The 109,607-nt window shown below is 73.5% G+C and carries 114 protein-coding genes, 1 rRNA gene, 2 pseudogenes and 1 riboswitch (1 of these 118 running past the window's edge); of the genes and pseudogenes, 69 read left to right on the forward strand and 48 right to left on the reverse strand.

The features are described 5' to 3' along the window. From rrf to AC07A4_RS36185, 11 genes are all read left to right on the forward strand, one after another. Window positions 1-86: ribosomal RNA gene (gene rrf, locus AC07A4_RS36135) — 5S ribosomal RNA — on the forward strand; the annotation flags it as partial. Window positions 87-236: 150 nt separating this feature from the next. Beyond that, window positions 237-845, forward strand: a complete 609-nt coding sequence (clsA, locus tag AC07A4_RS36140) for a cardiolipin synthase ClsA (RefSeq protein WP_478607363.1) — start codon at window positions 237-239, stop codon at window positions 843-845. Between the two features lie 113 nt (window positions 846-958). Further along, window positions 959-3,454: a sugar phosphate nucleotidyltransferase gene (locus AC07A4_RS36145; RefSeq protein ID WP_478607366.1), complete on the forward strand. Its 2,496-nt coding sequence runs from the start codon at window positions 959-961 to the stop codon at window positions 3,452-3,454. A gap of 89 nt (window positions 3,455-3,543) precedes the next feature. Beyond that, the gene (locus tag AC07A4_RS36150) at window positions 3,544-4,443 is read left to right on the forward strand and encodes a DUF881 domain-containing protein (RefSeq protein WP_478607368.1); all 900 of its coding nucleotides are present in this window, start codon (window positions 3,544-3,546) and stop codon (window positions 4,441-4,443) included. Then, window positions 4,440-4,772 carry a small basic family protein gene (locus AC07A4_RS36155; protein ID WP_003988855.1) on the forward strand — a complete coding sequence of 111 codons (333 nt, stop codon included), beginning with the start codon at window positions 4,440-4,442 and terminating at the stop codon, window positions 4,770-4,772. Before AC07A4_RS36150 ends, AC07A4_RS36155 begins: the two co-directional genes overlap by 4 nt. Before the next feature lie 5 nt (window positions 4,773-4,777). Next, the gene (locus AC07A4_RS36160; RefSeq protein ID WP_478607821.1) at window positions 4,778-5,635 is read left to right on the forward strand and encodes a DUF881 domain-containing protein; all 858 of its coding nucleotides are present in this window, start codon (window positions 4,778-4,780) and stop codon (window positions 5,633-5,635) included. A gap of 82 nt (window positions 5,636-5,717) precedes the next feature. Then, window positions 5,718-6,668: an FHA domain-containing protein gene (locus AC07A4_RS36165; RefSeq protein ID WP_478607823.1), complete on the forward strand. Its 951-nt coding sequence runs from the start codon at window positions 5,718-5,720 to the stop codon at window positions 6,666-6,668. Window positions 6,669-6,711: 43 nt separating this feature from the next. Further along, a complete protein-coding gene (gene ftsR, locus AC07A4_RS36170; RefSeq protein WP_478607371.1) occupies window positions 6,712-7,449 on the forward strand; it encodes a transcriptional regulator FtsR in 738 nt (245 codons plus the stop codon). Between the two features lie 53 nt (window positions 7,450-7,502). Then, window positions 7,503-7,976, forward strand: coding sequence for a bifunctional nuclease family protein (locus tag AC07A4_RS36175; protein WP_028797289.1), 474 nt, complete (start codon window positions 7,503-7,505; stop codon window positions 7,974-7,976). A 201-nt stretch (window positions 7,977-8,177) separates the two neighbouring features. Further along, complete coding sequence (locus tag AC07A4_RS36180; RefSeq protein WP_478607373.1) at window positions 8,178-8,816, forward strand: MerR family transcriptional regulator; 639 nt, start codon at window positions 8,178-8,180, stop codon at window positions 8,814-8,816. A 287-nt stretch (window positions 8,817-9,103) separates the two neighbouring features. After that, window positions 9,104-10,576, forward strand: coding sequence for a DNA polymerase IV (locus tag AC07A4_RS36185; protein ID WP_478607376.1), 1,473 nt, complete (start codon window positions 9,104-9,106; stop codon window positions 10,574-10,576). Between the two features lie 117 nt (window positions 10,577-10,693). Here AC07A4_RS36185 and AC07A4_RS36190 read toward each other — a convergent pair whose 3' ends face one another. Beyond that, window positions 10,694-11,110 (reverse strand): PRC-barrel domain-containing protein, encoded by a 417-nt coding sequence (locus AC07A4_RS36190; RefSeq protein ID WP_478607379.1) that lies wholly within the window; start codon window positions 11,108-11,110, stop codon window positions 10,694-10,696. Between the two features lie 156 nt (window positions 11,111-11,266). Next, window positions 11,267-11,364: riboswitch (glycine riboswitch) on the forward strand. Between the two features lie 187 nt (window positions 11,365-11,551). Here AC07A4_RS36190 and gcvP point away from each other — a divergent pair. Next, window positions 11,552-14,440, forward strand: a complete 2,889-nt coding sequence (gcvP, locus tag AC07A4_RS36195) for an aminomethyl-transferring glycine dehydrogenase (RefSeq protein ID WP_478607382.1) — start codon at window positions 11,552-11,554, stop codon at window positions 14,438-14,440. Window positions 14,441-14,582: 142 nt separating this feature from the next. Here the strand turns inward: gcvP and AC07A4_RS36200 are convergent, their stop codons facing one another. Beyond that, the gene (locus tag AC07A4_RS36200; RefSeq protein WP_478607384.1) at window positions 14,583-14,789 is read right to left on the reverse strand and encodes a DUF5999 family protein; all 207 of its coding nucleotides are present in this window, start codon (window positions 14,787-14,789) and stop codon (window positions 14,583-14,585) included. A gap of 333 nt (window positions 14,790-15,122) precedes the next feature. Then, window positions 15,123-15,716 (reverse strand): hypothetical protein, encoded by a 594-nt coding sequence (locus AC07A4_RS36205; protein WP_478607386.1) that lies wholly within the window; start codon window positions 15,714-15,716, stop codon window positions 15,123-15,125. A gap of 500 nt (window positions 15,717-16,216) precedes the next feature. Here AC07A4_RS36205 and AC07A4_RS36210 point away from each other — a divergent pair, with 500 nt between their 5' ends. After that, a complete protein-coding gene (locus AC07A4_RS36210) occupies window positions 16,217-17,737 on the forward strand; it encodes a glutamate-cysteine ligase family protein (protein WP_478607388.1) in 1,521 nt (506 codons plus the stop codon). Window positions 17,738-17,881: 144 nt separating this feature from the next. Further along, window positions 17,882-18,682: a CPBP family intramembrane glutamic endopeptidase gene (locus AC07A4_RS36215; protein WP_478607390.1), complete on the forward strand. Its 801-nt coding sequence runs from the start codon at window positions 17,882-17,884 to the stop codon at window positions 18,680-18,682. Between the two features lie 24 nt (window positions 18,683-18,706). Here AC07A4_RS36215 and AC07A4_RS36220 read toward each other — a convergent pair whose 3' ends face one another. Together AC07A4_RS36220 and AC07A4_RS36225 are read right to left on the reverse strand one after the other, a co-directional pair. Beyond that, on the reverse strand, window positions 18,707-19,540 hold the full coding sequence (locus tag AC07A4_RS36220; protein WP_478607392.1) for a PhzF family phenazine biosynthesis protein: 834 nt from the start codon (window positions 19,538-19,540) through the stop codon (window positions 18,707-18,709). Window positions 19,541-19,778: 238 nt separating this feature from the next. Then, window positions 19,779-20,186: a hypothetical protein gene (locus tag AC07A4_RS36225; RefSeq protein WP_478607395.1), complete on the reverse strand. Its 408-nt coding sequence runs from the start codon at window positions 20,184-20,186 to the stop codon at window positions 19,779-19,781. A gap of 373 nt (window positions 20,187-20,559) precedes the next feature. Here AC07A4_RS36225 and AC07A4_RS36230 point away from each other — a divergent pair, with 373 nt between their 5' ends. Further along, on the forward strand, window positions 20,560-21,186 hold the full coding sequence (locus AC07A4_RS36230; protein ID WP_478607398.1) for a PadR family transcriptional regulator: 627 nt from the start codon (window positions 20,560-20,562) through the stop codon (window positions 21,184-21,186). A gap of 99 nt (window positions 21,187-21,285) precedes the next feature. Here the strand turns inward: AC07A4_RS36230 and AC07A4_RS36235 are convergent, their stop codons facing one another. Beyond that, complete coding sequence (locus AC07A4_RS36235; RefSeq protein ID WP_478607401.1) at window positions 21,286-21,714, reverse strand: type II toxin-antitoxin system Rv0910 family toxin; 429 nt, start codon at window positions 21,712-21,714, stop codon at window positions 21,286-21,288. 227 nt (window positions 21,715-21,941) lie between these two features. Between AC07A4_RS36235 and AC07A4_RS36240 the strand changes: the two genes are divergently transcribed. Further along, entirely contained in the window at window positions 21,942-22,769 is an 828-nt protein-coding gene (locus tag AC07A4_RS36240; RefSeq protein WP_478607404.1) for a putative protein N(5)-glutamine methyltransferase, read from the forward strand. Window positions 22,770-22,842: 73 nt separating this feature from the next. Here the strand turns inward: AC07A4_RS36240 and AC07A4_RS36245 are convergent, their stop codons facing one another. After that, the gene (locus tag AC07A4_RS36245) at window positions 22,843-23,031 is read right to left on the reverse strand and encodes a hypothetical protein (RefSeq protein ID WP_478607406.1); all 189 of its coding nucleotides are present in this window, start codon (window positions 23,029-23,031) and stop codon (window positions 22,843-22,845) included. Window positions 23,032-23,229: 198 nt separating this feature from the next. On the opposite strand from AC07A4_RS36245, the gene AC07A4_RS36250 reads away from it, so the two are divergent. From AC07A4_RS36250 to AC07A4_RS36260, 3 genes are all read left to right on the forward strand, one after another. Then, window positions 23,230-23,772, forward strand: coding sequence for a peptidase (locus AC07A4_RS36250; RefSeq protein WP_478607408.1), 543 nt, complete (start codon window positions 23,230-23,232; stop codon window positions 23,770-23,772). A 148-nt stretch (window positions 23,773-23,920) separates the two neighbouring features. Then, window positions 23,921-24,937, forward strand: a complete 1,017-nt coding sequence (locus AC07A4_RS36255) for an EamA family transporter (RefSeq protein WP_478607825.1) — start codon at window positions 23,921-23,923, stop codon at window positions 24,935-24,937. A 351-nt stretch (window positions 24,938-25,288) separates the two neighbouring features. After that, a complete protein-coding gene (locus AC07A4_RS36260; RefSeq protein WP_478607828.1) occupies window positions 25,289-26,260 on the forward strand; it encodes a DMT family transporter in 972 nt (323 codons plus the stop codon). A gap of 43 nt (window positions 26,261-26,303) precedes the next feature. On the opposite strand, the gene AC07A4_RS36265 is transcribed toward AC07A4_RS36260, so the two are convergent. Both AC07A4_RS36265 and AC07A4_RS36270 read right to left on the reverse strand, forming a co-directional pair. Next, window positions 26,304-26,942 carry an FMN-binding negative transcriptional regulator gene (locus tag AC07A4_RS36265; RefSeq protein WP_478607830.1) on the reverse strand — a complete coding sequence of 213 codons (639 nt, stop codon included), beginning with the start codon at window positions 26,940-26,942 and terminating at the stop codon, window positions 26,304-26,306. A gap of 7 nt (window positions 26,943-26,949) precedes the next feature. After that, window positions 26,950-27,651, reverse strand: a complete 702-nt coding sequence (locus tag AC07A4_RS36270; RefSeq protein ID WP_478607410.1) for a pyridoxamine 5'-phosphate oxidase family protein — start codon at window positions 27,649-27,651, stop codon at window positions 26,950-26,952. 77 nt (window positions 27,652-27,728) lie between these two features. Here AC07A4_RS36270 and AC07A4_RS36275 point away from each other — a divergent pair, with 77 nt between their 5' ends. After that, window positions 27,729-29,060, forward strand: a complete 1,332-nt coding sequence (locus AC07A4_RS36275) for an aminotransferase class I/II-fold pyridoxal phosphate-dependent enzyme (protein ID WP_478607412.1) — start codon at window positions 27,729-27,731, stop codon at window positions 29,058-29,060. 29 nt (window positions 29,061-29,089) lie between these two features. Here the strand turns inward: AC07A4_RS36275 and AC07A4_RS36280 are convergent, their stop codons facing one another. Continuing rightward, complete coding sequence (locus tag AC07A4_RS36280) at window positions 29,090-30,064, reverse strand: DMT family transporter (RefSeq protein WP_478607414.1); 975 nt, start codon at window positions 30,062-30,064, stop codon at window positions 29,090-29,092. A 104-nt stretch (window positions 30,065-30,168) separates the two neighbouring features. On the opposite strand from AC07A4_RS36280, the gene AC07A4_RS36285 reads away from it, so the two are divergent. Next, the gene (locus AC07A4_RS36285) at window positions 30,169-31,071 is read left to right on the forward strand and encodes a LysR family transcriptional regulator (RefSeq protein WP_478607416.1); all 903 of its coding nucleotides are present in this window, start codon (window positions 30,169-30,171) and stop codon (window positions 31,069-31,071) included. 149 nt (window positions 31,072-31,220) lie between these two features. Here the strand turns inward: AC07A4_RS36285 and AC07A4_RS36290 are convergent, their stop codons facing one another. After that, entirely contained in the window at window positions 31,221-31,682 is a 462-nt protein-coding gene (locus AC07A4_RS36290) for a pyridoxamine 5'-phosphate oxidase family protein (RefSeq protein WP_478607419.1), read from the reverse strand. A 171-nt stretch (window positions 31,683-31,853) separates the two neighbouring features. Here AC07A4_RS36290 and AC07A4_RS36295 point away from each other — a divergent pair, with 171 nt between their 5' ends. Next, a complete protein-coding gene (locus AC07A4_RS36295; protein ID WP_478607422.1) occupies window positions 31,854-32,504 on the forward strand; it encodes a cysteine hydrolase family protein in 651 nt (216 codons plus the stop codon). On the opposite strand, the gene AC07A4_RS36300 is transcribed toward AC07A4_RS36295, so the two are convergent. Beyond that, window positions 32,491-32,973, reverse strand: a complete 483-nt coding sequence (locus AC07A4_RS36300) for a Rieske (2Fe-2S) protein (RefSeq protein WP_478607424.1) — start codon at window positions 32,971-32,973, stop codon at window positions 32,491-32,493. The genes AC07A4_RS36295 and AC07A4_RS36300 overlap by 14 nt on opposite strands. A 112-nt stretch (window positions 32,974-33,085) precedes the next feature. On the opposite strand from AC07A4_RS36300, the gene AC07A4_RS36305 reads away from it, so the two are divergent. From AC07A4_RS36305 to AC07A4_RS36335, 7 genes are all read left to right on the forward strand, one after another. After that, window positions 33,086-33,907: a HipA family kinase gene (locus AC07A4_RS36305; RefSeq protein ID WP_478607426.1), complete on the forward strand. Its 822-nt coding sequence runs from the start codon at window positions 33,086-33,088 to the stop codon at window positions 33,905-33,907. Beyond that, a complete protein-coding gene (locus AC07A4_RS36310; RefSeq protein ID WP_478607427.1) occupies window positions 33,904-34,305 on the forward strand; it encodes a DUF3037 domain-containing protein in 402 nt (133 codons plus the stop codon). Before AC07A4_RS36305 ends, AC07A4_RS36310 begins: the two co-directional genes overlap by 4 nt. Window positions 34,306-34,428: 123 nt before the next feature. Then, on the forward strand, window positions 34,429-35,190 hold the full coding sequence (fabG, locus tag AC07A4_RS36315) for a 3-oxoacyl-ACP reductase FabG (RefSeq protein ID WP_478607428.1): 762 nt from the start codon (window positions 34,429-34,431) through the stop codon (window positions 35,188-35,190). A 46-nt stretch (window positions 35,191-35,236) separates the two neighbouring features. Continuing rightward, on the forward strand, window positions 35,237-35,992 hold the full coding sequence (locus AC07A4_RS36320) for an SDR family oxidoreductase (protein WP_478607430.1): 756 nt from the start codon (window positions 35,237-35,239) through the stop codon (window positions 35,990-35,992). A 214-nt stretch (window positions 35,993-36,206) separates the two neighbouring features. Then, on the forward strand, window positions 36,207-37,793 hold the full coding sequence (locus tag AC07A4_RS36325; protein ID WP_478607432.1) for an ABC transporter substrate-binding protein: 1,587 nt from the start codon (window positions 36,207-36,209) through the stop codon (window positions 37,791-37,793). A 90-nt stretch (window positions 37,794-37,883) separates the two neighbouring features. After that, entirely contained in the window at window positions 37,884-38,567 is a 684-nt protein-coding gene (gene ung, locus AC07A4_RS36330) for a uracil-DNA glycosylase (protein WP_478607433.1), read from the forward strand. Window positions 38,568-38,820: 253 nt separating this feature from the next. Beyond that, the gene (locus AC07A4_RS36335) at window positions 38,821-39,270 is read left to right on the forward strand and encodes a hypothetical protein (RefSeq protein ID WP_478607833.1); all 450 of its coding nucleotides are present in this window, start codon (window positions 38,821-38,823) and stop codon (window positions 39,268-39,270) included. 138 nt (window positions 39,271-39,408) lie between these two features. Here AC07A4_RS36335 and AC07A4_RS36340 read toward each other — a convergent pair whose 3' ends face one another. Both AC07A4_RS36340 and AC07A4_RS36345 read right to left on the reverse strand, forming a co-directional pair. Further along, complete coding sequence (locus tag AC07A4_RS36340; RefSeq protein WP_478607435.1) at window positions 39,409-39,936, reverse strand: hypothetical protein; 528 nt, start codon at window positions 39,934-39,936, stop codon at window positions 39,409-39,411. A gap of 86 nt (window positions 39,937-40,022) precedes the next feature. Then, window positions 40,023-40,619 (reverse strand): TetR/AcrR family transcriptional regulator, encoded by a 597-nt coding sequence (locus tag AC07A4_RS36345; protein ID WP_478607438.1) that lies wholly within the window; start codon window positions 40,617-40,619, stop codon window positions 40,023-40,025. 121 nt (window positions 40,620-40,740) lie between these two features. Between AC07A4_RS36345 and AC07A4_RS36350 the strand changes: the two genes are divergently transcribed. Together AC07A4_RS36350 and AC07A4_RS36355 are read left to right on the forward strand one after the other, a co-directional pair. Continuing rightward, a complete protein-coding gene (locus tag AC07A4_RS36350; protein WP_478607440.1) occupies window positions 40,741-41,976 on the forward strand; it encodes an FAD-dependent monooxygenase in 1,236 nt (411 codons plus the stop codon). Window positions 41,977-41,987: 11 nt separating this feature from the next. Beyond that, window positions 41,988-42,893 carry a Gfo/Idh/MocA family protein gene (locus AC07A4_RS36355; protein WP_478607836.1) on the forward strand — a complete coding sequence of 302 codons (906 nt, stop codon included), beginning with the start codon at window positions 41,988-41,990 and terminating at the stop codon, window positions 42,891-42,893. Here the strand turns inward: AC07A4_RS36355 and lnt are convergent. The 5 genes from lnt to AC07A4_RS36380 all read right to left on the reverse strand — a co-directional run bounded on the left by lnt (window position 42,817) and on the right by AC07A4_RS36380 (window position 47,989). Further along, window positions 42,817-44,460, reverse strand: coding sequence for an apolipoprotein N-acyltransferase (gene lnt / locus AC07A4_RS36360; RefSeq protein WP_478607442.1), 1,644 nt, complete (start codon window positions 44,458-44,460; stop codon window positions 42,817-42,819). The two genes, AC07A4_RS36355 and lnt, sit on opposite strands and share 77 nt — an antisense overlap. A 192-nt stretch (window positions 44,461-44,652) precedes the next feature. Next, on the reverse strand, window positions 44,653-45,183 hold the full coding sequence (locus tag AC07A4_RS36365) for a nuclear transport factor 2 family protein (RefSeq protein WP_478607443.1): 531 nt from the start codon (window positions 45,181-45,183) through the stop codon (window positions 44,653-44,655). Window positions 45,184-45,359: 176 nt separating this feature from the next. After that, a complete protein-coding gene (locus tag AC07A4_RS36370) occupies window positions 45,360-45,509 on the reverse strand; it encodes a hypothetical protein (protein ID WP_372503334.1) in 150 nt (49 codons plus the stop codon). A 175-nt stretch (window positions 45,510-45,684) separates the two neighbouring features. Continuing rightward, complete coding sequence (locus AC07A4_RS36375) at window positions 45,685-46,275, reverse strand: DUF2165 domain-containing protein (protein ID WP_478607446.1); 591 nt, start codon at window positions 46,273-46,275, stop codon at window positions 45,685-45,687. A 106-nt stretch (window positions 46,276-46,381) separates the two neighbouring features. Next, on the reverse strand, window positions 46,382-47,989 hold the full coding sequence (locus tag AC07A4_RS36380; protein WP_478607449.1) for an MFS transporter: 1,608 nt from the start codon (window positions 47,987-47,989) through the stop codon (window positions 46,382-46,384). 68 nt (window positions 47,990-48,057) lie between these two features. Here AC07A4_RS36380 and AC07A4_RS36385 point away from each other — a divergent pair, with 68 nt between their 5' ends. Continuing rightward, window positions 48,058-48,705 carry a TetR/AcrR family transcriptional regulator gene (locus tag AC07A4_RS36385; RefSeq protein WP_478607451.1) on the forward strand — a complete coding sequence of 216 codons (648 nt, stop codon included), beginning with the start codon at window positions 48,058-48,060 and terminating at the stop codon, window positions 48,703-48,705. Window positions 48,706-48,715: 10 nt separating this feature from the next. On the opposite strand, the gene AC07A4_RS36390 is transcribed toward AC07A4_RS36385, so the two are convergent. Further along, on the reverse strand, window positions 48,716-49,585 hold the full coding sequence (locus AC07A4_RS36390; RefSeq protein WP_478607453.1) for a LysR family transcriptional regulator: 870 nt from the start codon (window positions 49,583-49,585) through the stop codon (window positions 48,716-48,718). Window positions 49,586-49,791: 206 nt separating this feature from the next. Between AC07A4_RS36390 and AC07A4_RS36395 the strand changes: the two genes are divergently transcribed. Together AC07A4_RS36395 and AC07A4_RS36400 are read left to right on the forward strand one after the other, a co-directional pair. After that, the gene (locus AC07A4_RS36395) at window positions 49,792-50,367 is read left to right on the forward strand and encodes a cupin domain-containing protein (RefSeq protein WP_478607456.1); all 576 of its coding nucleotides are present in this window, start codon (window positions 49,792-49,794) and stop codon (window positions 50,365-50,367) included. A 112-nt stretch (window positions 50,368-50,479) separates the two neighbouring features. Next, complete coding sequence (locus AC07A4_RS36400) at window positions 50,480-52,165, forward strand: hypothetical protein (RefSeq protein ID WP_478607458.1); 1,686 nt, start codon at window positions 50,480-50,482, stop codon at window positions 52,163-52,165. 168 nt (window positions 52,166-52,333) lie between these two features. Here AC07A4_RS36400 and AC07A4_RS36405 read toward each other — a convergent pair whose 3' ends face one another. Both AC07A4_RS36405 and AC07A4_RS36410 read right to left on the reverse strand, forming a co-directional pair. Further along, complete coding sequence (locus AC07A4_RS36405) at window positions 52,334-53,401, reverse strand: S1 family peptidase (RefSeq protein WP_478607460.1); 1,068 nt, start codon at window positions 53,399-53,401, stop codon at window positions 52,334-52,336. 141 nt (window positions 53,402-53,542) lie between these two features. Next, window positions 53,543-54,454, reverse strand: coding sequence for a LysR family transcriptional regulator (locus AC07A4_RS36410; RefSeq protein ID WP_478607463.1), 912 nt, complete (start codon window positions 54,452-54,454; stop codon window positions 53,543-53,545). A 211-nt stretch (window positions 54,455-54,665) separates the two neighbouring features. Between AC07A4_RS36410 and AC07A4_RS36415 the strand changes: the two genes are divergently transcribed. Next, on the forward strand, window positions 54,666-54,983 hold the full coding sequence (locus AC07A4_RS36415; protein ID WP_478607465.1) for a hypothetical protein: 318 nt from the start codon (window positions 54,666-54,668) through the stop codon (window positions 54,981-54,983). Between the two features lie 35 nt (window positions 54,984-55,018). Here AC07A4_RS36415 and AC07A4_RS36420 read toward each other — a convergent pair whose 3' ends face one another. Together AC07A4_RS36420 and AC07A4_RS36425 are read right to left on the reverse strand one after the other, a co-directional pair. Beyond that, on the reverse strand, window positions 55,019-56,065 hold the full coding sequence (locus AC07A4_RS36420) for an NAD(P)/FAD-dependent oxidoreductase (protein ID WP_478607468.1): 1,047 nt from the start codon (window positions 56,063-56,065) through the stop codon (window positions 55,019-55,021). A 99-nt stretch (window positions 56,066-56,164) separates the two neighbouring features. After that, window positions 56,165-56,905 (reverse strand): ANTAR domain-containing protein, encoded by a 741-nt coding sequence (locus tag AC07A4_RS36425; RefSeq protein ID WP_478607471.1) that lies wholly within the window; start codon window positions 56,903-56,905, stop codon window positions 56,165-56,167. Window positions 56,906-57,341: 436 nt separating this feature from the next. Here AC07A4_RS36425 and AC07A4_RS36430 point away from each other — a divergent pair, with 436 nt between their 5' ends. The 7 genes and pseudogenes from AC07A4_RS36430 to AC07A4_RS36460 all read left to right on the forward strand — a co-directional run bounded on the left by AC07A4_RS36430 (window position 57,342) and on the right by AC07A4_RS36460 (window position 61,391). Continuing rightward, complete coding sequence (locus tag AC07A4_RS36430; protein ID WP_478607474.1) at window positions 57,342-57,938, forward strand: DUF6879 family protein; 597 nt, start codon at window positions 57,342-57,344, stop codon at window positions 57,936-57,938. Beyond that, a pseudogene (locus AC07A4_RS36435) lies at window positions 57,935-58,081 on the forward strand (helix-turn-helix domain-containing protein); the annotation flags it as partial. The gene AC07A4_RS36430 and the pseudogene AC07A4_RS36435, both read left to right, overlap by 4 nt. 44 nt (window positions 58,082-58,125) lie before the next feature. Then, window positions 58,126-58,767 carry an HAD family hydrolase gene (locus tag AC07A4_RS36440; RefSeq protein WP_478607476.1) on the forward strand — a complete coding sequence of 214 codons (642 nt, stop codon included), beginning with the start codon at window positions 58,126-58,128 and terminating at the stop codon, window positions 58,765-58,767. Between the two features lie 107 nt (window positions 58,768-58,874). Next, on the forward strand, window positions 58,875-60,056 hold the full coding sequence (locus AC07A4_RS36445; RefSeq protein ID WP_478607478.1) for a helix-turn-helix domain-containing protein: 1,182 nt from the start codon (window positions 58,875-58,877) through the stop codon (window positions 60,054-60,056). 104 nt (window positions 60,057-60,160) lie between these two features. Further along, window positions 60,161-60,577 carry a hypothetical protein gene (locus AC07A4_RS36450; RefSeq protein WP_478607481.1) on the forward strand — a complete coding sequence of 139 codons (417 nt, stop codon included), beginning with the start codon at window positions 60,161-60,163 and terminating at the stop codon, window positions 60,575-60,577. Window positions 60,578-60,619: 42 nt separating this feature from the next. Then, on the forward strand, window positions 60,620-60,961 hold the full coding sequence (locus AC07A4_RS36455; RefSeq protein WP_478607483.1) for a DUF6415 family natural product biosynthesis protein: 342 nt from the start codon (window positions 60,620-60,622) through the stop codon (window positions 60,959-60,961). Next, window positions 60,954-61,391, forward strand: coding sequence for a hypothetical protein (locus AC07A4_RS36460; protein ID WP_478607486.1), 438 nt, complete (start codon window positions 60,954-60,956; stop codon window positions 61,389-61,391). Before AC07A4_RS36455 ends, AC07A4_RS36460 begins: the two co-directional genes overlap by 8 nt. Window positions 61,392-61,447: 56 nt before the next feature. On the opposite strand, the gene AC07A4_RS36465 is transcribed toward AC07A4_RS36460, so the two are convergent. Beyond that, window positions 61,448-62,320 (reverse strand): undecaprenyl-diphosphate phosphatase, encoded by an 873-nt coding sequence (locus tag AC07A4_RS36465; RefSeq protein ID WP_478607489.1) that lies wholly within the window; start codon window positions 62,318-62,320, stop codon window positions 61,448-61,450. 299 nt (window positions 62,321-62,619) lie between these two features. Further along, a complete protein-coding gene (locus AC07A4_RS36470) occupies window positions 62,620-63,090 on the reverse strand; it encodes a winged helix-turn-helix transcriptional regulator (RefSeq protein WP_478607491.1) in 471 nt (156 codons plus the stop codon). Window positions 63,091-63,338: 248 nt separating this feature from the next. On the opposite strand from AC07A4_RS36470, the gene AC07A4_RS36475 reads away from it, so the two are divergent. After that, a complete protein-coding gene (locus tag AC07A4_RS36475) occupies window positions 63,339-64,508 on the forward strand; it encodes a thiolase family protein (protein ID WP_478607494.1) in 1,170 nt (389 codons plus the stop codon). A 25-nt stretch (window positions 64,509-64,533) separates the two neighbouring features. On the opposite strand, the gene AC07A4_RS36480 is transcribed toward AC07A4_RS36475, so the two are convergent. Continuing rightward, entirely contained in the window at window positions 64,534-65,244 is a 711-nt protein-coding gene (locus AC07A4_RS36480; protein ID WP_478607496.1) for a TVP38/TMEM64 family protein, read from the reverse strand. A 49-nt stretch (window positions 65,245-65,293) separates the two neighbouring features. Between AC07A4_RS36480 and AC07A4_RS36485 the strand changes: the two genes are divergently transcribed. The 3 genes from AC07A4_RS36485 (at window position 65,294) to AC07A4_RS36495 (ending at window position 68,585) form a co-directional block, all read left to right on the forward strand. Beyond that, on the forward strand, window positions 65,294-65,998 hold the full coding sequence (locus tag AC07A4_RS36485; RefSeq protein ID WP_478607498.1) for a DNA alkylation repair protein: 705 nt from the start codon (window positions 65,294-65,296) through the stop codon (window positions 65,996-65,998). A 335-nt stretch (window positions 65,999-66,333) separates the two neighbouring features. Beyond that, window positions 66,334-67,509 (forward strand): elongation factor Tu, encoded by a 1,176-nt coding sequence (gene tuf / locus AC07A4_RS36490; RefSeq protein ID WP_478607501.1) that lies wholly within the window; start codon window positions 66,334-66,336, stop codon window positions 67,507-67,509. 188 nt (window positions 67,510-67,697) lie between these two features. Next, window positions 67,698-68,585 (forward strand): spermidine synthase, encoded by an 888-nt coding sequence (locus AC07A4_RS36495; RefSeq protein ID WP_478607837.1) that lies wholly within the window; start codon window positions 67,698-67,700, stop codon window positions 68,583-68,585. Between the two features lie 23 nt (window positions 68,586-68,608). On the opposite strand, the gene AC07A4_RS36500 is transcribed toward AC07A4_RS36495, so the two are convergent. Both AC07A4_RS36500 and AC07A4_RS36505 read right to left on the reverse strand, forming a co-directional pair. Beyond that, window positions 68,609-69,691 carry a DUF8017 domain-containing protein gene (locus tag AC07A4_RS36500; RefSeq protein ID WP_478607504.1) on the reverse strand — a complete coding sequence of 361 codons (1,083 nt, stop codon included), beginning with the start codon at window positions 69,689-69,691 and terminating at the stop codon, window positions 68,609-68,611. Window positions 69,692-69,827: 136 nt separating this feature from the next. Continuing rightward, window positions 69,828-70,844, reverse strand: coding sequence for a DUF8017 domain-containing protein (locus AC07A4_RS36505; RefSeq protein ID WP_478607506.1), 1,017 nt, complete (start codon window positions 70,842-70,844; stop codon window positions 69,828-69,830). Between the two features lie 145 nt (window positions 70,845-70,989). Between AC07A4_RS36505 and AC07A4_RS36510 the strand changes: the two genes are divergently transcribed. From AC07A4_RS36510 to AC07A4_RS36520, 3 genes are all read left to right on the forward strand, one after another. Then, window positions 70,990-71,448, forward strand: coding sequence for a DUF4442 domain-containing protein (locus tag AC07A4_RS36510; RefSeq protein WP_478607509.1), 459 nt, complete (start codon window positions 70,990-70,992; stop codon window positions 71,446-71,448). An 81-nt stretch (window positions 71,449-71,529) separates the two neighbouring features. Then, window positions 71,530-71,973 carry a DUF6234 family protein gene (locus AC07A4_RS36515; protein WP_478607511.1) on the forward strand — a complete coding sequence of 148 codons (444 nt, stop codon included), beginning with the start codon at window positions 71,530-71,532 and terminating at the stop codon, window positions 71,971-71,973. 101 nt (window positions 71,974-72,074) lie between these two features. Next, a complete protein-coding gene (locus AC07A4_RS36520) occupies window positions 72,075-72,758 on the forward strand; it encodes a DedA family protein (protein WP_478607514.1) in 684 nt (227 codons plus the stop codon). A 17-nt stretch (window positions 72,759-72,775) separates the two neighbouring features. On the opposite strand, the gene AC07A4_RS36525 is transcribed toward AC07A4_RS36520, so the two are convergent. Beyond that, window positions 72,776-73,312 (reverse strand): gamma carbonic anhydrase family protein, encoded by a 537-nt coding sequence (locus AC07A4_RS36525; protein ID WP_478607516.1) that lies wholly within the window; start codon window positions 73,310-73,312, stop codon window positions 72,776-72,778. A gap of 150 nt (window positions 73,313-73,462) precedes the next feature. Between AC07A4_RS36525 and AC07A4_RS36530 the strand changes: the two genes are divergently transcribed. Next, entirely contained in the window at window positions 73,463-74,239 is a 777-nt protein-coding gene (locus AC07A4_RS36530; RefSeq protein WP_478607519.1) for an acyltransferase, read from the forward strand. A 14-nt stretch (window positions 74,240-74,253) separates the two neighbouring features. Here AC07A4_RS36530 and AC07A4_RS36535 read toward each other — a convergent pair whose 3' ends face one another. Next, a complete protein-coding gene (locus AC07A4_RS36535; RefSeq protein WP_478607520.1) occupies window positions 74,254-75,120 on the reverse strand; it encodes an EamA family transporter in 867 nt (288 codons plus the stop codon). Between the two features lie 111 nt (window positions 75,121-75,231). On the opposite strand from AC07A4_RS36535, the gene AC07A4_RS36540 reads away from it, so the two are divergent. Further along, window positions 75,232-75,825: a helix-turn-helix domain-containing protein gene (locus AC07A4_RS36540; protein WP_478607522.1), complete on the forward strand. Its 594-nt coding sequence runs from the start codon at window positions 75,232-75,234 to the stop codon at window positions 75,823-75,825. A 51-nt stretch (window positions 75,826-75,876) separates the two neighbouring features. Further along, on the forward strand, window positions 75,877-76,434 hold the full coding sequence (locus AC07A4_RS36545; RefSeq protein ID WP_478607524.1) for a YbaK/EbsC family protein: 558 nt from the start codon (window positions 75,877-75,879) through the stop codon (window positions 76,432-76,434). 19 nt (window positions 76,435-76,453) lie between these two features. On the opposite strand, the gene AC07A4_RS36550 is transcribed toward AC07A4_RS36545, so the two are convergent. The 3 genes from AC07A4_RS36550 to AC07A4_RS36560 form a co-directional block, all read right to left on the reverse strand. Then, the gene (locus tag AC07A4_RS36550; RefSeq protein ID WP_478607526.1) at window positions 76,454-77,617 is read right to left on the reverse strand and encodes an acyl-CoA dehydrogenase family protein; all 1,164 of its coding nucleotides are present in this window, start codon (window positions 77,615-77,617) and stop codon (window positions 76,454-76,456) included. Further along, entirely contained in the window at window positions 77,614-78,825 is a 1,212-nt protein-coding gene (locus AC07A4_RS36555; protein WP_478607529.1) for a CaiB/BaiF CoA transferase family protein, read from the reverse strand. Before AC07A4_RS36555 ends, AC07A4_RS36550 begins: the two co-directional genes overlap by 4 nt. Before the next feature lie 149 nt (window positions 78,826-78,974). After that, the gene (locus AC07A4_RS36560; protein ID WP_478607530.1) at window positions 78,975-79,391 is read right to left on the reverse strand and encodes a VOC family protein; all 417 of its coding nucleotides are present in this window, start codon (window positions 79,389-79,391) and stop codon (window positions 78,975-78,977) included. 425 nt (window positions 79,392-79,816) lie between these two features. Between AC07A4_RS36560 and AC07A4_RS36565 the strand changes: the two genes are divergently transcribed. From AC07A4_RS36565 to AC07A4_RS36575, 3 genes are all read left to right on the forward strand, one after another. After that, a complete protein-coding gene (locus tag AC07A4_RS36565; protein WP_478607533.1) occupies window positions 79,817-80,668 on the forward strand; it encodes a GNAT family N-acetyltransferase in 852 nt (283 codons plus the stop codon). Continuing rightward, window positions 80,665-81,504, forward strand: coding sequence for a lysophospholipid acyltransferase family protein (locus AC07A4_RS36570; RefSeq protein WP_478607535.1), 840 nt, complete (start codon window positions 80,665-80,667; stop codon window positions 81,502-81,504). The genes AC07A4_RS36565 and AC07A4_RS36570 overlap by 4 nt, the downstream gene beginning before the upstream one ends. 98 nt (window positions 81,505-81,602) lie before the next feature. Continuing rightward, on the forward strand, window positions 81,603-82,640 hold the full coding sequence (locus tag AC07A4_RS36575; RefSeq protein ID WP_478607538.1) for a phytase: 1,038 nt from the start codon (window positions 81,603-81,605) through the stop codon (window positions 82,638-82,640). A gap of 12 nt (window positions 82,641-82,652) precedes the next feature. Here the strand turns inward: AC07A4_RS36575 and AC07A4_RS36580 are convergent, their stop codons facing one another. After that, entirely contained in the window at window positions 82,653-84,023 is a 1,371-nt protein-coding gene (locus AC07A4_RS36580) for a hypothetical protein (protein WP_478607540.1), read from the reverse strand. A gap of 227 nt (window positions 84,024-84,250) precedes the next feature. Between AC07A4_RS36580 and AC07A4_RS36585 the strand changes: the two genes are divergently transcribed. Next, window positions 84,251-85,594 carry a molybdopterin-dependent oxidoreductase gene (locus tag AC07A4_RS36585; RefSeq protein WP_478607542.1) on the forward strand — a complete coding sequence of 448 codons (1,344 nt, stop codon included), beginning with the start codon at window positions 84,251-84,253 and terminating at the stop codon, window positions 85,592-85,594. Between the two features lie 411 nt (window positions 85,595-86,005). Here AC07A4_RS36585 and AC07A4_RS36590 read toward each other — a convergent pair whose 3' ends face one another. Genes AC07A4_RS36590 through AC07A4_RS36600 form a run of 3 tightly spaced genes read right to left on the reverse strand, consistent with a single transcriptional unit; the run spans window position 86,006 to window position 88,160 of the window. Then, on the reverse strand, window positions 86,006-86,779 hold the full coding sequence (locus AC07A4_RS36590) for a class I SAM-dependent methyltransferase (protein ID WP_478607543.1): 774 nt from the start codon (window positions 86,777-86,779) through the stop codon (window positions 86,006-86,008). Further along, window positions 86,776-87,426, reverse strand: coding sequence for a TIGR04282 family arsenosugar biosynthesis glycosyltransferase (locus tag AC07A4_RS36595; protein WP_478607546.1), 651 nt, complete (start codon window positions 87,424-87,426; stop codon window positions 86,776-86,778). The genes AC07A4_RS36590 and AC07A4_RS36595 overlap by 4 nt, the downstream gene beginning before the upstream one ends. Beyond that, complete coding sequence (locus AC07A4_RS36600; RefSeq protein ID WP_478607548.1) at window positions 87,423-88,160, reverse strand: glycosyltransferase family 2 protein; 738 nt, start codon at window positions 88,158-88,160, stop codon at window positions 87,423-87,425. The genes AC07A4_RS36595 and AC07A4_RS36600 overlap by 4 nt, the downstream gene beginning before the upstream one ends. 123 nt (window positions 88,161-88,283) lie before the next feature. Here AC07A4_RS36600 and AC07A4_RS36605 point away from each other — a divergent pair, with 123 nt between their 5' ends. Further along, complete coding sequence (locus AC07A4_RS36605) at window positions 88,284-89,081, forward strand: response regulator transcription factor (protein ID WP_478607550.1); 798 nt, start codon at window positions 88,284-88,286, stop codon at window positions 89,079-89,081. Further along, window positions 89,078-90,193 (forward strand): sensor histidine kinase, encoded by a 1,116-nt coding sequence (locus tag AC07A4_RS36610; protein WP_478607553.1) that lies wholly within the window; start codon window positions 89,078-89,080, stop codon window positions 90,191-90,193. Before AC07A4_RS36605 ends, AC07A4_RS36610 begins: the two co-directional genes overlap by 4 nt. Before the next feature lie 418 nt (window positions 90,194-90,611). Here the strand turns inward: AC07A4_RS36610 and AC07A4_RS36615 are convergent. Continuing rightward, a pseudogene (locus AC07A4_RS36615) lies at window positions 90,612-90,929 on the reverse strand (M56 family peptidase); the annotation flags it as partial. A gap of 104 nt (window positions 90,930-91,033) precedes the next feature. Then, window positions 91,034-92,083, reverse strand: a complete 1,050-nt coding sequence (locus AC07A4_RS36620; protein ID WP_478607556.1) for an NAD-dependent epimerase/dehydratase family protein — start codon at window positions 92,081-92,083, stop codon at window positions 91,034-91,036. Between the two features lie 324 nt (window positions 92,084-92,407). On the opposite strand from AC07A4_RS36620, the gene AC07A4_RS36625 reads away from it, so the two are divergent. Together AC07A4_RS36625 and AC07A4_RS36630 are read left to right on the forward strand one after the other, a co-directional pair. Then, a complete protein-coding gene (locus AC07A4_RS36625) occupies window positions 92,408-92,905 on the forward strand; it encodes a hypothetical protein (RefSeq protein WP_478607558.1) in 498 nt (165 codons plus the stop codon). 150 nt (window positions 92,906-93,055) lie between these two features. Continuing rightward, window positions 93,056-94,147, forward strand: a complete 1,092-nt coding sequence (locus AC07A4_RS36630; RefSeq protein WP_478607561.1) for a PucR family transcriptional regulator — start codon at window positions 93,056-93,058, stop codon at window positions 94,145-94,147. Window positions 94,148-94,178: 31 nt separating this feature from the next. Here AC07A4_RS36630 and AC07A4_RS36635 read toward each other — a convergent pair whose 3' ends face one another. Continuing rightward, window positions 94,179-95,087 (reverse strand): GlxA family transcriptional regulator, encoded by a 909-nt coding sequence (locus AC07A4_RS36635; protein ID WP_478607840.1) that lies wholly within the window; start codon window positions 95,085-95,087, stop codon window positions 94,179-94,181. A gap of 139 nt (window positions 95,088-95,226) precedes the next feature. Between AC07A4_RS36635 and AC07A4_RS36640 the strand changes: the two genes are divergently transcribed. After that, window positions 95,227-95,820: an MBL fold metallo-hydrolase gene (locus AC07A4_RS36640; protein ID WP_478607564.1), complete on the forward strand. Its 594-nt coding sequence runs from the start codon at window positions 95,227-95,229 to the stop codon at window positions 95,818-95,820. 31 nt (window positions 95,821-95,851) lie between these two features. Here the strand turns inward: AC07A4_RS36640 and AC07A4_RS36645 are convergent, their stop codons facing one another. Together AC07A4_RS36645 and AC07A4_RS36650 are read right to left on the reverse strand one after the other, a co-directional pair. Next, complete coding sequence (locus tag AC07A4_RS36645; RefSeq protein WP_478607566.1) at window positions 95,852-96,271, reverse strand: CoA-binding protein; 420 nt, start codon at window positions 96,269-96,271, stop codon at window positions 95,852-95,854. A gap of 101 nt (window positions 96,272-96,372) precedes the next feature. Then, a complete protein-coding gene (locus tag AC07A4_RS36650; RefSeq protein WP_478607569.1) occupies window positions 96,373-96,948 on the reverse strand; it encodes a TerD family protein in 576 nt (191 codons plus the stop codon). A 314-nt stretch (window positions 96,949-97,262) separates the two neighbouring features. Here AC07A4_RS36650 and AC07A4_RS36655 point away from each other — a divergent pair, with 314 nt between their 5' ends. Beyond that, entirely contained in the window at window positions 97,263-97,670 is a 408-nt protein-coding gene (locus tag AC07A4_RS36655) for a BlaI/MecI/CopY family transcriptional regulator (protein WP_478607570.1), read from the forward strand. Window positions 97,671-97,678: 8 nt separating this feature from the next. Further along, window positions 97,679-98,632 carry a M48 family metalloprotease gene (locus AC07A4_RS36660; protein ID WP_478607572.1) on the forward strand — a complete coding sequence of 318 codons (954 nt, stop codon included), beginning with the start codon at window positions 97,679-97,681 and terminating at the stop codon, window positions 98,630-98,632. A 32-nt stretch (window positions 98,633-98,664) separates the two neighbouring features. Here the strand turns inward: AC07A4_RS36660 and AC07A4_RS36665 are convergent, their stop codons facing one another. Then, entirely contained in the window at window positions 98,665-99,120 is a 456-nt protein-coding gene (locus AC07A4_RS36665) for a tellurite resistance TerB family protein (protein ID WP_478607575.1), read from the reverse strand. Between the two features lie 196 nt (window positions 99,121-99,316). Between AC07A4_RS36665 and AC07A4_RS36670 the strand changes: the two genes are divergently transcribed. Beyond that, window positions 99,317-100,045 carry a transcriptional regulator gene (locus tag AC07A4_RS36670; RefSeq protein WP_478607577.1) on the forward strand — a complete coding sequence of 243 codons (729 nt, stop codon included), beginning with the start codon at window positions 99,317-99,319 and terminating at the stop codon, window positions 100,043-100,045. Window positions 100,046-100,085: 40 nt separating this feature from the next. Here AC07A4_RS36670 and AC07A4_RS36675 read toward each other — a convergent pair whose 3' ends face one another. Beyond that, complete coding sequence (locus AC07A4_RS36675) at window positions 100,086-100,745, reverse strand: 4'-phosphopantetheinyl transferase family protein (protein WP_478607842.1); 660 nt, start codon at window positions 100,743-100,745, stop codon at window positions 100,086-100,088. 125 nt (window positions 100,746-100,870) lie between these two features. Here AC07A4_RS36675 and AC07A4_RS36680 point away from each other — a divergent pair, with 125 nt between their 5' ends. Next, a complete protein-coding gene (locus tag AC07A4_RS36680) occupies window positions 100,871-101,497 on the forward strand; it encodes a YigZ family protein (protein ID WP_478607579.1) in 627 nt (208 codons plus the stop codon). A gap of 42 nt (window positions 101,498-101,539) precedes the next feature. Here the strand turns inward: AC07A4_RS36680 and AC07A4_RS36685 are convergent, their stop codons facing one another. Further along, on the reverse strand, window positions 101,540-102,508 hold the full coding sequence (locus AC07A4_RS36685; protein WP_478607582.1) for a GlxA family transcriptional regulator: 969 nt from the start codon (window positions 102,506-102,508) through the stop codon (window positions 101,540-101,542). Window positions 102,509-102,657: 149 nt separating this feature from the next. Here AC07A4_RS36685 and AC07A4_RS36690 point away from each other — a divergent pair, with 149 nt between their 5' ends. The 3 genes from AC07A4_RS36690 to AC07A4_RS36700 all read left to right on the forward strand — a co-directional run bounded on the left by AC07A4_RS36690 (window position 102,658) and on the right by AC07A4_RS36700 (window position 108,066). Next, window positions 102,658-103,638, forward strand: coding sequence for an NADP-dependent oxidoreductase (locus AC07A4_RS36690; protein WP_478607585.1), 981 nt, complete (start codon window positions 102,658-102,660; stop codon window positions 103,636-103,638). Between the two features lie 244 nt (window positions 103,639-103,882). Further along, window positions 103,883-105,046, forward strand: coding sequence for an exonuclease SbcCD subunit D (locus tag AC07A4_RS36695; protein ID WP_478607588.1), 1,164 nt, complete (start codon window positions 103,883-103,885; stop codon window positions 105,044-105,046). Further along, window positions 105,043-108,066, forward strand: a complete 3,024-nt coding sequence (locus AC07A4_RS36700; protein ID WP_478607591.1) for an AAA family ATPase — start codon at window positions 105,043-105,045, stop codon at window positions 108,064-108,066. The genes AC07A4_RS36695 and AC07A4_RS36700 overlap by 4 nt, the downstream gene beginning before the upstream one ends. 4 nt (window positions 108,067-108,070) lie before the next feature. Here the strand turns inward: AC07A4_RS36700 and AC07A4_RS36705 are convergent, their stop codons facing one another. Continuing rightward, window positions 108,071-108,517 carry an Lrp/AsnC family transcriptional regulator gene (locus AC07A4_RS36705; RefSeq protein ID WP_478607593.1) on the reverse strand — a complete coding sequence of 149 codons (447 nt, stop codon included), beginning with the start codon at window positions 108,515-108,517 and terminating at the stop codon, window positions 108,071-108,073. A 94-nt stretch (window positions 108,518-108,611) separates the two neighbouring features. Here AC07A4_RS36705 and AC07A4_RS36710 point away from each other — a divergent pair, with 94 nt between their 5' ends. Next, window positions 108,612-109,124, forward strand: coding sequence for a rhodanese-like domain-containing protein (locus tag AC07A4_RS36710; RefSeq protein ID WP_478607596.1), 513 nt, complete (start codon window positions 108,612-108,614; stop codon window positions 109,122-109,124). A gap of 70 nt (window positions 109,125-109,194) precedes the next feature. Here AC07A4_RS36710 and AC07A4_RS36715 read toward each other — a convergent pair whose 3' ends face one another. Next, on the reverse strand, window positions 109,195-109,607 hold the 3' end of the coding sequence (locus AC07A4_RS36715) for a DUF885 domain-containing protein (protein ID WP_478607597.1). 1,294 nt of this gene lie beyond the right edge of the window; 413 of the gene's 1,707 nt are visible here — the last part of the coding sequence; its start codon lies off the right edge, out of view — the gene reads right to left on this strand; the stop codon is at window positions 109,195-109,197.

Consider the following 109,607-nt stretch of genomic DNA (forward strand, 5'->3'; position numbering starts at 1 on the left):
GTTACATTCCGAACCCGGAAGCTAAGCCTCACAGCGCCGATGGTACTGCAGGGGGGACCCTGTGGGAGAGTAGGACGCCGCCGAACTCCTTTTGATGAAGCCGTGTTCTTCGAGTTTTCGACTCGAAGAGCACGGCTTTTTTTGTTTGCTCCGCGGCACCCCTCTGCACTGACGCGTGACAACTGACGGTAAGGTCAGGGGGCATCATTGGCTCGTTCCACACAGGAGGCCCCCGGGTGGAGGTCCAGGAGACACGCGTCCAGACGGACCGTGTCCTCACCATCCCGAACATCCTCAGCATGGCTCGCCTCGTCGGCGTACCCCTCTTCCTGTGGCTGATCCTCAGGCCGGAGTTCGGCGGGCCGAAGAGCGACGGCTGGGCACTGCTCGTGCTCGCCCTCAGCGGCGTCAGCGACTATCTCGACGGCAAACTCGCCCGCCGGTGGAACCAGATCAGCAGCCTCGGCCGGCTCCTTGACCCCGCAGCCGACCGGCTCTACATCCTGTCCACGCTGGTGGGCCTCACCTGGCGGGAGATTCTCCCGCTGTGGCTGACCGCCGCGCTACTCCTGCGCGAGCTGGTTCTGCTGGTGATGGTCGGGATCCTCAGACGTCACGGCTATCCGCCGCCGCAGGTGAACTTCCTCGGCAAGGCCGCCACCTTCAACCTGATGTACGCCTTTCCGCTACTGCTCCTCAGCGACGGAACTGGCTGGTTCTACACGCTCGCTGGTATTTTCGGATGGGCGTTCGCAGGATGGGGTACAACGCTGTACTGGTGGGCAGGGATCCTCTACGTGGTTCAGGTCCGCCGACTTGTCAAGGCGGATGCCATGGCCGATTGAGCTCGCCGATAAGGCAGCTGTAGCGGCTTGCGGGCCCGTAACTGACTTCAACGGGCCAATCCTGGCGGGCTGAGTCGGCTAGATCGTCGTCTATCAAGGAGGACGTTACCGACATGAAGGCCGTCGTGATGGCCGGCGGCGAAGGCACACGCCTTCGCCCCATGACCTCGAGCATGCCCAAGCCGCTCCTGCCCGTGGCCAACCGGCCGATCATGGAGCATGTGCTGCGCCTGCTGAAAAGGCATGGGCTCACCGAGACCGTAGTGACAGTGCAGTTCCTGGCGTCCCTCGTCAAGAACTACTTCGGCGACGGTGAAGAGCTCGGTATGGAGCTCACCTATGCCAATGAGGAGAAGCCACTCGGCACCGCCGGAAGTGTGAAGAACGCCGAGGAAGCGCTGAAAGACGATGCCTTCCTCGTCATCTCCGGTGACGCTCTGACCGACTTCGACCTCACCGAGCTGATCAGCTTTCACAAGGAGAAGGGCGCACTCGTCACGGTGTGCCTCACCCGCGTCCCCAATCCGCTGGAATTCGGCATCACCATCGTCGACGAAGAAGGCAAAGTCGAGCGATTCCTGGAGAAGCCGACCTGGGGTCAGGTCTTCTCCGACACGGTGAACACCGGTATCTACGTCATGGAGCCGGAGGTCTTCGACTACGTCGAGGCCGACGTGCCGGTCGACTGGTCCGGAGACGTCTTCCCGCAGCTCATGAAGGAAGGCAAGCCGGTCTACGGCTATGTCGCCGAGGGCTACTGGGAGGACGTCGGCACACACGAGAGCTATGTGAAGGCGCAGGCCGACGTCCTGGAGGGCAAGGTCGACGTCGAACTCGACGGCTTTGAGATCTCGCCCGGGGTCTGGGTCGCCGAAGGCGCCGAGGTGCATCCCGACGCCGTACTGCGCGGACCGCTGTACGTCGGTGACTACGCGAAGATCGAGGCGGACGTCGAGATCCGTGAACACACCGTCGTGGGATCCAACGTCGTGGTGAAGAGCGGGGCCTTCCTGCACAAGGCGGTTGTGCACGACAACGTCTACATCGGGCAGCACAGCAATCTCCGTGGCTGCGTCGTCGGCAAGAACACCGACATCATGCGTGCGGCGCGCATCGAGGACGGCGCCGTCATCGGTGACGAGTGCCTCGTCGGCGAGGAATCAATCGTCCAGGGGAACGTACGCGTCTATCCCTTCAAGACGATCGAAGCCGGAGCCTTCGTCAACACCTCGGTCATCTGGGAGTCCCGCGGACAGGCGCACCTCTTCGGCGCGCGCGGCGTATCCGGGATCCTCAACGTGGAGATCACCCCGGAACTCGCCGTGCGGCTCGCCGGAGCGTACGCGACGACCCTGAAGAAGGGGTCGACGGTCACCACGGCGCGTGACCACTCCCGGGGTGCCCGTGCACTCAAACGAGCGGTCATCTCCGCGCTCCAGGCCAGCGCCATCGACGTACGGGACCTGGAGAACGTGCCGCTGCCGGTCGCGCGGCAGCAGACGGCGCGGGGCAGCGCCGGCGGCATCATGATCCGTACGACGCCCGGGGTGCCGGACTCCGTCGACATCATGTTCTTCGACGGACAGGGCGCGGACCTCTCACAGGGAAGCCAGCGCAAGCTCGACCGGGTGTACGCGCGCCAGGAGTACCGGCGGGCCTTCCCCGGCGAGATCGGGGACCTGCACTTCCCGGCCAGCGTGTTCGACTCGTACACCGGATCGCTGCTGCGGAACGTCGACACGACGGGCGTCGCGGAGGCGGAGCTGAAGGTCGTCGTGGACGCGTCCAACGGCAGCGCCGGGCTCGTCCTGCCGAGCCTGCTCGGCAAGCTCGGCGTCGACGCACTGACGATCAACCCGGGCCTCGACGAGTCGCGGCCCACCGAGTCCGCGGACGCGCGCAGGTCCGGGCTGATGCGGCTCGGCGAGATCGTGGCGTCGGCGCGCGCCGCCTTCGGAGTGCGGTTCGACCCCGTCGGAGAGCGCCTGTCGCTCGTCGACGAGAAGGGGCGCATCGTCGAGGACGACCGGGCGCTGCTCGTCATGCTGGACCTGGTGGCCGCCGAGCGCCGCAGCGGGCGGGTCGCGCTGCCGGTGACGACGACGCGGATCGCCGAGCAGGTCGCGGCGTACCACGGCACGCAGGTCGACTGGACGACGACGTCCCCGGACGATCTGACGCGGGTCGGGCGGGGCGACTCGACGATCTTCGGCGGGGACGGGCGCGGCGGTTTCATCGTGCCGGAGTTCAGCGGCGTGTTCGACGGCACGGCGGCCTTCGTACGTCTCATCGGCCTGGTGGCGCGGACGCAGCTCACGCTCAGCCAGATCGACGCCCGCATCCCGCGCGCGCACGTGCAGCGCCGGGACCTCGCCACTCCCTGGGCCGTCAAGGGCCTGGTGATGCGGCACGTCGTGGAAGCCGCGGGCGACCGGTTCGTGGACACCACGGACGGCGTACGGGTCGTGGAGGCCGACGGGCGCTGGGTGCTCGTGCTCCCGGACCCGGCCGAGGCGGTCACCCATCTGTGGGCCGAGGGGCCCGACGACGCTTCGGCTCAAGCCCTGCTTGACGAGTGGTCGTCGGTCGTGGACAGCGCCGGACACTGAGCGTGCCCCCGTGCCGGACAGCACCCGTAAGTGGCGCTGTCCGGCACACCGGTGGGGCCATTCGGAGGTAGCGCCCCCGACGTGCGACGATGTGCGGCATGCCGCAGCAGCCCCCGCATCGGAGCACCACCTCGCGCCCCACGCGCCCGGACGCTTCCATGTCGCTGCTCACCACCGTCATGGACCACAGCCTGGACGAGGGGTACGCGGAGGCCGCCGCCCGCAAGAGGGAAACCGGCACAGGTGGCGTGCCCAAGACCCTCAGGGCGAAACTGGGGCTCGCCGCCGGGCTCGTGCTCGCCGCGCTCGTCGTGACCGTGGGCGCCGCCCAGGCGCGGATAGCGGCACCCGTGCTGGCCAAGGAGCGGGCGGAGCTCATCGACCGGGTCGAGTCGGCGACCTCCGACGCGGACGACCTCGAGGACGAGGTCGACGACCTGCGCAACGACGTGCACGCGCGGCAGCGGGCCGCGTTGAAGAAGGACGGCGGCGACCGGGCCGAGCTGGTGTCGCTGCTGTCCGGCGCCACCGCTGTGAGCGGTCCGGGCGTACGCCTCGTGGTCAACGACAAGAAGGCCGCCGACCAGGGCGGCGGCGGGCCCCGGGACAGCGCCGGTTTCTCCGACACCGGCCGGGTGCGTGACCGGGACATGCAGCGCGTCGTCAACGGGCTGTGGGGCTCCGGCGCCGAGGCGATCGCCATCAACGACCAGCGGCTGACCGCGCTGTCGGCGATCCGGGCGGCCGGTGACGCGATACTGGTCGACAACAAGCCGCTGGTGCCGCCGTATACGGTGCTCGCGGTGGGCGACGGACAAACGCTGAGCACGAGGTTCCAGAACAGCCCTGACGGCCAGTATCTGCATGCTCTGCAGGAGAACTTCGGCATCCGGACCAGCATCTCCGTGGCGGACGACCTCAAATTGCCGGCCGCGCCCAGTGTGACCGTACGAACAGCAGAGCCGAAGGCAGGAAAGGGCACATCGTGATCGCCGTACTGGGCCTCGTCGTGGGAGTCGTGGCCGGATTGCTGGTCCGGCCCGAGGTGCCGGCGGTGGTCGAGCCATATCTTCCGATCGCCGTGGTGGCGGCGCTCGACGCGGTGTTCGGAGGCCTGCGGGCGATGCTCGACGGGATCTTCGACGACAAGGTCTTCGTGGTGTCGTTCCTGTCGAACGTGGTCGTGGCCGCGCTGATCGTCTTCCTGGGCGACAAGTTGGGCGTGGGCGCCCAGCTGTCGACCGGCGTCGTGGTGGTCCTCGGCATCCGTATCTTCTCCAACGCCGCGGCCATCCGCCGGCATGTCTTCCGGGCGTGATGCCGATGAGCTCCACGAATCCGATGAACGGGGAAGGACCGCCCGGTGACGGCCGGCGCGGAGAGCTGCCCGCCGAGGTCCCTGCCCTGCCAGGACCGCCCGGGGACGGGGCCGAGGAGAAGGACGCCGCCACGCCGCTGACCGGCCGTCAGCGGCTCGCGCAGGGCCTGTGGCCGCCCCGGCTGACCCGGGCTCAACTCATCGTGGCCTTGCTGCTCTTCGTCCTGGGTCTCGGCCTCGCCATCCAGGTACGGTCCACGAACGACAGCAGTGACGCCCTGCGCGGCGCACGACAAGAAGATCTTGTTCGCATCCTGGATGAACTGGATGACCGAACTCAGCGTCTGGAAGATGAGAAGCGGAGGCTGGAGGAACAGCGCACCGGTCTCGAGAGCAGCTCGGACCAGGCCGAGGAGGCCCGCAAGCAGACCGCCGAGAGGGAAAGGCAACTCGGCATTCTGGCGGGCACGGTGGCGGCGCAGGGCCCCGGCATCACGCTGACGATCGACGACGAGAAGGGGAAAGTGGAGGCGGACATGCTGCTCGACGCCATCCAGGAACTGCGCGCCGCGGGCGCCGAGGCCATCCAGGTCAATGACGTGCGGGTGGTGGCGAGCACCCATCTGTCGGACGCGGCGGGAGGCGGTGTGCGGGTGGACGGCCGGAAGGTCTCCGAGCCCTATCGTTTCAAGGTCATCGGCAAGCCCCAGGACCTGGAGCCCGCGCTCAACATCCCCGGAGGGGTGGTGCAGACTCTGGAGAAGGAGCAGGCCACGGTCACTGTCGCACGTACGGAGAAGATCATCGTGGATGCCTTGCGACCTGCGAAGCGGCCTGACTACGCTCGGTCGTCCTCCCGGTGAGGCGGGGGCGCATGAGGCCGGTTGGTCCAGGGCATGAGCTTGCGGGGGGTCGGCGCACCCGGGACGGGGTGCGTGGTGGAAACTGTTTGGCGGCTACGGACGTTGTGAGGATGTCCGTGTTGGCGACGCACGCCGGTGTGTGCAATCAGGGTTCGTCCTGCCCCACGGGCGGGTCTGTTTCGGTCAAGGGGAATCGCCCGTGAAGTTGTTTGCGAAGCTGTTCGGCAAGAGCGCACGTGAGGACGCCCGTCATCGTGCGCCGCGTCAGGGAGACGTGCCGGAGACACAGGTGGGCGAGCGTCCCCTGTTCAGGGATCAGGTGGCTGGTCCGGGCGGTGACAATTCGGGCGGACAGGGCGCGTCATCTGTTGACCCTGCTACTTCCGGCCGCATAGGTTTCGGGGAACCGTCAGCCTCAGGTGCGGGTGGAGGGTATGCCGCCGACCCGTACGCGTCCCACCCCCCAGCGGGGCAGCCGCGGCAGGAGGATCCGTCCATGTCGGCCCTGGTGTGTCAGAGGTGCGGGAACCGCAACGCGCAGGCGAGCCGGTTCTGTTCCAACTGCGGCGCGCCGCTGCGGCCGGGAGCGGTCGCCGAGCGCCCGTCCGAGACCACGTCCACGATCTCCATCTCGGGCCTCGAGGCCTACGACGCCGAGACCACGGGGCAGAACCCGTCCCCGGCCCTTTCGCCCGAGGCCCAGGCTGCGGTGGACGCGCTGCCGCTCGGTTCGGCGCTGCTCGTGGTGCGCCGCGGTCCGAACTCGGGCAGCCGCTTCCTCCTGGACGGCGATCTGACGACGGCGGGGCGCCACCCGCAGAGCGACATCTTCCTGGACGACGTGACCGTGTCGCGCCGCCACGTGGAGTTCCGTCGCGCTCCGGACGGCAGCTTCACGGTCGCCGACGTCGGCAGCCTCAACGGCACGTATGTGAACCGGGAGTCGATCGACTCCGTCGCCCTGTCCAATGGCGACGAGGTCCAGATCGGCAAGTACCGACTGGTCTTCTACGCGAGCCAGCGGGCCATCTGACCCATCCCCCGGGCCCTGCCCGGGGGGACCCCCAGGAAGGCCCATGCTGCACACACCGAGGGGCGGTGCCGGCAACGGCACCGCCGCTGCGGATCACCGGCTGATGAGCATCGGCGCCGTGCTGAACGTGCTGCGTGACGAATTTCCCGAGGTCACCATCTCCAAGATCAGGTTCTTGGAGTCGGAAGGCCTCATCGAACCGCAGCGCACGCCGTCCGGGTACCGCAAGTTCAGCCCGGAGGACGTCGAGCGTCTGGCGCAGGTCCTGCGGATGCAGCGGGACCACTATCTGCCGCTGAAGGTCATCCGTGAGCACCTGGACGCCGTGGAGCGCGGGGAGCAGGTCACGCTGCCCGGGCAGCAGACGGACGGCGGTGACGGCGAGGGCGCCGCGGAGGACGAGGAGCGCACGGCCCCCCGCGTGGGGCGTGCGGCGCTGCTGGCCGCCGTCGAGGCCGACGAGGCGCAGTTGGCGGAGTGGGAGACGTACGGGCTGATCGCCCAGCTGCCGGACGGCAGCTATGACGCCGACGCGGTGACCGTCGCCGCGCTCGTCGTCGAGCTCGGGCGGTTCGGCATCGAGCCGCGGCATCTGCGGGCCATGAAGGCCGCGGCGGAGCGGGACGCGGCCCTGGTGGACCAGGTCGTCGCGCCGCTGCGCAGGCATCGCAATCCGCAGACCAGGGCGCACGCGGAAGCGCGTGCCAAGGAGCTCGCGGGGCTCGCGGGCAGGCTGCACACGGCGTTGGTGCACGGTGCCCTGGGCGTGCGGGCGCGCTGACTCGATGGGTGCCCGACTACCCAAACCTGCCGGGCACGTCCTAGGGTTGCTGTGTGAACGAGCTCGACGTCGTAGGTGTCCGGGTCGAAATGCCCTCCAACCAGCCGATCGTGCTCCTGCGTGAAGTGGGAGGCGACCGGTACCTCCCCATCTGGATCGGACCAGGGGAGGCGACCGCCATCGCCTTCGCACAGCAGGGCATGGCCCCCGCACGGCCGCTGACCCACGACCTGTTCAAGGACGTGCTGGAGGCCGTTGGCCAGGAGCTCACCGAAGTGCGCATCACCGACCTGCGGGAAGGCGTGTTCTACGCCGAGCTGGTCTTCGCCAGCGGGGTCGAGGTGAGCGCCCGCCCGTCGGACGCCATAGCGCTCGCGCTGCGTACGGGGACGCCGATCTTCGGCAGTGATGGGGTGCTCGACGACGCGGGCATCGCCATCCCGGACGAGCAGGAGGACGAGGTGGAGAAGTTCCGCGAGTTCCTCGACCAGATCTCGCCCGAGGACTTCGGGACCAGCAGCCAGTGAGCCCTGGGGCGGGCTTTCTGACAGCCGATCGGCGGCTGTGGAGAGGCCTGCCGGGGAGCATTCGGCTAGCCTTTCCCCGCAGTGTGGGACGGGAAACCACTCGCAGGGTGATTATCACTCGGCGTGCCGAGTGTGGCGATCGTTGACGAGCCCCTGGCGACTGCCTACCGTCGAGAAGGCAGGTCAAGGACGGAGGTCGGCGTGAGAAGCAGCGGCGACGGTACAGCGGTGGGCGGTCCGTATCCGCTGCACGGCGGCTCGGTCGAGCCCTCTGCGAGGCGCCCGGTGGCGGTCCACGGTAGCGGCAGCCCGTCCGGACCGGAAGGCCAGACGCAGCAGCCCGAGAAGGACACCATCGGCTACCGCGGCCCCACGGCGTGCGCGGCGGCGGGCATCACGTATCGGCAGCTCGACTACTGGGCGCGCACGGGGCTCGTCGAGCCCAGCGTGCGTGCCGCGGGGGGCTCGGGAACCCAGCGGCTCTACAGCTTCCGGGACGTCGTCGTCCTGAAGATCGTGAAGCGGTTCCTCGACACGGGTGTGTCGTTGCAGAACATCCGCACCACGGTCCAGCACCTCCGGGACAGCGGCTTCAGGGACCTGGAGCGCACGACGCTGATGAGCGACGGCGCGACGGTGTACGAGTGCACGTCGCCCAGCGAGGTGCACGATCTCCTCCAGGGCGGCCAGGGCGTCTTCGGGATCGCCGTGGGCGTCGTGTGGCGCGATGTCGAGGCCGCGTTGTCGCAACTGCACGGGGAGCGCGTCGACACCGGGGAGACCCTGGTCGGGAACCACCCCGCGGACGAGCTGGCGCGGCGCCGCAACCGGGCGGTGTGAGGCTCGGGGCCTTCCCGTGGATGCGCGGAAGGGCCCTGGAGGGCCTTGAGCGGCTCTCGGGGAGGCGTCTGGATGCTGCGGGCGCCGAGGCGCGCTACGGGCTCGTACGGGCCTTGAGGGGGCGTTCATGGCCGTGTGCGCGCCGTGAGTGTGTGCCGCGCGCCGGGTGACCGTGTCCCGAGCCCGTTCCCCTCTCCCCCCTCTCCCCGGCCGGAGCGGAGCCGCACGGGAGGGTCCGTCGTGCCTGGTCCTGGGCGTTGTCAGTGGCGTAGGGCAGCATCGGAGGCGTGAGAACCGCGCCGACGATCCTGCATCTCGACATGGATGCCTTCTACGCGTCCGCCGAGCAGGCCGCGAAGCCGAGCCTGCGCGGCAAGGCCGTCGTGGTCGGCGGTCTCGGGCCGCGCGGTGTCGTCGCCACGGCGTCCTATGAGGCGCGCCGGTTCGGGGTGCACTCGGCGATGCCGATGGGGCAGGCCCGGCGGCTGGCCCCGAACGCCGCGTATCTGGTGCCGCGCTTCGGCCTTTACCGGGACATCAGCGATCAGGTCATGGGGCTGCTGCGGGAGCTGTCGCCGCTGGTGGAGCCGCTCAGCCTCGACGAGGCCTTCGTGGACCTGGAGGCGGGCGGCCTCGCGGACGACGAGGCGTCGGCGCGGGCCGTGGGGGAGCGGCTGCGCGCGGACATCCTGCGGGTGACGGGACTGACCGGGTCCGTGGGGCTCGCGGTGTCCAAGATGCTGGCGAAGATCGCTTCGGAGCAGGCCAAGCCGGACGGGCTCGTGCTCATAGAGCCGGGCACGGAGCGGGCGCTGCTCGGGCCGATGCCCGTGCGGGTGCTGCCCGGCGTCGGGCCCGCCACGGGGGACCATCTGCGGCGGGCCGGGATGACCACGGTCGAGGAGCTCGCCGGGGCGGGCGAGGACGAACTCGTACGGCTGCTCGGCAAGGCCCACGGCGGGGCGCTGTACGCGATGGCGCTGGCCCGGGACGAACGGCCCGTGGTGGCCGAGCGTGACACCAAGTCGGTCAGCGTCGAGGACACGTACGACGTGGACATCCACGACCGGGTGCGGGTGCGGATGGAAGTGGCGCGGCTCGCCGACCGGTGCGTGGGGCGGCTGCGGGCGGCCGGGCACTCCGGCCGGACCATCGTCCTGAAGGTACGGCGGTTCGATTTCTCCACGCTGACGCGCTCCGAGACCCTGCGCGGGCCCACGGACGACCCCGCGGTGGTCCGGGAGGCCGCGGCGCGGCTGCTGGAGTCGGTGGACACCACGGGGGGCGTGCGGCTCCTGGGGGTGGGGGTGAGCGGTCTCGCGGACTTCACGCAGGAGGACCTCTTCGCGCAGGCCCAGGCGGTGGTGGGGGCGGACCTCGCGGCGGCCTTCGCGGAGGGGGAGGCGGGGGACGCCGGGGCGGCGCCGGTGGGCGAGGCGGAGGAGGCCCCGGGCGCCGAGGATCCCGTGGCGCTCTCCGAGCGGCGGTGGCCCGCGGGGCATGACGTGCGGCACGCGGTGTACGGGGCGGGGTGGGTGCAGGGCAGCGGTCTGGGCCGGGTGACCGTGAGGTTCGAGACGCCCGGGTCGGAGCCGGGGCGGGTGCGGACGTTCCGGACGGACGATCTGGAGCTGGAGCCTTCGGATCCGCTGCCGTTGGTGGCGGTGGATGAGGGGGCGGAGGGGGCGGAGGGGGCCGTGGAGAGAGAGTCCGCGGTGGGGGAGGTCGAGGCTGGTGGGGCGGTGACGGGTGGGGTCTGAGCGCTCTGCCGGAGGCCAGGTCGGTTCCGGAGGCTTGGTCGGCCCGGTCGGCCCGGTCGGCCCGGTCGGCCCGGTCGGCCCGGTTGGCCCGGTTGGCCCGGTCGGTTCCGGTGGGCCTCAGCGCTCGGGGCCGTCGGTCGTGGTGTCCCGGGCGGGGTCCGAGGCGGGGTCCGGGGTCTCCACCGTGCCGAAGTCGTGGTCCGGCAGGGGCGGAGCGGGCGCCACGTCCAGGCCGTAGTGGCGGTAGAGCTGGAGCTCCTGCTCGGGGGAGAGGTGGCGGCCCACGCCGAAGTCAGGGGCGTCCTTGATCAGGGCGCGCTCGAAGGGGACGCGGAGCGTGCCGTCCTTGACCAGCTCGCTGGGCTCCAGCGGGACGAAGGCGTCACGGCTGAAAAGGCCGGTGCGTATGGCCGCCCACTCCGGGGCGCCGGTGGCGTCGTCGAGGTAGATCTCGTCGACCGTGCCGATCTTGTTGCCGTCGCGGTCGAACGCCTTGCGGCCGATCAGATCACGCGGATCGATGTCGGTCTGCACATGGCCTCCCGGTGGATCGCACCTCATCCTGGCTCAACCGTTTTCGGTCGTCATGACTACAAATTCGGTCATCATGACTACGAAAGAGCACATCGGGACAGGCGGCCACTCGAGGGATCGGCCGTGGGCCGCGCTGGTAGGCTGGCAAGCGGCTGTTGACCCCGTGCGGGAGAGCTCTTCGGTGGCAGCACCGGAGGCGCCGAAGGAGCAACTCCTCCCCGGAATCTCTCAGGCCCCTGTACCGCATGGATGAGGCCACTCTGGAAAGTAGGGCGGGCGTCGGGCGGGCACGTTCCGAAACCCTTCCTCACCGACGGTGCAAGCAGCATGCCTCCGGGCCTGCTGTGAAGCTCTCAGGTTGCGATGACAGAGGGGGAGGCCGTCCGGGTACCCGCGCCGTGGTGCCCCTCGCAGGTCGCGTCAGACCAGGAGGCCTCCGCAATGACCGCCACCTCTCGCACTCCGCTCTCGCAGCTCGAGCAGGGAATCCCCTTCGAGCAGCGCCACATCGGACCCGATGCCGAAGCCCGCGCCAAGATGCTCGCCCAGGTCGGCTACGGCTCGCTGGACGAGCTCACGGCCGCCGCCGTACCCGATGTGATCAAGAACGCCGAGGCGCTCGAGCTGCCGGGCGCGCGCACCGAGGCCGAGGTCCTGGCCGAACTGCGCTCCCTCGCGGACCGCAACCAGGTCCTGGACTCGATGATCGGCCTCGGCTACTACGGGACGTTCACGCCGCCGGTGATCCTGCGCAACGTGATGGAGAACCCGTCCTGGTACACGGCGTACACGCCGTACCAGCCGGAGATCTCCCAGGGCCGTCTGGAGGCGCTGCTCAACTTCCAGACCGTCGTCGCCGACCTGACCGGACTGCCCACCTCCGGTGCCTCCCTCCTCGACGAGGGCACCGCGGCCGCCGAGGCCATGGCGCTCTCGCGGCGCATGGGCAAGGCCAAGAACGGCCTCTTCCTGGTCGACGCCGACGCCCTGCCGCAGACCATCGCCGTGATCCAGACCCGCGCCGAGCCGACCGGCGTCGAGGTCGTCGTCGCCGACCTGTCCGGCGGCATCCCCGCCGACCTGGCCGAGCGCGAGATCAACGGCGTGCTGGTCCAGTACCCGGGCGCCTCCGGTGCCGTACGCGACATCAAGCCCCTCATCGACCAGGCGCACGAGCTTGGCGCGGTCGTCACCGTCGCCGCCGACCTGCTCGCGCTCACGCTGCTCACCTCGCCCGGTGAGCTCGGCGCCGACATCGCCGTCGGCACCACCCAGCGCTTCGGCGTCCCGATGGGCTTCGGCGGCCCGCACGCCGGATACATGGCGGTGCGCGAGAAGTTCGCCCGCAGCCTCCCCGGCCGCCTGGTCGGCGTCTCCGTCGATGCCGACGGCAACAAGGCCTACCGACTCGCCCTGCAGACCCGCGAGCAGCACATCCGCCGGGAGAAGGCCACCAGCAACATCTGTACCGCGCAGGTGCTGCTCGCCGTCATGGCCGGGATGTACGCCGTCTACCACGGCCCCGAGGGCCTGAAGACGATCGCCCGGCGCACCCACCGCTACGCCACGCTGCTCGCCGAGGGCCTCAAGGCCGGTGGCGTCGAGGTCGTGCACGGCACGTACTTCGACACGCTGACCGCGCGCGTGCCCGGCAAGGCCGCGGACCTCGTCGCCGCCGCGCGCGAGGGCGGGGTCAACATCCACCTCGTCGACGCCGACCACGTGTCGTTCGCCTGCGACGAGACCACCACGCGCGCCCAGCTCACCGCGGTCTGGGCGGCGTTCGGCGTGGAGGCCGACGTGGCGGCCCTTGACGCGAACACCGCGGACGTCCTCCCGGCCGGGCTGCTCCGCTCCGACGCGTACCTGACCCACCCGGTCTTCCACCAGCACCGCTCCGAGACCGCGATGCTGCGCTACCTGCGCCGGCTCGCCGACCGCGACTACGCGCTCGACCGCGGCATGATCCCGCTGGGCTCCTGCACGATGAAGCTCAACGCGACCACGGAGATGGAGCCCGTCACCTGGCCGGAGTTCGGGCAGCTGCACCCGTTCGCCCCCGCCGAGCAGGCGGCCGGTTATCTGACCCTCATCCGTGAGCTGGAGGAACGTCTCTCCGAGGTCACCGGCTACGACAAGGTCTCGCTCCAGCCGAACGCCGGCTCCCAGGGCGAGCTCGCCGGTCTGCTCGCGGTGCGCGGCTACCACCGCGCGAACGGCGACGACCAGCGCACCGTCTGCCTCATCCCGTCCTCCGCGCACGGCACCAACGCGGCGAGCGCGGTGATGGCCGGGATGAAGGTCGTCGTCGTGAAGACCGCCGACGACGGTGAGATCGACGTCGACGACCTGCGTGCCAAGATCGAGAAGCACCGCGCCGAACTGGCCGTCCTGATGATCACCTACCCGTCCACGCACGGCGTCTTCGAGGAGCACGTCGCCGACATCTGCGCGGCCGTGCACGACGCGGGCGGCCAGGTGTACGTCGACGGCGCCAACCTCAACGCCCTGGTGGGCCTCGCCAAGCCGGGCCACTTCGGCGGCGATGTCTCGCACCTGAACCTGCACAAGACCTTCTGCATCCCGCACGGCGGCGGCGGCCCCGGCGTCGGCCCGGTGGCCGTGCGCGAGCACCTCGCCCCGTACCTGCCGAACCACCCGCTGCAGCCCGCGGCCGGACCCGAGACCGGCGTCGGGCCGATCTCGGCCGCGCCCTGGGGCTCGGCGGGGATCCTGCCGATCTCGTGGTCGTACGTCCGGCTCATGGGCGGCGAGGGCCTGAAGCGGGCCACGCAGGTGGCGGTCCTGTCGGCGAACTACATCGCCAAGCGCATCGAGCCGCACTTCCCGGTGCTCTACACCGGCCCCGGCGGGCTCGTCGCCCACGAGTGCATCATCGACCTGCGGCCGCTCAGCAAGGCCACGGGCGTGAGCGTGGACGACATCGCCAAGCGCCTGATCGACTACGGCTTCCACGCGCCGACCATGTCCTTCCCGGTCGCGGGCACGCTGATGATCGAGCCCACGGAGAGCGAGGACCTCGACGAGATCGACCGGTTCTGCGAGGCGATGATCGCCATCCGCGGGGAGATCGAGCGGGTCGCGAGCGGCGAGTGGACCGCGGAGGACAACCCGCTGCGCAACGCCCCGCACACCGCGGCCGCGCTCGGCGGCGACTGGGACCACGGCTACAGCCGTGCGGAGGCCGTGTTCCCGGCCGGGGTCTCGGCGGCTGACAAGTACTGGCCGCCGGTCCGCCGCATCGACCAGGCGTTCGGCGACCGCAACCTGGTCTGCTCCTGCCCGCCGCTGGACGCCTACGAGGACTGAGCGCGCGCCCGCCCGCGGCGGGCGTGAGCAGGGCACGAATCAGGGCACGAATCAGGGCCGGTTCGAGAGACTTCTCGGAAGTCTTCCGGGCCGGCCCTTGTGTTGAGCGGTGTCACGGCCTGTCGCCGCGGGTGCGTTCGGCTCAAGCGGCCGTCATCACCTGGTTGATGCCCAGCGGCCGGTGCGGCGCGATGATCTCGCCGTTCGGCAGCAGCTCACCGGTGTCCTCGAAGAGCAGGACGCCGTTGCACAGCAGGCTCCAGCCCTGTTCCGGGTGGTGCGCCACGAGGAGCGCTGCTTCCCGGTCGGCGGATTCGGCTGTCGGGCACGGTGGCTGGTGCTGGCACATGGAAGGGTTCTTTCGCTGCGTAGTGGTGGGTGTCGCGTCTGTCCCGCGGCTCGATGCGGTGTTCATGCCGCCCCCCGTTGGTGTGGTCGGTCCCCGTTGGTTTGGTCGGTCCAGTCCAGTGTTGCCCCGCGGGCGTGATTCCGCAGGGATTTTGCGGCAGCGCCTCCTACTGCTCTAAGGACGTATCACCCGCCCGGACGGTTCATCGCAACTGCCCTGTCCCTTCGGGTGGTTCGGGGTGACCGAAGTGGACTAGTCCGGTCGGGCGGGGTCCGGACGCGGCCGTGCCCCGCGGCCGGGGGCCGCGGGGCACGGGGCGGGAGAGGCCGGGCGTCAGGCGGGCGAGCCGAGCAGCGGCACCGGGGTGAGCCGGTGGGTGAGCACCGGAAGCAGGTCGGCGGCGCGGTGCGGGCGGTGGGCCGCGATGCCGGGCGGCGCCGGAGAGAGCGGTACCAGGATGTCCGCGGGGGCGAGGGGGCCCGTGGTGGCGTCCGCCGTGCGGTCGCCGTGCAGCCACAGCGTGAGCATGTACAGCTCGGGGACGGAGAGCAGGCGCGGCTGGTGCGATCCCGGCATGGCCTCGGCGTGGCGCAGGGCGCGCTCGGCGGAGGCGATGTACGGACCCTCGCAGAAGTGGGAGAACGCCCAGCCGTCCGGCGTGAGCATCGTCTCCGCGGCCGCCACCGCGCGCTCGCCGCAGCGGATCAGGAAGCGCCAGCCGGTGAGCTTCGTCGGTGTCCCGCCCGCCGGGGTGGGCGCCGCCGCGCGGTCCAGCTCGTGGACGGGCAGCGGGAGGTCCGGGCTCGTGGGCGCCTGAGCGGCGCGCAGGGAAGGGGTGCGGGCCTCGCGTACGGCGGTGGGGGAGCCGAGGGCCGCGAGGACACTGCGCAGGGCGGGCGCTGGAGCCGGGGGGACATGCAGCGGCATGGTGGGTCGCCTCTCTCGTTCGACAGGCACAAGTGGAGCGGGGGGCAGGTGCGGACGGCGCTGTCTGCTCGGGGTCAGAGGGGGCGGGGGCAGGGGCCCCGGGGGCGGGGGACCGCGAGCGCCAACTCTCTGCCTCAACTGGGGAGTTTATACGACGCGTGTTCTGGGAGTGTTTCTGCTAGCCGTTCCCCATAGCGCGAGCAAGGCGAAATCAAGTCGCCCTTCCGCGGTATTTCTCCTGATTCCGGATCGGGCCCGAGCTTATGACCTCGGCACTTCCCTTCGGTGCGGTCGGCCGATTCTCGTTGGTTTTTTTCACCACGACCCGAGGAAGTGAAACTGCTCCGTGTTCCTTGCCGCGCGAATGTGCCGCCTGTCACGTTCTCACGAGCGTACCTGTCGAGGGGCCCGCGCGGGGCGTTATCGATCACATGTCTGGGCATCATCCCCCGTACACAGCGGCCGGGTTGTTGGCTGCCCATCCGAGGAGGGACGCTTCGATGGGGGAGAAGGTCGAGGCAGGATCGTTCGACCTGTCCGATCGCCAGCTGTACCGGATCAAGAACCGGCAGTGCCTGGCGGGGCTCGCCCGACTGCTCGACGAGCAGCGGTTCGACCGGCCCAAGAACCTGATGGGCATGGAGATAGAGCTGAATCTCGCGGGTCCTGACGGAACGCCGAGAATGATGAATGCGGAAGTTCTCAGGCGCATCGCGAGCCGCGATTTCCAGACCGAACTCGGAATGTTCAATCTCGAAGTGAACATCGCCCCGCACCGGTTGGGCGGACGGGTTCTCGACCAGCTCGCCGAAGAGCTGCGCACGGGGCTCGCCTATGCCCACCGCAAAGCCAGCGAAGTGGCCGCCGGCATTGTGATGATCGGCATTCTGCCGACGCTGAGGCGCCGGGACCTGGTGTCCGCGAACCTCTCGGACGACGACCGCTACGCCCTGCTCAACGACCAGATGGTGGCGGCGCGCGGGGAGAACTTCGCCCTGGACATCGAGGGCGTGGAGCGGCTGCGCTGCTCCTCGGGGTCCATCGCGCCGGAGGCGGCGTGCACCTCAGTGCAACTGCACCTGCAAGTCACGCCGGGGAAGTTCGCCGACGTGTGGAACGCGGCGCAGTCGATCGCGGCCGCGCAGGTCGCCGTCGGCGCCAACGCGCCGTTCCTGTTCGGGCGCGAGCTGTGGCGCGAGTCGCGGCCGCCGCTGTTCCTGCAGTCCACGGACACCCGGCCGCCCGAGCTCCAGGTCCAGGGCGTGCGGCCGCGCAGCTGGTTCGGCGAGCGCTGGATCGGCAGCGCGTACGACCTCTTCGAGGAGAACCTGCGGTACTTTCCCGCGCTGATCCCGCTGTGCGAGAGCGAGGACCCCCAGCGGGTGCTCGACGAGGGCGGGGTGCCGCGGCTCGGCGAGCTGACGCTGCACAACGGCACGGTCTACCGCTGGAACCGCCCGGTGTACGGCATCGCCGACGGCGTGCCGCACCTGCGCGTGGAGAACCGGGTGCTGCCCGCGGGGCCGACGGTCACCGACGTCATCGCCAACGCCGCCTTCTACTACGGCGTGGTGCGCGCGCTCGCCGAGGAGTCGCGGCCCGTGTGGAGCCGCCTGCCCTTCGAGGCGGCGGCCCGGAACTTCGACACGGCCTGCCGCTACGGCATCGAGGCGCGCCTGGAGTGGCCGAAGCGCGGGCGCCACGGCGGCCTCACGAAGGTGGCGGCCGTGGACCTCGTCCGTGAGGAGCTGCTGCCGCTGGCCGGGGCCGGGCTCGACGCGTGGGGCGTGGAGCCCGCGGACCGCGATCTGTACCTGGGTGTGATCGAGGAGCGCTGTCGGCGGCGGGTGAACGGCGCCTCGTGGCAGGCGGCGACGTACCACCGGGCCCTTGAGCGCGGCATGGAGCGCGAGGCGGCGCTCGCGGCGACCACGCGCCGCTACTGCGAGCTGATGCATGCCGGGGAGCCGGTGCACACCTGGCCGGTGGGCCTTCCGGAGCCGGCGCTGCCGCTGCGGTGACGGGCGCCCGACGGCGCGGTGCGGGTCGGCTGCTCGCGTCCGCGTGCCATCAGGCAAGCTGTGAGGTCCCGGCGGTGCCGCCCCTCCCGGAGGAGTCCGGGTGCGGGTGGGCGGGGCGCCGGGACTACTCACGTGGAGGCAGCAGTGCAGACGGAGCCGGGGTCGATGGCCGGGCCGTACCCCGAGGCGCGGCTCTCGCGACGGTTCCTGCGGGACGAGACGCTGCTCGTCCTCGCGCTTTCGCTGGGCGCGAGCGGGGTGTCGGCGCTGATCAGTTTCATCGGCTCGGTCACCAAGCCGGGCGGGCTCAAGGACCAGGCGGCGACGCTGAACTCGTCGGCCGCGCCGGGGCGTCCCTGGCTGGACCTCGCCTGGCAGCTCTTCGGCATCACCACCGCGCTCGTGCCCGTGGCGCTCGTCGCCCACTTCCTGCTCCGGGAGGGCTCGGGGCTGCGGGCGATCGGCTTCGACCGGACCCGGCCGTGGCCCGACCTCGGGCGCGGGGCGGCGATCGCCGCGGTCATCGGCTCCACGGGGATCGCGTTCTACCTGGCGGCCCGCGGCCTCGGCGCCAATCTGACGGTGGTCCCCGAGGACCTGCCGGACGTGTGGTGGAAGTACCCGGTCCTGGTCCTGTCGGCGCTGCAGAACTCGATCCTGGAAGAAGTGATCGTCGTCGGCTATCTGCTGCGCAGGCTCGGCCAGTTGGGGTGGACGCCGATGGCCGCGCTGGTGGCGAGCTCCGTGCTGCGCGGGTCGTACCACCTCTACCAGGGCATCGGCGGATTCCTCGGCAATGTGGCGATGGGTGTGGTGTTCGTGCTGCTGTACCGGCGCTGGGGCCGGGTCGGGCCGCTCGTCGTGGCGCACTCGCTGCTCGACATCGGGGCGTTCGTCGGGTATGCGCTGCTCGCCGGGAAGGTGGGGTGGCTGCCCACCGCGTGACGCCACGCGGTGGGCGCTCGTGGGTCAGGCGAGCAGGTCGCCCTCGATGACGGTGACCGCCCGGCCGGTGAGCAGGGTGCGCTCGCCGCGCAGGCCGGTGTGGACCAGGCCGGAGCGCGCTGAGGCCTGTAGTCCGGTGAGGTCGGGGCGCCCGAGGCGCTCGGTCCAGAACGGGGCGAGGGCGGTGTGCGCGCTGCCCGTCACGGGGTCCTCGTCGATGCCGACGCGGGGGAAGAAGCCGCGCGAGACGTAGTCGTAGCCGCGAGTGGGGTTCTCGGCGCGGGCGGTGGCGATGATGCCGCGCTCGGAGTGCTCGACGAGGGCCTTGTGGTCCGGGGTGAGGGCGCGCACCGTCTTCTCGTCGGCCAGTTCGACCAGGATGTCGCCCAGGTGCGGGCCGGTGTCGTACGCCGCAAGCGGCTCGGCGCCCAGGGCCTGGGCGACGCCGTCGGGGAGGTCGATGGCGGTGAGCGGCGCGGTCGGGAAGTCGAGGGTGATGGTGCCGTCCTCGTGCGTCGTGGCGACGAGGACTCCGGCGCGGGTGGCGAAGCGCACCGGGCCGCGGGCGGCGCCCGTGGTGTGCAGGACGTGGGCCGTGGCCAGGGTGGCGTGGCCGCACAGGTCGACCTCGGTGGCGGGGGTGAACCAGCGCAGTGCCCAGTCCGCGGCTTCCCCGGCGGGGAGCGGGTGGGCGAACGCGGTCTCGGCGTGGTTGACCTCGAGGGCCACGTGCTGGAGCCAGGTGTCGTCCGGGAACGAGTCGAGCAGCAGGACGCCGGCCGGGTTGCCGGTGAAGGGGCGTTCGGCGAAGGCGTCGACGATGCGGATCTGCTGGGAGTTGCTGGTAGAGGCACTCATGGAGAAGACGTTAGGGGCCAGGTCGGCCCGTATCTAAGGCCAATCCGCGACAACTGGACTCAATGGCCGGTCGCTCGCGAGGGTTTGGACTCGTGCCGCCGGGCCCGCCGTCCGGCCTGCCAGGTGCTCGGCTTCGCCGGGCCCTTGGGGACGGACGGTCGCGTCGGCGGCGGTCGCGGGGATCTTGAGGGCGGTGGGGCCTGGCCGGATGGTCCGGCCGCCCCGTCCCGTCGGGCTGTCAGGCGGCGTCAAGGGCGCCGTAGATCTTGCGGGTCATGGCGGACATGGTGGGCGTGGGGCCGTGCTTGTGGACCAGGGCCGCCGTGTCGAGGGCGATGGTGACGGCGCTGCGGAAGTTGTCGGCCTCCGCGGGGTCCTGCTTCTTGAGCAGGCTCATGGCCGCCGTCAGGCTCGGCAGGATGCGGTCGGCGAGCTCGGCCGCGGAGTTGCCGCTCAGGTCGATGTCCTTGGGGTACTTGGCGAGTACGTGCCCGATCAGGCCGGTGCCCGAGTACAGGGCGAGGGAGCCGCGGGAGGCGATCTTGTGCGGCTTGCCGGAGGCGTCGGCGAAGGCGAGCAGCGCGACGGCGCCGTAGGCGGCGGTGCGGAGGGTGACCTTGTCCTGGGTGGTGAGGGTGACAGACATGTTTGTGGGCTCCTTCGGCTGAGTGGTTCTCGCTGGGCTGTGGCCCGGTGCGCCGTGTTCGGCGCTCCGTTTCCGTGGCTCCATCATGGCACACATATGGCGCCATCGCGAGTCTTAAGTGGTGCCAACGTGGGCTATTAGTGGCACCACTGTCGTCTCCGTAGGTGTCGCGGCGCGGTCGCGCTCCTCGAAATCCCAGGTCAGGGGCACGGTGACGGTGTGCGGCCGGGTGTTCGCCGTCGCGGTTCGGTCGGAACTCGGGATGCCGGGGCTCGGGAAGGGTGTTGTCATCCGAACAGTTCCGATATATCGTTGAAGCATCGCGACAGATCAACGATGTCGCGCTAGATCACCGACTGGTCCTGCGAAAGGAATGATCGACATGCGTTCCCACGGTTACGAACACGAGCACAGGCACGGTCGCGGACGCGGCCCCTACGGACCCGGCCGCGAAGGCCGGGGCGGCTTCGAGGGCGGGCGCCCGGCGTTCGGCCCCTTCGGGCCCGGCTTCGGCGGCGGCCCCTGGGGCGGGCGCGGCGGCCGGGGAGGCCCGCGCGGCCGGGCCCGGCGCGGCGATGTGCGCGCTTCCCTCCTGGCCCTGCTGAAGGACCGCCCGATGCACGGCTACGAGATGATCCAGGAGATCGTCGAGCGCAGCGAAGGCGCCTGGAAGCCGAGCCCCGGCTCCGTCTATCCGACGCTCCAGCTCCTGGAGGACGAGGGCCTGATCGTCAGCGCGAGCGAGGGCGGCAAGAAGCTCTTCTCGCTCACCGAGTCCGGCCGCGCGGCCGCCGGCGAGGGGCCCGAGGCCCCCTGGGAGGACGCCGGGCGCGGCGTCGACCGGGAGGCGCTGAGCGAGATCCGGCAGGCCGGGTTCGGTCTGATGGAGGCGTTCGGCCAGGTCTGGAAAACCGGGTCCAAGGAGCAGCGCGAGAAGGCGCTGACCGTCATCAACGACGCCCGCAAGAAGCTGTATCTGATCCTCGCCGATGAGGACTGAGCGGCCGCGGCCGCGCCTCTCGCGCCGCCGTGGAAGTGCCCCGCACCCTGGGTGCGGGGCACTTCCGTGTTCCCGTCACGCGGCTCGCGCGGCGGGCGCTCACGTCACCAGGCCGTCCAGTTTCCGCAGGGACTCCTTGAGCGCGGCCGTCGCCGAGTCCTTCAGCTTGCCCGCCATCAACGACACCGCCGCGCCGGTGAACTGCCCGTCGATGCGCACCGTCGTCGCCCCGCCGTCCGGCGTCAGCGTGTAGCGGGTGCCGACCTCGACGCCCATCGGACCCTTGCCCTTGATGGCGAACGTACGGGCCTCCTCCAGCTCCGCGATCGTCCAGGCGACCTCGGCGGGAAAGCCCATCAGCTTCATGTTCTCCGTGAACGTGCCGCCCTGCGCGAGCACGGCGGGGCCGCCCCGGGGGAAGCTGGTGTGCGTGGTGTTCCACTCGGCGTACGACGAGAAGTCGGTGAGCCGGGCCCAGACCTTCTCCGCCGGTGCCTCGATCCGTGCCTGAGCGGTGACTTCGGCCAATGCGACCACCCCTTGGTGTCGGCGTTGTCGGCTTGTTGTCGGCTTGTCGCCGGTGCCGCGGTGGGCGCGGCTGTGGTGTCGCGGAACGTAGCCGCAGGGCCTGGAACATTCAATACTGATGAACTGTCAGATAAGAGGGAGGGGTAGGGTTGGCTTCTTTGCCACCCGTTGCCCCCGTTGCCACCCGTTGCCGCGCCCCGTCGCCCCGGCGCATCGAAAGGCCCTTGATGACCGCGCACGTCCCGTCGGCACCCGCCTCCCCCGCCTCCGGCCCCGACCCGGCGGCCCCGGCCGCCGTCGTCGCGCGGCTGCGCGCCGGGGGCTGCGTGTTCGCCGAGGAGGAGGCGGAGCTGCTGGTCGCCGCCGCCGCGACGGAGGCGGACCTCGCCGCCATGGTGGAGCGGCGGGTGAGCGGGCTGCCGCTGGAACACATCGTCGGCTGGGCGGAGTTCGCGGGCCTGCGCGTCGCGGTGGACCCGGGCGTGTTCGTGCCGCGCCGCCGCACCGAGGCCCTCGTCCGCGAGGCGGCGGCGCTCGCCGCCCCCGGCGCCGTGGTCGTGGACCTGTGCTGCGGATCGGGGGCACTCGGCCTGGCGCTCGCCACCGCGCTCGGCCGGGCCGAACTGCACGCGGCCGACATCGACCCCGCGGCCGTCGACTGCGCCCGCCGCAATGTGCGCGCGGCCGGTGGCCACGTCTACGCGGGCGACCTGTACGACGCCCTGCCCGCCACGCTCGGGGGCCGCGTCGACGTCCTGCTGGCGAACGTGCCGTACGTCCCCACCGGCGAGGTCGGGCTGCTGCCCGCCGAGGCCCGCGAGCACGAGGCGCGGGTCGCCCTCGACGGCGGCGCGGACGGACTCGACGTACTGCGGCGGGTGACCGCGGCCGCGCCGCGCTGGCTGGCGCCGGGCGGATGGCTGCTGTTCGAGACGAGCGAGGGCCAGGTGGAGGCGGCCGTCGCGGCCGTGCGGGATGCGGGGCTCGTACCGCGCGTCACCACCGACGAGGAGTTGTACGCGACCGTGGTGAGCGCCCGGCGGCCGCATGCCTAGGCCCGCTCCGTCCAGGGCCGCTCTGCCCGAAGCCGCTGACTCTAGGCCCGCTCTGACGTACCGCTCGGCCAGGTCAGCCGACCCGTTGTATCGCCGCCGCGTCGAAGAGGTCGAACGCCCGGGGGTGGGGGCCCTCGTCGTGGCAGTGCCAGGCATCCCAGAACAGATCGGCGGGCAGGGCGTTCCGGGGCGCGTAGACGCGGTACACGTACTGTCGGCCGTCGATGGCCGGCAGGGTGACCAGCCAGCACCCGCTCTCCATGCCTCTGACAGACGAGCGCCGGGGCGGAGTGGTTGCGTGCCCGGCGCGAAGCTGGACGGCGCACGCCCCACCTGCGAAAATGGCGGAATATCATCCGTAAGGAGGACAACCCGCCGTGCCGTGCCCACCCTGTGTGGGACGCGAGAATGCTCCCCGCCGCCGATGCCGGGGCCCGTGACGCCTGATGGGGTGGGAGGTGTGCGAAGCCGTACCTTCGAAGGTGCCGAACCCGGCCCGACCCGAACGGACACCGACCCCAGCCTGAGCGCCACGCTGGCCTCGGTGGTGTCCGGCGCGCGCAGACGGGCCGTGCGGGACGGGGACCGGCAGGTCGACACCGCCCATCTGCTGCACTCGCTCCTGGAGCACGACCCCCAGGTGCGCGAGGTCTTCGACGGCGGGCCGCAGATCGCGCGGCTGCTCGGCTACCTCGTCCAGCGCAGCATCGGCTACGGGCTCCAGTGGCAGGGCACCGTCGAGGACTCCGGGGCCGTCCCGGTCCTCGCCTCCGCCAAGGAAACGGTTCTCTCGCCCGCCGCCGCCGGAGCCATGGAGGCGGCGCACGCCCGTGCCGTGCTCTGCGGCGAGACCGAGGCGCGCGGCATCGATCTGCTGGCCGCCCTCGCCGCCGACCCGGAGAGCCGGTCCTGCGAGGTGCTTCGGCGCGCGGGGGTCGACACCGACGCGCTGCTCGCGCGGGTAGAGAGCGACGAAGAGACCGGCGGTGAGCCGCAGTGGTGACACGGCGCGACCTGGGCTGGTGACAGCGCCCGCGCCCGGCCGCGACGGCGCGCGCGCCGGGATCGCCCCGGCGTGAACCACGCGGCGGCGTCCGCCGATTGAGACAGTGGTCATCAGGGGTGACGGTCCTGACGTCGCCTGCCATCATGTGCCGGTGCGTGGGTCTCGGGAGAAAACTCAGGGTGCGGGGCGGGCGGAGCGCGGCAGAGGGCTCGGGCTCGCGCTGCTTTCGGCGTTCGCCTTCGGCGGCTCGGGCGTCGCGGCCAAGCCGCTCATCGAGGCGGGCCTGGACCCGCTGCACGTGGTGTGGCTGCGCGTCGCGGGCGCCGCGCTCGTGATGCTGCCCGTCGCCTGGCGCCACCGCGCGCTCGTGCGGCGCAGGCCCGCGCTCCTCGCCGGGTTCGGACTGCTCGCCGTCGCCGGTGTCCAGGCCTGCTACTTCGCGTCCATCTCCCGCATCCCCGTCGGCGTCGCGCTCCTCGTCGAATACCTGGCGCCCGCGCTCGTCCTCGGCTGGGTGCGGTTCATGCAGCGGCGGCCCGTGACCCGGGCCGCCGCCCTCGGCGTGGTGCTCGCCGTCGGCGGGCTCGCCTGCGTCGTCGAGGTGTGGGCGGGCCTGAGCTTCGACGCCGTCGGCCTGCTGCTCGCCCTCGGCGCCGCCTGCTGCCAGGTCGGCTACTTCGTCCTGTCCGACCAGGGCAGCGACGCGGGCGCCGACGCCCCGGACCCGCTCGGCGTCATCGCGTACGGACTGCTGATCGGCACCCTCGTGCTCACCCTGATCGCGCGCCCCTGGGGCATGGACTGGGCCGTCCTCGGCCGCGCCGCCGACATGGACGGCTCCCAGGTGCCCGCGTGGGTGCTGCTCGGCTGGATCGTGCTGATCGCGACCGTCCTCGCGTACGTCACCGGAATCGTCACCGTGCGCCGCCTCTCGCCGCCGGTCGCGGGCGTCGTGGCCTGCCTCGAAGCGGTCATCGCCACCGTGCTCGCCTGGGTCATGCTCGGCGAGCGCCTGTCGGCGCCGCAGCTCGCCGGTGGTGCGCTGGTGCTCGTGGGCGCGTTCATCGCCCAGTCGTCGACGCCCGCTGCTCCATCGAAGGACCGCGTCGCCGCCGTCCCGGCATCCGAACAGGAGTTGTCCCCGAGCAAAGCCGCCGCTTAGGCTGCCGATCATGCACGCACGAGCACTCGTCCTTCCGCCTCCGGCCGCCTAGCGCGGGCTCTTCCGGATCACGCCCGGCCGTCGGCCGGGCGCGACGGTGCTGCCCGCAGACGACAGTCCTGGACCTGCGTCTTCGGGCCCGAGGCGGGCGAGAAGCTCCCCTTGAGCACGGGCACTCCCTTGTTCGTACGTGTTCGTACGCGCTCCCTGAGCGCGGCGGCCTGTCGAGGCGAGCCCGAGCCAGAGGGTGTGGCACACCCCCGACTCGCTGCCCGGCCGTGACGCGGTCTCCTCATCTGACCTCCGCGGAGATTCCACGTGTCGAGCGTGTCGAGCACGACCCCCGCGTCCCTGGACGCCACCCCCGCCGCCCCCACGGCCCTGCCCCGGCTCTCCGTCGGGCGCGGCCTCCTCTACCTGGCCGTCGCCGGAGCCGCCTGGGGCACCGCGGGAGCCGCCGCCTCGCTGGTGTTCTCGGCGAGCGACATGGGCCCCGTCGCCCTCTCCTTCTGGCGCTGCGCCGGAGGGTTCTTGCTGCTGTTCGCCGCGCGCCTGCTGCGGCCGCGGCGCGGCGCGCGGACCCCCGCGCCGCTGTCCCCGCGCCGCAGGGCGCTGCGGATCACCGTGACCGGCGTGGCCCTCGCCGTGTTCCAGACCGCGTACTTCGCCGCCGTCGAGGCCACCGGCCTCGCGGTCGGCACCGTCGTCACGCTGGGGGCCGGACCGGTCCTCATCGCGCTCGGCGCCCGCGTCGCCATGGGGGAGCGGCTCGGGTTGGGCGGGCTGTGCGCGGTGGGCGGCGCGCTCGCCGGGCTCGGCGTGCTCTTCGTGGGCGGCGGCGACACGGCCGTGCGTCCCCTGGGCGTGGTCTTCGCCCTGGTGTCCGCCGCCGGGTACGCCGTCATGACGCTGCTGACCCGCTGGTGGGGACGCGACGGCGGGCAGGACGCGTCGGCCACGACGGTGTGGTCGTTCGCCGTGGTCGCCCTGTGCCTGCTGCCGTTCGCCGCGGCCGAGGGTCTGGTGCCGCACACGGCCGACGCCCCGCGCGTGCTCGGCTTCCTGCTGTACATCGCCGCCGTGCCGACGGCTCTCGCGTACGCGCTGTACTTCGCGGGAGCCGCCGCCGTGCGCTCCGCGACGGTCTCCGTGATCATGCTCCTGGAGCCGGTGAGCGCGGCGGCCATCGCCGTCACGCTGCTCGGTGAGGAGCTCAACGCGGCCACCGTCGCGGGCACCCTGCTGATGCTGGCGGCCGTCACGGGCCTCGCCGCGGCGGAGGCGCGCGGCGCGGCGCGGGCCCGGCGGGAGCGGGCGGCCTAGAGCGTGGCGGGGCGCGCAGGGTGCGGGCCCCGCCCTTCGCTCGCTAGCGGCGGCGCAGCTGATGGGACAGCGCCGCCGCGTCCCGCGGCCCGCCGCGCTCCTTGAGGCCCGCGGCGATCCGGTCCTGGACCTCCAGGGGCTTGTGGTTCCCGTACTTGAACTTCGCCTGGACGCCGGTGACGTCCAGGCTCAGACCCCGGATGCCGGAGAGCATGCGGCCGTAGGGCTCCTCGCCCGCCGCCGCGGGCGCGGAGCCGCCGTCCGGCTGGAAGTGGGCGAGCTGCCGGTTCAGGAGCGCCGCCTTCTCGGCGGGGTCGTCCACGACCCGGGCCGTGCAGCGCAGTTGGACGGAGGCGTAGAAGCTGGTCGGAACGCCGTGCTCGGGCGGCGTGGCCGGGGCGGCCGCCCACGGGCCCGGCACGAAGACGTAGTCGTCGACGACGCTGAGCACGACCTCGGGGTCGGCCTCGAGCGCGGCCCACAGCGGATGGGGGCGGGCCAGGTGGATCAGGACGCGGCCGTGGCCGCCGCCCGCGTCCGCGTCGTACACGAAGTGCGTCGGCTGGACGTGGGGCGGCTCGCCCGGCAGGCCGTTCACGGCGAGCTGCCCGAAGTCGTGGTCGGCGAGCCAGGAGCGCCACTCGCCGTCGGACTCTGGGGCGTCCCAGGGGTGGACGAGCAGTGCCACGTCAGAGCTCGGTCAGATAGTCGGGGACCTTGATGCCGGGCGCCAGGTCGGCGGACGGGAGGAGCGGGTCGTAGCCCTTGCGCAGCGGCACGACACCCGACCAGTACGGCAGGTCCATGTCCTCCGGCTCATCGCTCGGGGGACCCGTGCGCACCTTCGCGGACACCTCGTCGAGGTCGAGGCTGAGCACGGCCGTCGCGGCCAGCTCCTTGGCGTTCGCGCGCCGGGAGTCGTCCGCGCGGCCGGGCACGACGTGGTCGACGAGCGCGTCGAGGGCGGTGCGCTTCTCGTCCGGGTCCGTGACCTGGCGGGCGACGCCGTGCACCACCACCGAGCGGTAGTTGACCGAGTGGTGGAAGGCCGAGCGGGCCAGGACCAGGCCGTCGAGATGCGTGACGGTCAGGCACACCGCCAGGCCCGGGTCCTCCTGCGGCGCGGGCGCGTCCCCCGCCATCCGCAGCGGCCGGGACCCCGTCGAGCCGTGCACGTACAGCCGCTCGCCGACCCGGGCGTAGAGCGTCGGCAGGACGACGGGGGCGCCGTCGCGGACGAAGCCGAGGTGGCACAGGTACGCCTCGTCCAGTATCGCGTGCACCAGCTCGCGGTCGTACGAGGCGCGGTCGCGGGACCGGGTGGGGACGGTCCGGTCCGTCGCTTCGTAGGGGGTGCTGTCCGGCGCGGCCGGCTGCGTCGTCGTCTCCATGGCTTCTCCCTCGTGTGTACCGCTGGCCCTAGGGGGCGCCCTTGCCCCTGCTATTGCACTAGTGCATACTGTGGTTTGTGCTAGGAGAGTATCCGATCGTCGGGCGGCGCGCAGCTGAGATCGCCGCCAGTGTCGAGCGCGCCGTCGGGCGCGGTGAACTGGAACCTGGTCAATTGCTTCCCCCGATGAGGGAGTTGGCGCAACGGCTCGGGGTGAATCCCAACACGGTCGCGGCCGCCTACCGCACGCTGCGCGAGCGCGGCGTCATCGAGACGGCGGGGCGGCGCGGCAGCCGGGTGCGGAGCAAACCGGCGACGACGGCGCGCGAGTACAGCCGCCTGGTCGTGCCGCCCGGCGTCCGGGACGTGGCGAGCGGCAACCCGGACACGGCCCTGCTGCCGTCCCTCGCCGAGGCCTTCGCGGCGGCCACCGCCGGATCGGACGCGGCGCCCGTGCTGTACGGAGAGGCGGCGGTGGACGAGGGCCTCGGCCGCCACGCGCGGGCGGCCCTGGACGCGGACGGCGTGCCGCAGGGACCGCTCGCCGTCACGTCCGGGGCGCTCGACGCGATCGAGCGGGTCCTGGCGGCGCGCCTGAAGGTGGGCGACGCGGTGGCCGTGGAGGACCCGGGGTGGGGCAGCGTCCTTGACCTCGTGCCCGCGCTCGGGCTGCGCCCTGTCCCGGTCGGCGTCGACGACGACGGGCCGCTGCCGGACGACGTGGAGCGCGCGCTGCGGGCCGGGGCGCGGGCGCTCGTCGTCACCGCGCGCGCCCAGAACCCGACCGGCGCCGCCATCAGCGCCCCACGCGCGCGTGCCCTGCGCGACGTCCTCGCCGCACACAAGGAGACGCTGGTCATCGAGGACGACCACGGCCACGGCATCGTCGACCTGCCGCTGCGCACGCTGACCGGCGCCACGCGCGCGTGGGCGTTCGTCCGCTCCACGGCCAAGGCCTACGGCCCGGACCTGCGGCTCGCCGTGCTCACCGGGGACGCCGAGACCGTCGACCGGGTGCAGGGCCGGCTGCGGCTCGGGCCCGGCTGGGTCAGCAAGGTGCTCCAGCGGGCGGTCCTGCGGCTGTGGCAGGACGGCGCCGTGGACGCGCACGCGGTGGCGTCGGCCTACGCCGCCCGGCGCGACGCTTTGATCGCCGCCCTGGCCGAGCGCGGCGTCGCCGCCTACGGACACAGCGGCATGAACGTGTGGGTGCCGGTGCCGGACGAGACCGGGGTGGTCGCGCGGATGCTGCACGCGGGCTGGGCGGTGGCCCCGGGTGCGCGGTTCCGCCTGGAGGCGCCCCCTGGTGTGCGGATCACCGTGTCGGCGCTCACCGGGGACGACATCGCGGCGGTGGCCGACGCCCTGGCGGCGGCCACCGGGCCCGCGCCCGCGCGGCGCTATGGGTGAGCGTCCGGAGCGCGGGGCCGGGAGGCGGCTCAGGCGCGCCCGGCGCGCGGTCTGGACTGGGTGAGGGCCGCGCCCGCCAGCACGATCACGGCGCCGACCGGTGTCGTCCACGTCAGGGACTCGCCGAGCACGGCGACGCCCGCCGCCGTCGCGATGACCGGGGTGAAGTAGGTGACCATCTGGGCCGTCGTCGGGCCGACCTCGGACACGATGTCGTACTGCACCAGGAACGCGAGGCCGGTGCCTATCGCGCCGAGGGCGACGACCGCGAGCAGTGGCACGATCGGGACGTGGCTCGGCATCGAGGTGAACAGCGGCGTCACCACGGCCAGTTCGAGCGTGGCCACGAGGAGCTGGGCGCCGGTCAGGGAGAGGTTCGAGTGGCCGGTGCCCGCAAGCGTGCGGCGGACGTAGATCCAGCCGATCGGGTAGCAGAGCGAGGCGAGCAGCGCCAGGCCCGTGCCGCGCGCGTCCAGGCCGCTGAAGCCCTGCCAGGCGCCGAGCACCGTGAGCACGCCGAGGAAGCCGATGCCGAGCCCCGCGACCCTGCGCCGCGTCGGCCGGTCCTCGGAGAGTGCGACCAGCGACAGGGCCATGCCCCACAGCGGTGACGTCGCGTTGCAGATCCCCGCGAGCGTCGAGGGGATCGTCAGCTCCGCGTACGCGAACAGCGAGAACGGGGCCGCGTTGAGCAGCAGGGCCGCCACCGACAGATGCGCCCAGGTGCGCGGGGAGCGGGGGAGCCGCTCGCGCTTGACGACCAGGAAGACCGCGACCACCGCCGTGCCGAACAGGAGCCGCCCGAAGGTGACCTGGAACGGCGCGAACCCCTCCGTGCCGACCTTGATGAACAGGAAGCTGAAGCCCCAGACGAGCGAGAGGAAGGCGAAGCGCAGGCGCCAGTCCAGCGCGCGGCGGCCGCCCTCGCGCGCGGGGGGCGCCTGGGCGGGAGCGGGTGCCGGGGCGGGAGCGGGGGCGGGGACCCGGGTGGCGGAGGTGGTCATGCCGCCACGATGAATCACACGATCTCTTAGCACAAGCGAGTTTTCTTGCTCGGTATCGCGTAGCATTGCTTACATATGGGAGTGAGCCTGACCCGGGAGGGGCCGTGCTGAATCTGGAACGCCTGCGGACGCTCGACGCCCTCGCCCGGCACGGATCGGTGAGCGGCGCCGCGGCGGGGCTGCACGTCACGACGTCCGCCGTCTCCCAGCAGATGACCAAGCTGGAGCGCGAGGTGGGCCAGCAGCTCCTGGCCAAGAACGGCCGGGGCGTGCGCCTCACCGACGCCGGGCGGCTGCTCGCCGAGCACGCCGCGCGCATCCTGTCCCAGGTCGAGCTCGCCCAGTCCGACCTGGAGCGGCAGCGCGGCAAGGCGGTCGGCGAGCTGCGGATCTCCGCGTTCCCGACCGCGATGCGGGGGCTGCTGCCCGCCGCCCTGTCCTCGCTGCGGGTGCGCCACCCGGGCCTCCGCGTGGCGGCCGAGGAGCTGGAGCCGCAGGCGGGCGTCCAGAAGGTGGTCCGCGGCGACCTGGACCTGGCGGTGGTCCTCGACTGGTACAACAAGCCGCTGCCCCTGCCCGAAGGACTGCTGAAGGCCCCGCTCCTCGACGACCCCGCCGACGTCGCGATGCCCGTGGCCCACCCGATGGCCGACCGCGCGGAGGTCGACCTCGAGGACTTCGCCGAGGACGAGTGGATCACATGGACGGAGGGCGAGTTCTGCCACGAGTGGCTGATGTTCACGCTCCGCGCCAAGGGCTTCGAGCCGCGCATCGGCCATCGCGCCGAGGAGCACCACACCCAGCTCGCCCTGGTCGCGGCCGGGCTCGGCGTGTGCGTGGTGCCGAGACTCGGCCGTGACCCGATGCCGTCGGGCGTACGGACGGCGCCGGTGCGCCATCGCGTGCGGCGGCACGTGTACGTGGTGTGGCGCGCGGACGCCGACCGCCGCCCCTCGATCCGGGCGGCGGTGGAGGCGCTCACCGTGGCGGGCGCGGGGCTGGGGTGAGGGGCGGCCGGGGGAGACGGGAGGGTGCGGTCAGGAGGGCGTGGTCAGCGCAGCTTCTGCGAGTCCCAGGAGGGTGCGGTCAGCGCAGCCTCTGGAAGCCCCAGGAGGGTGCGGTCAGCGCAGCCTCCGGAAGCCCCAGGACGGCGCGGTCAGCCCAGCTTCCGGAAGTCCCAGGAGGCCTCCGTCTCCGGCGTGAGCCGCAGCCACCCGTGGCGGCCGTCGTGGACCATCTCCTCCAGGCCGAAGTTCTTCCGCGCGAACAGCCGCTCCGGGGCGTCGAGTTCCGCGTGGGGCGCGCCCGTGCGCGGGGCCTCGCCCACGAACTCCACGGTGCCGGTCAGCTCCACCCCGCGCAGCTCGCCGTAGCTCTCGCCCGCGTCGACGACGACGGCGATCCTCGGGTCGCGCCGCAGCTCCGCCCAGCGCTTGCTGCGCGTGAGCGAATACAGCCACAGGGACGTGCCGTCCCACACGAACCACAGCGGACTCGCGTGCGGGGCGCCGTCGGCGGACACCGTCGCGACCCGGCAGGTCCGCTCGGCGGCGAGGAAGGCGTCCCGTTCCTCGGCCGTCATCATGATCCTGCGGCCGCGGCGCTGTGTGAGGGCCATGCGTCGTCTCCTCGCCCGGGGCCGACCGCGTGGACGTGTGCGTGGACGTGCGCGCGGGCGCCCGTAGTTGACAATGCGTCAGATGAGCATGGGGCACCTTCCGCGCGGACGCAATGCCCGCTAGCCTCCCGCGGACCGCGGGCCGCGGCCCGCCCACCGCCAAGGGGGACCATGCCGTCGTCCGAACAGCTCAGCCGTCTGCTCGACCCCGCCACCACCGCCCTGCTGACCGTCGAGTGCCAACAGGGCGTGGTCGGGCCGGACAGCGCGCTGCCCGAACTCGCCCGGGAGGCCCGTGCGTCCGGCGCCCTCGCCAACGTCGCGCGCCTGGTGGCCGCCGCGCACGTCGGTGGCGTACAGGTGCTGCACGCCGTCGCCGAGCGACGCCCCGACGGCCGCGGCGCCAGCGCCAACGCACGCCTGTTCCGGGCCGCGGAGAAGCTGCCCGTGCGGCAGATCTCCGGCACGACGGCCGTGCGGGTCGCGCCGCCGATCGAGGTCGCCGAGGAGGACTTCGTCGTACGCCGGCTGCACGGCCTCTCGCCGCTCGCGGGCACCGACGTCGACGCGCTGCTGCGCAACGTCGGCTGCCGCACGCTCCTGGTCACCGGCGTGTCCGCGAACGTGGCGATCCCCAACGCCGTCTTCGACGCCGTGAACCTCGGCTACACCGCCGTCGTGCCCGCGGACGCCATCGCGGGAGTCCCCGCCGACTACACCCCCGCGATGGTCCGCAACACCCTCGCCCTGGTCGCCACCGTGACCTCCACCGAGGAGGTGCTGACCGCCTGGCGGCGGCCGCGGCGCCTCAGGCCAGCCTGATCGAGTCCCCCTCCACACGGATGTCGGCGGCGGGCAGCGGCCCGGTGGCCGGGCTCTGCTTCACGCTGCCGTCGGCGATGTCGAACTTGCTGCCGTGGCAGGGGCAGTTGATGGTGCCGCCCTCGACGCTCGTGACCGGGCACTGCTTGTGCGTACAGCGGTTGGAGAACGCCTTGAACCGCCCCTTCGTCGGCTGGGTGACCACCACGCCCTCGTCCTTGAAGATCTTGCCGCCGCCCACGGGGATGTCCGCCGTCTTCGCCAGCACGGCGCCCGCCGCGCCGCCGCCCCCCTCGTCCTCCTTCTCCTTCTTCTCCTTGCCCGCCGGTTCGGGGGAGCCCTTGTCGTCGTCCGAACCGCACCCCACGACCACGGCGGCCAGGCCCCCGGCACCGACCGCGGAGACGACCGTGCGGCGGGTGAGACGGTGGCCCGTGGGCAGGAGGCGTTCTTCCCTGGAAGCTGTCATGCCGGGGGATACGGACGGCGGTCCGGGACCGTTCAACCTTTCCCGGGATTACCGGGACCGTTCAACCTTTTCCCGGGATCATCCGTGCCTTCCCCGGCAGTAACCTGGGGCAATGCTCACCGAAGTCACCGCCGTCCGCTACGTCACGCCGCTGCGTGAGGGCGGATCGCTGCCCGGGCTCGTCGAGACGGCCGACGACACCGGGGCGCCCGGGGCGCCCGGCGCGCACGGGGCGTACGGGGCGTACGGGGCGTACGGGATGTACGTCATGAAGTTCACCGGCGCGGGCCAGGGCCGCAAGACGCTGGTCGCCGAGGTGATCTGCGGGCAGCTCGCGCGCCGCCTCGGCCTGCGCGTGCCGCGCCTCGCGGGCATCCGCCTTGACCCGGTGCTCGGCCTCGCCGAGCCGGAGCAGGAGACGCAGGCGCTGCTGAAGTCCAGCGGCGGTCTCAACCTCGGCATGGAGTATCTGTCGGGCGCCATCGGCTTCGACCCCCTCGCCTTCGTGATCGACCCCCTGGAGGCCGGGCGCGTCGTCTGGTTCGACGCCCTCGTGGGCAACGTGGACCGCTCCTGGCGCAACCCGAACCTCCTGATGTGGCACGGCGACCTGTGGCTCATCGACCACGGCGCGAGCATGATCTGGCACCACAACTGGCCCACCGCGCCGTCCGCGTCGGCCCGGGCGTACGACGCCTCGGACCACGTCCTCGCCCCGTTCCGGCCCGACGTCGCCGCGGCCGCCGCCGAGCTCGCCCCGCGCGTCACCAAGGAACTGCTCGCCGAGGCCGCGGCCGACGTGCCCGACGCCTGGCTGGCCGACGAGCCCGGCTTCGACACCGCCGACGCCGTGCGGCAGGCGTACGTCGAGGCGCTGCTCCCGCGCGCGGAGTCCATCCACGAACGCATCACCCTGGAAGGCGGCGGCAAGTGACGGACGCGAACGAGACCCCCGCGCGGGACGTCTATGAGTACGCGCTGCTGCGCGTCGTGCCGCGCGTGGAGCGCGGGGAGCAGTTCAACGCGGGCGTCGTCCTGTACTGCCGCGCCAAGTCGTACGTGGCCGCCCGCACCCACCTCGACGAGGCCAAGCTGCGCGCCCTCGACCCGCGGGCCGACGTGGCGGGGGTGCGCGCCGCGCTGCGGGCCGTGGAGGGCGTCTGCGCGGGCGGCGACGCGGCCGGACAGGCGGCCCGTGACGACGCGGGCCGACGCTTCCGCTGGCTGATCGCGCCGCGCTCCGCCGTGGTGCAGCCGGGGCCCGTGCACACCGGCCTCACCGCCGATCCCGAGGCCGAGGCGGAGCGGCTCGTCGACCTCCTCGTGCGCTGAGGCCGAGAGGGCCGTTGACACCGGGTGCCAGGGCTTCTAGCGTCTCGTCTGCTGAAGGTACTAAGCGGTCGCTCACCCGGGGGCGTGCCGTGGAGCCGTGTCCCAAGGGCGAGGAGAGCCAGCATGTCCACCACTGAGCAGCGCGTCGCGGTCGTGACCGGAGCAGCGCGAGGCATCGGCGCGGCCACCGCCGTACGGCTCGCCGCAGAGGGCCGCGCCGTCGCGGTGATCGACCTCGACGAGGCCGCCTGCAAGGACACCGTCGAGAAGATCACGGCGGCCGGTGGGCGGGCCCTCGCGATCGGCTGCGACGTGTCCGACGAGGCTCAGGTCGCGGCCGCCGTCGCCCGGGTCGCCCAGGAGCTCGGCGCCCCCACGATCCTCGTGAACAACGCGGGCGTGCTGCGCGACAACCTGCTGTTCAAGATGAGCGCGGACGACTGGGACACGGTCATGAACGTGCACCTTCGCGGCGCGTTCCTGATGTCCAGGGCCTGCCAGAAGCACATGGTGGACGCGGGCTTCGGCCGCGTCGTGAACCTCTCGAGCTCCTCCGCGCTCGGCAACCGCGGCCAGGCCAACTACGCGGCGGCCAAGGCGGGCATGCAGGGCTTCACCAAGACGCTCGCCAAGGAGCTCGGCAAGTTCGGCGTCACCGCCAACGCGGTCGCGCCCGGCTTCATCGCCACCGAGATGACCAAGGCCACCGCCGACCGCGTCGGCATGGGCTTCGAGGACTTCCAGGCGGCGGCCGCCACCCAGATCCCCGTGGGGCGCGTCGGCACCCCGGACGACGTCGCGGGCGCCGTCGCCTTCTTCACCGGCGACGCGGCGGGCTTCGTCTCCGGACAGGTCCTGTACGTGGCCGGCGGCCCCCTCGACTAGCGCCCCGTCGCCCCCTCGCTCCCCCGACGCAAAGGACAGCACCTCAATGGCAGTGCAGGACAGCGGCAAGGCGGCTCTGGTCACCGGCGCGAGCCGCGGCATCGGCTACGGCATCGCGGAGGCGCTCGTCGCCCGTGGTGACCGCGTGTGCATCACCGGGCGCAACGAGGACGCGCTCAAGGAGGCCGTCGAGAAGCTCGGCTCCGACCGCGTGATCGGCGTCGCGGGCAAGGCCCACGACGTGGCGCACCAGGCCGTCGCCGTCGAGCGGACGATGGCGGCCTTCGGGCGGGTCGACTTCCTCGTCAACAACGCAGGAACGAACCCGGTGTTCGGGCCGATGGCCGACCTCGACCTGAACGTGGCGCGCAAGGTCTTCGAGACGAACGTGATCTCGGCGCTCGGCTTCGCGCAGCTCACCTGGAAGGCGTGGCAGGCCGAGCACGGCGGCGCCATCGTGAACATCGCCTCCATCGCGGGCGTGTCCGCCTCGCCGTTCGTCGGCGCGTACGGCATGAGCAAGGCCGCCATGGTCAATCTGACGCTCCAGCTGGCGCACGAGTTCGCCCCGAGGGTACGGGTCAACGCCATCGCCCCCGCGGTCGTGAAGACCCAGTTCGCGCGGGCGCTCTACGAGGGCCGCGAGGAGGAGGTGACGTCGGCGTACCCGCTGGGGCGGCTCGGCGTGCCGTCCGACGTCGGCGGCGCCGCGGCCTTCCTCACCTCGGAGCAGTCCGACTGGATCACCGGCCAGACCCTCGTGGTCGACGGCGGCATCTTCCTCAACGCGGGCGTGGGCTGACGCGCGGGCCGTGCCCCGCGCGCGGGGCACGGCCGGAGCACGGTCGGGGCACACCGGTCGGCACGGCCCGTACGGCACATCGTACAAAACTCAACAATGGCGCGTAGGCGACGTACATACGCAACAAATTCCCCTGCGGCGCGCCGGGTTGGACCCGCGGAACGCTGCGATATGGTCTGCCGACTTATGGCACGGCAGATCGAGGAGCGCGCGCGTGTTCAGAAGAGGTCAACTGCGATGTCTGCGTACCGTCACGGCATCGGTGCTGATATCCCTGGTGGCCGGGTGCGGGGTGCTGACGAGTGAGGACTCGGACGACGAGGACGTCATTACGGTCGGTACGACGAGCGCGCCCACCACGCTGGATCCGGCCGCGTCCTGGGACGGCTCCTGGGAGCTCTTCCGCAACGTCTTTCAGACACTTCTGAGCTTCCCGACCGGTGCCACCCAGCCCGAGCCGGACGCCGCGCGGTCGTGCAAGTTCACCGACAGCTCCAGCACGGTGTACTCCTGCACGCTCCGGGACGGCCTGACGTTCTCCGACGGCGACGATCTTGACGCGCGCGCCGTGAAGTACTCCATCGACCGGATTCGGCGCATCGACGTCAAGGGCGGACCCGCCGGTCTGCTCGGCTCGCTCGACTCGGTCTCCACGCGCGGCGAGCGGACCGTCGTCTTCCGGCTGAAGAAGCCGGACGCGACCTTCCCCTTCGTGCTCTCCACGCCCGCGATGTCGATCGTCGACCCCGAGCACTATCCGGCGGACAAGGTCCGCGCGGGCGACGAGCTCACCGGCTCCGGGCCCTACGAGCTCACGTCGTACCGCCCTGGCGAACAGGCCGAGCTGGCCCGCAACGACTCCTACGAGGGCCCCGCCGACCGCAAGAACGACGCCGTGACCATCCGCTACTACCGCGGCTCCTCCGCCATGGTCGACGCCCTGCGCAAGAAGGAGCTCGACGTGACCTTCCGCGGGCTCGCCGCCGAGGACGTCGTGGCGCAGCAGGGGCCGGACAAGGACGACGAGATCCAGCTCGTCGAGGGCGCGGGCACCGAGATCCGCTACCTGGTGTTCAACCCCAAGGACCCCTGGGCCCGCAAGCCCGCGGTGCGCAAGGCGTTCGCTCAGGTCGTCGACCGCGGCGCCCTCGCCCACAAGATCTACAAGGACACGGTCGAGCCGCTGTACTCGATGGTCCCGCGCGGGGTCACCGGGCACGCCACGGGCTTCTTCGACCAGTACGGCGACCCGAGCGTGGCCAAGGCGAAGCGCATCCTGACGGCCGCGGGCATCACCCAGCGGGTGCCGCTGACCCTCTGGTACACCACCGACCGCTACGGCTCCACGACCGCGCCGGAGTTCGCCGAGCTCAAGCGGCAGCTCGAAGGGTCGGGTCTGTTCACGATCACGCTCAAGGGCCGTCCCTGGAAGGCGTTCGAGGCGGGCTACAAGAGTGGCGAGTACCCGGTCTTCGGGCGTGGCTGGTTCCCCGACTTCCCCGACGCGGACAACTTCATCGCCCCCTTCGTCGGCGAGCGCAACGTGCTCAACACGCCCTACCCCTCGCCGAAGATCACCGATGACGTGCTGCCGCGCTCGCGGCGCGAGGTGGACCGGGGCAATGTGGTTCCCGCCTTCGAGGAGGCGCAGCGCGTCCTCGTGGACGACGTGCGGCTGCTGCCGCTGTGGCAGGGCAAGCAGTACATCATGGCGAGCGAGGAGATCGCGGGCGGCGAACGGGCCCTCGACCCGTCGGCGATCATGATGATGTGGGAGCTGAGCCGCAAGACCAGCTGGTAGGGAAGGCGGGGCCGGGCGGCGGGCGGCGTTGTCAGTGGGCGCCGGTAGGTTCTGGGGTGAAGGACGGACCGTACCCCGGAGGTTGTTGACGTGACCGACATCGCCATGCTGCCCGCGTCCTGGCGCGGAGTCCTCGGCGAGGAGCTCCAGAAGCCCTACTTCAAGGAGCTCACCGAGTTCGTCGAGGAGGAGCGGGCGAAGGGACCGGTCTTCCCGCCGCGCGACGAGGTGTTCGCCGCCCTGGAGGCGACGGCGTACGACGACGTGAAGGTCCTCATCCTCGGCCAGGACCCCTACCACGGCGAGGGGCAGGGCCACGGCCTGTGCTTCTCCGTCCGCCCCGGCGTCAAGACCCCGCCCTCGCTGCGGAACATCTACAAGGAGATGCACCAGGAGCTCGGCCACCCCGTCCCGGACAACGGCTATCTGATGCCCTGGGCCCAGCAGGGCGTGCTGCTCCTGAACGCGGTCCTGACGGTCCGCTCCGGCGAGGCCAACTCGCACAAGGGCAAGGGCTGGGAGAAGTTCACGGACGCGGTGATCCGGGCCGTGGCCGACCGGCCCGACCCGGCGGTCTTCGTCCTGTGGGGGAACTACGCGCAGAAGAAGCTCCCCCTCATCGACCAGGAGCGGCACGTGGTGGTCAAGGGCGCCCACCCCTCCCCGCTGTCCGCCAAGAAGTTCTTCGGCTCGCACCCCTTCACCCAGATCGACGAGGCGGTGGCGGCCCAGGGGCACGCGCCCATCGACTGGCGGGTGCCGGACCTCGGCTGAGCCGGTGCCCGCCCGCCGCGCCGCCGCCGTCACCGGCCTGGCGCAGCGGGCGGGCCGCGGCCGCCCGCGTCGCACCGCGCCTGACCGCGATTGTCAGTGGCGGCGGCTAGCGTCAGGACCGGTAGACGACTGACAGCAGTCGGCGGACGGCAGGCCATCGGCGCACCCCGTGGCCGGCCGGCGCCCGGCGGACGCGGAGGGCGGCGCGGTGGTGGAGCGGCAGGAACGAACGGCGGACGGCGAGGACGCCGTGATGACCCGGATCGGACAGGCGGTCATGCTCCAGCACGCGGGCGACCGCGAGGAGGCCAGGACCCGCTTCCTCGCGCTCTGGTCGGAGATCGGCGAGGACGGCGACGCCCTGCACCGCTGCACCCTCGCGCACTACATGGCGGACACCCAGGACGAACCGGCGGACGAACTGGCCTGGGACCTGCGGGCCTTGTCGGCGGCCGAGGAGCTGACCGACGACCGCGTCGGCGCGCACCACCACTCGCTCGCCGTCCGCGGCTTCTACCCCTCGCTGCATCTGAACCTCGCCGCGGACTATGTGAAGCTCGCCCGCCCCGAGGCGGCCCGCAGCCATCTGCGCCGCGCGCGCGGAGCGATCGGCGCGCTCGGGGACGACAGCTATGGGGACGGCATCCGCGCCGCGCTGCACCGCCTTGAGATGCAGGTGGGCGAGGGGGCCGTGGAGGAGTGAGGCTCCTGGGGGCTGCTGCGGTCGCTTTGGCTACTTCAGCTGCTCCGGCCACTTTGGCCACTCCGGCTACCTCGGCCGCTTCGGCCACCTCGGTCGCTTCGGCTACTTCGGTCGCTTCGGCTCCTTCGGTCACTTCGCTCAACGTCCGTACGTGTCACGGCAGATGACCGCCTCCGGGCTGTCCCGCTCCCAGCGGCCGTAGCGCTCGCCGAGGGCGCACGGGCCCGCCTCGGCCCGGTGTCCCGGCGGCGGGCCGGGCGGGGGCTCGGCGCGGTGGCTCCGGCGTGGCTCGTGGCGCGGCTTGTGGTGCCGCCGCTCGGGGTGCGCCCGGGGTGGAGCCGCGTCGGCCGCCTGGGTCGGGGGCGCGGGCGCGGCCGCCGTGGGGGCGGCCGTCGGCGCGGGGGAGCGGGCGGTTTCGGCGGCGGCTTCGGGGCGGCGGAGCGGTAGGGCGGCGCGTTCGAGGCGGTCGCGCACCGGGGGCGGCGTGGGGCGCGGTGGCCGCCGGTCCGGGCCGGGCGCGGAGGGCCGCTCCGGGGCCGTGGCCTTCTCCCGGCCAGCCGCCGCCCGGTCCCCGCCCCCGGCTGTCCGGTCCACGCCGACGCACCCGGACACGGCCGTGACGGTCACGGAGACGAGCAGGGCCACGGTGGTCGTCGTATGCCGCATCCGCACAACTCTGCTGTGTGCGGGGGGACTTGAGGGAGAGGCGGGGTGGTGGTGCACTCGCACGGGTGACGGGAGACGGCCCGCGCTTACCCGTCCAGCATCCCGCCCAGGAGTTCCGCGAAGCCCGCCCGGATGTCCGCCAGGGTGGGGGTCGTCGTGTGGTACGAGCCCGCCACGCAGGAGAACATCATGCCGTCGCAGTACGCCACCAGGCCGAGCGTGTGCCGCTCCGGGTCCCTGGAGCCCGCCGCGATGAGGAGCGCGGTGAGCGGGTCGCGGAACTGGGCGCCCGCCGCGTCGTAGTACGCGCGCAGCTCCGGGCGCCGGGTCGCCTCCAGCGCCAGCTCGTAGCGGGACAGCAGCAGATCGCGGTGCTCGGTGCCCGTGAGGAAGCGGTGCAGGGCCAGGGAAAGGCCGCTGGCGAGGGCGTCGCGGCCGCCCGCGGGGTCCGGCAGCCCGCCCGGGGTGAGGACGGCGCTCTCCCGCTCGGCCTGCCGTCGGACCGCCGCCTCCAGGAGCGCCTGGCGCGTACGGGCGTGGTTCGACGTGGAGCCCGGCGGCAGGCCCGCCGCCTCGTCGACGGCCCGGTGGGTGAGGCCGCGCATGCCGCGCCCGGCGAGCAGGGCGAGGGCGGTGTCGGCGATCAGTTCGGTGCGGGACGAACCCCTGGGGCGTGCGGACATGGGCCCACCCTATCCGGCGTACTACAGCTGTAGTAAATTCCTGGCACGGCACTACAGGTGTAGTGACATCTGGTGTGGCCCGTACGCGCACTGCGGCCCGCACGCGAACCGAGGAGACGTCATGGCCCGTACCGCGCAGCCCCGCCCGCCCCACGCCGTGGTCATCGGTGCTGGTATCGGCGGTCTCACCGCCGCCGTCGCCCTGCACCAGTCCGGCTGGCGGGTCACCGTCCTCGAACGCGCCGCGTCCCTGGAACCCGTGGGCTCCGGCATCAGCCTCGCCCCCAACGCCCAGCGCGCCCTGGACGTCCTCGGCCTCGGCGACGCCGTGCGCGCCCTCGCCGCCTGGCGTGGCGCGGGCGGCCTGCGCGCGCGAGACGGCCGCTGGCTCGTGCGCACCAGCTCCGCCGCGGCCGCGCGGGAGTTCGGCGGGGCGCTCGTGCTGCTGCACCGCGCGACCCTGGTCGACCTGCTCGTCGACGCGCTGCCCGCCGCCAGCCTGCGCGTCGGCGTCGACGCCCGGCTCGCCGACGCGGGCGGGCCGGGACGCGCGGCCGTCGTGCACACCGCCGACGGCGACATCGAGGCCGACCTCGTCGTCGGCGCCGACGGCATCAACTCCGCGGTGCGCGCGGCGCTGTTCCCCGACCACCCCGGGCCCCAGTACACCGGCTTCACCGCCTGGCGGCTCCTCGTGCCCGCGCCCGAGCGGCCCTTCGAGCCGCACGAGACCTGGGGCCGCGGCGGCGTGTGGGGCACCCAGCCGCTCAAGGACGGCCGGGTCTACGCGTACGGCACCGCGCGCGTGCCCGCGGGCGGCCGCGCCCCCGACGACGAGAAGGCGGAGCTGACGCGCCGGTTCGCCGACTGGCACGACCCCATCCCCGAGATCCTCGCCGCCGCCCGCCCCGAGGACATCCTGCGCAACGACGTGTGGCACCTGATCCGGCCGCTCCCCGCCTATCACCGCGGCCGCGTGGCGCTCGTCGGCGACGCCGCGCACGCCATGGCGCCAACCCTCGGCCAGGGCGGCAACCAGGCCATCGAGGACGGCGTCGTGCTCGCCCACCACGTGCGGCCCGGCGGCGACCTCCGCGCGGGCCTCGCCGCCCACAGCGCGGCCCGGCTGCCCCGCACCACGGCCGTCGTGCAGCGGGCCGCGCGCACCGCCCGCCTGAACCACCTCACCAGCGGCCCCCTCATCTCCGTACGCGACACCCTGATCCGCGCCGTCGGCGTGCTCGGCCCGAACCTGATCACGCGGGGCTTCGCGGACATCGCCGACTGGCGGCCGCCGCAGGCCCCGTATGCTGCGAAGCCGGAGGCGGGGGCGCAAGAGCGCACCGGCACGGCGTGAGGGAGACAGTGGTGAAGGTCGGCTGCATCGGACTCGGTGACATCGCGCGCAAGGCGTACCTGCCGGTGCTCACCACGCAGCCAGGGGTCGAGCTGCACCTGCAGACGCGCACGCCCGCCACCCTGGAGCGGACCGCGGCCGTCCACCACATCCCCGGCGAGCGCCTCCACACCGACCTCGACGCGCTCCTCGCCCAGGGCCTCGACGCGGCGTTCGTGCACGCGCCGACCGCCGCGCACCCGCAGATCGTGGAGCGCCTCCTGGAGGCGGGCGTGGCGACGTACGTCGACAAGCCCCTCGCGTACGAACTCGCCGAGTCCGAGCGGCTCGTGGCGCTCGCCGAGGAGCGCGGGGTGAGCCTGTCCGTCGGCTTCAACCGCCGCTACGCGCCCGGGTACGCGCAGTGCCTGGAGCACCCGCGCGAGCTGATCCTGATGCAGAAGAACCGGGTGGGCCTCGCCGAGGACCCGCGCACGATGGTGCTCGACGACTTCATCCACGTCGTGGACACGCTGCGGTTCCTGGTGCCGGGCCCCGTGGACCAGGTGGTCGTGCGCGGCCGCGTGACCGAGGGCCTCCTCGAGCACGTGGTGCTCCAGCTCGCGGGCGAGGGGTTCACCGCGATCGGGGTGATGAACCGGCTCAGCGGCTCCAGCGAGGAGATCCTCGAAGTGTCCGGGCAGGACACGAAGCGGCAGGTCCTGAACCTCGCCGAGGTCGTCGACCACAAGGGCCAGCCCACCGTGCGGCGGCGCGGCGACTGGGTGCCGGTGGCGCGCCAGCGGGGCATCGAGCAGGTCGTGCTCGCCTTCCTCGACGCGGTGCGGGCGGGCAAGCTCCTCAGCGCCCGGGACGCGCTGGCGACTCACGAACTGTGCGAGCGGGTCGTCCGCTCGGTCCTGGAGCAGGCCGCCTGAGGCCGCGCACCCCCTCGGCCGCGGCGAGCGCGGCCAGGACGGCGAGGGCCGCGTACACGGGCCAGTCGCCGAAGCGCACGTACGGCGTCGTGCCGGTGGCCAGCGGGACGTCGTACGTGGCCGTGCCGGACACCGAGGTGCCGAGCGGCTCGCCGACGCGCTCGCCGCTCGGGCCGTAGACCGCCGACACGCCGGTGAGCGTCGCGTGCACCATGGGGCGGCCGGTCTCGGCGGCCCGCACGGCGGCGAGCGAGGCGTGCTGGCGCGGCGCCCAGCTGCCCTGGAACGTCGACGTGGCCGACTGCGCGAGCAGCAGTCCCGCGCCCTCGCGCGTGAGGTGGCGGCTCATGTCGGGGAACGCCGACTCGAAGCAGACCAGCGGCCCCACCCGCAGCCCCGGCGCGCCCCGGTCCAGGGTCATCACGACGGGCCGCTCGCCGCGCCTGCGGTCCTCACCGGCGGCCTTGCCGACCGACGTGGCCCAGCCGAGCAGCGACCGCGCGGGCACGTACTCGCCGAAGGGGACGAGCCGCATCTTGTCGTAGCGTTCGCCGGTCGGTCCGCCCGGACCCACGAGGACCGAGCTCTTGAAGATGCCGGTCCTGTCCGAGCGGCGCGCGTCCACGTTCACCAGGATGTCCGCGCCGACCTCGCGGGAGAGCCCGGCGATCCGCCGCGCCAGATCCGGCCGCTCCGCCAGGTCGTGGCCGACGCTGCTCTCGCCCCACACGACCAGGTCCACCTCGCGGCCCGCAAGGGCGCGGGTCAGCTCCACCTCGCGGTCGAACCGCTTCTCGGGGCCGCCCACCCCGTTCATCACGCCGGGCTGGACCACGGCGACGCGGACGCCGCCCGCGGGCTCGGGGCGCGGGGACCAGGTCCAGGCGGTGGTCGTCGCGGCGGCCACGGCGACCAGGCCCGCGACGGCCGGGGCGCGCGCGGACCGCCACGCCACGAGCGCGGCCACCGCCGTGTTCACGGTCACCACGCACGCGCTGACCAGCCATACCCCGCCCACCGACGCGAGCCGCAGCGCGGGCTCCACCTGCCACTGGCTGGAACCGAGCAGCCCCCACGGCCCACCCAGGCCCTCCCAGGACCGCACCAGTTCCACGAGCAGCCAGCCGGAGGGCAGCGCGAGCAGCGCCACCGCGCCCCGCGCTGGGGCGGGCGCGCCGCCCAGGAGCCGGTGCGCCAGCCAGCCCCACGGAGCCCACAGCAGGCCGAGGAGCGCGGCGATGACGAGGGTGAACACATGCAGGCTCGGCAGCAGCCAGTGGTGCACGGCCAGCATGAAGCCGAGCCCGCCGAGCCAGCCGTCGCGGGCCGCCTCGCGCCCTGACGCCGCCGAGCGGGCGAGCAGGAGCCACGGCACGAGCGCGACGTAGGCGAACCACCACCAGGCGGGGGCGGGGAACGCGAGCGCGGGCAGAGCGCCGCACCCGGCGGCGAGCACGCCCCGCTGCCAGCGGGAGGCGAGGGCCGCTTCGAGCCGCGGGCGCCAGCGGGGCGCGGGCCGGCCGGACGGCGCCCACCGGTGTCGCAGCTTGCCGCCGCTCACGTCCATGCAGCGCGCCTCCTTGGCCCCCGACTCGGCCCGACGCCCGGTCGTGACTCCAGTGTGCGCGCCGGTGACGATCTAGGACAGAGGGCGGCGCGGACGGGTCACCGAGGTGGCCGGGTGCGGTCGGCCGGCCCGGGCGATCGCTTCCGCTCGACCGTGCGCGGATGCGCGCGCGGCCGCCTGGGCCTGTCGGTTTCAGACCGGATCGGTGCGTTCCGTGAGCGGGAGTTCGCTTCCGTTCTGGTCCCGCGTCCGCTCGGCGGGCGGCGCGCTGCGCCACTTCTCCCGTACGACCACCTGACGCAGCCGCCAGCCGCCGTGCGTACGCAGCACGGTGAACTCATAGCGGCCGCCGCTGGTGAGGTCCGGCGGGCCCGCGGGCGCGGCGCCGGGCCCGTCGGCGCACCGCATGGGGTTCACATAGTCGGCCCTGACGTGGGCGGTGTCGCCGATGTCCTGGTCGCGCAGATCGAAGTGGATCTTGCGGTTCACGATGAGGTGCTGGCGCATCGGGAACAGGCGCATCGTCTCCGCGAGCCATGCGGACACGTCGGCCGCGGGGCCCTCGATGCCGCCCGCCGACCGGTAGTCGGCGTGTCCGTCCGCGGTGAAGAGCTGTCGGTAGCCGTCCCAGTCGCCGTCGTCGACGGCGCTGGCGTAGTCGGTGATGAGGGTGTCGATGGCCAGCCTGTCGAGGAGGGCGGCGAGTTCCACACGCTGCGTCATCGGCTCAGTCTTGGGCACCGCGCTCGCGGAGCCAAGAGGCCGTGCCGAGGTCGTGCCGCCCGGTGCCCCGGCCTCGCGGGGCCCGTGCGCACGAGCGCGGCGGGCACGCTCGTGCGCGTCGGGGGTGTTCCTCTGCTGCGGGCCCAGGGGGGGAGCCAAGGGAGGACGACCGGCCGCTAGGCGGCCTGCACGACCTCCGCGCGCACCGCCTCGGCCCACTCGGTCACCAGTTGTTCGTACTCCCGCCGCTGGTCGGCGGACAGGCGGCCGCCGGCGCGCAGCCACAGGCCTCGTATCCGCTCGTTCAACTCGGTAGACGACCGCATGGAACCACGGGGTTGAGGGGTTAAGGGCATGAGGCAAGACTAGGCGATGCCTCCGACAATCGGAACTGTCGGCTATCGCGCACCTGCGGAACGTGATCATCTCCCGCGTAGGCGCCTCGTACGCACTCCGTACGCACCCTGTACGCACCCCGTACACCCCGCGTGCGCGCGGCGCTCAGACGCCCGCGTTCTCGGTCCGTGTGGACTCGGCGCCTCCCGACTGCCGCCTGCCGAAGGGGAGATGGACCACAAGGAGTGCGATGCCGCACAGCGTGACCACGCGCGTCGCGGCGTCCAGGCCGTTCCAGTTCTTGGACTGCCACATCGCGAACCACTCGCCGCCGATGCCGATGAACCCGCCGCCGAACAGCAGCACCAGCATCAGCAGGCCGACGGTGCTCACCCACCGCGCCCGGCCGTGGGCGCCGTCCCGCCGTCGCAGCGCCGCCACCCACAGGGCCGTCCCCGCCACCAGGACCAGCGCGGCGAGCGTCTCCCAGGCGATGATGCCGATGTACGCGGCGTCCTGGAGGGTCCGCGACTCGACGGCCCGCCACATCAGGTCCTCGTCCTTGAAGGTCGTGTCCATCGCCAGGACGTGCCGCACGAACTGCTGGTTGGTGTCGAAGTCGGTGATGTTCCCGAAGGCGACGAGGGAGATGTACAGGGCGACGACGCCGGTGAGCACCGCCGCCGCGACCGCCGGTGCGCCCAGGGCCGGTACCTCGTTCCCCGTCGCCGTGCCCTCGCCTCTCTGCGCGGCCATGCCCAACTCCCTTCACCGTGGTGGTCGTCCGCCCGCTGCGGACGGCTGAAGATCCATGGTGGCAGGCGGCGCCGGGGCGCGCCCCGCTCCCCGGCGCCCCCGTCGGTCAGGGGTGCGCGGGCCGGATGCGGTGGGCCGTGAGCACTCCGGCCGCCGCGAGGGCGGCGGTCAGGGCGAACGTGGCCGTCAGGGCGACCGTCGCCGTGGAGCCGTGTGCGGAGGCCAGTGAGACGGCGGCGCCGCCGAGGCCGCTGAGGACCGCGACCGCGAGGGTCTGCGCCAGCTGCATGGCGCCGCTGGCCTCGCCCTGCCGGTCGGCGGGCGCCTGCTCCATGGCGTCGGTGGTGGCGGCGTTGAAGGCCACGCCCATGCCCGCGCCGCCGATCGCCCAGCCCACCACGGCGACTGGCGCGGGCACTCCGTCCACGAGGACGCCGAGCGCCATGACCGCGATGCCGGCCAGGAGCGCCGCGCACCCCGCCGCGATCGGCACCGCGCGCGAGCGCCCGCTCCAGCGGCTGTCGGCCCGGCCCTGCCAGTACGCCCCGAGCACCCAGGTGATGGCCCCCGCCGAGAGCCCGAGCCCGGCCTCCGACGCGCTCAGGCCGCGCAGCCGGACCAGGCCGAGCGGCAGGAACGCCTCGCTGCCGAAGTACGCGCCGCACAGCAGGAAGCGCAGCACCACACCCGTCGGCACGCCGCGCCGCACCGCGAGGGTGCCGGCCGGGGTGACCGAGCGCAGGGCGAGGACCGTGCCGACGCCGCCCGCCACGACCAGCGGGACGAGCAGGGCGAGCGTGCGCAGTTGCAGCCCGGCGAGCAGGACGCCGGTGCCCGCCGCGAGCAGCACGCTGCGGGCGACGGGCGTGGCCCACCAGCGGGCCGGCGCGGCGGCGGCCGGTGCGGGCGCGGCCTGGCCGAGGCGGCGCAGGCGCGGCAGCGCGAGCGCGGCGGCGACGGCGATCAGGGGCAGCAGGAGCACGAAGACGCCGCGCCAGGAGACGTGGTCGGCGACGACGGCGGCGACGGTCGGGCCGATCAGGGACGGCACCGTCCAGCCGCCCGCCACCAGCGCGAACATGCGCGCCCGCAGGTGCCGCGGGTAGGCGAGCGAGATGGCGGCGTAGGCGAGCGCCATCACCGCGCCGACGCCGAGGCCCTGCAGGAAGCGCCCGGCGAGGAACGCGGGCCAGTTCGGCGCGGCGCCCGCGAGCGCGCAGCCCACCGCGAAGACGGCGAGGCCGACGGCGAACGGGCGGGCGGGCCCGTGCCGGTCGGCGTCCCGGCCCGCGGCGACGGTGCCGATGAGGTTGGCGAGCATCAGCGCGGACAGGCCCCAGCCGTAGGCGTGCAGGCCGCCGAGCCGGTCCGCGATCTCGGGCAGGACGGTGGCGACGCCCATCGACTCGAACGCCACGAGCCCGACGGACAGGACGATGCCCCAGGTCAGGGCGGAGTACGGGGCGCGGAAGACGCTCTGCGAGACGGATTCCGGCGGTGGCGTGCCGCCCTGCTCGGGGATGGCGGGCTCGGAAGCGGCGGGTGCGGATGCGGACGTGACGGACGTGACTGACGCATCGGACGTGACTGATGCATCGGACGTGACGGACGCGACGGACGTGACGGACGCGTCGGGCGCGGTGGACGCGTCGGAGACGTCGTACGCGGATACGGCGGGACCGCCGTGGACGGTCGATTCCTGCTCTGACGGCAAGGCCGACCCCCTCCTTTATGTTTCGATCCGGAACGGAACGAAATCACATGCTACCTATACTGATCCCCATGGCAACCCCGGATTCCGCAGCCCCGCCCGCCCGTTCGGCCGGACGTCCGCGTGACACCCGGCTCGACGAGGCCATCGTCAGGGCGACGCTCGACCTCCTGGAGGAGTCCGGCTATCCGCAGCTGACGCTGGAGGGCGTGGCCCGGCGCGCGGGCACCACGAAACCGGCGATCCGCCGCCGCTGGCCGTCCCGGCAGCACCTGGTGATCGCCGCGCTCGCCGAGACCATGGGCACCGCGCCCACCCCCGACACCGGCTGCACGCACTGCGACCTCATCCTCGGCATCGAGACGCTCAGCCAGGCCTTCGGCGGCACGCTCGGGCGCCGCACGCTGCCCGCGCTCGTCGCCGAGCTCGCCGACGACCCCGAGCTTGACCGCGTCTTCACCGAGACGGTCTTCCGCCCCCGCAGGGCCACCACGGAGGCGGCCCTGCGCCGGGGCATCGAGCGCGGCGACATCCGGCCCGACGCCGACATCGGCCTCCTGCTCGACCTGCTCGGCGCCACCACGTACCACCGCGTGCTCTTCGGCCACCTGCCCGTCACCGCGTCCCTCGCGCACGACGTGGTGATGACGGTGATGGGCGGCGCCGCGACGCCGCGCTGGCGCGGGCACTACCAGCGCCACCACCAGGACGCGCGGTGACCGGCGCGGCTCACGCGCGCGGCAGCACCCGCAGCAGGGCCCTGAGCGCGGGAGACGGCACGCCCGCGGGCACCGCGAGGGACGTCGTGACGGCCGGTGCGGCGAGCGGCCGCACCGCGATGCGCGGGAACGACGGCACCCCCGTCACCTCGTAGAAGACCGTCCATGACGCGGCGCCCGCGCCGATCTCGGCCAGGGTCTCCTCCAGGCCGGTGAACGGCGGCCCGAGCGGAGGCTTCGCCCCCGCCGCGCGCAGCGCGTCCGTCACCAGGTCGTGGAAGGGCGGGTTGTGCTCGCGGGGCGCGAGGCGCAGCGGCAGGTCCCCGAGGTGCCTCAGGTCCAGGGTCGGCGCGGCCGCCAGGGGGTGGTCCGCGGGGAGCGCCACGTACAGCGGATCGCTCCACACCGGCAGCAGTTCGAGGCCCCGCGCGCTGTCCGCCGCCCGCACGAGCGCCGCGTCCAGCTCGCCGGAGCGCACGGCGGCGAGGCGGTCCGCGAGCGCCATCGACCGCGTGCGCACCCGCAGCCGCGGGGCCGTGACCGCGAGGTCGGCAAGGAGGCGCTGGACGCGGTCGCCCGGGCCGCGCACGGTGCCCAGGCGCAGCACCCCGCCGTCCCCGGCCGCGAGTCCGGCGGCCACCTCCCGCGTGCGGCGCGCGGCGGCGAGCACCGCGCGCGCCTCCGGAAGGAGCCGCTCGCCCGCCCCGGTCAGCTCGACGTGCCGCGTGGTGCGCCGGAACAGCGCCACGCCGAGCTCGCGCTCCAGGCGGCGCACCTGCTGGCTCACCGCCGACTGGACGATGCCGAGCCGTTCGGCGGCGCGGCTGAAGCCGCCCTCGTCGGCGACGGCCGCGAAGTACTGGAGCTGCCGCAGTTCCACTCGCCCGCCCGCCTCGACTCTCGTACCCGATCCAGTGCGACGGCCCTCACGCCGTGCGTCACGCCACCCCTCACGCAGCGCACCGCGCGATTCATCACGATCGATGATTTCTGCAGGTGACAACTGCTTCTGGTACGCGGCTTGTTCCCCGGGTCGAATGGGTGGCGTCCCGGCCGCGCGGCGGCCGACCGATGTGAGGAGCACCGATGACCGACCACGAGCCCGCGGGCGCGAGCCCCGCAGGACACGACCGCCCCGCCCTGGTCGTCGCCCCCGGCACCGCCGAGCGCGTGCCCCTGCCGCACGGCGGCGGCTTCGGCCTGCTCGCCGACGCGGCCGACACCGGCGGCGCCCTGGGCGCCAACCGCCTGACCCTCGGCGAGGGCGCCGACGGGGCCAAGCCGCACCTGCACGCCCGGTCCACGGAGCTGTTCTACGTCCTGGACGGCACGCTCGCCTTCTACCTCGACGGCAGGTCGGTGACCGTCGGCCGGGGCGGTCTCGTCGTCGTGCCGCCCGGGACGCCGCACGCCTTCGGCGCCGTGGCCGGAGCCACCGCTGACCTGCTGGCGGTCCTGACGCCGGGCGTCGACCGGTTCGACTACTTCCGGACCCTCGGCCGTATCCAGTACGGCCTGGACTCCTTCGCGAGTCTGCTGCCCGAACAGGACCGGTACGACGTCCACTTCCTCGACATCCCCGACTGGCGCTCGCCCGGCGCGGGGGCCCCGGCCGGAGCGGCGAGGGGAGGACAACGCGCCAAAGGCCGCCGAATGCCCTGATGACCGTGGTGACCGCAGGAGGGTTGTCGGCAACACTGCTTCCAGCACGCGACGGTCTGCCGCCCGCTCACGGCCTGTTCCTGCAGGCAGAGCTCATGTCAGGAGGCTGCTGGTGTCGACGGTGGAGAGTCGGGAGTCCCGCACGGTCCACGAACGCTGGGAGGTCGCGCTGCCGGACGGGCGGGTCGTGCCGTGGACGGGGTTCCACGTCGGCCCCGAGGGCCTTTCGCAGGACGAGATGGCGGGGGTCTGCCGCCGTCTGCTCGGCCTGAGCCGGGCCGAGGCCGACGCCGCCGCGCGGGAGGAACTGTGCCCGGCCGGCGCCCACCGCGACCGGCCCGGCATCGTCGCGTACTCCCCGCCGATGGCCAAGCGCATGTTCGAGGGGGCAGTGGAGAGCCTCGCCGCCGGTGAGCCGCCCGAGGACTGGCCGACGATCCTGGAGGCCCGCTCGGTGTGCCTGGCGCACGACGGCGACCTGCTCATCGGCAGGACCCCGCCCTGGCGGCAGGCGGCGGCGGGCCGCCCGGCCATCGCGATCCCCGACCGCGACCACTTCCACCTCAGCCACGCCCTGCTGAAGCTGGCCGACGGCCCGCGCGAGCGGTGGGCCCGGGTCCTCGGCCCGGCCATCGACCGGCTGCGCGCGGACCCCGCCTGCGTCGTCCGCGTCTACGCCCTGGACGAGCCGATGCGTGTGCTGCTGCTGTGGCTCAAAAGGGTCGCGGGCGTGCGGCGGCTGCTCGTCGAGGCCAACTCCCCCGAGATCACCGAGGAGTGGGGGCACAAGGCGGTCCTGCACCTCTCGGCCCGCGCGGCGCGGGACCTGCCGTCGCCCGCGCCCGGGCGCGACCCCTTGGACGTACTCGACGAGGAGACGGCCCTGACGCCGCTGCGCCGGCGGTTCGGCCTGGCCGTGCCGCGGCTGCCCGGCTACACCGTCGGGTGGGACGGGCCGCCCGGCGACGAGCGGGCGAGCGCGGCCTTCGTCTCCGAGGTGCTCCTCGCCGCCCAGCTCCTGAGGGAGCGTCACGGCCTGCGGCGGGGCTGCCTCAAGCCCGTCAAGGGAGGCACGGGCCAGCGCATCCACGTCGGCGTGCCGCTGGACGACCCGGACGCGCTCGGGGCCCTGGCCCGGCAGGTGGCGCACGCCGGTGAGGACTACCTCCTCGAGGCCCACGCGGACTACCTCCGCCACGCCGTGACCGGCCACGAGTTCCTGCTGGCCCCGTCGGTGCACGTACGGGCCGGAGCACTCGCCGACGGCATGGCCCTGCAGTTCCTGAACGGCACCATGTGGGAGGGGAACGTCTTCCTCGACGAGAACACGCACCTTGCCTTCGGCATCACCCGGGAGCACTACGACCGGATCCGGCGCGCCATGTCCGACTTCGTCGGCGTCCTTGAGGGCCGGGGCCTTGTCAACGGGGGAGTGGACTTCGCCATCGCCCGCGTCGGCGGGCGCTACGGACAGACGCCCCTGGTGGCGATGCAGGACCTGAACCTGTCCGCGTGCGGCGCCGACTACCTGCACGCCTTCCTCGAGGAGAGCCGCGCCGAACTGGGCGCGCCCGGCAGCCCCCGCACGGACCTCTCCGCCGCGACGAAGGTGATCCGCCCGGCCGCGGACATGGACCTGCCCCGCCTGCGCCACCTGATCGACCACCGCACTCCGACGTCCTACGCCCGGGCGCTGACGTCGGTACCGGGCAACTGGGGCCTGATAGCCGTCGCCTGCCCGGACGCCGTGCGGGCGGCGGAGGAGGTCCTGGAACTGGAGGCGCGGGTCATGCCGTGACGGGGCAGGCCGGCGGACGTCCTAGCCAATGTCCTAGTAGCGGACGCCCTAGTAGTAGACGTCCTCGTAGTGGACGTCCTCGTAGTGGACGTCCTCGTAGTGGACGTCCTCGTAGTAGACGCCCTAGTAGTAGACGTCCTCGTAGTGGACGTCCTCGTAGTGGACGTCCTAGTAGACGTTGACTCCGTACGCGGCCAGCGCCTCCCGCACCGGCTGGTGGATGGCGGAGCCGTTCGTGCCGGAGCAGCCGGAGCTGCCGGAGTGGATGCCGAGGGCGACCGTGCCCGCGAAGTGGGCGCCGCCGCTGTCGCCGCCCGCGGAGCAGGCGGTGGTGCGGACCATGCCGTGGACGGGCCCGTCGCTGTAGTTGACGGTGACGTTCACGGCGGTGACGCTGCCGCTGGTGACCTTGGTGGTCGAGCCGCTCTTGCGGATCGACTGGCCCACGACGGCGTCGGCGGCCGAGGAGATCTCCTGGTAGCCGCCGTTGTAGAGGTTGACGTTGCCCGCCGGGGACGAGCCGTCGGTGTAGCGCACGATGCCGTAGTCGTTGGTCGGGAAGCTGGTGCCCTCGCGCACGCCGATGGCCGCGCCTCCGGAGGCGGCCGCCCAGTTGGCGCTCAGGTTGGTGCAGTGCCCGGCGGTGACGAAGTACCGCGTCGTGCCCTTGGTCACGTTGAAGGCGGCCGAGCAGCGCGAGCCGCCGCCGTAGATGGCGTCGCCGCCCGCCACCTCGCGGTGGAAGGTGCCGGGTACGCGGGTGACGCGCACGGCGCCGTCGAGCGAGTCGGCGACGCGGCGCAGCCGCGCCAGGTCGCGGGCCGAGACGGACTGGTCGGCCTGCACGGCTATCTGGTTGGCGCGCGGATCGACGCCCCAGGACGTGCCGGTGATCTTCGCGCGCGCCTCCAGGGTGTCCATGGCGGAGTCGAGCCGGGCGGCGTCGCGCCGTACGAGGCGGGGGGTCGCGCCCGTGGCGCGGACGCGTTCGGCGGCGCTGTCGGTGGTGACGGTGACGACCAGCTTCCCGGTCTTCCGGTCGAGGTAGGTACCGGCGCTGTCATCGCCCAGCTGCCGTTCCACCTGGGCGTTGAGCGCGCCGAGCCGGGCGGCTGAGGGCGCCGCCGCCGTGGGGCCCGGCTCGCCCCGCGCCCCGGCGGGGGTGACGCCGAGGGCGAGGGAGCCGGTGACGAGCAGCGCGGACAGGCCGAGGCGCGCACAAGTGGTGCGTCTCATGTGGGGGGTCTCCTTCTACGGTGACGTGGGACGTACCGCGGTACGTGGGTGACGTACCGACCAGGAAAGTGGCATGCCCTCGTCAATCGCGCAAGAGTGTGAGCCCACATCCGCTCGCCGCGGGAACCGGCCCCGCCGCCGCTAGGCCAGCCGTTCCGCCAGGTGATCGGGCGTCAGACGGGCGTGCCGCCGCGTGGTGGCGACGAACTCGGCGATGAGCGGATGCGGGCCGGGCCGGGTGAAGACGGCCAGGGCGCGGCGCCTGCGCGGGGTCAGGCGCAGGGCGGTGCCGGGGAAGTCCGGGGTGAGCACGTTCGCCGGGACGAGGCCGACGCCGACCCCCGCGGCGACGAGCCGGGGCACGGCGGCGGTCTGGGTCGAGCGGATCGCCGCGTGCGGGGTGAACCCGGCCTCGGAGCAGAGGAGTTCGACGGTCGCCGCGAGCGCGTGCGTACGCCCGTACTGCACCCAGGGGCGCTCGGCCAGCTGCTCCAGGCGTACGGTCGCGCGCCCCGCCAGCGGGTCGCCGGGCGGGACGAGGGCGACGAACTCCTCGGACCCCAGCGGGTGCCGGGGCCCTTCCCAGCCCTCGGGCGGGGGCCCGATGGCCACGTCGGCGGTCGCGTCCGTCATGGCGCGGGCGAAGGAGTCGAGGTCGGCGTACTCGTGCAGGACCACGTCGACGCGCGGGTGCTCCCGGTGCCAGGCGGCGAGCACGCCGGGGACCACGCCAAGGGCGACGCTCAGGACGGCGGCGAGGTGCAGCTCGCCGTGGACCATGTCGGCGACGGCGCGCGCGGCCCCCGTGGCGCGCTCGGCGCCGAGCAGCGCCTGGCGGGCGCCGGGCAGGAAGGCGCGGCCCGCCGGGGTGAGCCGGGCGCCGCGCGGGGTGCGCTCGAGCAGCGGCGTCCCGACCGTGCGCTCCAGGGCCTTGAGCTGCTGGGACAGCGTGGGCTGCGAGACGTGCAGCTGGGCGGCGGCGTCGGTGATGGAACCGGCATCGACGACGGCCAGGAGGTAGGAGAGCTGGCGGAGGGTGGGGGTGGATGCCATAGAGGAACTCTATGTCTAGGGATGGAAATGCGTCTTTGCTCTATGGCGGGGTGGTTTCTAGCATCGAGTGTGTTCGCGGCCGCGCTGTGCGTGTGGCCCCGTGTGCCGCCGGGACGACGCTGTCCGCGCCGAGGGCGCGGCTCCGTGACTCGCCGCGCACCCCTGCCCGTACGGCCGTACATCCGCCCCGACCCTGTGAGGACGAATCCGAGTGAACCCCGCCACCGTCATGGCCCCCGAGGGCGCGCCCCGTTGCGCGGCCTCGCTTCCACCGACGCCCGCGGCTTCGGCGAAAGGCCCCCTCAACGGCCTGGCCACCCTCGCGCTCGCCTACGGCACCCTGTCCATCATCGGCGCCCTGATCCCGCCGGTGCGGGCCGTCACCGGCACCATCCCCGTACCCGCCCTCGTCCTGGGCGTCACGGGCCTGGCCAACGCGGGCCGTATGCACGGAGCGGGCCGCAAGCAGGCGGTCGCGGGCCTTGCCACCGGGCTGACCGGCCTGGTGCTGACGCTCGCCGCACTCTGAGCGGCGGGCGCGTTCACAGCCCGTGACGCCCCGCATCACAGCCCATGGCGCCCCGCTCCCAGCACCGCCTCGCAGGCGCGGGCCTCCGACTCCGCGGAGAAGGGGGCGCGCCGGGCGGCGACGGCCCGCCGGGTGTCCTCGGCGACGAGGTCGGCGTTGATCTGGGCGCCCGCCCCGGCGCCCGCGGCGGCGGCGCCGCCGACCTGGGCCCCCAGGTCGGTGACGTTGCCCGCGACCCACACCCCCGGCACGTCCGTGCGACCCGCCGCGTCGCAGGGGATGTACGCGCCAATGCCCTTGGGGTGTTCCGCCGCCCGCAGCCCGAGCCCCGAGAGGAATCCGGCGCGGGCCACGATCCGGGTCGACACCGCGAGCGCGTCGAGGGCGACCGCGGTGCCGTCGCGCAGCCGTACGCCGACCAGGCGGTCGTCCGCGACGACCAGGCCCGCGACCTCGCCGGTCACGACCCGGATGCCGCGCGCCGCGAACTGCTCCGCCTCGTCGTCGCCCAGTGGGGCCATGGTGTGCGCGAAGAAGGTGACGTCGTCGCTCAACTGCCGGAACAGCAAGGTCTGGTGGACGGCCATCGGGCCGCTCGCCAGCACGCCGATGGCCTGGTCGCGGACCTCCCAGCCGTGGCAGTACGGGCAGTGCAGCACGTCCTTGCCCCAGCGCTCCCGCAGGCCGGGCACGTCCGGCAGCTCGTCGACGAGCCCGGTGGCCACGAGGAGCCGCCGCGCGCGGACCGTCCGGCCGTCGGCCAGCGCCACCTCGAAGCCGATGCCGTCGCGTACGGCGGAGGCGACCTCGCCGGACACCACGTGACCGCCGTACCCGCGCACCTCCGCGCGCCCGCGCTCAAGGAGTTCGGCGGGCGGTATCCCTTCCCGGGCCAGCAGCCCGTGCACCCCCGAGGCGGGGGCGTTGCGGGGCGCCCCCGCGTCGATCACCACCACGGACCGTCGGGCGCGGGCCAGCATCAGGGCTCCGTTGAGCCCGGCGGCGCCACCGCCGACCACTACGACGTCGTACGCGCTGTTGATGTGCTCGGTGTCGTACCCGCTGTTCATGTGCTCGGTCATCGTGACCACCTCCACGGCGACCATGCGACACGATCTGCCGCAAGGGCAAACAATCTTGCTGATCCAGCAAGCCTCTCCCATGCCAGGTGGCGCGCCCCCTCACTCCCCCGAGCCCAGCAGCGACGGGTCCGCCGTCCCGCTCAGCACCTCCTCGGCGACGGTGGTGAGCAGACGCCGTTGCGAACGGGCGTGGCGGCGCAGCAGCGTGAACGCCTCGTCGACACTGATCCGGCGGAGTTGCGCCAAGGCCCCCTTGGCCTGCTCGATGACCACTCTGGAACGGAGCGCGGTTTCCAACTGGCTGATGAGCAGCGTCTGCCGGTGCGCGGTGCGCCGTTGCAGGATCCCGATGGTGGCCAGCTCCGCCAGCGCTCCCGCGAGCCTGAGCTGCGGGGCGGGGAGGGACTCCGGCCGCTGCCGGAAGAGGCTGAGGGCGCCGATGGTCTGCTCGCGCAGCCGCAGGGGCGTCGCCGCGACGGAGGCGAAGCCGAGCCCGGCCGCGTGGTGGCAGAACCGGGGCCAGCGGACCTGGGTGGACGACACCCCGAGGCCCACCTCCGCGACGGCCTCGCCGGTGCGCAGACTGGCCCGGCACGGCCCCTCGTCCCACTCGACGCCAAGGCGCTCAAGGCGCCCCACCGGTTCGTGGGACGCGGCCACCTCCACGGTGCCGTCCTCCGGGGCGGTCAGGATGACGCCCACGGCGGCGACGTCGAGGAACTCGACGCACCGCTCGACGAGCAGCCGCAGCCGTTCCCCGACGTCGAAGTCCTCGCTCAGCCCGTCGGCGAGCCCCACACAAGCGACAGCGACCCGCACATCACGCACCGACTCCGCCATGACGGCTCAACTCCCCTCTCTCAACGGTCACCGGGCCACGCCGGCTCCTTGGACACGGGATTCGTGGACATGGGTGGGCAGGGGAGCGATCCGAGAACCGGGAGAACCGGGAGAAGAGGGGAGGAAAGGGCGGCCGAAGCAAGGGGAAAGGGTCGAAGACACACGAGGGACCGACAGGACGGCAACGATGTGGCCCCCCGGTTCCCGCCGCCCACACGACTGCCGAGCGGTCACTTCCTGACCACATTTCATACGCAATGTAACCCCGTCATGACACCAGGGGAAACCCCCAAGCAGGTGCTTCACCGGGGCGACCCCGTCGGATTGCGCGCCATCGCGCCAGGGCGGACGGAATGAGCAATCAGGCGCAATCCGTCAGCGCCCCCGCCGCCGCGCCCGCATGCTGGTGCCTCAACCAGCGCGAACGGAGGGCCATATGACGCTCAGGTTCATCGGCACTACCAGCGACGACGGCGACTGCCCCACCCCCTACAAGGTCGAGGAGCTCGTGCCGTTCTCCGACGTGGCCCCTCTCTTCCGCGAGTTCCGGCACACGGCATGGCGCCTTGAGACGCGTCGCGGCTACGCCTCCGACCGCGAGAGCCCGAAGTGGCAGCGGTTCCTCGCAGGGAAGGACGTGGCCTCCGAGCCGGACAACGCCTGGCGGTCCAACGTGCGGGAGCAGACCGCGCGGGGCAAGCGCTTCGAGCGGGTGCGGCTGGTAGATGATCCTCCCACGCAGGGGCAGGAGTTCCTCCTGGCGAGTGGCCTGGGGAACGTCGCGGCGGGCGAGGACATCCGGAACCTCTCGCGGGCTGAGGCGGCTCGCCTGCGGCTGCCCGACTTCGACTTCTGGCTGTTCGACTCGAAGGCCGTCGTGCGGTTCGCCTTCGACGAGGAGGACACCACCCTGGGCGTGTACGTCACCGAGGACCCGGCCGAGGTCCTCGCCGCGTGCCAGGCCCGGGACGCGGCCTGGCACCACGCGATCCGTACCGCCGAGTTCATCGAGAAGGTACGTCCGCGGATGTGAGCACGGACTTCCAGACCGCCAGAGAGGCCCTCGGCGCGTGGCTGCGCCCACTGCGCACCGAGGCCGGTCGGGAAGGGAAGGACCTCGCGGTCAGGGTCTCGTGGCAGCCCTCAAAGATCTCCCGCCTCCAGAACGGAAAGCGGTGGTACCGACAGCACACCACGGACAAGGTTCTAGGCTGATCCGGGTGATTGAGACCATCGTCTTCGACGTCGGCGAGACCATCACCCGAGACGATCGCTACTGGGGATCGTGGGCTGACTGGCTCGGTATCCCTCGCCACACGCTGTCCGCGCTCGTCGGGGCGGTCGTCGCGCAGGGGCGCGACAACGCAGATGCCGTGCGCCTGGCCCGCCCGGGCATCGACATCGCCGCTGAGTACGCGGCGCGCGAGGCCGCCGGGCACGGGGAGGCCATCGACGAGAGCGACCTGTACGACGACGTGCGTCCCGCACTGTCCGGGCTGCGCAAGTTGGGGATCCGTGTCGTCATCGCCGGGAATCAGACCAGTCGCGCGGGTGACCTCCTCCGCGCTCTGGATCTGCCCGCCGACGTCGTCGTGACCTCAGGCGACTGGGGAGTGGCCAAGCCCGATCGGGCATTCTTCGTCCGGGTACTGGAGGTCGCCGAGGCGGCACCGCGCGAGACTGTGTACGTGGGCGACCACCCCGCCAACGACCTGTACCCGGCCAAGGCCGCGGGTCTGCGAGCCGCGCACATCCGGCGAGGGCCGTGGGGTCACCTGTGGGCAGACGATCCGGGCGTCGTGGCGGCCGCAGACTGGCGCATCGACGCTCTCACCGAACTGACGTCCCTCATCGCTGACTGACCGGCACGGAAACGGCCCCACCTGCTCGCGCAGGCGGGGCCGTTCTCGTATCCAGCGTGTATCCACGCGCGTACGGTTCGGAGTGGACGCCCCGAACTGGAGCCACTATGCCCGCCGACAGCAAGCGCGAGGTAGGCCGCCGCATCGCCACCATCCGGCACGCGCGCAGGATGACCCAGGCCCACCTCGCCCGCACCGCGTACCTCTCTCTCGCCATGATCAAGGGCATTGAGCGAGGCGCCCGAGCACCCAGCGACGACTCCCTCGAATCCATCGCGGCTGCGCTCGGTGTGGACCCGGGGCGCCTCGTCACCCGCGACACCGTCGCCTTTAGCCGCATCGGGTCGGCCATGCCGTCCATCTCCGCGGCCATCGCTGGCTACGACATCCCCATGGGCCCGCCCCGCCGTACGCTCGCGGAACTGCACGCCGCAGCTGACGAGGCCGTCAACTGGCGCCTCGCCTCGCAGTACACCCGCATCGCACGCGCCGCCCCCACGCTGCTCGACGAGGCCTTGCGCTCCCTTCACCACACGACGGGCCTCGACCGCCAGCAGGCCGCCCACTTGCTCGTCGGCATCGCCCGCTCGGCCGACGCCGTCGCCTACAAGTACGGGCACCACGACCTCTCCGCCCGTCTCATCGAGCTGATGCGATGGGCTGCGCAACAGACCGAGGACCAGCTCGTCGGAAGTGCGGTCGCGTATGTACGGACCGAGACGTTCTTCGCCGCCCGCGCGCACGCGCCCGGTCTACGCGCCCTGGAACAGACGATCGACCGCAGCCCCGTGCCGACCAGCCCCGAGGCGCACGCGGTCCTAGGCGCACTGCACATGCGTGCTGCGGTCATCGCCGGGCGAGCCGCCGACGCGAGTGCCGCAGACCTCCACCTGGCGGAAGCTCGCAGGCTCGGCGGCGAGGTGCCCGAGGGCCAGTACCAGGGCACTGCCTTCGGCCCCGACTCGATCCGCATCCACGAGGTGTCCGTGGCCGTCAGCCTTGGCGGCGACCACGTCGGCCGCGCACTGGAGGTAGCCAGCGAATGGACTCCTCCCGACGATCTCCCGGCCGAGCGGCAGTCCAGCTTCTGGATCGAGCTCGCGCGTGCCCAGCTGTGGGCCGGGCTGACAGACGGTGCGTGGGAGAGCTTGCAGGTCGCCCGTCTCGTGGCTCCTCAGCACACCCGCGGGCACCCATGGGCACGCGAGACCGCGGCCACGCTGCGGCGCCTGCGTCGGGCGGACGCCGGGGACCTGACGGCCTTCGCCGAGTGGATCGGCGCCGTCTAGGGCCCCGGGCGGGGGACCGGAGGGGATACACGTTGTAGTCCTTGTGGCCCTTGCAGGCGCCCATCATCTGTCTGTCCACGGAGGTCAGGCAGATGGGAGCGGGAATGGCCAGGATGAAAGCCGTCGCGCCGATCCAGGTCGAGGGGCGGGTGAGCATCGCTCGCCAGCACGGCCGGGCGTGCTGGTACTGCGGCGCTGTCCGCACGCCCCGGACGCTCGGGCTGCGGATCATCGACAGGCTGGGCGACGAGTGCGGGGCAGTGATCTGCGACCCGTGGACGCGGATCCACTACTTCCTCGTCGCCCCGCAGTCGACGGAGGGCTGGGAGCTGCCTCAGACCGTGCCGTGCGGGCTGGCCACGTACATCGTGGTGCCTCCGTTGGATGCTGCGGAGCCATCCCCGCACTGGACGGTGGAGCCATCGGCGGCTCGGGTGCTCAGTCACGCGGAGGAGCTCCGGAGTGCGGTGCGGCACGTCCTCAGCACGCCGGGGCGGGAGCGTGACCACCATGCCGATTAAGCGACCGATTGCGCTGGCTGACTCCGCGCGAACGGTGGGCCAATGATGACCGCCGACCTGGAGGAGCTGCTCGGGCTCGCCTTCAGCGCGTGCGGCGACCTCCCCTCACCCGAGGCCACCGCCACGGTGCACCGGCGGCTCGTCGCCGAGATCCAGCTGCGCCTGCCCGCCGCCAAGCAGGCTGCGGCCGACGCCGAGGAGGGCAGCGCTGATGGGCACGCGCACCGGCGGGCCATAGACGCCACACACGACGCACTGACCTTCGTGGGCGTCGAGCCCACGCCGGGCGACAGCCCGCTCAACGCCGCGCTCCGAGTGGCCGAGCTGGGGCGCCGCCTGCGGGATCTATCGACGTACCCGGCCGATGGGCACGCTCATGCGTAACGTCACCCGGGAACTGCGCCTGCTCGTAGTGCCCGCCATCAACACCCTCGCCCCAGAACAGGGGTGTGGCGCCGTCTGCGTCTGGTGCCCGCGCGCACTGCCGCCCGGCGACGGCGTCGACCTCCGCCCCGACGGGCACCTGCGCGCGTGCACGCCCTGCCACACCGTCCAGACCCGGGCCCTGGCGACGTACCTCGACTGGTACGACCACGGCGTCGAGTGCGTGCGGTGCCCCCTCGGCCCCTGCGATCGCGGCCAGGCTCTCGGCATCCAGCACCTGGCCGCGCGGGAACAGGCAGGCGAGTCGAAGCTCTCGTGCGTGGACTGCCGGACCGGCATCACCACCGGGGAGCTGGTCCGTCCGCACCTTTGGCAGGGCCTGAATGGGCCCGTGCTCGGCTACCTCCACGCCCGCGCGTGCCTGCGGTAGCGGCGGTCAGCGGACGAGGTTGGCGACTGGGAGTTGATCAAGGGGAGTAGCCTCGATTAGTCCCCCGACTCACCCGCGTGCGGGCTCAGCTCACCTACTCCCACCAGGATGAACAGCACGATGCCGAGCACGATGCGGTAGTAGACGAACGGCATGAAGCTCTTGGTGGTGATGAACTTCATGAACCAGGCGATCACCGCGTAGCCGACCACGAAGGCGATGATCGTCGCAAAGATCGTCGGGCCCCAGGACACATGGCCCTCGCCGGCGTCCTTGAGTTCGTAGGCGCCGGAGGCGAGGACGGCCGGGATGGCGAGGAGGAAGGAGTAGCGGGCCGCGGACTCGCGGGTGTAGCCCATGAGGAGGCCGCCGCTGATGGTGGCGCCGGAGCGGGAGACTCCGGGGATCAGGGCCATGGCCTGGCAGACGCCGAAGATGAGGCCGTCGCGGACGCCCAGGTCCTTGAGGTCCTTGCGGTGCCGGATGGCGCGGTGCTTGCCGCCGGTCTCGTCGCGGGCGGCGAGGCGGTCGGCGACGCCGAGGACGACGCCCATGACGATCAGCGTCGTGGCGATGAGGCGGAGGTCCCGGAACGGGCCCTCGATCTGGTCCTTGAGCGTCACGCCGAGCACGCCGATCGGGATCGAGCCGACGATGACGAGCCAGCCCATCTGCGCGTCGTGGTCGGACCGCGGCACCTTGCCGGTCAGTGAGCGGAACCACGCCAGGATGATCCGGCCGATGTCCTTGCGGAAGTAGATCAGGACGGCGGTCTCGGTGCCGATCTGCGTGATCGCGGTGAACGCGGCCCCCGGATCGTGCCAGCCCGCGAACGCCGCGGTCAGCCGCAGATGCGCGCTGGAGGAGATCGGGAGGAACTCGGTCAGTCCCTGGACGAGTCCGAGGATGAACGATTCGAACCAAGACATGAGAACTGAGCCGTCCAGTTACTGATCGTGCGCTGACCCGTGAGGTGGCGGTCAGAGGCGAGGAAAGGGGGACCGGGGCGGCGAGGGGAGCGGAGCGGGCCCGTACGCGTGCGTGCGTCGGTGGTGCGGAAGGGGTGAGGGGGATCTCGTGCCTCGCCGGGGGCAGCGTAGCGGCACAAAGTTACGTGGCTGTGCGAGGGCCGTCTCTAAGTGTTCGCTTGGGTCGTCGTCGACGTTGTCGCCGCAGGCGTGAGTGGTGCGACGCGTGTGTGGGGGGGGGCGGGGTGGCCCGCACCGGGTCAGGCCGCCGTCGGCCCCGTCACCGTCCAGCCCGGCGCCTGCGGATGCGCCGTCAGGTCCTCGTGGCGGACCTCCGCCCCGCAGTCCGCGCAGGTGACCACCGGCGTCAGGGCGTGCCCGCAGGCGTGCTCGATGAGCATGGGGCGGTCGCCGTCGGGGCGCAGATGGCGGTCGCCCCAGGCCATCAGGGTCATCAGGACGGACTCCAGGTCGAGGCCCGCGGGCGTCGGCCGGTACTCGAAGCGCTGGGGGCGCTCGTTGTAGAGGGCCTTCTCCAGGATGCCCGCGTCCACCAGGCGGCGCAGACGCGCGGTCAGGACGTCACGCGGGGCACCCGTGTTGCGGGCCAGCTGGTCGAAGCGGCGGGCGCCCAGGAACACCTCGCGCAGGACGAGCAGGGAGTACTTCTCGCCGATGAGGGCGAGTGCGTCAGCGATGACACAGGGGCGGGGGTCCTTCGGGGACGACAACCCCCTCTTCACGGGTGAGGCGGGTGAGGCGGGTGATGCGGGCGGCCCGGGGGGTACGGGCGGCCCCGGCGATACGGGCGGCGTGGACGGCACAGGTGGCTTGGGCGGCGTGGGTGGCGTGGACGGCATGACGACAGTCTATGGGTGGGTTGGAAAACCGGACTCACTTGGTTACCGTGGAGTACGCAAGTGCGTCCAGAAATCCAACCCACTGGGCCCCGGGCCCGGTCAGGTCGAGAGGCATCCCCATGCGCGACGCCGTCATCGTCGAAGCCGTACGCACCCCCGTGGGCAAGGGCAAGCCCGGCGGCTCCCTCGCCCACGTCCACCCCGTCGAACTCCTCGCCCACGCCCTGCGCGGCCTCGTCGAGCGCACCGGCGTCGACCCGGCGCGGATAGACGACGTGATCGGCGGCTGCGTCGACCAGGTCGCCGAGCAGGCCATGAACACCACCCGGTACGCCGCCCTGGCCGCGGGCTTCCCGGAGTCCGTGCCCGCGACGACCGTGGACCGCCAGTGCGGCTCGTCCCAGCAGGCGGTGCACTTCGCCGCGCAGGGCGTGATCGCGGGCGCGTACGACATGGTGGTCGCCTGCGGCGTGGAGTCGATGAGCCGCGTACCGATGTGGTCGAACGTGCCCGCGGGCGCCGACCCCTTCGGCCCCGGCATCGCCGAGCGCTACCCGGAAGGCCTGGTGCCGCAGGGCGTCAGCGCCGAGCTCATCGCCGCCAAGTGGTCCATAAGCCGCGAGGAGATGGACGTCTTCGCCACCGGCTCGCACCAGAAGGCGGCCCGCGCCTGGGCCGACGGCCTCTTCGACGCGGAGGTCGCGCCGCTCGACGGCGTCACCCGTGACGAGTCCGTGCGGCCCGCCACCACGCCGGAGGTCCTCGCCGGGCTCAGGCCCGCCTACGAGGACCCCGCCTTCGGCGAGCGCTACCCGCAGATCGACTGGTCCGTGACCGCGGGCAACTCCAGCCCCCTCAATGACGGCGCGTCAGCCGTGCTCATCACCACCAGCGAGAACGCCGCCCGCCTCGGCCTTCGCCCCCTCGCCCGGCTGCACAGCTTCGCCGTCACCGGGTCGGACCCGCTCCTGATGCTCACCGGCATCCTGCCCGCCACCGAGCAGGTGCTGCGCCGGGCCTCCCTGACGCTCGACGACATCGACCTGTTCGAGGTCAACGAGGCGTTCGCGAGCGTCGTCCTGTCCTGGCTGCGGGAGACCGGCGTCGACGAGCGGAAGCTGAACGTGCACGGGGGCGCCATCGCCCTTGGCCATCCGCTGGGGGCCAGCGGCACGCGGCTGATGACGACGCTGGTGCACGCCATGCGGGCCCGTGGGGCGCGGTTCGCCCTGCAGACGATGTGCGAGGCCGGAGGTCTTGCCAACGCGACGATCCTCGAGGCGGTGTGACGCCCGCAGATCCACCAGAAGGACCCTAGCCGCGGCCGCCGTTCAGCTGGTGCCGCTTGCGCCAGGCCACCACCGCCCCCGCCACGCCCGTCACCGCGATGAAGGCCATCGCGAGGAGGAACGCGGGGGAGGTCGGGGTGGAGGCGCGGGCGCCCGCTATCACGTACGCCGCGGTGTTCGGGACCGAGCCGATGGCCGTCGCCAGGAGGAACGGCAGCCAGCCCATGCGGGAGACCGCCGCGCAGTAGTTGGCCGCCGCGAACGGCACGCCGGGGAAGAGGCGCACCGCCAGCATCGAACGGAAGCCGTGGCGGCTGAGCTGGCCGTCGGCGGCCTTGAGCCAGCGGCCCCGCAGCAGCGGGCGCAGCGCGTCCTGCCCGAGCACCCGGCCGAGCCCGAACGACACGCCCGCCCCGAGCACCGTGCCCGCGACCGCGGCCCCGAGCCCCGCCTGGGAGCCGAACAGCGCGCCCGCCGCCAGATTGAGGATCGGCCGGGGCACGAACGCCACGGTGCACACGCCGTACGCCACCGCGAACACGCACACCGCGGCGGCGCCGGTGAGCTGCGGCGGCCAGCCGTCGGAGAGCAGGCGCTGCGGCTCGAAGAGCAGCACCCCCGCGGCGGCGGCGCCGAGCAGCACGACGAGCAGTGACAGCCGCGACCACGGTGACAGGAGCACCCTGGTGCAGCGCACGGCGAGGCCCGGCGTCGGGGCGGCGGCGGTGTCGAGCATCCGGGGAGACTAACCGACTTATGTGTCTGATCGCCGTATGGTGCGTCTCATGAGCGTCACAGCCCCGCGGAGTCCCCTCGCCGACACCGTCATCGGCAAGCTCACCACCGTCTTCGCGGACGCGGCCGACCCCGTCCGGGCGGCGGAGATGCGCGCGTACATGAAGGACGTCGCGCCGTTCCTCGGGCTGACCTCGCCGGTGCGCCGGGACCTGGCGCGGACGGTCCTCGCGGGCACGCCCCGGCCCGACGAGGCGGACTGCGCCGCGCTGGCGCTGCGCTGCTGGCGGCTGCCCGAGCGCGAGTACCAGTACTTCGCCGTGGACTATCTGCGGCGGCACGTGGGGCGCTGTTCGTCCGGCTTCCTGCCCGTCGTCCGGCACCTGGTGACGACGCTCCCGTGGTGGGACACCGTCGACGCGCTCGCCGCGCACGTCGTCGGCGGGCTCGTCGCCGCCGACCCGAAGCTCGCCGCGGACATGGACGCCTGGAGCGGGGACGCCGACCTGTGGGTCGTGCGCACCGCGCTCCTGCACCAGCTGCGCTACCAGGAACGGACGGACGCCGACCGCCTTTTCGCGTACTGCGAGCGCCAGGCGGGCCACCCGGACTTCTTCGTCCGCAAGGCCGTCGGCTGGTGCCTGCGCGAGTACGCGAAGACCGACCCGGACGCGGTACGGGCCTTCGTGGACCGCCACCGGGACGCGCTGGCGCCGCTCTCCGTGCGCGAGGCCCTGAAGCACATCGACAGCTGACGGGATAGTGACGAGGCGTCAGGGGTGCGTGCGACGCGAGGGGTTCGTGGGGCGTCATCGCCGTACGTGACTGGTGCGTCGCGGAAAATCATTCGACGCGCGGCACCCCGTCAGCCATGATCGACGACATGTTCCGGCACGCCTTTCCCACAGCTCCGGCCGCCCTCGCGGTCGCTGCGAAGGCTGCCGCCTTTCCTTTTGACGGCGCCCGAAGCTGACTCTCCCCGGACACTCCGGCGGACCCCGCAGGGGGAGGGTCGGCCAGGCCCCAGGGGTCCCGTCCGACGGCCGCGCGCCGCGGGCCTCACCTTTCGAGTTCCGGAGAAGGAACCAGCATGTCCAAGACGTCCTACGTCCGCACGAAACCGCATCTGAACATCGGCACCATGGGCCATGTCGACCACGGCAAGACCACCCTGACCGCCGCCATCACCAAGGTCCTCGCCGAGCGCGGCGGCGGCGCGTTCGTGCCCTTCGACCGCATCGACCGCGCGCCCGAGGAGGCGCGGCGCGGCATCACCATCAACATCGCGCACGTCGAGTACGAGACCGACACCCGGCACTACGCGCACGTGGACATGCCAGGCCACGCCGACTACGTCAAGAACATGGTCACCGGCGCCGCCCAGCTGGACGGCGCGATCCTCGTCGTCTCCGCGGTCGACGGGATCATGCCGCAGACCGCCGAGCACGTGCTGCTCGCCCGCCAGGTCGGCGTGGACCACATCGTGGTGGCCCTGAACAAGGCCGACGCGGGCGACGAGGAACTCGCCGACCTCGTCGAGCTGGAGGTGCGGGACCTGCTGTCCGCGCACGGCTACGGCGGCGACTCCGCCCCGGTGGTACGGGTATCGGGGCTCAAGGCCCTCGCGGGCGAGCCCCGCTGGACGGCGGCGATCGAGGCGCTCCTGGACGCCGTGGACACCTACGTCCCGATGCCGGAGCGCTATGTGGACGCGCCGTTCCTGCTGCCCGTGGAGAACGTGTTGACGATCACGGGCCGGGGCACGGTCGTCACGGGCGCCGTCGAGCGCGGCACCGTCCGCGTCGGCGACCGCGTGGAGGTGCTCGGCGCGGACACGGACACGGACACCGTCGTCACCGGTCTGGAGACGTTCGGCAAGTCCATGGAGTCCGCCCAGGCGGGCGACAACGTGGCGCTGCTGCTGCGCGGCGTGCCCCGCGACGCCGTCCGCCGCGGCGCGGTGGTCGCCGCCCCCGGCAGCGTCCGCCCGAGCAGCCGCTTCACCGCGCGGGTCTACGTCCTCTCCACCCGCGAGGGCGGCCGCTCGACCCCGCTGGCGACGGGCTACCGGCCGCAGTTCTACCTCCGCACCGCGGACGTGGTCGGCGACGTCGACCTGGGCGAGCGCGCCGTGGCCCGCCCCGGCGACACGGTCACCATGACGGTCGGGCTCGGCCGCGCCGTGCCGCTGGAGCCCGGCCTCGGCTTCGCGATCCGCGAGGGCGGCAGAACCGTGGGGGCGGGCACGGTCATCGACGTCCTCTGACGCCCGGGTGAGGAGGGGGAGGGGCTCGGTCCGTACGGGGCCGGGAACCTCCCCCTCGTGCTCCCCACCGCTCCCGAAGGGTCCTTCGCTCCCGAAGGGTCCTTCGTCCAGCGCGGCGCGGGCACAATGGACCGGTGGACCAGCCCGCCGCCCCCGACCCCGCGCCGATACCCGAGGCGCCCGCCGCCGTGCCCGCGGACGAGCACGACACCGAGCACGACACCGCGTACGGCACCGAGCCCGTCCCCGTCACCCGCGCCGTCGACCACGGCACCGCCAAGCTGCTGCCCGACATCGACCGGGCCCGCGCCTGGCTCCTGACCGTCGACGGCGCCCCCCAGTCGTACGTCGACCTGGACGAGCCCACCTACCTGGAGTTCGAGTACGCGCGCAGGCTCGCGCACGTCCTGGACACGCTCGCCGCGCCGAACGCCCCGCTGGACGCCGTCCACCTGGGCGGCGGCGCGCTCACGCTGCCCCGCTACGTCGCCGCGACCAGGACGGGATCCCGGCAGCACGTCGTCGACGCCGACCGGGAGCTGCTGCGCCTCGTCGTCGAGAAGCTGCCACTGCCCGAGGGCTGCGGCATCGGCGTGCACGGCGCGGACGCCCGCGCCTGGCTCGAGGCGGCCCCCGACGACAGCGCGGACGTCGTGGTGGGCGACGTGTTCGGCGGCTCACGGGTGCCCGCGCACCTCACGTCGGACGCGTACGCGCGCACCGTCGACCGGGTCCTGCGCGCAGACGGGGTGTACGCGGCGAACCTCGCCGACGGCGCGCCCTTCGCCTTCCTGCGCTCCCAAGGGGCCACCTTCGCCGAGCGCTTCGAGGAGCTCGCGCTGATCGCCGAGCCCGCGCTGCTGCGCGGCCGGCGCTTCGGCAACGCGGTGCTCGTGGCCTCCCACCGGGCCCTGGACGTCGACGCCCTGGTGCGGCGCACGGCGGCCGACGTGTTCCCGGCGCGCGTGGTGCACGGCCAGGCCCTGCGCCGCTTCCTCGGCGACGCGCGGCCGGTGCGCGACGCGGACGCGGTGGCCTCGCCGGAGCCGCCGGACGGGGCGTTCAGCGTCGGCTGACGCGGCCCCGCCCGCCGGACGGCTCAGGACTCCGTGCCGTCCCCGTGCAGCCGGACCGTGGCGAGGATCTTCTTCACCAGGGTGTCGGAGACCTCCTCCTTCACGCCCTTGGCACCGTGCAGCGTCCAGGCGACGAACTCACCGGAGCTGTTCTTGAAGGCGAACGTGGTGGCCTTGCCGTTGGAGTCGCACTTGCCCGAGCCGGGGTCGCCGACCGAGGTGGTGGTCGCGACGCTGCCGCTGACGCCGGACGCGGTGGTGTAGGACTCCACCTTGCCGATCTTGATGTTCTTCTTGTCGGCCTTCTTCTGATTGGTGTAGCCGCCGAAGACCCACCAGGCGGAGTCGTTGCGGGCGACGTCCTTGGTGTTCTTCGCGCCGTTCTGGCCCTTGGTGCCGACCTCCGCGAGCGAGTGGTCGGTGGAGTTCCCGTCCTTGTCCTCGTCCGACGAGCACCACTTCTCCTTGAGCATGGCGGGCGCGGACATGCCGATCATCGCCTGGGAGCCGTCCCCCTTGTGGCGGTCCTCGAAGCCGATGAAGGTGTCCGGGGTCTTGACGACCCAGTCGGGCGGTACGTCGAAGGCCGTGCCCCACTTGGGGTTCACCACGACCTGCCAGCCGGGGACCGTCGGCTTCGGGTCGCCGCCCGTGCCGCGCGGATTGTCGTCGTCCGACGGCTTGGGGCTCGGCTTCTTGGTGGCCGACTTGGCGGGCTTGGGGGCCGCCTTGTCGGACTTGTCGTCACCGTCGCCGCCGAGGACCAGGAAGCCCGTCACGCCCGCGGCCACCACCACGGCGCCCGCGGCCACGATCGCGGTGATCTTCGTGCGGTTGCCGCCGCCACCGCCGTTGCCGCCGCCCGCGTCCGGACCGCCGGGCTGAGCCGCTCCCATCGGGAACGTCGGAGCGCCCCACTGGGGCTGCCCACCCGTCGGCTGCCCCGCGGCGGGCTGTCCGCCGGTGGGCTGCTGATAGGGGTTCGGCTGCTGGTAGCCCGGCTGCTGGTACGGGTTCGGCTGCTGGTACCCAGGCTGCTGGTACGGGTTGGGACCCTGGTGCTGCGGGTTCTGCTCGCCCCCGGGCGGCTGCTGTTCTGGCCACATGGCCAGTAACCATAGAGGCCGCTGGGGCCCGGTTGCCACGCCCGGGCGACTGCCGGGCGGGCACCGGGCCCGGGCTCATACGAAGCGGTGACGAACTGGTGAAGAAGTGGTGGATGTTACGTCCTGAATGCGTGCTTCAGGACGCTGTGGGCTCTCCGTGCAACCGCACCGTGCTGAGGATCTTCATGATCGTGGCGGTGGGGATCTCTTCCTTCACACCCCGCGCGCCGTACAGGTTCCACGACACGAACTCGCCCGCACTGTTCTTGAAGCCGAAGGAGATCGCCTTGCCGTCGGAGGCGCACTTGCCCTTCTGTGGCGTGTTCGTCGAGCGGGCCCACGCGATGCTGCCCTTGATGCCGGACTTGGTGGTGTAGGCCTTGGCCTTCTTGTCGAGGGTGAAGCTCTTCTTGTCCGGCTGCGTGTAGCCGCCGTAGACCCACCAGCCGACGGTGTTCACCGCGACCTCGCCGGTGTTCTTGGCGCCCCGCGCGCCCTTGGTGCCCGTGGCCCCGAGCTCGACCTCCTCGAAGCGGCCGTCCCTGTCCTCGTCGGACGTGCACCACTTCGGCTTCAGGACCGCAGGGGCGCCCATGGCCGCGATGGGCTCGCCGCTCTTGTGGTCCTCCATGTTGATCGCGTGGCCCGGGCCCTGGACCTGCCAGTCGGGCGGCACGTCGAAGGCCGTGCCCCACTTGGGGTTCACCACGACCCGCCAGCCCGGGACGGTCGCCTTGGGGCCGCCGTCGGTGCCGCGCTCCCCGTCGTCGCCGTCGCTCGGACTCGCCGTCGACCGCGTGGGCTTCGCCTTCGCGGCGGAGTCGTTCTTGTCGCCCTTGCCGTCCTCGTCGCCGCCGAGGACCAGGAAGCCCGTCACGCCCGCGGCCACGACGACCACGGCCGCCGCGGCGATGGCGATGACCTTGGTCCTGTTCCCGCCACCGCCACCGCTCCCGTCACCGGGTGCCTGCGGCGCCCCCGGCATCGTCGGCGGCGCGTTCCACTGGCCCTGCTGCGGCCCGCCCTGCGGCGGCTGCTGCTGGTACGGGGATGGCTGCTGGTAGGGGTTGGGCTGCTGGTAGCCCGGCTGCTGGTACGGGTTCTGGTGCTGCGGGTTCTGCTCGCCCCCGGGCGGCTGCTGTCCTGGCCACATGGCCGGTAACCCTACGGGTGCGGCGCTGACGTGCTCACACCACCCCGGTGGCGCGCAGGGGTGCCCGCGACCGCCACGCGGCCCGGGCGACGGCCGTGCGGTACACCCTGGTCACCGGGCTCTACTCGTGGGTAACATCCGGGTTATGAGCGCAGACCAGAAGTCCATCGGCGAGATGCTCGCCGCCACCGTGCCCATGGCCCGGACCCTCAACCTCACCTTCCTGGAGACCACGCCCGAGCGGGCCGTCGTCGCCCTGCCCGACCAGGCGGACTACCACAACCACGTGGGCGGCCCGCACGCCGGAGCCATGTTCACGCTGGGCGAGACCGCGAGCGGCGCCATCGTCCTCGCCGCCTTCGGCAGCCAGCTGTCGCGGGCCGTGCCGCTCGCGGTGCGCGCCGACATCGCGTACAAGAAGCTCGCCAAGGGCCCGGTGAAGGCCACCGCGACGCTGGGGCGTCCGGCCGCCGAGGTGATCGCCGAACTCGACGCGGGCCAGCGCCCCGAGTTCCCGGTGGCCATCGCCATCACCCGCGAGGACGGCGACGTGACCGGCGAGATGTCGGTGACGTGGACCCTGCGCCCGAAGGACCCCCAGTAGCCCCGAGGGACGCCTGAGCGCGCACGCGCCTGAGTACGCGTACTCAGGCGGGCCCCGCGCGGCGCGGTGAGCATGGTGGGCATGAACCTGCCCAGCGCCCCGCCCGCGTTCGACGCCTCCGTCCGCACCCGCGTCGACACCGGCCCCGACGTCGGCGCGGCCATCGGGCTCGTCCTGGCCGAAGTGCTCGTCGTCGCCGGGATCGCGGCGGCGTGGATCGCCAGCGGATTCACCTTCGACACGGCCACCGAAGCTGAGTTCGACCGGCTCGGCGGCTATCTCGCGGCCGCCGCTGCCGTCGGCGGCTTCGCGATGCTCGCCTCCGGCGTCGCCTTCAGGAAGCGGGCCCCGGTGACCGCGTGGAGCCAGGCGGTCATGGTGGTGCTGATCGCCTTCGGAGTCCTCGGCGGGCTTTCGTACCAGCGTCACGAGGACGAACTGCGAGAGCCCGCGCCCGTCTACACGGGGCCGGTGGGCTGCCGCAGCGGTGGCGACAGCGCCGAGTGCGCGTCCCTGGGCGGCTGAGGCGGGGAACGGGGAGTTCCGCGTGAGCGGGTAGGCTGCCCCGGCGTGCGCGATCATCGCGTGCGCCGGGGGAGTCCATCAGCGCGGGAAAGGAACCGGGGTTGCACGTCCAGGAGTGGCTGGAGCACGTACCCGCCGTCAGCGTCTACGCGCTCGTCGGCCTGGTCATCGGCCTGGAGTCACTGGGCATCCCGCTGCCGGGCGAGATCGTCCTCGTCTCGGCCGCGCTCCTCTCGTCCCAGCACGGCGACGTGAACCCGGTGATCCTCGGCGCCTGCGCCACCGCGGGGGCCGTGATCGGCGACTCCATCGGCTACGCCATCGGCCGCAAGGGCGGCAGGCCGCTGCTCGGCTGGCTGGAGCGGAAGTTCCCCAAGCACTTCAGCGCGGCGAACGTCGGCAGCGCCGAGCGCTCCTTCCAGAAGTGGGGCATGTGGGCGGTGTTCTTCGGCCGCTTCGTCGCGCTCCTGCGCATCTTCGCCGGGCCCCTCGCGGGCGTCCTGCGCATGCCGTACTGGAAGTTCTTCATCGCCAACGTCCTCGGCGGCATCGTCTGGGCGGGCGGCACCACCGCCGTCATCTACTACATCGGCGTGGTCGCGGAGGACTGGCTCAAGCGCTTCTCGTACGTCGGACTCGGCATCGCGGTGCTGCTCGGCATCGGCTCGATGCTGCTGGTCAAGCGGCGGGCGAAGAAGGCCGCGGAGGAGTACGCGGCGAGCGGGGACGCGGCCGTGGAGCCCGCGAGGGCGGCCGGGCCTGAGCCCGTCCCGGCCGCCGACTGAGCGAGCGGCCCGCGCGCTCAGCCCCGCTGGGCGTGCGCGGCGCGGTGGGCCTTCGCGAGCTCCGCGTACATCGTGCCGTTGAGCGAGATGCCCGCCCGCTCCTCCTCCGTCAGCTGCCGCTTCACCTTCGCGGGGACGCCCGCCACCAGCGAGCCCGGCGGCACCCGCATGCCCTGCGGCACCAGGGCCTGCGCGGCGACCAGGGAACCGGCGCCGATCACCGCGCCGTTGAGGACGGTCGCGCCCATCCCGATGAGGCAGTCGTCCTCGATCGTGCAGCCGTGCACGACGGCGTTGTGGCCGACGGACACCCGCTCGCCGACGGTCACTGGGAAGCCCGGGTCCACGTGCAGGGTGCAGTTGTCCTGGATGTTGCTGTACGCGCCGACCTCGATCGGCCCGCAGTCGGCGCGCAGCACCGCCCCGTACCAGGTGCTCGCGCCCGCGCCGAGCGTCACCTCGCCGATCACCACGGAGGTGGCGGCGGTGAAGGCCTCGGGGTCGATGCGCGGTTCCTTGCCGCCGATGCCCATGACGAGTGCCTGGTGGCTCATCGCTCTTCTCCTTGGATGCGTGCGTCGCTGGACGCGTGGGTCCGTCGCGCCTGAGCGAACCGTACGGGACCGCCGCCGCGCCACGGCGTGGGGTGAAGATCACAGCTGGTGGGAGTGCTCGGCCCGGGCGGGGCTGAGTACCGTGAGCGGGTGCCCAGGAACAAGAACGTGTTCTCATCCCTTGCCGTCTGGCGGCGCGGCGTGGCGCAGCGCGCCGTCCACGCGGGCTGGGCCTGGGTGCAGCGCACCGGCGCGGTGACCGCGCGGCGGCCCGGGCGGCTGCGGTTCGGCGCGATCGGCGAGGGCACCCGGCTCGCGTTCCCGCAGGGCACCGTGTTCGGCGCGCCCTGGATCAGGCTCGGCGCGCACTGCGTCGTGGGCGAACAGGTCACGCTCACCGCCGGGTTGATGCCCGACCTCGACCTCGGCCCCGACCCGATCCTGCGCATCGGCGACGGGGTGGTGCTCGGCCGCGGCAGCCACGTCATCGCCGACACGTCCGTGACGATCGGCGACGACTGCTACTTCGGCCCGTATGTGTACGTCACGTCGACGAACCACTCCTACGACGACCCACACACGCCGATCGGCAAGCAGTGGCCGCGGATGGAGCCGGTGGAGATCGGCTCCGGGTGCTGGATCGGCACCGGCGCGGTGATCCTGCCCGGCGCCAGGATCGGCCGCAACGTGGTGGTGGCCGCCGGTGCCGTCGTGCGGGGCGAGGTGCCCGACCACGCGGTGGTGGCCGGGGCGCCCGCCCGGGTGGTGCGGACCTGGTGCGCGGAGCGGGGCTGGCAGCCGCCGCTGCGCACTCCGGCGCCGGTGCCGATCCCGGAGGGCATCACACCGGAACAGCTGCTCGCGCTCGGGGACTTGGCGGAGCCCGGCCGCCTCGCCGAGCTGTCCGACGCGGAGAAGAACGCGTAGCCGGGCGGCCGGGCTCAGCCCGTCGCCAGCAGGACCGTGCCCACGAGGGCGAGGCCCGCACCCGCCGCCTGGATGCCGCGCAGCCGCTCCTTGAGTACGCCGCGCGCGGCGAGCGCGGTCACCACCGGGTAGAGGGAGGCGAGGACGGCGGCGACCGTGACCGGACCCTGCTGGGCGGCCAGCGAGTAGGTGCCGTTGGCGGCGACGTCCGCGAGGCCCACGAAGGCGAGCGCCGGCAGCGCGGCCCACACGGCGTGGGCGCCGGTGCCCTCGGGCAGGGCCGCGCCGCCGCGCCGCACGCTGACGTACAGCGCGGCGCCGCCCGCGGCCACATTGGTCACGCGCTGCACGAAAAGGGCGAGGAACAGGCCGGTGAGGTTGCTCGACGCCTCCGCGATCAGGGCCATGACCGCGCCGAAGCCGAAGGCCGCGAGCAGCGTGAGCAGGACCGCCTGCCGTCGCACCGGGGCGCCGCGCAGTTCGGGGCCGCCCGCGAGGACGATGCCCGCGACGGCCACGGCGATGCCCGCGAACTGGGCGAGGCCGGGCCGCTCGCCGAGGAACAGGCCGACGCCCACCGGCACCGCCACGCCGAGGGAGCCGAGCGGCGAGACGACGCCCATCGGGCCGAGGGCCAGGGCCTTGTAGAAGGCGAGCATCGCGACCGGGCCCACCAGGCCCGCGCCGACGGCGAACCACAGCTGCGGGCCCCACTCACTCCAGGCGCCGGTCGCGACCACGATCGCGCCGAGCACGACCACGGCGACGCACTGCGAGACGACCACGACCGTCAGGGCGGGGATACGTCGGGTCAGCAGTCCGCCGCCGAAGTCGGCGAGGCCCCACAGCAGGCTGGTGGCCAGGGCGAACAGAGCTGTCATCGGAGCCTCGCAGTACAGTGTGGTGGACCATCCGGACCCTTCGGGTGGACCACACCGTAGTTCAGTACAGTGAACCCTGTCATCCAAAATATTGGACGGAATGTGTCGGCCGTGTCAGATCTCGACCAGCTCACGCAGTCACTCGCGCGCAACCTCAAGCGCTGGCGCGGCGAGAGGGGCTTCACGCTCGATGCCCTCGCGGCCCGCTCCGGCGTCAGCCGCGGCATGATCATCCAGATCGAGCAGGCGCGCACCAACCCCAGCGTCGGCATCACCGTGAAGCTCGCCGACGCGCTCGGCATCAGCATCACCACGCTCCTCGACTACGAGCAGGGCCCGCACGTGCGCGTGGTGCCGCCCGAGCAGATGGTGCGGATGTGGTCCACCGACGCGGGCTCCAGCACCACGCTGCTCGTCGGCGCCGAGGCGCGCGGCCCCTTCGAGCTGTGGACGTGGACCCTGATGCCGGGCGACGGCAGCGAGTCCGACGCGCACCCGCCGGGCACCGTCGAGCTGCTGCACGTCCGCGCCGGTGAGCTCACGCTCGTCGTGGACGGCGCGGAGTACCTGGTGCCGACGGGCTCCTCGGCGTCGTTCGAGGCCAACGTCCCGCACGGCTATCACAACAAGGGCGCCGAGCCGGTGGACATGACGATGTCGGTGGCGGTGCCGCCCGCGCGCGCCGGGTCCACCGGCGCCTACTGAGCCGCGCCCGCCCGCCCGCGCCGCCGCGAACGGCCCTGTTACGGTGCGGACATGCGCGCACCCATCGGAGACTTCGACGTCGTACAAACCGCCTCGCAGGCCCTTGACCTGCTCGTCGCCCCGGTGGCGCGCGCCGTGCGCGAGTGGCGCGGCTCCGTGCCCGCGGACGAGCTGATCCATGTGGACACCGAGCCGGAGTGGGCCGACACCGCCACCTTCGTGGAGCACTACGGCCCCCAGCTCCTCGAGGAGTCCGCGAACTGCGTCGTCGTGGCGGGCAAGCGCGGCGGCGAGGCCACGCTCGCCGCGTGCGTGGTCCTCTCCAGCGCGCGCGTCGACGTCAACGGCGCCGTGCGCCGCCAACTCGGCGCCCGCAAGGCCTCGTTCGCGCCGATGGACACCGCCACCGGCGCCACCGGCATGGAGTACGGCGGCATCACGCCGATCGGCCTGCCCGGCGACTGGCCCGTCCTGGTGGACGCCGCCGTCGCCGATCTGCCGTGGGTCCTGATCGGCAGCGGCAGCCGCAGGGGCAAGCTGATCGTGCCCGGCAAGGCGCTCGCCGAGCTGCCGGGCGCCGTCCTGATCGAGGGCCTGGGCACGGCGTGAGGCACGGCGTGAGAGCCCTTCAGTCCAGGCCGCCGCGCGCGATGAGCTGACGCACGATCACATTCCGCTGGATCTCGTTGGTGCCCTCGCCGACGATCATCAACGGCGCGTCCCGGAAGTAGCGTTCGACGTCGAACTCCGTCGCATAGCCGTGCCCGCCGTGGACGCGCACCGCGTCGAGCGCGATCCGCATCGCCGTCTCGGACGCGCACAGCTTGGCCATGCCCGCCTCCATGTCGACGCGCCGCCCCTCGTCGGCCTCGCGCGCCGCGTACAGCGTCAGCTGGCGGGCCGCCGTCAGCGAGGTGGCCATGTCCGCCAGGTAGTTGCCGATGGACTGGTGCCGCCAGATCGGCTCGCCGAACGCCTCCCGCTCCTGGGCGTAGCGCAGCGCGTCCTCGAACGCGGCGCGGCCCACGCCGAGCGCGCGGGCGGCCACCTGGAGCCGCCCCGTCTCCAGACCGCTCATCATCTGCCCGAAGCCGCGCCCCTCGACTCCGCCGAGCAGCGCGTCCGCCCGTACCGGGAAGTCCTCCAGGACCAGCTCGCAGCTCTCCACGCCCTTGTAGCCGAGCTTGTCCAGATCGCGTACGACCCGCAGGCCCGGGCCGTGTTCGACGAGCAGGATCGAGATCCCCCGGTGGCGCGGCTCGGCGCCGGGGTCCGTCTTGCACAGCAGGGCGATGAGCCCCGCGCGGCGGGCGTTGGTGATCCAGGTCTTCGCCCCGTTCACCACGTACCCGTCGCCGTCGCGCCGCGCGTGGGTGCGCAGGGCCTGCAGGTCGGAGCCGCCGCCCGGTTCGGTCAGGGCCATCGTCGCGCGGACCTCGCCCGTGGCCAGGCGGGGCAGCCAGCGCGCCCGCTGCGCCGCCGTGCCGAAGCGCGCGAGCAGCTTCACCACCACCGTGTGGCCGCCCATGGCGCCCGCGAGGCTCATCCAGCCGCGTGCCAGCTCCTCGGTGACCAGCACGAAGCACGGCGTGGACACGGGTGTGCCGCCGTACTCCTCCGGGACCGCGAGTCCGAAGACACCGAGTGCCTTCATGTCCTCGATGAGCGCCCGCGGATAGGTGTCCGTGTGCTCAAGCTCGCGTACGACGGGCCGCACCCGGCGGTCCACGAAGTCCCGCACGGTGGTGACGGCCAGGCGCTCGGCGGGGGAGAGTCCTTCGAGGGCGCTCACGCGTCCGCCGCCGTGCCGATCACGCCTTCGGCACGGAGCCCGGCGATGTCCCGCGGTGAGCGCCCGAGCTCGGCGAGGATCTTCTCCGTGTGCTCGCCCGCCTCCGGCACCGGATCCATGCGGGGGCTGACGCCCGAGAGGCCCACGGGCGGCACGAGCGCCCGCATCGGGGGCGCGCCGCCCGGCAGCCCCACCTCCCGCCAGCGGTCGCGCTCGGTCAGCGCCGGGTGCTCCAGGAAGTCGGCCACGGTGTTCACGCCCGCGTGGGCGATGTTGGCGCGGTCGAGCAGCGCCGCCGCCTCGTCGCCGTCGAGCGCGGCGACGCGCCCGGCGATGACGGCGTCGAGCTCCTCGCGGTGCGTGACCCGGTCCTGGCCCGTCGCGAAGCGCGGGTCGTCCACGAGCTCGGGGCGGCCGAGGAACACCGTGCACAGCGCTGCCCACTCCGGTTCGTTCTGCACCGCGAGCAGCACGTCCTCGCCGTCGCGGGCGGTGAACACGCCGTAGGGCGCGACCGTCGCGTGCCGGGCGCCGACGCGCGGCGGCTGCGTGCCGCCGTAGCGCGTGTAGTACGCGGGCTGGCTCATCCACTCGGCCAGCGCGTCGAACAGCGAGACCTCCACCGCGGGGGCGCGGCCGGTCGTCGCCCGCGTGAAGAGCGCCGAGAGGATGCCGCTGTACGCGTACATGCCCGCCGCGATGTCGGCCACCGAGATCCCGACGCGGGCGGGTTCGTCCGGGGTGCCGGTGAGCGACAGGAGCCCGGTCTGGCACTGCACGAGCAGGTCGTACGCCTTGCGCCCGGACCACGGTCCTGACGCGCCGTAGCCGCTGACCGCGCAGGTGATGAGCGAGGGGTGGCGGGCCCGGAGCTCGTCCGGGGCCAGGCCGAGCCGGTCGGCCGCGCCCGGCGCGAGGTTCTGGACGAACACGTCGGCCCCGGCGAGCAGTTCCCGCAGGACCTGGCGGCCGGAGCCGGACTTCAGGTCCAGGGTGAGCGACTCCTTCGAGCGGTTGAGCCACACGAAATAGCTGGCCTGCCCGTGCACGGTGGTGTCGTAGCGCCGGGCGAAGTCACCGCCGCCAGGACGCTCCACCTTGATCACGCGGGCGCCGAGGTCGGCGAGCTGCCTAGTCGCGAACGGCGCGGCCACGGCCTGTTCGAGGCTGACCACGGTGATGCCGGTCAGGGGCAAGGGGTGCGGCACGGCGGGGCTCCATCCTGCCTCGGGGGTCGGGCCCTCTTTGTACGGGACGACCACCCGGTGCGGTACGGGCTGTGGCGGGCCATGGCCGATCGTCGTGCGACCGGGGTGGCCGCCCTCGGGCCGATGGTCCCGGTCGCTCGCCCCTCCGCTCACTCCCGCGCGCCGCCCCGGTACGCGTCGTGGAACTGCTCGAACGTCACCTCGTAGCCGTCCGGGTCGAGGCCGACGAAGACCCGCGCCCAGTCGGTGTCCTCGGGCTCCGAGAGGACCTCCAGGCCCTCGGCCCGCCACAGGCCGTAGGCGCCGTCGAGGTCCCGGGTCGGCACGGCGAGGACGAAGCCGAGGCCGTGCGGTCCGGAGCGGACCGCCGCGCCGCGCTCCTCGTCGTGGTGGTCGTGCCCGTCCATCGCGACGAGGATCAGCCAGGTGTGGCCGAAGGTGAGATAGCGAAGGCCCGGCTGCTCGTCGTTCGGGAGTTCCCGGAAGCCGAGCCGGAGATAGAGGTCGCCGGACCGCTTCAGGTCACGGACGCGCAGACTGACCTTGAGCTGCTTGCTGCCCATCATGGGAGGCACTCCTTCGCTGGCCCGGCGCTGGCCCGGTGCGCCGGGGCCCGTGGATCAGTGGTGTCGACGGTATCGGGCGCCCCCCGGTCCGTTGAGCTGGGGCGCAGGGGCGTCGGGGCGGGTTTCGGCCACCGCCGTTCACCTGATGCTCACGAGGGTCGGCACGATCCGCCGTGCGGACCTTGTGCGCAGTTCAGCCGGTGCGGTCACCGTGTGAGGTGGGTGCCCCGCTCGTTCCCCTCCGTCGGACTCATCGACTCAACGGACTCTTCGGACTCCTACGACCGTTCTCATCGGACCGTTCCCGCCGTCCCCCCGTTTCCGCCGGTTCCGCCGTTTCCGCCGGTTTCCACGGGATCTCCTCGGACCGACTCCCTCGGACCCTCCCCCCAGGACCCTCCCCATCGAACGGAGAACGCACTGTCATGCCCGCGACACCCCTCACGCCCGCGCCCGTCGCCGCCTCCGCCCCGGCCGCCCCAGGCGCCACGCCCGCCCCCGCCCCTGCCCCCGTCCCCGCCCCAGCCCCCACCCCGACGTACGTCCCCTCCATCGCCGACACCGAGGAGCAGATCCGCGCCGCCCAGCGCCTGCGCTTCCAGGTGTTCGGCGAGGAGATGGGCGCGCACCTCGACACGCCCCTGGCCGGGCACGACATCGACGCCTTCGACGACCTCGCGGACCACCTGATCATCACCGACACCACCAGCGGCGCCGTCGTCGGCACGTACCGGCTCATCCCGCCCGGGCGCGGGGAGCTCTCCTACTCCGCCGGTGAGTTCGACCTCGGTGCCCTGCGCGGACTGCGCTCGTCGACCATCGAGGCCGGGCGGTCCTGCGTCCACCCCGACCACCGCTCCGGGGCCGTGATCAACCTGATGTGGTCGGCGCTCGCCCGCTACGTCCTGCTCTCCGGGCACCGCTATCTGGCGGGCTGCGCCTCCGTCCCGCTGAGCGACGGCGGCACCGCCGCCGCCAGCGCCTGGCTGCTCGGCACCGCCAAGCACGCCTCGCCGCCGGAGCTGCGCGTGCACCCGCACCGGCCCTGGACGCCGCCCGGCGAGCGCGCGGGCCACCGCGCCGCCTACGCCGACCTGCCGCCGCTGCTCCGCGGGTACCTGCGGCTCGGGGCCTGGATGTGCGGGGCGCCCGCGCACGACCCGGAGTTCGACTCGGCCGACTTCTTCGTGCTGCTCGACACCGAGCGGCTGAGCGAGCGGCACCGGCGCTTCTTCCTCGGCGACGCGGGGCGCGCCGGCGCCGGGAGCCACGCGTGAACCCGTGGACCGTGGAGGCGGGCTGTCCGCGGTCCCACGCGCTGCCGGCCGCGTACCGGGTGGCGCCCGCCGAGGCCGTGCGGCGGTACGCGACGCTCGCCTGCGAACTGGCCCGCGGCCTCGGCGCGGGGGAGCGGCTCGCCGACGGCGACGCGGTCCGCGAGCGGGCGCGGGGGGTCCTGCGGGCCCTGGGCGTGGGCCTGGAGACGGGGCCGCTGCCGCTGAGCGTGCCCGGCGGGGGCGCGGGGACGCTCGTCGTCGCCAACCACATCTCCTGGCTCGACGTCGTGGCGCTGCTCGCCGTGGAGCCCGTGGCGTTCGTCGCGAAGCGGGAAGTGGCGCGCTGGCCCGTCGTCGGGACGCTCGCGCGGCGCCTCGGTACGCAGTTCATCGACCGCGAGGGGGGACGGCACACGCTTCCCCTCATGGTCGAGGAACTCGCCAAGGCCCTCGCGAGCGGCCGCTCCGTCCTCGTCTTTCCCCAGGCCACGACCTGGTGCTCCGTCTCCGGCGGGCGGTTCCGGCGGGCGGCGTTCCAGGCGGCCATCGACGCGGGGGTGGCGGTGCGGCCGGTGACCGTGGCGTACCGGATGGCCGGGGCGGACAGTACGGTGGCCGCCTTTCTGGGGGACGAGGGGTTCGGGGCGTCCCTGCGGCGGGTGGTGGGGGCCCGCGGGGTGAGCGCGCGGGTCGTCGCGCACCCGCCGGTGCACGGGCGTGACCGCAAGGAGCTGGCCGCGCGGGCGTGGGGGGCGGTGTGCGGGAGCGGGCCTTTCGGCGGGGCCCTCGACCGCGTGCCGATGCGCTGTGGCGCGGGCGGGCCGGGGTTCAGTTGATGTTCACGGGACGGTCGCCCAAACCTGGCAGGGTCATGGCGAAACGCAGCTGATCCCGTCACCACAGCTGATCCCGTCGTCGACGAAGAGGACCCCCGGTGCCCACAGCCCGCAACGCACGTTCCCTCGCCCTGGCCGCGGCCGCCCTCGGCGGCGCCGCCGCGCTCGTCCTGCAGACCGCCGTACCGGCCCTGGCCGCCGTCGAGTTCGAGGTGACCGCGACCGTGGAGACCGCGCCGGTCTCGCACAGCGGGGACGCGGCCGACGACCCGGCGGTGTGGGTGCACCCGAGCGACCCGGCGAAGTCCGTGGTGGTGGGGACGGACAAGAAGGGCGCGCTTGAGGTGTACGACCTCAAGGGCGCCCGGATCCAGCGGATCAGCGGCGATTACGGGAACAACGTCGACGTGCGCGGCGACGTCGTCGTGTCCGCGGACGACGAGGCGGCGGGCGGCGACGGCGCCCTGCGCGTGTACCGGATCGACCCGGCCACGCGGCAGCTGAGGCACCTGAAGGACGTGCCCACGGACGTCACCGCGCACGGCGTCTGCCTGTACGCGTCGCCGCGCTCGGGCAAGCTCTACGCCTACCCCAACTCCACCTCAGGACGCGTCGAGCAGTGGGAGCTCGCCGTCAGCGGCGACACCGTGAAGGCGACGTCGGTGCGCCTCTTCGACGCCGGGTCCGCCGTCGAGGGGTGCTACGCGGACGAGACGACCGGCAAGCTCTACCTGGGCGAGGAGGACGTCGGCGTGTGGGTGTACGGCGCCGAGCCCGGCGACGGCACCACCCGCACGAAGCTCGACTCGACCGGCTCCGGCGGCCATCTCACCGCCGACACCGAGGGCATCACCGCCGCGGGCGACCGGATCTTCGTGTCCTCGCAGGGCAGCGACGACTTCACCGCGTACGACCGCCGCGGCGGCGCCTACCTCGGCCGGTTCGCGGTCGCGTCCGGCACCGCCGCCGACGACTGCGAGGAGACCGACGGCATCGACGCCACCGCCGCCAACCTTGGACCGGCCTTCCCCCAGGGCGTGTTCGTCTGCCAGGACGGCTCCAACGGCGCGCCCGGCACCAGCGGCAACCAGAACTTCAAGTTCGTCCCCCTGGAGCGGATCACCAGCCGGATGTGACGGGCCGCGGGCTCACCAGCCCGTGAACAGCAGGTGGTTGACGGCGAGGGCCAAGACCGCCTGGGCCCCGAGCCAGTAGCGGCGGCCGCGCGCGGGAAGCAGCGCGGCCGCCGCCATCAGGAGCGTGACGAACGGCAGCCAGATGCGCTCCGTCTCCGCCTTGCTCATGCCCGAGAGATCCGCGGCGAGCAGCGCGAGCAGGGCGGCGAGCACCAGGCCCACGAGGCGGTCGGCGGCCGTGTCCCCGCCCGCCAGCCAGCGGCGCACCGCGCCCGGCGCCGCCGCCCCCGCCCGCCGCAGCCCCGCCACCGTAGCGAGGCCGATGGTCAGCACCGTGCAGGCGAGGTTGGCCCACACCCAGTACCCGTACGGGCGCACCCCGCCCGCGCCCTGGTAGTACCGCTCCACCAACAGCCGGTACGCCTCCCACCAGTCGAAGCCGAGCGCGGTGAACACCACGGGCGCGACGAGCGCGCCCGCCGCGAAGAACGGCAGCGGGCGCGGATTCCTGGTGACGGCGATGACTCCCGCGACGACCACCGCGAACAGCGTGAGGCCGTACGAGAGATAGCACGTCAGGCCGAACAACAGGCCCGCGCCCGCGGCGGCGAGCGCGGGGCGGCGCACCGTCCGGGTCGCGGCCAGGGCGAGCAGCGCCACCAGCCAGGCGGTGACGGCGGCGAAGTAGCCGTCCGCCGACGCCCCCACCCACACGGCGGCCGGGGCGAGCACCAGGAACGGCGCCGCCCGGCGCGCGCTCGCCTCGTCGGCCAGGGCCTTGACGGTGAGCAGGACCGCGACGACGGCCGTGCCGCCCGCCGTGATCACGAAGGCGCCCGCCCAGGCGCCGCCCTCCAGGCCGATCCGGTCGAGGAAGACGAAGGTGAGCGGGGCGGCGGGCGGGTGGCCCGCGGTGTGCGCGGGCCAGTGGTAGGCGCCGTCCTCGCCGAGCAGGATGTACTGGGTGTAGTCGCGCAGCGTCGCCGGGATGTCGGCGAAGCGGTCGATGACCTGGAGGTACTCGTACTTCGTGGTGAGCCGCTCGGCCACGCCCCGGTGCCAGCCGTCGACGAGCGCGAGCGAGAAGATCCACGCCGTCGACGCCGCCCACGCCCCCACGAGCAGCGCCCGCCACGGCAGCCGCGCCGCCAGGGCGGGGCCCTGGACGACCACGGCAGCGGCGACGGCGAGCGCGGCCGGGGTGCCCGGGCCGATGTGCGGGTCCCACTGGGCGTACAGCGGCGGCCAGTTGACGCGCAGGGTGCCGTCGGCGCGCTCGATGGCCCGCCCGACCGCCACGGCCACGACGACCAGGAGGACGGCCAGCGCGGCGGCGAGCAGATCACGGCGGGGCCCGGAGCGGGAGCGTTCGCGGTGGTTCACGCTGGCACGCTAGGCCGCCACCAGCCAGAACGGCGCGCCCGGCGGCCCCATGTCACCGAACCGTCAGATCTTGAGGGCCCCTGACCGCCGCCGGGGTACTCCGTTCGGCACCGCCCGCGATCCGTCAGCGTTTCGTCATGCGTCGCGGCCGCCTTCCGGCCGCCCCGCGGTCCTACGGTCGACGCGAGGCGACGGCGGCACGCCGTCCGGACCAGCGAGGGCACACCATGGGCACAGCAAAGGGCACACCAGAGGGCACCTCAGGGGGCGGGAAACCGCCAGGGCTGTCGGTCACCGAGACCGCGCGGCGCGTCGTGAGCGGGATCTGGCGCAGCCCTGTGCGCGGCCCCTGGTTCACCGCCGTGCTCGGCGTGGTCCTGCTGTGCGGCGTGACGCTGCTGTTCGTCACCGGACTGCTGTCGTACGCCGCGTACAACCCCGGCCTGTCCCCGGTCAACGACAAGACGCCCGACAAGGGGCTGCTCGGCTTCTACCTCTTCGACTGGCCGACGAACCCGCACTGGCTGTACCGGCTCACCCAGGGCCTGCACGTCACCGTCGGCATCGCGCTGGTGCCGGTGCTGCTCGCCAAGCTGTGGTCGGTCCTGCCGAAGCTGTTCGCGCTGCCGCCCGTGCGGTCCCTGGCGCACGCCCTGGAGCGGCTCTCCCTGCTGCTGCTCGTGGGCGGCGCCCTGTTCGTGTTCGCGACGGGCGTGCTGAACGTCCAGCTGGAGTACGTGTTCCCGGGGTCGTTCTACCCGCTGCACTTCTACGGCGCGTGGGTGTTCTTCGCGGCGTTCGCCGCGCACGCCGCCCTGAAACTGCCCACGACCGTACGGGTGCTGCGGGAGCGGGGGTTCAGGGAGCTGCTGCGCACCCACGAGGGGCGCGGCGCCGCCGCGCCGGAGCCCGACGAAGGATCCGGGCTCGTCGCCGCCCGCCCCGCCGAGCCGACCGTGACCCGGCGGGGCGCGCTCGGGCTCGTCGGGGGCGGCTCGCTGCTGCTGTTCGCGACGACCGCCGGGCAGAGCTTCGACGGCTGGCCGCGCGCCACGGCCCTGTTCGCGCCGCACGGCGGCCCCGACCCCGGCACGGGACCCGGCGGCTTCCAGATCAACAAGACCGCGGCGGCGGTGGGCCTGGGCCGCCGGGACCTGGAGGACGGCTGGCACCTCGCCCTCGTCGGCCGCGGCCGCACCCTGCGCCTCACGCGCGCCGACCTGCTCGCCCTGGAGCAGCACGGGGCGGACCTGCCCATCGCGTGCGTGGAGGGCTGGTCGACGTCCGACCAGGCCTGGCGGGGCGTGCGCCTGCGCGACCTCGCCGCGCTCGCCGGGTACGAGGACGGCGCGCCCGGCGTGCTCGTGGAGTCCCTCCAGGCCCGCGGCGCCTTCCGCCGCGCCGCGCTGCGCGACAACCAGGTCCGCGACCCGCGCTCCCTGCTCGCGCTGCGCGTCAACGGCGCCGACCTGACCTGGGACCACGGCTACCCGGCCCGCGTCATCGTGCCCGCGGCGCCGGGCGTGCTCAACACCAAGTGGGTGGCGCGGCTGACGTTCGGGGAGCTGTGAGGCCGGGATGCGGAGACCGTCGATGAAGAAGGTGGCGCAAGTGATGAAGGCAGGCGGGTCAGGGCGGGTGGCGCGGCGGCGTCAGGGCGCGGGGGCGGGCGGGGGGTGGCGGCGCCGGTACGGGGCGGGGCCGCTCCATCTGGCGCTGCTGCTCGCCTCGTTCGCGCTCGCGCTGTACGCGGGGGTGCGGCTGCTCCACGACGACTGGGCGGCGGTCGCGCTGTGGTTCGTGGGCGCGGCGCTTGCGCACGACCTCGTGCTCGCGCCGCTGTACGCGGCCGCCGACCGGGCCGTGACGGCCGCGCTGGGGGCGCGCCGCCGGGACCTGACCGTGTTCGTCCGGGTCCCGGCGGCGCTCTCGCTGCTGCTCCTGCTGGTCTGGTATCCGCTGATCACCCGTCAGGTGCCGCGCTACGAACGCGCCACGGGCCTGCCCGCCGACGTGTTCCTTACGCGCTGGCTCCTGGTGACGGCGGCCCTGTTCGCGGGCTCGGCGCTCTGGCTCGCGCTGCGGGCCGCGCGGCGGCGCAGGGCCACGAAGCGGCGGCCGTCCGCCGTCCACTGATCGGCCGCGCGCAGGCCCGCGGGGCGGGCGTACCGCAGCAGCGCGGGCGTGCCGATCCTGGCCCACGGGAACGTCCCGGCAGGTCCGGGGCGCCCCCGCCCGTCGTCCACCCGGACGCGCACCCGTTCGTCCACGTCGACGGCTGCGGTCTCGGCGATCAGCAGGCCGCCCGGGGCGAGCAGTTCGCCGACGCGGGCGAGGAGCGCCGCCGGGTCGCCGCCGATGCCGATGTTGCCGTCCATGAGCAGCGCGGTGCCCCAGCGGCCCTCTCCCGGCAGCGGGTCGAACACGGACCGGTGGAGCGCGCGGCCGCCGAGGCGCCGCGTGTGCCGGACGGCCGCCTCGCTGACGTCGATGCCGAGCGCGCGGTGGCCCCCCGCGGCGAGCGCGGCCACCAGGCGGCCCGGGCCGCAGCCGATGTCGAGGACGGGCCCCGCGCAGCGGCGAAGGGCCGAGCGGTCGGCGGGGTCGGGGGCCGCGCACCAGCGCTCCACGTCGAGGGGCAGCAGCCAGCCGTCGGCGCGGCGCAGGAACAGCGGCCCGCGCCCGGTGCGCAGCGCCTCCTCGTACAGGTCGGCGGACCAGGCGGTCGACGTGGTCCGCGGTGCGGCGGTGCTCATCGGCGGGCCGCCGGGGCCAGGCGGGCGAGGCGGGCGGCGAAGCGGGTGCCGGGGGCGGCGGCCGCGACGTGGGCGGCGTCCGCCGCCGTGTCGACGTCCCGCAGCGTCGGCAGGTCGCGCACGCGCAGGCCCGCCGCGGTGAGGCGGGCGCGCTGCGCGGCGCCGGTCGTCGGCGTGGACATGGGCACCCCGCGCAGCAGCTCCGGCTCGGGCTCGGCGAGCCCGAGGGCCCAGAACCCGCCGTCGGCGGCGGGCCCGATCCAGGCGTCCGCTGCGCGCCAGGCGTCCGGGGCGAGCGCGGGCGCGAGCAGCGCGGGCGTCACCTGCGGGGTGTCCATGCCAATCAGGAGGGCGGGTCCGGCGCAGCCCGCGAACGCCGCGGCGAGCCGCTCGTCCAGGCCGCCCGTGCCCTGCGGCACCACCTCGATGCCGGGCGGGAGCCAGGGACCCGGCGCCCCGGCGAGCACGAGCACCCGGCGGCGCGCGGGCGCGGCCAGGACGGCCGCCAGGGTGTCGGCAAGGGCGGCCTCGGCGAGCAGCGCGGCCTCCTGGGGCGTGTAGGGCGGGGTGAGGCGGGTCTTCACGGCGCCCGGCAGCGGGGCCTTCGCGATGACCAGGAGCGTGGTGGCCGGTGGGCGCGCGGTCATCGGGGGCCCGCCTCCCGGACGCGGGGCGCCGACGGCGGCTCCGCCAGGACGCGGCGCATGTCCCGTACCGCCTGCCAGGTGCCGCGCCAGGTGCCGGTGACCTTCGAGGCGCCGGCCCGGGCCAGGTAGGGCACGTCGCGCTCCTCGACCCGCCAGCCCGCGTCGGCGGCGCGCACCACCATCTGCAGGGGGTAGCCGCTGCGCCGGTCGGTGAGTGCGAGGGCCAGCAGGTCCGTGCGCCGCGCCGCCCGCATCGGCCCCAGGTCGCGCAGGGCGAGGCCGGTGCGGCGGCGCAGTATGCGGGCGAGGGCGACGTTGCCCGCGCGCGCGTGCGGCGGCCAGGCGCCGCGCTCGCGCGGGCGCCGGCGGCCGAGGACGAGGTCGGCGCGGCCCGCGGCGACGTCGCGTACGAACGGCACGAGCAGGGCCGGATCCAGGGTGGCGTCGCAGTCGCAGAAGCACACGACGTCCGCCTCCGCGGCGGTGAGACCGGCGTGGCAGGCGGCGCCGAAGCCGCGCCGCGGCTCGTGCACGACGGTGGCGCCGAGCGAGCGCGCGAGGTCGGCCGAGCCGTCCGTGGAGCCGTTGTCCACGACGATGGCGCGCCAGGCGGCGGGGACGCGGGCGAGCACCCACGGCAGCGCGGCCGCCTCGTCCAGACACGGCAGGACGACGTCGGCGACCGGCTCGGGGCACGCCGGGGGAACCGGAAGGTCGGGGGAAGGGGGAGTCACGGCACTCACCCTACGAAGCAGAAACGGGCAAATCGGACTTTGGGTTCTTACGAAACGCGGACGTCCGGCGGGCGGGACGCCGCCCGGTCTCCACCCGGATGGCGGTGGTGCGACGCTGGTCGCATGCGGAATCCCTCCCCAGACAGTGGCGCGCGCGTCCTCGTCGTCGACGACGACCTCACCGTCGCCGAAGTCGTCACCGGCTATCTGGAGCGCGCCGGGTACGCCGTCGACCGGGCGCTCGACGGGCCCGGCGCCCTTGCCACCGCCGCCGCGCGCGAGCCCGACCTCGTGGTCCTCGATCTGATGCTGCCGGGCATGGACGGCCTGGAGGTCTGCCGAAGGCTCCGCGCCCGGGGCCCGGTCCCGGTGATCATGCTGACCGCGCGCGGTGACGAGGAGGACCGCGTACTGGGCCTGGAGATAGGGGCGGATGACTACGTGACCAAGCCGTTCAGCCCGCGCGAGCTCGTGCTGCGCGTCGACTCCGTGCTCCGCCGCGCCGCCCGGCCCGAGGCCAGGGCTGGCGCGGTGCTGCGCGCCGGGGGCCTCGCTCTCGACCCGGCGGCCCGCCGCGCCACCAAGAACGGCGCCGAACTCGCCCTGACCGGCCGCGAGTTCGACCTGCTCGCCTTCTTCCTGCGCCACCCCGGCCGCGCCTTCGGCCGCGAGGAGCTGATGCGCGAGGTGTGGGGCTGGGACTTCGGTGACCTGTCCACGGTGACGGTCCATGTGCGCAGGCTCCGCGGCAAGGTCGAGGACGACCCGGGCGCGCCGCGGCTGATCCAGACGGTGTGGGGGGTGGGGTACCGCCTCGACGCGGGCGGGGCCGGGGCTCCGGCGGCGCGGGAGCCGGGCGGCCCGACGGCGGCGGAGGGGACGGAGGGGCCGGAGACGGCGGAGGGGGTTCTTCCGTCGTGACCGACATCCTCCTCATCGCCCTGTATGCCTTCCTCGGCGCCGCCGCCGCGGGGCTGCTCGGCGCCGGTGTGCTGCGGCTGCTGCGGCACCGCTCGCTCGTCGTGTCGCTGACCGTGGTCGTCGCCGTCGCCGTCACGGCCATGCTCGCCGGGACGCTCGCCGTGGCGTGGCAGATGTTCCTGTCCCCGCACGACCTGACCGTCGTCACCGTCGTCGTCGCCATGGCGTCCGTCGTGTCGTTCGCGACGGCGCTGCTGCTCGGCCGGTGGGTGGTCGCCCGCAGCGCGGACCTGGCGCGGGCGGCCCGCTCGTTCGGCGTCGGCGGCAGCTTCGCCGCACCCGCCGAGCCCACGACGGCCGAACTCTCGGCGCTCACCCAGGAGCTGGAGCGCACCAGCGCGCGGCTCGCGGAGTCCCGGGAGCGCGAACAGGCCCTGGAGAGCTCGCGCCGTGAGCTCGTCGCCTGGATCTCGCACGACCTGCGCACCCCGCTCGCGGGCCTGCGGGCCATGGCCGAGGCCCTGGAGGACGGCGTCGCCACGGAGCCCGACCGCTATCTGCGGCAGATCCGCACCGAGGTCGAGCGCCTCGACGGCATGGTGGGCGACCTGTTCGAGCTCTCCCGCATCAGCGCCGGGGCCCTCGCGCTCACGCCCGCGCGGATGTCCGTCTACGACCTGGTGGGCGACGCCCTCGCCGGGGCCGACCCGCTCGCGCGCGAGCACGGCGTGCGCCTGGTGGGGCACCGCATCGACGCGGTGCCGGTGGAGGTCGACGGCAAGGAGATGAGCCGGGTCCTCGGCAACCTCCTCGTCAACGCGATCCGCCGGACACCGGCGGATGGCACGGTCGCCGTCGCCGCCGAGCGCTCGGGCGAGGGGGTCGTCCTGTCCGTCACGGACGAATGCGGGGGCATCCCGGAGGAGGACCTGGACCGGGTCTTCGACATGGGCTGGCGGGGCACCCACGCCCGCACCCCGCCCGCGGGCGCCGGGCTCGGCCTCGCCATCGTGCGGGGCATCGTCGAGGCCCACCAAGGGCACGCGGCGGTACGGAACGTCACCGGCGGCTGCCGGTTCGAGGTGATGCTGCCGTCGGCGGGAACGGCGTGAACACGCCCGCTGCCACGGGCGCGCCGTGCTGAGTGCGCGCACGCACCGGTCCTGACCCCCGCGTTGGCGGGGCCCGGGTGCGCGGCTCGGGCGGGAGGGAGGCCGGTCTGTTTGGCGGGGGCGGTCCGCGGGTGGGGTGGCTGGGGCCGTGTGTCTGGTGGGTGCCGTTCGATGGTCGGGTGTGGGTGGGTCCTGCGTGTCTGGCGCGGCCGGGGTCCGTGGGTGCGGTGGAGTGGGTTCGGCTGCCCGGCGGGAGCGGTCTGTGGGTGGGGAGGCGGGGTTCGCGTGTCCGGTGGGTGCCGTCCCGTGCGGTCCGGCGTAGGCGGGTCCCGTCCGTCCGGTAGGGCCCGGGTCCGCCCGTGCGGCGGGGCGAATCCGCACGCGAGGACCCTGGGGTGGCGGGGCGTGTGCCCGGTGTTCAGAGCGGGGTGGCCGCGCGCAGCAGCCGCACCAGGGTGACCGCCGCGTTCGCCGACGCGAGGGCGGACACCGCGGTGCCGCAGGCGGCGCACCACAGGGCGAGGCCCACCGCCGTGAACAGCGGCGGGCGGGTGCGGGGGGCCGGTGCGGGGGCGAGCAGCGCGGCGACGCGGCGCGGCACCGGGCCCGCGGCGGCGAGGCCCGCGAGCGACGGCGCGGGCGCGCCCGCCCCCACCAGGGCGGCCTTCCCGATGGCACGCGCGACCACGCGCCGGTCCCGCACCACCCGGGCGGCCTCCTCGTCGGCCCACCGCATGTTCGGCGCGGCCGAGTCTGTCCGTCCGGCCGGAGCCCGTTGGGATTCCGCCGCGTCGGCCCCGGGTGTCCACCACACTCCGGGGCGCGGCGCGTTCGACGTGGTCAGCGCAACGGCGCGCTCGCGAACTCCGTCATGCCCGAGGCGAAGTCGACGCGTGGCGTCCAGCCCAGCTCCCGGCGCAGCCGGGTGGAGTCCGCCGTGATGTGCCGGACGTCGCCGAGGCGGTACTCGCCCGTGGTCACCGGGGACGGGCCGCCGTGGGCCCGGGCCAGGGCGCGGGCCATCTCGCCGACGGTGTGCGGCTCGCCGCTGCCGGTGTTGTACGCGGTGCACACGCCCGGCGCGCGGCCGTCCACCGCCGCCAGGGCCGTCGCCGCCGCTTCCGCCACGTCCCGTACGTGGACGAAGTCCCGCAGCTGACGGCCGTCCTCGAACACGCGCGGCGCCTCGCCACGGGCCAGCGCGGACCGGAACAGGGACGCCACCCCGGCGTAGGGGGTGTCGCGGGGCATGCCAGGGCCGTACACGTTGTGATAGCGCAGCGACACCGCGCGGCCGCCGGTGGCACGGGCCCACGCGGCGGCGAGGTACTCCTGCTGGAGCTTCGTCGCCGCGTACACGTTGCGGGGGTCCATGGGGGCGTCCTCCGGGACCTGGCCTGGCGTCAGGCCGGTGCCGCACGCCGGGCACAGCGGCTCGAAGCGGCCCGCCGCCAGGTCGCTCTCGGCGCGGGGGCCGGGGCGCACCACGCCGTGCCGGGCGCAGGTGTACCGCCCCTCCCCGTAGACCACCATCGAACCGGCGAGCACCAGGCGCCGCACCCCGGCGCGGGCCATCGCGGCGAGCAGGACCGCCGTGCCGAGGTCGTTGCAGCCGACGTAGGCGGGCGCGTCCGCGAAGTCCTTGCCGAGGCCCACCATCGCGGCCTGGTGGCAGACCGCGTCGACGCCGCGCAGCGCCTTGGTCACGGCCGCGTCGTCGCGCACGTCCGCGAGAACCAGCCGCTCGCCGGGGCGGGCCGATCGCGGCGGTGAGCTGTGCGCGGAGGCGAGGAGGGCGTCGTAGGAGACGACGTCGTGGCCGTGCGCGAGCAGCGCGTCGACGACCTGTGTTCCGATGAATCCGGCTCCGCCGGTGACCAGTACCCGCATGCCGCCCACGCTAGGCAGCCACTCCGCCCGCGCGCCCGTGTCACGCCCGCGCGTCACGGTTCCGTAAGACTCCGGAGGGCTCGGTGCGGCTCGGCGGGCGTTCGACCCTGCGGAGGCCGTCGCGGGAGGGGCGCGTGGGGCGGCGCGCCCGGCATCAACGCAACGTAAAGATTGCCGGAAAAAGGCAGTGCGCTGATGCGTTCGGACAGGTCAGGATGGAAGAGCAGGAACGGGGGGCGAGGCCCGGGTGCCGGATCACGGAAACGAGGTCCGGCACCCGAGTGGGGACGGCTCCCGGGCGTGACCGGTCAAGGGGGCGGGGGCATGGGGGAGTTGTTCGGCGCGGCGGTGGGGTTTCCAGGGGTGGTGTTCAGCTCCGCCCTGGCCGTCGTCGTGTGTTTCTGGCTGCTGGTCGCGCTTGGCCTCACCCGCGCGGACGTCTTCGACGACGACGCGGACCTGGACGGCGTGGGGCTCGGGGGAGTCCCGGTGTCCCTGGCGGTGTCGCTGCTCGTCGGCGGCGGCTGGGCGGCGAGCGTGGCCGGGTCGGCCGCGATGACGCACGCGGGCCTGACGGGCCTCGCGCACGCGGCGGTCGACCTGGGCCTGCTCCTGACGTCGGCGCTCCTCGCGTGGGCCCTGACCTGGGCCGTCGTACGGCCACTCGCGCGGCACCGCGCGAGCGCGCGGGACGCCGCCGCGCGGGACGCCGCCGCGCCGGACGCCGCCGCGGTGGTCGTGGAGGTCCGGCGCCCCACGGCGGCGCGGGCGCGCGAGCCACGGCCGGTCGGCGACGACTGGCCCCGGGCCGACTGCGCGTGACGGGCGCTTCCGGCCATGGACCGAGTTCCCCTGGTGCGCACCGCCAGCGCGGACGGCGTGCGGGCCGATGGCGCCCCACCCCCGTGCCCGCCCCCGGCCGCACATGCGCTAAAAAGGCGTAGGGGATTCATCAGTAAATCGGGGGCATACGTGGCGAGTCATGAAATACCAGACGAGTACCTGGAGGGGTACACCCGCATCCTCGCCGACGCCTCCGCCACCGGACGCGGCCTGACCCGCGACGAACTGGACTCGCGCCGCGCCCTCGGCGAGCGCGCGGCCGAGGCCGGGTACGGGCTGCGCGCACTGGTGGGCGCGCACTTGGTGCGGGCCCGCGCGTTCGGCGCGGCACCGCGGGCGCACGCGGCGCCGGGAGCGGACCGGGCGCCCGTGTCCGCCGAGGCCGTGCTCGCCGCCGTCGAACAGGCCGTGGACGCCTTCGCCGAGGGCCACGAGCGCGCCCAGCGCCTGGCGATCCGTCAGGAGGAGGCGGCCCGGAGGGAGTTCATCGACGACCTGCTGCACGGCCGCAGCGACGTCGGGCTGCTCGCCGCGCGCGCCGAGCGGTTCGGCCTGCGCCTGTCGCTCGCGCACACGGTCGCCGTCGCCCAGGGCGACCTCGCCTACGAGGACGGCGACGAGGCACCGCGCGAGGTGGAGCGGGCACTGACCGGCCGCTTCGGGGACCGCAGCCCGCTGGTCGCGACCAAGGACGGCCGCCTGGTCTGCGTCACCACCGCCGAACACGGCGACGTCCTGGACTTCTTCGCCAAGCAGGCGCACGCCGCGACCGACGGCGGCCGCGTCGCCGTCGGCCGCCCCAGGCCCGGGGCGGGAGGCGTCGTCCAGAGCTATGAGGAAGCCCTGAGCGTCCTGGACCTCGCCGAGCGCCTCGGCCTGCCCGAGCCGGTGCTGCGCGCCGCCGACCTGCTGGTCTTCCCGGTCCTCACCCGCGACCGGCAGGCCATGGCCGATCTGGTCCTGAACACCCTCGGCCCGCTGCGCGAGGCCAGGGGCGGCGCCGAACCCCTCATCGAGACCCTCGCGGTGTACTTCGACACGGGTTGCGTGGCGGCGCAGGCGGCCCGCCGCCTCAGCCTGAGCGTGCGCGCCCTGACGTACCGTCTGGAACGCATCCACCGCCTCACCGGCACCAACCCGGCCGACCCGATGCACCGCTACACCCTGCAGACGGCCGTCATCGGCGCCCGGCTCCTCAACTGGCCGGGGCAGCCGTTCTGACGGGCCCGACCGCCACAAGCGCGCCCCGCCGCTACGGCGCGCCGGTGAAGGAGCGGCGGTAGGAGCGGGGCGGCACGCCCCGGCGGCGCACGAACTGCTCGCGCAGCACGGCCGCGCTCCCGTACCCGACCCGGCGGGCGATCTCCTCCACCGGCAGGTCCGTGGTCTCCAGGAGCTCCTCGGCGCCGGTCAGGCGCAGGTTCCGCAGCCAGGCGTGCGGGGTGGTGCCGGTCGCGGCCGTGAAGCGCCGGGCGAAGGAGCGCTTGCTCATCATGGCGCGCCGCGCCAGCTCCGCGACGGGAAGCGGCTCGTGGAGATGCGCGCGGGCCCAGGCCAGGACGTCGGCGAGCCGCTCGTCCCGGCAGTCCTCGGGGACGGGCGCGGTCAGGTACTGCGCCTGCCCGCCGTCGCGGTGGGAGGGCAGCACCATGTCACGCGCGACGGCGTTGGCCACCGCCGCGCCGTGCTCGCGCCGCAGCAGGTGCAGGCACATGTCGAAGCCCGCGGCGGCGCCCGCGCCGGTGACGAGGGACCCTTCGTCGACGTACAGGGCCTCGGACTCGACGGTGACCTCCGGGTGGCGGCGGGCGAGGAGTTCGGCGAACCGCCAGTGCGTGGTGGCCCGCAGGCCGTCGAGCAGACCGGCGGCCGCGAGCGCGAACGTGCCGACGCAGTGGGCCGCGACCAGGGCGCGGCGCTCGTGCGCGGCCCGCAGCGCGTCGAGCACGGCGGGCCCGGGAGGAGTGCGGAAACCGGCCGCGGGCAGGGCGATCACGAGCTCGGCGGAGGCGAGCCGGTCCAGGCCGTGCGCGAGGGTCACGGGCACGCCGACGTCGGTGGGGACGGGCCCCGGCCGGTCGGCGCACAGCGCGAAGTCGAAGGCCGGCACGTCCCTTCCGTGCGGGGCGAACACCTCGGCGACGACGCCGACGGCGAGCATCCCGACGGTGGGCGGGACATAGGCGGCGACGTTGGTGAAGGGCGGCACGGCGGCAGTGTGCCACGCGTGGCACGAATCCCGCGATCATAGGCACTGATGCCACTCGTGGGCGGCTGACCTGCCCGGAAGCATGGAGGACATGACAGACGCACCGCTCGGCCGCAGCGCCGCACACACGATCCTGACCACCGGCTACGTGGGCTCCACCGGACCCGGTGTCGCCGCGACCGTCTCCTACGTAACCGACGCGGGCCGCCACGTCGTCTTCGACCCGGGCATGGTGGCGAGCCACGACGACATCCTCGGCCCGCTCGCGGAACTCGGCCTCGGTCCGGACGACATCACCGACGTGGTCCTCAGCCACCACCACCCGGACAACACCCTGAACGCGGGCCTGTTCCGCAAGGCCCGCGTCCACGACCACAAGGTGGAGTACGAAGGGAACCAGTGGCGCAACCGGGACGCGGAGGGCTACGAACTCACCCCGTCCCTGCGCCTGATCCGCACCCCGGGGCACAGCCCCGAGGACATCACGCTGCTGGCGGGCACGGCCGCGGGCGTGGTGGCCTTCGCCGGTGACCTGTGGTGGCACTCGGCGGGCCCCGCGGACGACCCGGTCGCCCCGGACCGCGACGTCCTGCGCGCCTCCCGGCGTCGGGTCACGGCCGTGGCGGACCTGATCGTGCCCGGCCACGGCGCCCCGTTCGTGCCCGACGGGGACACACCGCTCTAGGGCCGCCCCCAACGGGGTGGCCCGGCGCCCCTCAGTACGAAGGCGTGCCGAGCCGGGGCAGCTCGATGGCGGGGCAGCGGTCCATGACCATGTCGAGCCCCGCCTCCCGCACGCGCCCGTACGCCGCCTCGTCGACGACACCGAGCTGGAACCAGACGGCCTTCGCGCCGATGGCCACCGCCTCGTCGGCGACGGCCCCGGCCAGGTCGCTGTTCACGAACACGTCCACCACGTCGACCTCGAAGGGGATGTCGGCGAGCGAGGCGTAACCCCGCTCGCCGTGCACCGTCTCGGCCTTCGGATGGATGGGTACGATCCGCTTGCCGTGCCGCTGCAGCACCTCGGCGACGCCGTACGCGGCCCGCGCCTCGTTGGCGGACAGGCCGACGACGGCCCAGGTGTCACCGCGCTCGGTGAGGATCTTCCGGATCGTCGCTTCGTCCCCGTACACGCTTGGCCTCCCAGAGATGTGCGCCAGCCGCGCGCTCGCGCCTACCGCTCGGGACAACCCGGGGCGGAGCGTGGGGATTCCCGCGGGCGGCCTCGGGGGTGTCAGACGTTGACGCCGTAGTCGGAGGCGATGCCGCGCAGGCCGCTGGCGTAGCCCTGGCCGACGGCGCGGAACTTCCATTCGGTGCCGTGGCGGTAGAGCTCGCCGAAGACCATGGCGGTTTCGGTGGAGGCGTCTTCGGAGAGGTCGTAGCGGGCGATTTCCTGGTGGTCGGCCTGGTTGACGACGCGGATGAACGCGTTGCGGACCTGGCCGAAGCTCTGGCCGCGGGTTTCGGCGTCGTGGATGGAGACGGGGAAGACGATTTTGGTGATGGTGGCGGGGACGCCGGCGAGGTTGACCTTGACGCTTTCGTCGTCGCCTTCGCCTTCGCCGGTGAGGTTGTCTCCGGTGTGTTCGACGGAGCCGTCGGGGCTGGTGAGGTTGTTGTAGAAGACGAAGTGCTGGTCGGAGACGACCTTGCCGGAGGCGTCGCAGAGCAGGGCGCTGGCGTCGAGGTCGTAGTCGGTGCCGGTGGTGGTGCGGACGTCCCAGCCGAGGCCTATCAGTACGGCGGTGAGGCCGGGGGCCTCCTTGCTCAGCGAAACGTTGCCACCCTTGGCGAGGGAAACTCCCACGGTGTCCTCCTGTGGTCCTCTGCGGAAATCGGTTCAGCGACGCGGCGCTGGCCCTGAGGGCGGCCCCGCCCACCCGTGAGCGGGCCGGGACCGGGCCGTGACCAGGCCGGGACTTAGAATCTACATGACTGTAGAAATTTCCATGAGGGCGCGGTCCCCTCCGGCCGTTACGATGTGGCGCTCCCTTGTGAGGCGCCGTGACGCGCGCTACCGGGGAGCGCGCGCAGGAAAGCGCGCCGCGCCCGCGGTGTGCGACACGACACGTACGGGCGTGCGCGACGACACGCGCGTACGGCGGCAGGCGAGGGCACGGCATGACGGAGCACGGACGCGAGCGGTCAGGACCCCGCGCGCGCAGGCGCGGCCAGGGCGAGCTGGAGGCCCAGGTGCTCGCGGCGCTGCACGCCGCGCCGGGACCGGTCGGCGCGGCCTGGGTGCAGGAGCGCGTCGGCGACGACCTCGCGTACACCACCGTCATGACGATCCTCACCCGGCTGCTCGCCAAGAACGCCGTGACGCGGGAGCGCGCGGGCCGTTCCTTCCTCTGGCGGTCCGCCGCCGACGAGGCGGGTCTCGCCGCCCTGCGCATGCGCAAGGTCCTCGACGGCGAGCGCGACCGCGAGGCGGTGCTCGCCAGCTTCGTCACCACCCTGTCCGCCGATGACGAACGGCTGCTGCGCGACCTGCTCGGCGAGGCGGGCGGCGGCGCGGCGGAGGGCTGACGGCACGCATGGGCGTCTTCTTCTTCCTGCCGCTTGTCCTGCCGCTGACGGCCTGGCCGGTCGCGCGGCTCGCCGCCAAGGGCCTGCACCCGCGCACGGCCACCCGCCTGCTCACCGCCCTCGCCGCCGCGATGGCCCTGTGCAGCACGCTGTGCCTGGCCCTGCTGATGGTCGTCGGCACCGCCCAGCTCCCCGGCAACCCGCTGCCCGACGGCTGGTCCGACCCCGAGGTCCGCGCCGCCGTCCCGTATGACGAGGTCGCGGGCCGGGCCGCGATCCCGGCGCTCTTCGTGGTGTGCGGCGCGGTCGCGCGGACGGCGTGGCGGCACGTCACGGTCCGCCGCAGGGCCGCGCGGGCCGTCGCCGGGCTGCCCGGCAGGTCGGTCGCGGTCCTGGCGGACGACGGGGCGGCGTACGCGTACGCGCTGCCGGGGCGGCCGCCGCGGTCCGGCGGCCCGCACGGCCGCGTCGTCGTCACCCGCGCGCTCCTGGAGAGGCTGCGCCCGGCCGAGCGGCGCGCCCTGTTCGCCCACGAACGGGCCCATCTGGCCGCGCGTCACCACCGGTTCCTGCTGGTGACGCAGATCGCGGCGCGGGCCAATCCGTTCCTGCTGCCGCTGCGGACGGCCACCGCGTACACCGTCGAGCGGTGGGCCGACGAGGAGGCCGCCCGGGTGGTGCGGGACCGGCGCGTGGTCGCGCGTGCCATCGGGAAGGCCGCCCTGGTGGGGGCGGGCGCGCCCGCGCCGTCGCTGGCGGGCCTCGCCGCCGCGGGCCCGGTGCCGCGCCGCGTCGCCGCGCTGCTCGCCCCCGCACCGGCCCCCCGCACCCGCCCGCCGCTGTTCACGGCGGTGGGCCTCGCCCTGTGGTGCGCCGCCTGCGGCACCGCGGTGTCCGCCCTCGCGTCGGCGAACGCGGCGGTCACCCTGGTGCGGCTGCTGCGCGCGGCCACCCCGCTCTGAACACCGGGCGCACTCCCGCCGTCCCGGGGTCCTTACAGGTCGAACTCGTGCGGCGGCAGGTCGAGCGCGTAGCACGCCTCGCGGACCACGGCCCGCTCGTCCTTGTCGAAGTCGCCGTCGGCGCCGCCGATGACGATGCCGATCTGCACCACGGCACGGGCCTCGGCGGGCTTCTTCTTGGCCTTGGCGACCTCCTGCAACACGCTGACCTTGCCGAAGGCGAAGTCGGCCGTCAGCTTGTCCACGTTCTCCTCGAAGCGGCGGCGCAGGTCGTCCGCCGGGAAGTTCTGCAGCACGTCGTTGGTGGCGAGCAGCTGGGCCACGCGCTGGCGCTCGGCCTGGTCGACCGTGCCGTCCGCCGCGGCGACCAGGGCGCACATCGCCATGCTCGCGTCGCGGAAGGAGCCGCTCTTGAGGTCGTTCTTCTTGGCGAGCAGCTGGGTCTGCATCGTCGAGGCGGATTCCTTGAGGCGGTCCCACAGGGCCATGGAAAGACTCCATCAGTCGGTGCTCGGGGCGAGCCCTGACGGCTCGCCAATTTCTACAACAGCGTAGAAACTAACATCCGGACCAGAAAGTTCCGCACGGGTGGGAGCGAGTGGGAGCGAGTGGGAGCGAGTGCGCGGTGGGTACGGGTGGCCTCAGTGAAGGAGCGCGCCAGCGCCCCGGTGAAGGAGTGGCCCCATGACGTCCCCAGCGCACGGAGAGCGGCCCGCCGCGGCGGAACGACGCCCCCTAGCGGCCCGGGAGCTGCTGGCCTACGCGGCGGCGGAACTCGCCCCCGCGCCCGGCGCCAACCCCTTCGTGCCGCTCGTCGAGAACGGCACGGCGGGCCTGGACGCCGTCGGCGCGCTCGCCCTGGAGCAGTGCCGGATCATCCCGGCCGACCGCCGCTCCTTCCTGCACCTGGCCACGCGCGCGGCCGCGGCGGGACTGCCCGCGGGCGCCGCGTTCTTCGGCACCCTCGCCGAGGGCGAGACCCTCGCGCTCGACCGCCTCGACGCGCTGCTCGAGGCCTGCGGCGTGAGCGGGGAGCAGAGGGTGTCGTACGTGCCCACGGCGGGCTGCCAGGCCTACCCCGCCTATGTCGCCTGGCTCGCCCTCAACGGCGATCCGGCCGATGTGATCCTCGCCCTGACCGCCAACTTCGCGGCGTGGGGCGGCTTTTGCGCGGCCCTCGGGCGGGCGCTGCGCGAACGCCACGGCCTGTCGGACGAGGCCCGCGGGTTCTTCGACTTCTGCGCCGCGCCGTCCCCGGACCTGGACCGCGCGACGCTGGCCGCCCTGGAAGAGGGGGCGCGGCACGGCGTGCTCACGCTGGCGACGGCCCTGTGGCAGGGGCGGCTGCTCCAGAGTTACGAGGACATGTTCTGGGCGGACCTCGCGGGACGGGCCGGTGCCGCGCGCGGGTGAGCGCGCGGCACCGGCCCGCTGAGGAACGCACGGAAGGGCCCTAGGCCGGGCGCAGCACGATCGCCGTCACGAGGATCCCGTCGCGCACCAGCCACGTGCCGTCGAGGCTCTTCAGCTCCGCGCCCGCGACCCGCGGGCCCTCCACCAGGATCGCGGCGGTGAACGTGCCGTCCCTGCGGATGTCCAGGCGCGCCTCCTCGAAGCCGAGCCAGCGCCGGGCCAGCGGGAACCACGTCTTGTAGACGGCCTCCTTGGCGCTGAACAGCAGCCGGTCCCACGGGACCGACGGGTCCTGGGCGCCGAGCCTGGCGAGCGCGGCGCGCTCCGTCTCGTCGCTGACCAGGTCGAGCACGCCCGGGTCGGAGAGCCGCTCGGCGGGCTCCGCGTCGACGCCGAGGGAGGTCACGGCGGTGTCCTCGGCGACGACCGCGGCGCGGAAGCCCGCGCAGTGGGTCATGCTGCCGACGACGCCGGCCGGCCACACGGGCGCGCCCCGCTCGCCGCGCGGGATGGGCACGGGCGCCACGCCGATGCCCGCGAGCGCGGTGCGGGCGCAGTGCCGCGCGGTGGTGAACTCAAGCTTCCGCTTGGCCACGGCATTGGCCACGTACGGGGCTTCCTCGGGGAACAGGACCGCGTCGGGCGGGTCCTCACGGGTCTCGGAGACAACGACGGGCTCCCCGGCGAGGAGCGCGGTCAACAGGCCCGCCCCGTCCGGTATTTCCCCCGCTGCCGCCGACTTCGAAGGTGACGTCACAAGGGATCACCTTACCGGCGCCCCCTGGCGGCGGGTGGGCGTTGTGGGGGACCGCATACGCTGGCGTGATGCAGGACGAGTACCGCACCGTGGCCCGCGAGGGCGTGCACGAGACCGAGATCAGCCGCTCGCGCTTCCTGTGCGCGCTGGCGCCCGCCGCCACCGAGCGGGAGGCCCAGGACTTCGTCGCCCGCGTCCGCAAGGAGCACCCCACCGCCACCCACAACTGCTTCGCGTACGTCATCGGCGCCGACGCCTCGGTGCAGAAGGCCAGCGACGACGGCGAGCCGGGCGGCACGGCGGGCGTGCCGATGCTCCAGATGCTGCTGCGCCGCGACATGCGGTACGTCGTCGCCGTCGTCACCCGCTACTACGGCGGCGTCAAGCTCGGCGCGGGCGGCCTCATCAGGGCGTACGGAGGGGCGGTCGGCGAGGCCCTGGACGCGCTCGGCACCCGCACCCGGCGCCGCTTCAGGATCGCCACGGTCACCGTCGACCACCAGCGCGCGGGCAAGGTCCACAACGATCTGCGGGCGGCGGGCCGCGAGGTGCGGGACGTGGCGTACGGCGACGCCGTCACCATCGAGATCGGGCTGCCGGAGGCCGACGTCGAGCAGTTCCGCGCCTGGCTCGCGGACGCGACGGCGGGCAGCGCGGGCTTCGAGCTCGGCGGGGAGGCGTACGGCGACGCCTGAGCGGCCGCGCGCCCCGGTCCGGGGCGGGGCCAGGCCACGGGGTCAGACGGCCGGGTCCTGGCGGAAGGTGCGGCGGTACGCCTGCGGGCTGACGCCGATCGCGGAGCGCAGGTGCTGGCGCAGGCTGGCGGCGGTGCCGATGCCGGAGCGCTGGGCGACCAGCGCCACGGGCCAGTCGGTGGTCTCCAGATAGTGGCGGGCCAGGTCGACGCGCTGGCGGCTCAGCCACTGGCCGGGCGTCGTGCCGGTCTCCTCGCGGAAGCGCCGGGAGAAGCCGCGCACGCTCAGGTGGGCGTGCGCGGCGAGGTCGGCGAGCGCCAGCGGCTCGGCCAGGCGCTCCAGGGCCCAGGCCCGGGTGGGGGCGGTGCCGGTGGCGGCGGGTTCGGGCACGGGACGCCGGACGTACTGCGCCTGGCCGCCCTCGCGCCACGGCGGGACGACGCAGGAGCGGGCCACGTCGGTGGCGACGCGGCTGCCGTGGTCGCGGCGCACCAGGTGCAGGCACAGGTCGATGCCCGCGGCCACCCCGGCCGAGGTGAGCACGTCGCCGTCGTCGACGAACAGGACGTCGGGGTCGACGCGGACGGTGGTGAACATCCGCCGCAGCCGGTCGGCCTCGCGCCAGTGCGTGGTGGCCCGGCGGTGGTCGAGCAGTCCGGCGGCGGCCAGCACAAAGGCGGCGGTGCAGATGCCGACGACGCGCGTGCCGGGACGGATGGCGGCCAGGGCCTCGCGCAGGGCGTCCGGCAGGCGGCCCTCCTCGCGGATGGGGCCGAGCGCGTGCGAGGGCGGGATGACGACGGTGTCGACGGCGGCCAGCAGGGACGCGTCATGGGCCACGGTGAGGCCGTAGTCGGCCTCAGCGCGGACCGGGCCGCCGTCCAGGCTGCACGTGGCGACGTCGTACAAGGGGCCGCCCGTCGCGTCGCGGGCGGCGCCGAAGATCCGCGCCGGGATGCCGAGCTCGAACGGAACGACACCGTCCAGGGCCAGAACGCCAACGTGGTGCATGGCCGGATCCTTTCACCACGTGGCCGGTCCACCGCCACCGGGGGCGGGGCTCCTTCGGCAGTCTGACCAGGCGCCCGGCGCCAGCGCCCCGCGCCCCCGTCACCGCGACGGCCGTCCCGCAGTCACCCCGTAGAAGCGAGAGCACCCCCATGTCCCAGACCGCCACTTCCACCCCCGCCCCCGTCACCATGCGCGCCGTCTCCCAGGACACCGCCGGAGGCCCCGACGTCCTCAAGGTCGTCCGGGCGCGGCGCCCTGAGCCCGGCCGGGGCGAGATCCTGGTCCGCGTGCACGCGGCCGGGGTCAACCCGGCCGACTGGAAGACCCGCGCGCGCGGAGTGTTCGCCAACGGCGCCACGCCCCCCTTCACGCTCGGCTTCGACGTGTCCGGCGTTGTCGAGGCCGTCGGCGACGGCGTGACCCTCTTCGAGCCCGGCGCCGAGGTCTTCGGGATGCCGCGCTTCCCGCACCCGGCGGGCGCCTACGCCGAGTACGTCACCGCGCCCGCCCGGCACTTCGCCCCCAAGCCCGCGGGCCTGACCCACATCGAGGCGGGCGCCCTGCCCCTGGCCGCGCTCACCGCGTGGCAGGCGCTCGTCGACACCGCCGGGGTGCGGCCCGGCCAGCGGGTCCTGATCCACGCCGCCGCGGGCGGGGTCGGCCACCTGGCCGTGCAGATCGCCAAGGCCAGGGGCGCGCGGGTGACCGGCACCGCGAGCGCGGCCAAGCACGACCTGCTCCGCTCGCTCGGCGCGGACGAACTCATCGACTACCGCGACAGGGACATCACCGAGGCCGTCCGCGACGCCGACGTGGTCCTGGACTGCCTGGGCGGTGCCAGCTGGACCCGCTCGCTGCGGGTCCTTCGGCCGGGCGGCACCCTGGTCTCGATCCTGCCGCCGGACGCGGACTTCCCGCGCGCGGCGGCGGCCGCGGCCGGGGTGCGGGCGGTGTTCATGCTCGTCGAGCCCGACCACCAGGGCCTGCGCGAGATCGCGGCGCTGGTCGCGGACGGGCGCCTTCGCGTGCTCGTCGACACCGTCCTGCCGCTGGAGCGGGCCGCCGACGCGCACCGGCTCGGCGAACGGGGACGCACCACCGGCAAGATCGTCCTCTCGCTCGCCCCCTGATCCGACCCCTTCGAAAGAGCCGCCCCCTTCGAAAGACTGGGCATACCCGGCATTTGCCGCCATTTCCACAGAGAGGTGCCCGGGAAAGCGGAGGGCAGGACGTGGTGGGTGAGGGGGCGGGTGCCGACAGACGCTAGCGTGGAGGGTGTGCGCCACGCGCGCGGCCCGGTCCGGGCCGCCCCGTGGGGCCGTAGCGGAACGAGTGGCCACAGCTGGGGGAAGACGTGCGGGGCGGAGCGGTGTCGTGAGGTTGTTGCACACGTCCGACTGGCACCTCGGCAGGGCGCTGCACCGGGTGAGCCTGCTCGACGCGCAGGCCGCGTTCATCGGCCACCTCGTCGCCACCGCGCGCGAGCGCGAGGTGGACGCCGTCGTCGTCTCGGGAGACGTGTACGACCGCGCGGTGCCGCCGCTCGCCGCCGTCGAGCTCTTCGACGACGCGCTGCACCGGCTCGCGAAACTCGGCGTGCCCACCGTCATGATCTCCGGCAACCACGACTCGGCCCGGCGCCTCGGCGTCGGCGCCCGCCTCATCGGCCGCGCGGGCGTCCACCTGCGCACCGACCCCGCCGGGTGCGGCGATCCTGTCGTACTCACCGACGCGCACGGCGACGTCGCCTTCTACGGCCTGCCCTACCTCGAACCAGCCCTGGTCAAGGACGAGTTCGGCGTCGAGCGTGCCGGACACGAGGCGGTGCTCGGGGCCGCCATGGACCGGGTGCGGGCCGACCTGGCCGCGCGCGCCACCGGCACCCGCTCCGTCGTCCTCGCGCACGCCTTCGTCACCGGCGGCGAGATCAGCGACAGCGAGCGGGACATCACCGTCGGCGGCGTCGCCTCCGTGCCGTCCGCCGTGTTCGACGGCGTCGACTACGTGGCGCTCGGGCATCTGCACGGCAGCCAGACCATTGCCGAGCGCGTGCGCTACAGCGGCTCCCCGCTGGCGTACTCCTTCTCCGAGGCCGACCACCGCAAGAGCATGTGGCTCGTCGACCTCGGCGCGGACGGGGAGCTGACCGCCGAGCGCGTCGACTGCCCCGTGCCCCGGCCCCTCGCCCGCGTCCGGGGCGACCTGGAGGACCTGCTCGCCGACCCCGGGCTCGCCCGGCACGAGGAGTCGTGGCTGGAGGCGACCCTCACCGACGCGGTGCGCCCCGACGAGCCCATGGCCCGGCTCTGCGCGCGCTTCCCGCACACCCTCAGCCTCGTCTTCGACCCGGCCCGCGCCCCCGAGGACCCCGGTGTCTCCTACGCGCAGCGCCTCAAGGACCGCACCGACCAGCAGATCGCGGAGGACTTCGTGACCCATGTGCGCGGCGCGGGCCCCGACGCGCGCGAACGGGCCGTGCTGCGGGACGCGTTCGACGCCGTCCGCGCCGACGACGCGCTGCGCGAGGTGTCCGGATGAGGCTGCACCGGCTGCGGATCACCGCCTTCGGCCCCTTCGGCGCCACCGAGGACATCGACTTCGACGCGCTGTCCGCGGCCGGGCTCTTCCTGCTGCACGGCCCCACGGGCGCCGGGAAGACCTCCGTCCTGGACGCCGTCTGCTACGCCCTGTACGGCTCGGTCCCCGGACCGCGCCAGGGCGGCGGCCAGGGCCAGACCCTGCGCAGCGACCACGCGGGCCCCGAGGCGCGCACCGAGGTCCGCCTGGAGCTGACCGTGGCCGGACGGCGCCTGGAGCTCACCCGGCAGCCGCCCTGGGAGCGCCCCAAGAAGCGCGGCACGGGCAAGACGACCGACAAGGCCCAGAGCTGGCTGCGCGAGCACGTCCCCGGCGACGACGGCGGGACCTGGAAGGACCTCAGCCGCTCCCACCAGGAGATCGGCGAGGAGGTCACCCAACTGCTCGGCATGAGCAAGGAGCAGTTCTGCCAGGTCGTGCTGTTGCCGCAGGGCGACTTCGCGCGCTTCTTGCGGGCCGACGCCGAAGCCCGCGGCAAGCTCCTCGGGCGGCTCTTCGACACGCGCCGGTTCGCCGCGGTCGAGCAGCGCCTCGCCGAGCGCCGCCGCGCCGCCGAGGCCGAGGTGCGCGAGGGCGACGCCGCCCTGCTCGCGGACGCGCACCGCATGCAGCAGGCCGCCCGCACCGACCGCGGTGACAGCGGCGTCGAGCTGCCGCTGCCGGACCTTGATCCTGGCGACCCCGGACTCGCCGACGCCGTGCTCGCCTGGGCCGCCGTCGCCCGCTCGGGCGCCCGCGAGCGGTTCACCATCGCGCGCGGGGCCCTCGCGCACGCCGAGTCCGCCCGCGCCGCCGCGGCCGCCGACCTCGACGACGTACGCGAACGGGCCCGGCTGCAACGGCGGTTCGCCGAGGCCCAGGAGCGCGCGGCCCGCCTCCAGGAGCGCGCCGGGGACCACCACAGGCTCACCGCGCTCATGGAGCGGGGCCGCAAGGCCGAAGCCGTCGCCCCCGCCCTGGCCCTGCGCGCGGACGCCGACACCGAGCACCGGGACGCCACCGCCGCTGAGTCCCGCGCCCGCGCCTCGCTCCCCGCGGCGTACGCCGAGGAGGGCGCCGCCGGTCTCGCCGCGGCCGCCCGCAAGGCGAGCGAGGAGCTCGGCGGCCTCGCCTCGGCCCGCCGCGCCGAGCGCCGCCTGGCCGAACTGTCCGCCAAGGGCGCCGACCTGGACCGCCAGGAGCGCGCCGACGACGACCTGCTCCAGGAGGCGGAGGCCTGGCTGACCGACTGGGACGCCACCCGCGCCCGCCTCCAGGAGGACATCGAGACGGCCCAGGAGGCCGCCACCCGCACCGAGCACCTGGCCGGACAGCTCGCCGCCGACCAGGAGAAGCTGGACGCCGCCCGCCGCCGCGACCGCCTCACCGACCAGGCCGCCGCCGCCCACGAACGCGCCCTGGCCGCCCGCGAGGACGCCGCCCGCACCCGCGAGCACTGGCTCGCCCTCAAGGAGCGCCGCCTCGCGGGCATCGCCGCCGAACTGGCCGCGCACCTCGACGACGGCACCCCCTGCGCGGTGTGCGGCGCCACCGAGCACCCCGCCCCCGCGCGCAAGGCCGAGGGCCACGTCGACCGCGCCGCCGAGGAGGCCGCCCTCGCCGCCCACCGGCGCGCACAGGACGCGCACACTGCCGCTGAGCAGGACCACGCCGACGTCCGCGCGGCGCTCGCGGCCGCCACCGCCGCCGCGTCCGACACCCCCGTCACCGCACTCACCGCGTCCGTCGCGGAGGTACGGCACGCCTACGAGCGGGCCCGCGGCCGCGCCTCCGGTCTGCACGCCGCCCGCGAGGCGCTCGCCGGGGCCGAGCGCGAACACGACCGCCGCGTCGCGGCCCGGCAGGACGCCGCCCTGCGCGTGGAGTCCCGCACCGCCCTTCGCGACGCCCTCCAGCACGAACAGGAGGGCCTGGAGCAGGAGTTGGCCCACGCGCGCGGCGGCTGCGCCAGCGTCGCCGACCGCGCCGCCCAGCTGGAGCGCGCGGCCGCGCTGCTCACCGCCGCCGCCGACGCCGCGCGCGCCGCCGCCGACACCGCCGGGCGCCTGAAGGACGCCGACGCGCGCCTGGCCGACGCCGCCTTCCACGCCGGGTTCGACACGCCCGCCGCCGCTGCCGCGGCCCTCATCGACGACGCCCGCCACCGGGAGCTCCAGCACCGCGTCGACGCCTGGCAGCGCGAGGAGGCCGCCGTGCGGGCCGTCCTCGCCGAACCGGACACGGCCGCGGCCGCCGGGCTCCCGCCCGCGCCGCTCGCCGCCGCCGAGGCCGCGGCCGCGGCGGCCGAAGGGCGGGTGCGCGCCGCCGCGTCCGCGTGCGACGCCGCCGCCCGGCGCCGCGCCGACCTCGACCGCCTCTCGGCCCGCTCGGCCGCGGCGGCCCGGCGCCTTGCGCCGCTGCGCGAGGCCTACGACCACGTGGCCCGCCTCGCCACGCTCACCGCGGGCACCTCGGCCGACAACGACCGCAAGATGCGCCTGGAGTCATACGTCCTGGCCGCCCGCCTGGAGCAGGTCGCCGCCGCGGCGACCGCGCGCCTGAGCCGCATGTCGGGGGGCCGCTACACCCTCGTCCACTCCGACGACCGCACCGGCCGCGGCCGCTCAGGCCTTGGCCTGCACGTCGTCGACTCCTGGACGGGACGCGAGCGGGACACGGCGACCCTCTCGGGCGGCGAGACGTTCTTCGCGTCCCTCGCGCTCGCCCTCGGCCTCGCCGACGTCGTCACGGACGAGGCGGGCGGCGTGCGCCTCGACACCCTCTTCGTCGACGAGGGCTTCGGCACCCTGGACGAACAGACCCTCGACGAGGTCCTCGACGTCCTGGACGCCCTGCGCGAGCGGGACCGCAGCGTCGGCATCGTCAGCCACGTCGCCGACCTGCGCCGCCGCGTGCACGCGCGCCTCGAGGTCGTGAAGGGCAGGGACGGCTCGGCGGTGCGCCAGCGGGGCACCGCCTGAGCGGTCAGCGCCCCAGCGGACGCCTGGGCAGCGGCGAGGAGTACACGATGCTCGTGGTCACGGAGCCGAGCGCGCCGATCTTGCCGGCGACCTCCTCCAGGTGCCGCATCGAGCGCGCGGCGACCTTGATGACGAAGCAGTCGTCCCCCGTGACGTGGTGCGCCTCCAATATCTCCGGGGTGACCTCGACCAGGTCGTGGAACGGCTTGTAGTTGCCGTTGGGATAGCGCAGCCGGACGAAGGCGAGGATCGGCAGGCCGAGCCGCTCCGGGTCGACCACGGCCGCGTACCCCTGGATCACGCCCGCCTCCTCCAGGCGGCGCACCCGCTCGGTGACGGCGCTCGGGGACATCGAGACGGCGCGCGCGAGGTCGGCGTAGCTCACCCGGCCCTCGCGCTGGAGGACGTCGAGGATGCGCCAGTCGGTGGCGTCCGTGGAATAACCGGTCATGCCCGAGAGGAAACAGGGAAAACACCGGCTGATCAAGAGGTACGCCGGGAATCGGCTGTTCAGCGTCCCGTCGCCACGCCGTAGATTTTCGGCCATGAAGACGATCAACGTACGGAACGAAGGCCCCGCGACCGGCGAGCCGAGCGCCCCCAACCCCGTCCTGCGCGTGCCCCCGGCCGCGCCCGCGGCGGCCGCCGCGTACTTCGGCGCCAGCCTCGCCTTCCACGCCGACGTGTCCGACGTCGCGGCCGCCCTCGCCGCGGGCGGCGACCCCGGCTTCGTGGTCATCGACACCCGCTCCACCGCGTCCTGGGACCAGGGCCACGTCCCCGGTGCCGTGCACCTGCCCACCGCGCTCATCCCGGAGCAGGCCGAGCGGCTCCTCGACAAGACGGTCCCCGTCGTCACCTACTGCTGGGGCCCCGGCTGCAACGGCGCGACCCGCGCGGCGCTCGCCCTCGCCCAACTCGGCTTCCAGGTCAAGGAGATGCTCGGCGGCTTCGAGTACTGGGCCCGCGAGGGCTTCGCCTACGAGACCTGGGAGGGCCAGGACCGCCGCGAGCCGGACCCGCTGACGGCGCCCCTCGAAGGGGACTGCGGCTGCTGAGCGATTCAGCCCGTCCGGCGCTCGCGGACGAGCCGCGGAGCGGCGACACGGCGCCGCCGCCCCCGTTGGCTCACAGCGCCGACAGCTCGTCCACCAGGTCGTCCAGGCCGAGCGAGCCCTGCGAAAGGGCCGCCATGTGCCAGGCCTTGGCGTCGAAGGCGGCGCCGTGGCGGCGGCGCGCGTTCTCGCGGCCGAGCAGCCAGGCGCGCTCGCCGAGCTTGTAGCCGATGGCCTGGCCCGGGATCGTCAGATAGCGCGTCATCTCGCTGGCGACGAAGTCCGTGGGACGGCTGCAGTGCGCGTCGTAGAACTCCTCCGCGAGCTCCGGCGTCCAGCGCTCACCCGGGTGGAAGGGCGAGTCCGCCGGGATCTCCAGGCCCACGTGCATGCCGATGTCGACGATCACGCGCAGGGCCCGCATCATCTGCGCGTCCAGATAGCCGAGACGGCGCTCGGGCTCCGTGAGGAAGCCGAGCTCGTCCA

The sequence above is a fragment of the Streptomyces sp. NPDC043996 genome, assembly GCF_056435225.1.

Coding starts and splice junctions, on each gene's coding strand:
- AC07A4_RS36145 (WP_478607366.1), top strand. CDS start 959: ATGAAGGCCGTCGTGATGGCCGGCGGCGAAGGCACACGCCTTCGCCCC.
- AC07A4_RS36150 (WP_478607368.1), top strand. CDS start 3,544: ATGTGCGGCATGCCGCAGCAGCCCCCGCATCGGAGCACCACCTCGCGC.
- AC07A4_RS36160 (WP_478607821.1), top strand. CDS start 4,778: ATGAGCTCCACGAATCCGATGAACGGGGAAGGACCGCCCGGTGACGGC.
- ftsR (WP_478607371.1), top strand. CDS start 6,712: ATGCTGCACACACCGAGGGGCGGTGCCGGCAACGGCACCGCCGCTGCG.
- gcvP (WP_478607382.1), top strand. CDS start 11,552: ATGACCGCCACCTCTCGCACTCCGCTCTCGCAGCTCGAGCAGGGAATC.
- AC07A4_RS36200 (WP_478607384.1), bottom strand. CDS start 14,789: ATGTGCCAGCACCAGCCACCGTGCCCGACAGCCGAATCCGCCGACCGG.
- AC07A4_RS36205 (WP_478607386.1), bottom strand. CDS start 15,716: ATGCCGCTGCATGTCCCCCCGGCTCCAGCGCCCGCCCTGCGCAGTGTC.
- AC07A4_RS36210 (WP_478607388.1), top strand. CDS start 16,217: ATGGGGGAGAAGGTCGAGGCAGGATCGTTCGACCTGTCCGATCGCCAG.
- AC07A4_RS36220 (WP_478607392.1), bottom strand. CDS start 19,540: ATGAGTGCCTCTACCAGCAACTCCCAGCAGATCCGCATCGTCGACGCC.
- AC07A4_RS36225 (WP_478607395.1), bottom strand. CDS start 20,186: ATGTCTGTCACCCTCACCACCCAGGACAAGGTCACCCTCCGCACCGCC.
- AC07A4_RS36230 (WP_478607398.1), top strand. CDS start 20,560: ATGATCGACATGCGTTCCCACGGTTACGAACACGAGCACAGGCACGGT.
- AC07A4_RS36240 (WP_478607404.1), top strand. CDS start 21,942: ATGACCGCGCACGTCCCGTCGGCACCCGCCTCCCCCGCCTCCGGCCCC.
- AC07A4_RS36245 (WP_478607406.1), bottom strand. CDS start 23,031: ATGGAGAGCGGGTGCTGGCTGGTCACCCTGCCGGCCATCGACGGCCGA.
- AC07A4_RS36270 (WP_478607410.1), bottom strand. CDS start 27,651: ATGGAGACGACGACGCAGCCGGCCGCGCCGGACAGCACCCCCTACGAA.
- AC07A4_RS36280 (WP_478607414.1), bottom strand. CDS start 30,064: ATGACCACCTCCGCCACCCGGGTCCCCGCCCCCGCTCCCGCCCCGGCA.
- AC07A4_RS36290 (WP_478607419.1), bottom strand. CDS start 31,682: ATGGCCCTCACACAGCGCCGCGGCCGCAGGATCATGATGACGGCCGAG.
- AC07A4_RS36295 (WP_478607422.1), top strand. CDS start 31,854: ATGCCGTCGTCCGAACAGCTCAGCCGTCTGCTCGACCCCGCCACCACC.
- AC07A4_RS36300 (WP_478607424.1), bottom strand. CDS start 32,973: ATGACAGCTTCCAGGGAAGAACGCCTCCTGCCCACGGGCCACCGTCTC.
- AC07A4_RS36305 (WP_478607426.1), top strand. CDS start 33,086: ATGCTCACCGAAGTCACCGCCGTCCGCTACGTCACGCCGCTGCGTGAG.
- fabG (WP_478607428.1), top strand. CDS start 34,429: ATGTCCACCACTGAGCAGCGCGTCGCGGTCGTGACCGGAGCAGCGCGA.
- AC07A4_RS36320 (WP_478607430.1), top strand. CDS start 35,237: ATGGCAGTGCAGGACAGCGGCAAGGCGGCTCTGGTCACCGGCGCGAGC.
- AC07A4_RS36335 (WP_478607833.1), top strand. CDS start 38,821: ATGACCCGGATCGGACAGGCGGTCATGCTCCAGCACGCGGGCGACCGC.
- AC07A4_RS36340 (WP_478607435.1), bottom strand. CDS start 39,936: ATGCGGCATACGACGACCACCGTGGCCCTGCTCGTCTCCGTGACCGTC.
- AC07A4_RS36345 (WP_478607438.1), bottom strand. CDS start 40,619: ATGTCCGCACGCCCCAGGGGTTCGTCCCGCACCGAACTGATCGCCGAC.
- AC07A4_RS36350 (WP_478607440.1), top strand. CDS start 40,741: ATGGCCCGTACCGCGCAGCCCCGCCCGCCCCACGCCGTGGTCATCGGT.
- lnt (WP_478607442.1), bottom strand. CDS start 44,460: ATGGACGTGAGCGGCGGCAAGCTGCGACACCGGTGGGCGCCGTCCGGC.
- AC07A4_RS36365 (WP_478607443.1), bottom strand. CDS start 45,183: ATGACGCAGCGTGTGGAACTCGCCGCCCTCCTCGACAGGCTGGCCATC.
- AC07A4_RS36370 (WP_372503334.1), bottom strand. CDS start 45,509: ATGCGGTCGTCTACCGAGTTGAACGAGCGGATACGAGGCCTGTGGCTG.
- AC07A4_RS36375 (WP_478607446.1), bottom strand. CDS start 46,275: ATGGCCGCGCAGAGAGGCGAGGGCACGGCGACGGGGAACGAGGTACCG.
- AC07A4_RS36385 (WP_478607451.1), top strand. CDS start 48,058: ATGGCAACCCCGGATTCCGCAGCCCCGCCCGCCCGTTCGGCCGGACGT.
- AC07A4_RS36395 (WP_478607456.1), top strand. CDS start 49,792: ATGACCGACCACGAGCCCGCGGGCGCGAGCCCCGCAGGACACGACCGC.
- AC07A4_RS36405 (WP_478607460.1), bottom strand. CDS start 53,401: ATGAGACGCACCACTTGTGCGCGCCTCGGCCTGTCCGCGCTGCTCGTC.
- AC07A4_RS36410 (WP_478607463.1), bottom strand. CDS start 54,454: ATGGCATCCACCCCCACCCTCCGCCAGCTCTCCTACCTCCTGGCCGTC.
- AC07A4_RS36420 (WP_478607468.1), bottom strand. CDS start 56,065: ATGACCGAGCACATGAACAGCGGGTACGACACCGAGCACATCAACAGC.
- AC07A4_RS36425 (WP_478607471.1), bottom strand. CDS start 56,905: ATGGCGGAGTCGGTGCGTGATGTGCGGGTCGCTGTCGCTTGTGTGGGG.
- AC07A4_RS36430 (WP_478607474.1), top strand. CDS start 57,342: ATGACGCTCAGGTTCATCGGCACTACCAGCGACGACGGCGACTGCCCC.
- AC07A4_RS36445 (WP_478607478.1), top strand. CDS start 58,875: ATGCCCGCCGACAGCAAGCGCGAGGTAGGCCGCCGCATCGCCACCATC.
- AC07A4_RS36450 (WP_478607481.1), top strand. CDS start 60,161: ATGGCCAGGATGAAAGCCGTCGCGCCGATCCAGGTCGAGGGGCGGGTG.
- AC07A4_RS36455 (WP_478607483.1), top strand. CDS start 60,620: ATGATGACCGCCGACCTGGAGGAGCTGCTCGGGCTCGCCTTCAGCGCG.
- AC07A4_RS36460 (WP_478607486.1), top strand. CDS start 60,954: ATGCGTAACGTCACCCGGGAACTGCGCCTGCTCGTAGTGCCCGCCATC.
- AC07A4_RS36465 (WP_478607489.1), bottom strand. CDS start 62,320: ATGTCTTGGTTCGAATCGTTCATCCTCGGACTCGTCCAGGGACTGACC.
- AC07A4_RS36475 (WP_478607494.1), top strand. CDS start 63,339: ATGCGCGACGCCGTCATCGTCGAAGCCGTACGCACCCCCGTGGGCAAG.
- AC07A4_RS36480 (WP_478607496.1), bottom strand. CDS start 65,244: ATGCTCGACACCGCCGCCGCCCCGACGCCGGGCCTCGCCGTGCGCTGC.
- AC07A4_RS36485 (WP_478607498.1), top strand. CDS start 65,294: ATGAGCGTCACAGCCCCGCGGAGTCCCCTCGCCGACACCGTCATCGGC.
- tuf (WP_478607501.1), top strand. CDS start 66,334: ATGTCCAAGACGTCCTACGTCCGCACGAAACCGCATCTGAACATCGGC.
- AC07A4_RS36500 (WP_478607504.1), bottom strand. CDS start 69,691: ATGTGGCCAGAACAGCAGCCGCCCGGGGGCGAGCAGAACCCGCAGCAC.
- AC07A4_RS36505 (WP_478607506.1), bottom strand. CDS start 70,844: ATGTGGCCAGGACAGCAGCCGCCCGGGGGCGAGCAGAACCCGCAGCAC.
- AC07A4_RS36510 (WP_478607509.1), top strand. CDS start 70,990: ATGAGCGCAGACCAGAAGTCCATCGGCGAGATGCTCGCCGCCACCGTG.
- AC07A4_RS36515 (WP_478607511.1), top strand. CDS start 71,530: ATGAACCTGCCCAGCGCCCCGCCCGCGTTCGACGCCTCCGTCCGCACC.
- AC07A4_RS36525 (WP_478607516.1), bottom strand. CDS start 73,312: ATGAGCCACCAGGCACTCGTCATGGGCATCGGCGGCAAGGAACCGCGC.
- AC07A4_RS36535 (WP_478607520.1), bottom strand. CDS start 75,120: ATGACAGCTCTGTTCGCCCTGGCCACCAGCCTGCTGTGGGGCCTCGCC.
- AC07A4_RS36545 (WP_478607524.1), top strand. CDS start 75,877: ATGCGCGCACCCATCGGAGACTTCGACGTCGTACAAACCGCCTCGCAG.
- AC07A4_RS36560 (WP_478607530.1), bottom strand. CDS start 79,391: ATGATGGGCAGCAAGCAGCTCAAGGTCAGTCTGCGCGTCCGTGACCTG.
- AC07A4_RS36565 (WP_478607533.1), top strand. CDS start 79,817: ATGCCCGCGACACCCCTCACGCCCGCGCCCGTCGCCGCCTCCGCCCCG.
- AC07A4_RS36585 (WP_478607542.1), top strand. CDS start 84,251: ATGGGCACAGCAAAGGGCACACCAGAGGGCACCTCAGGGGGCGGGAAA.
- AC07A4_RS36590 (WP_478607543.1), bottom strand. CDS start 86,779: ATGAGCACCGCCGCACCGCGGACCACGTCGACCGCCTGGTCCGCCGAC.
- AC07A4_RS36595 (WP_478607546.1), bottom strand. CDS start 87,426: ATGACCGCGCGCCCACCGGCCACCACGCTCCTGGTCATCGCGAAGGCC.
- AC07A4_RS36605 (WP_478607550.1), top strand. CDS start 88,284: ATGCGGAATCCCTCCCCAGACAGTGGCGCGCGCGTCCTCGTCGTCGAC.
- AC07A4_RS36620 (WP_478607556.1), bottom strand. CDS start 92,083: ATGCGGGTACTGGTCACCGGCGGAGCCGGATTCATCGGAACACAGGTC.
- AC07A4_RS36625 (WP_478607558.1), top strand. CDS start 92,408: ATGGGGGAGTTGTTCGGCGCGGCGGTGGGGTTTCCAGGGGTGGTGTTC.
- AC07A4_RS36635 (WP_478607840.1), bottom strand. CDS start 95,087: ATGCTCGCCGTCGGCGTCGTCGCCGAGGTGTTCGCCCCGCACGGAAGG.
- AC07A4_RS36640 (WP_478607564.1), top strand. CDS start 95,227: ATGACAGACGCACCGCTCGGCCGCAGCGCCGCACACACGATCCTGACC.
- AC07A4_RS36655 (WP_478607570.1), top strand. CDS start 97,263: ATGACGGAGCACGGACGCGAGCGGTCAGGACCCCGCGCGCGCAGGCGC.
- AC07A4_RS36660 (WP_478607572.1), top strand. CDS start 97,679: ATGGGCGTCTTCTTCTTCCTGCCGCTTGTCCTGCCGCTGACGGCCTGG.
- AC07A4_RS36665 (WP_478607575.1), bottom strand. CDS start 99,120: ATGGCCCTGTGGGACCGCCTCAAGGAATCCGCCTCGACGATGCAGACC.
- AC07A4_RS36670 (WP_478607577.1), top strand. CDS start 99,317: ATGACGTCCCCAGCGCACGGAGAGCGGCCCGCCGCGGCGGAACGACGC.
- AC07A4_RS36680 (WP_478607579.1), top strand. CDS start 100,871: ATGCAGGACGAGTACCGCACCGTGGCCCGCGAGGGCGTGCACGAGACC.
- AC07A4_RS36685 (WP_478607582.1), bottom strand. CDS start 102,508: ATGCACCACGTTGGCGTTCTGGCCCTGGACGGTGTCGTTCCGTTCGAG.
- AC07A4_RS36690 (WP_478607585.1), top strand. CDS start 102,658: ATGTCCCAGACCGCCACTTCCACCCCCGCCCCCGTCACCATGCGCGCC.
- AC07A4_RS36700 (WP_478607591.1), top strand. CDS start 105,043: ATGAGGCTGCACCGGCTGCGGATCACCGCCTTCGGCCCCTTCGGCGCC.
- AC07A4_RS36705 (WP_478607593.1), bottom strand. CDS start 108,517: ATGACCGGTTATTCCACGGACGCCACCGACTGGCGCATCCTCGACGTC.
- AC07A4_RS36710 (WP_478607596.1), top strand. CDS start 108,612: ATGAAGACGATCAACGTACGGAACGAAGGCCCCGCGACCGGCGAGCCG.